The 109,290-nt window shown below is 57.7% G+C and carries 111 protein-coding genes, 2 tRNA genes and 1 other RNA gene (1 of these 114 running past the window's edge); 65 read left to right on the top strand and 49 right to left on the bottom strand.

Annotated features, from left to right (window positions below; genetic code table 11):
- Window positions 1-270 precede the first annotated feature (270 nt).
- From ACR0JE_RS06075 to ACR0JE_RS06060, 4 genes are all read left to right on the top strand, one after another.
- Window positions 271-344: transfer RNA gene (locus ACR0JE_RS06075), tRNA-Gly, on the top strand.
- Window positions 345-589: 245 nt separating this feature from the next.
- Complete coding sequence (locus tag ACR0JE_RS06070; protein ID WP_480863504.1) at window positions 590-2,410, top strand: ABC transporter transmembrane domain-containing protein; 1,821 nt, start codon at window positions 590-592, stop codon at window positions 2,408-2,410.
- A 161-nt stretch (window positions 2,411-2,571) separates the two neighbouring features.
- The gene (locus ACR0JE_RS06065; protein WP_480863503.1) at window positions 2,572-4,461 is read left to right on the top strand and encodes an acyl-CoA synthetase; all 1,890 of its coding nucleotides are present in this window, start codon (window positions 2,572-2,574) and stop codon (window positions 4,459-4,461) included.
- A 12-nt stretch (window positions 4,462-4,473) separates the two neighbouring features.
- A complete protein-coding gene (locus tag ACR0JE_RS06060; RefSeq protein WP_480863502.1) occupies window positions 4,474-5,397 on the top strand; it encodes an alpha/beta hydrolase in 924 nt (307 codons plus the stop codon).
- A 7-nt stretch (window positions 5,398-5,404) separates the two neighbouring features.
- Here the strand turns inward: ACR0JE_RS06060 and ACR0JE_RS06055 are convergent, their stop codons facing one another.
- From ACR0JE_RS06055 to ACR0JE_RS05990, 14 genes are all read right to left on the bottom strand, one after another.
- Entirely contained in the window at window positions 5,405-6,241 is an 837-nt protein-coding gene (locus ACR0JE_RS06055; protein ID WP_480863501.1) for an alkaline phosphatase family protein, read from the bottom strand.
- Window positions 6,242-6,391: 150 nt separating this feature from the next.
- A complete protein-coding gene (locus ACR0JE_RS06050; protein WP_480863500.1) occupies window positions 6,392-8,029 on the bottom strand; it encodes an ABC transporter ATP-binding protein in 1,638 nt (545 codons plus the stop codon).
- A complete protein-coding gene (locus tag ACR0JE_RS06045) occupies window positions 8,026-8,841 on the bottom strand; it encodes an ABC transporter permease (protein ID WP_170533053.1) in 816 nt (271 codons plus the stop codon). Before ACR0JE_RS06045 ends, ACR0JE_RS06050 begins: the two co-directional genes overlap by 4 nt.
- Window positions 8,841-9,797 carry an ABC transporter permease gene (locus tag ACR0JE_RS06040; RefSeq protein WP_170531799.1) on the bottom strand — a complete coding sequence of 319 codons (957 nt, stop codon included), beginning with the start codon at window positions 9,795-9,797 and terminating at the stop codon, window positions 8,841-8,843. Before ACR0JE_RS06040 ends, ACR0JE_RS06045 begins: the two co-directional genes overlap by 1 nt.
- Window positions 9,798-9,812: 15 nt before the next feature.
- Window positions 9,813-11,399, bottom strand: coding sequence for an ABC transporter substrate-binding protein (locus ACR0JE_RS06035; RefSeq protein ID WP_170531801.1), 1,587 nt, complete (start codon window positions 11,397-11,399; stop codon window positions 9,813-9,815).
- 237 nt (window positions 11,400-11,636) lie between these two features.
- On the bottom strand, window positions 11,637-12,740 hold the full coding sequence (locus tag ACR0JE_RS06030) for a DUF4147 domain-containing protein (RefSeq protein WP_480863499.1): 1,104 nt from the start codon (window positions 12,738-12,740) through the stop codon (window positions 11,637-11,639).
- Window positions 12,740-13,177, bottom strand: coding sequence for a D-aminoacyl-tRNA deacylase (gene dtd / locus ACR0JE_RS06025; RefSeq protein WP_480540371.1), 438 nt, complete (start codon window positions 13,175-13,177; stop codon window positions 12,740-12,742). Before dtd ends, ACR0JE_RS06030 begins: the two co-directional genes overlap by 1 nt.
- Window positions 13,178-13,206: 29 nt before the next feature.
- Complete coding sequence (locus ACR0JE_RS06020; RefSeq protein WP_480863498.1) at window positions 13,207-13,875, bottom strand: nitroreductase; 669 nt, start codon at window positions 13,873-13,875, stop codon at window positions 13,207-13,209.
- A gap of 66 nt (window positions 13,876-13,941) precedes the next feature.
- Window positions 13,942-15,030, bottom strand: coding sequence for a TFIIB-type zinc finger domain-containing protein (locus ACR0JE_RS06015; protein ID WP_480863497.1), 1,089 nt, complete (start codon window positions 15,028-15,030; stop codon window positions 13,942-13,944).
- An 8-nt stretch (window positions 15,031-15,038) separates the two neighbouring features.
- Window positions 15,039-16,187: an SPFH domain-containing protein gene (locus tag ACR0JE_RS06010; RefSeq protein ID WP_480863496.1), complete on the bottom strand. Its 1,149-nt coding sequence runs from the start codon at window positions 16,185-16,187 to the stop codon at window positions 15,039-15,041.
- 24 nt (window positions 16,188-16,211) lie between these two features.
- Entirely contained in the window at window positions 16,212-17,168 is a 957-nt protein-coding gene (locus ACR0JE_RS06005; RefSeq protein WP_480863495.1) for a DUF2927 domain-containing protein, read from the bottom strand.
- 11 nt (window positions 17,169-17,179) lie between these two features.
- Window positions 17,180-18,370 (bottom strand): toxic anion resistance protein, encoded by a 1,191-nt coding sequence (locus tag ACR0JE_RS06000; protein ID WP_480540378.1) that lies wholly within the window; start codon window positions 18,368-18,370, stop codon window positions 17,180-17,182.
- A 30-nt stretch (window positions 18,371-18,400) separates the two neighbouring features.
- On the bottom strand, window positions 18,401-19,315 hold the full coding sequence (locus ACR0JE_RS05995; protein ID WP_480540380.1) for a 5-bromo-4-chloroindolyl phosphate hydrolysis family protein: 915 nt from the start codon (window positions 19,313-19,315) through the stop codon (window positions 18,401-18,403).
- A 174-nt stretch (window positions 19,316-19,489) separates the two neighbouring features.
- Window positions 19,490-20,305, bottom strand: coding sequence for a pseudouridine synthase (locus tag ACR0JE_RS05990; protein ID WP_480863494.1), 816 nt, complete (start codon window positions 20,303-20,305; stop codon window positions 19,490-19,492).
- A gap of 62 nt (window positions 20,306-20,367) precedes the next feature.
- Between ACR0JE_RS05990 and ACR0JE_RS05985 the strand changes: the two genes are divergently transcribed.
- A complete protein-coding gene (locus ACR0JE_RS05985; protein ID WP_480863493.1) occupies window positions 20,368-20,820 on the top strand; it encodes a nucleoside deaminase in 453 nt (150 codons plus the stop codon).
- Here ACR0JE_RS05985 and ACR0JE_RS05980 read toward each other — a convergent pair.
- Window positions 20,817-21,983 (bottom strand): M24 family metallopeptidase, encoded by a 1,167-nt coding sequence (locus ACR0JE_RS05980; protein ID WP_480863492.1) that lies wholly within the window; start codon window positions 21,981-21,983, stop codon window positions 20,817-20,819. The genes ACR0JE_RS05985 and ACR0JE_RS05980 overlap by 4 nt on opposite strands.
- Window positions 21,983-22,675, bottom strand: coding sequence for a metal-dependent hydrolase (locus tag ACR0JE_RS05975; RefSeq protein ID WP_480863491.1), 693 nt, complete (start codon window positions 22,673-22,675; stop codon window positions 21,983-21,985). Before ACR0JE_RS05975 ends, ACR0JE_RS05980 begins: the two co-directional genes overlap by 1 nt.
- Before the next feature lie 59 nt (window positions 22,676-22,734).
- Here ACR0JE_RS05975 and ACR0JE_RS05970 point away from each other — a divergent pair, with 59 nt between their 5' ends.
- Window positions 22,735-23,412 carry a ceramidase domain-containing protein gene (locus ACR0JE_RS05970; protein WP_480863490.1) on the top strand — a complete coding sequence of 226 codons (678 nt, stop codon included), beginning with the start codon at window positions 22,735-22,737 and terminating at the stop codon, window positions 23,410-23,412.
- On the opposite strand, the gene ACR0JE_RS05965 is transcribed toward ACR0JE_RS05970, so the two are convergent.
- The 3 genes from ACR0JE_RS05965 to ACR0JE_RS05955 form a co-directional block, all read right to left on the bottom strand.
- Complete coding sequence (locus ACR0JE_RS05965) at window positions 23,393-24,022, bottom strand: SGNH/GDSL hydrolase family protein (protein WP_480863489.1); 630 nt, start codon at window positions 24,020-24,022, stop codon at window positions 23,393-23,395. The two genes, ACR0JE_RS05970 and ACR0JE_RS05965, sit on opposite strands and share 20 nt — an antisense overlap.
- 178 nt (window positions 24,023-24,200) lie before the next feature.
- Window positions 24,201-24,764, bottom strand: coding sequence for a DUF4202 domain-containing protein (locus ACR0JE_RS05960; RefSeq protein ID WP_480863488.1), 564 nt, complete (start codon window positions 24,762-24,764; stop codon window positions 24,201-24,203).
- Window positions 24,765-24,916: 152 nt separating this feature from the next.
- Window positions 24,917-25,075: a hypothetical protein gene (locus ACR0JE_RS05955; RefSeq protein ID WP_170531829.1), complete on the bottom strand. Its 159-nt coding sequence runs from the start codon at window positions 25,073-25,075 to the stop codon at window positions 24,917-24,919.
- A gap of 228 nt (window positions 25,076-25,303) precedes the next feature.
- Between ACR0JE_RS05955 and gatC the strand changes: the two genes are divergently transcribed.
- The 8 genes from gatC (at window position 25,304) to ACR0JE_RS05915 (ending at window position 30,854) form a co-directional block, all read left to right on the top strand.
- A complete protein-coding gene (gatC, locus tag ACR0JE_RS05950; RefSeq protein ID WP_480540396.1) occupies window positions 25,304-25,591 on the top strand; it encodes an Asp-tRNA(Asn)/Glu-tRNA(Gln) amidotransferase subunit GatC in 288 nt (95 codons plus the stop codon).
- A gap of 3 nt (window positions 25,592-25,594) precedes the next feature.
- Entirely contained in the window at window positions 25,595-27,082 is a 1,488-nt protein-coding gene (gene gatA, locus ACR0JE_RS05945; RefSeq protein ID WP_480863487.1) for an Asp-tRNA(Asn)/Glu-tRNA(Gln) amidotransferase subunit GatA, read from the top strand.
- Window positions 27,083-27,120: 38 nt separating this feature from the next.
- Entirely contained in the window at window positions 27,121-27,825 is a 705-nt protein-coding gene (locus ACR0JE_RS05940; RefSeq protein WP_480863486.1) for a hypothetical protein, read from the top strand.
- Complete coding sequence (locus ACR0JE_RS05935; RefSeq protein ID WP_480863485.1) at window positions 27,770-28,495, top strand: N-acetylmuramoyl-L-alanine amidase; 726 nt, start codon at window positions 27,770-27,772, stop codon at window positions 28,493-28,495. The genes ACR0JE_RS05940 and ACR0JE_RS05935 overlap by 56 nt, the downstream gene beginning before the upstream one ends.
- 126 nt (window positions 28,496-28,621) lie before the next feature.
- An RNA gene (rnpB, locus tag ACR0JE_RS05930) (RNase P RNA component class A) lies at window positions 28,622-29,021 on the top strand.
- A 118-nt stretch (window positions 29,022-29,139) separates the two neighbouring features.
- Entirely contained in the window at window positions 29,140-29,847 is a 708-nt protein-coding gene (locus ACR0JE_RS05925) for a DUF533 domain-containing protein (protein WP_480863484.1), read from the top strand.
- A 125-nt stretch (window positions 29,848-29,972) separates the two neighbouring features.
- Complete coding sequence (rpmG, locus tag ACR0JE_RS05920; protein WP_005630270.1) at window positions 29,973-30,140, top strand: 50S ribosomal protein L33; 168 nt, start codon at window positions 29,973-29,975, stop codon at window positions 30,138-30,140.
- Between the two features lie 207 nt (window positions 30,141-30,347).
- Window positions 30,348-30,854, top strand: a complete 507-nt coding sequence (locus ACR0JE_RS05915; RefSeq protein ID WP_480863483.1) for a hypothetical protein — start codon at window positions 30,348-30,350, stop codon at window positions 30,852-30,854.
- Window positions 30,855-30,984: 130 nt separating this feature from the next.
- On the opposite strand, the gene ACR0JE_RS05910 is transcribed toward ACR0JE_RS05915, so the two are convergent.
- Both ACR0JE_RS05910 and ACR0JE_RS05905 read right to left on the bottom strand, forming a co-directional pair.
- Window positions 30,985-31,764, bottom strand: coding sequence for a Bax inhibitor-1/YccA family protein (locus tag ACR0JE_RS05910; protein ID WP_170531842.1), 780 nt, complete (start codon window positions 31,762-31,764; stop codon window positions 30,985-30,987).
- A gap of 183 nt (window positions 31,765-31,947) precedes the next feature.
- On the bottom strand, window positions 31,948-32,157 hold the full coding sequence (locus tag ACR0JE_RS05905) for a YjiS-like domain-containing protein (RefSeq protein WP_480540410.1): 210 nt from the start codon (window positions 32,155-32,157) through the stop codon (window positions 31,948-31,950).
- Between the two features lie 127 nt (window positions 32,158-32,284).
- Between ACR0JE_RS05905 and ACR0JE_RS05900 the strand changes: the two genes are divergently transcribed.
- Window positions 32,285-33,166: a LysR family transcriptional regulator gene (locus tag ACR0JE_RS05900; RefSeq protein ID WP_480863482.1), complete on the top strand. Its 882-nt coding sequence runs from the start codon at window positions 32,285-32,287 to the stop codon at window positions 33,164-33,166.
- 5 nt (window positions 33,167-33,171) lie between these two features.
- Here the strand turns inward: ACR0JE_RS05900 and ACR0JE_RS05895 are convergent, their stop codons facing one another.
- The gene (locus ACR0JE_RS05895; protein WP_480540412.1) at window positions 33,172-34,128 is read right to left on the bottom strand and encodes an NADPH:quinone oxidoreductase family protein; all 957 of its coding nucleotides are present in this window, start codon (window positions 34,126-34,128) and stop codon (window positions 33,172-33,174) included.
- A gap of 321 nt (window positions 34,129-34,449) precedes the next feature.
- Here ACR0JE_RS05895 and ACR0JE_RS05890 point away from each other — a divergent pair, with 321 nt between their 5' ends.
- The 3 genes from ACR0JE_RS05890 to ACR0JE_RS05880 all read left to right on the top strand — a co-directional run bounded on the left by ACR0JE_RS05890 (window position 34,450) and on the right by ACR0JE_RS05880 (window position 37,110).
- A complete protein-coding gene (locus tag ACR0JE_RS05890) occupies window positions 34,450-34,821 on the top strand; it encodes a helix-turn-helix domain-containing protein (RefSeq protein WP_480501238.1) in 372 nt (123 codons plus the stop codon).
- Between the two features lie 50 nt (window positions 34,822-34,871).
- Window positions 34,872-35,663, top strand: coding sequence for a histidinol-phosphatase (gene hisN / locus ACR0JE_RS05885; protein ID WP_480863481.1), 792 nt, complete (start codon window positions 34,872-34,874; stop codon window positions 35,661-35,663).
- A 112-nt stretch (window positions 35,664-35,775) separates the two neighbouring features.
- Window positions 35,776-37,110, top strand: a complete 1,335-nt coding sequence (locus ACR0JE_RS05880; RefSeq protein WP_480863480.1) for an 8-oxoguanine deaminase — start codon at window positions 35,776-35,778, stop codon at window positions 37,108-37,110.
- On the opposite strand, the gene guaD is transcribed toward ACR0JE_RS05880, so the two are convergent.
- Entirely contained in the window at window positions 37,107-38,393 is a 1,287-nt protein-coding gene (gene guaD / locus ACR0JE_RS05875; RefSeq protein ID WP_480863479.1) for a guanine deaminase, read from the bottom strand. The genes ACR0JE_RS05880 and guaD overlap by 4 nt on opposite strands.
- A 139-nt stretch (window positions 38,394-38,532) precedes the next feature.
- On the opposite strand from guaD, the gene mgtE reads away from it, so the two are divergent.
- Window positions 38,533-39,927: a magnesium transporter gene (gene mgtE, locus ACR0JE_RS05870; protein WP_480863478.1), complete on the top strand. Its 1,395-nt coding sequence runs from the start codon at window positions 38,533-38,535 to the stop codon at window positions 39,925-39,927.
- Window positions 39,924-40,487, top strand: a complete 564-nt coding sequence (locus ACR0JE_RS05865; RefSeq protein ID WP_480547434.1) for a 5-formyltetrahydrofolate cyclo-ligase — start codon at window positions 39,924-39,926, stop codon at window positions 40,485-40,487. Before mgtE ends, ACR0JE_RS05865 begins: the two co-directional genes overlap by 4 nt.
- Here the strand turns inward: ACR0JE_RS05865 and ACR0JE_RS05860 are convergent.
- A complete protein-coding gene (locus ACR0JE_RS05860; protein WP_480547436.1) occupies window positions 40,484-40,711 on the bottom strand; it encodes a putative hemolysin in 228 nt (75 codons plus the stop codon). The two genes, ACR0JE_RS05865 and ACR0JE_RS05860, sit on opposite strands and share 4 nt — an antisense overlap.
- An 88-nt stretch (window positions 40,712-40,799) precedes the next feature.
- Here ACR0JE_RS05860 and ACR0JE_RS05855 point away from each other — a divergent pair, with 88 nt between their 5' ends.
- From ACR0JE_RS05855 to ACR0JE_RS05845, 3 genes are all read left to right on the top strand, one after another.
- Entirely contained in the window at window positions 40,800-41,612 is an 813-nt protein-coding gene (locus tag ACR0JE_RS05855; RefSeq protein ID WP_480863477.1) for a TIGR00282 family metallophosphoesterase, read from the top strand.
- A 76-nt stretch (window positions 41,613-41,688) separates the two neighbouring features.
- Window positions 41,689-43,467 (top strand): SLC13 family permease, encoded by a 1,779-nt coding sequence (locus ACR0JE_RS05850; protein WP_480863476.1) that lies wholly within the window; start codon window positions 41,689-41,691, stop codon window positions 43,465-43,467.
- A gap of 97 nt (window positions 43,468-43,564) precedes the next feature.
- Window positions 43,565-44,299 carry a YbaY family lipoprotein gene (locus ACR0JE_RS05845; RefSeq protein WP_480863475.1) on the top strand — a complete coding sequence of 245 codons (735 nt, stop codon included), beginning with the start codon at window positions 43,565-43,567 and terminating at the stop codon, window positions 44,297-44,299.
- Window positions 44,300-44,305: 6 nt separating this feature from the next.
- Here the strand turns inward: ACR0JE_RS05845 and ACR0JE_RS05840 are convergent, their stop codons facing one another.
- From ACR0JE_RS05840 to ACR0JE_RS05825, 4 genes are all read right to left on the bottom strand, one after another.
- Window positions 44,306-45,967, bottom strand: a complete 1,662-nt coding sequence (locus ACR0JE_RS05840) for an FAD-binding dehydrogenase (protein WP_480863474.1) — start codon at window positions 45,965-45,967, stop codon at window positions 44,306-44,308.
- 11 nt (window positions 45,968-45,978) lie between these two features.
- Complete coding sequence (locus ACR0JE_RS05835) at window positions 45,979-46,836, bottom strand: bile acid:sodium symporter family protein (protein ID WP_480540434.1); 858 nt, start codon at window positions 46,834-46,836, stop codon at window positions 45,979-45,981.
- 73 nt (window positions 46,837-46,909) lie between these two features.
- The gene (locus ACR0JE_RS05830; protein WP_480863473.1) at window positions 46,910-47,644 is read right to left on the bottom strand and encodes a glutamine amidotransferase; all 735 of its coding nucleotides are present in this window, start codon (window positions 47,642-47,644) and stop codon (window positions 46,910-46,912) included.
- Between the two features lie 16 nt (window positions 47,645-47,660).
- Entirely contained in the window at window positions 47,661-49,433 is a 1,773-nt protein-coding gene (locus ACR0JE_RS05825; RefSeq protein ID WP_480863472.1) for an SLC13 family permease, read from the bottom strand.
- 111 nt (window positions 49,434-49,544) lie between these two features.
- Here ACR0JE_RS05825 and ACR0JE_RS05820 point away from each other — a divergent pair, with 111 nt between their 5' ends.
- Window positions 49,545-50,285 carry a YebC/PmpR family DNA-binding transcriptional regulator gene (locus ACR0JE_RS05820; protein WP_353011456.1) on the top strand — a complete coding sequence of 247 codons (741 nt, stop codon included), beginning with the start codon at window positions 49,545-49,547 and terminating at the stop codon, window positions 50,283-50,285.
- A gap of 149 nt (window positions 50,286-50,434) precedes the next feature.
- Window positions 50,435-51,736 (top strand): MFS transporter, encoded by a 1,302-nt coding sequence (locus tag ACR0JE_RS05815; RefSeq protein ID WP_480863471.1) that lies wholly within the window; start codon window positions 50,435-50,437, stop codon window positions 51,734-51,736.
- Here ACR0JE_RS05815 and ACR0JE_RS05810 read toward each other — a convergent pair.
- Window positions 51,722-52,411 carry a nitroreductase family protein gene (locus ACR0JE_RS05810; protein WP_480547451.1) on the bottom strand — a complete coding sequence of 230 codons (690 nt, stop codon included), beginning with the start codon at window positions 52,409-52,411 and terminating at the stop codon, window positions 51,722-51,724. The genes ACR0JE_RS05815 and ACR0JE_RS05810 overlap by 15 nt on opposite strands.
- A gap of 4 nt (window positions 52,412-52,415) precedes the next feature.
- Window positions 52,416-53,333, bottom strand: coding sequence for a LysR family transcriptional regulator ArgP (locus tag ACR0JE_RS05805; RefSeq protein ID WP_480547452.1), 918 nt, complete (start codon window positions 53,331-53,333; stop codon window positions 52,416-52,418).
- Window positions 53,334-53,419: 86 nt separating this feature from the next.
- Between ACR0JE_RS05805 and ACR0JE_RS05800 the strand changes: the two genes are divergently transcribed.
- The 4 genes from ACR0JE_RS05800 (at window position 53,420) to ACR0JE_RS05785 (ending at window position 57,000) form a co-directional block, all read left to right on the top strand.
- Window positions 53,420-54,019: a LysE/ArgO family amino acid transporter gene (locus tag ACR0JE_RS05800; protein ID WP_480863470.1), complete on the top strand. Its 600-nt coding sequence runs from the start codon at window positions 53,420-53,422 to the stop codon at window positions 54,017-54,019.
- Window positions 54,020-54,059: 40 nt separating this feature from the next.
- Window positions 54,060-54,968, top strand: a complete 909-nt coding sequence (locus ACR0JE_RS05795; protein ID WP_480540448.1) for a DMT family transporter — start codon at window positions 54,060-54,062, stop codon at window positions 54,966-54,968.
- Between the two features lie 170 nt (window positions 54,969-55,138).
- Complete coding sequence (betC, locus tag ACR0JE_RS05790; protein WP_480540450.1) at window positions 55,139-56,647, top strand: choline-sulfatase; 1,509 nt, start codon at window positions 55,139-55,141, stop codon at window positions 56,645-56,647.
- A gap of 113 nt (window positions 56,648-56,760) precedes the next feature.
- The gene (locus ACR0JE_RS05785) at window positions 56,761-57,000 is read left to right on the top strand and encodes an HP1242/YdcH family protein (RefSeq protein WP_170531892.1); all 240 of its coding nucleotides are present in this window, start codon (window positions 56,761-56,763) and stop codon (window positions 56,998-57,000) included.
- A 73-nt stretch (window positions 57,001-57,073) separates the two neighbouring features.
- Here ACR0JE_RS05785 and ACR0JE_RS05780 read toward each other — a convergent pair whose 3' ends face one another.
- Together ACR0JE_RS05780 and ACR0JE_RS05775 are read right to left on the bottom strand one after the other, a co-directional pair.
- Window positions 57,074-58,474, bottom strand: coding sequence for a helix-turn-helix domain-containing protein (locus tag ACR0JE_RS05780; RefSeq protein WP_480547456.1), 1,401 nt, complete (start codon window positions 58,472-58,474; stop codon window positions 57,074-57,076).
- A gap of 65 nt (window positions 58,475-58,539) precedes the next feature.
- A complete protein-coding gene (locus tag ACR0JE_RS05775) occupies window positions 58,540-59,745 on the bottom strand; it encodes a multidrug effflux MFS transporter (protein WP_480863469.1) in 1,206 nt (401 codons plus the stop codon).
- Between the two features lie 182 nt (window positions 59,746-59,927).
- On the opposite strand from ACR0JE_RS05775, the gene ACR0JE_RS05770 reads away from it, so the two are divergent.
- The 4 genes from ACR0JE_RS05770 to ACR0JE_RS05755 all read left to right on the top strand — a co-directional run bounded on the left by ACR0JE_RS05770 (window position 59,928) and on the right by ACR0JE_RS05755 (window position 62,544).
- Window positions 59,928-61,460 (top strand): acyl-CoA carboxylase subunit beta, encoded by a 1,533-nt coding sequence (locus tag ACR0JE_RS05770; RefSeq protein ID WP_480863468.1) that lies wholly within the window; start codon window positions 59,928-59,930, stop codon window positions 61,458-61,460.
- Between the two features lie 111 nt (window positions 61,461-61,571).
- A complete protein-coding gene (locus tag ACR0JE_RS05765) occupies window positions 61,572-62,057 on the top strand; it encodes a DUF6497 family protein (RefSeq protein ID WP_480863467.1) in 486 nt (161 codons plus the stop codon).
- 2 nt (window positions 62,058-62,059) lie between these two features.
- Window positions 62,060-62,200 (top strand): hypothetical protein, encoded by a 141-nt coding sequence (locus ACR0JE_RS05760; RefSeq protein WP_480540458.1) that lies wholly within the window; start codon window positions 62,060-62,062, stop codon window positions 62,198-62,200.
- A complete protein-coding gene (locus ACR0JE_RS05755) occupies window positions 62,194-62,544 on the top strand; it encodes a hypothetical protein (RefSeq protein WP_480540460.1) in 351 nt (116 codons plus the stop codon). The genes ACR0JE_RS05760 and ACR0JE_RS05755 overlap by 7 nt, the downstream gene beginning before the upstream one ends.
- Before the next feature lie 71 nt (window positions 62,545-62,615).
- Here ACR0JE_RS05755 and ACR0JE_RS05750 read toward each other — a convergent pair whose 3' ends face one another.
- On the bottom strand, window positions 62,616-63,773 hold the full coding sequence (locus ACR0JE_RS05750) for a DcaP family trimeric outer membrane transporter (RefSeq protein ID WP_480863466.1): 1,158 nt from the start codon (window positions 63,771-63,773) through the stop codon (window positions 62,616-62,618).
- Window positions 63,774-64,423: 650 nt separating this feature from the next.
- Here ACR0JE_RS05750 and ACR0JE_RS05745 point away from each other — a divergent pair.
- The 3 genes from ACR0JE_RS05745 (at window position 64,424) to ACR0JE_RS05735 (ending at window position 67,649) form a co-directional block, all read left to right on the top strand.
- Window positions 64,424-64,627, top strand: coding sequence for a hypothetical protein (locus tag ACR0JE_RS05745; protein WP_170531909.1), 204 nt, complete (start codon window positions 64,424-64,426; stop codon window positions 64,625-64,627).
- Between the two features lie 116 nt (window positions 64,628-64,743).
- On the top strand, window positions 64,744-66,789 hold the full coding sequence (locus tag ACR0JE_RS05740; protein ID WP_480863465.1) for an acetyl-CoA carboxylase biotin carboxylase subunit: 2,046 nt from the start codon (window positions 64,744-64,746) through the stop codon (window positions 66,787-66,789).
- A 32-nt stretch (window positions 66,790-66,821) separates the two neighbouring features.
- Entirely contained in the window at window positions 66,822-67,649 is an 828-nt protein-coding gene (locus ACR0JE_RS05735; protein WP_480863464.1) for a hypothetical protein, read from the top strand.
- A 151-nt stretch (window positions 67,650-67,800) separates the two neighbouring features.
- Here ACR0JE_RS05735 and ACR0JE_RS05730 read toward each other — a convergent pair whose 3' ends face one another.
- The gene (locus ACR0JE_RS05730) at window positions 67,801-68,253 is read right to left on the bottom strand and encodes a DUF4174 domain-containing protein (RefSeq protein WP_480863463.1); all 453 of its coding nucleotides are present in this window, start codon (window positions 68,251-68,253) and stop codon (window positions 67,801-67,803) included.
- 168 nt (window positions 68,254-68,421) lie between these two features.
- Here ACR0JE_RS05730 and scpA point away from each other — a divergent pair, with 168 nt between their 5' ends.
- From scpA to ACR0JE_RS05700, 6 genes are all read left to right on the top strand, one after another.
- On the top strand, window positions 68,422-70,548 hold the full coding sequence (gene scpA / locus ACR0JE_RS05725) for a methylmalonyl-CoA mutase (RefSeq protein ID WP_480863462.1): 2,127 nt from the start codon (window positions 68,422-68,424) through the stop codon (window positions 70,546-70,548).
- A 103-nt stretch (window positions 70,549-70,651) separates the two neighbouring features.
- The gene (locus tag ACR0JE_RS05720) at window positions 70,652-71,254 is read left to right on the top strand and encodes a VOC family protein (protein ID WP_480863461.1); all 603 of its coding nucleotides are present in this window, start codon (window positions 70,652-70,654) and stop codon (window positions 71,252-71,254) included.
- On the top strand, window positions 71,251-71,739 hold the full coding sequence (locus ACR0JE_RS05715; protein ID WP_480863460.1) for an N-acetyltransferase family protein: 489 nt from the start codon (window positions 71,251-71,253) through the stop codon (window positions 71,737-71,739). The genes ACR0JE_RS05720 and ACR0JE_RS05715 overlap by 4 nt, the downstream gene beginning before the upstream one ends.
- 45 nt (window positions 71,740-71,784) lie before the next feature.
- Window positions 71,785-72,465, top strand: a complete 681-nt coding sequence (locus ACR0JE_RS05710) for a TerB family tellurite resistance protein (RefSeq protein WP_480863459.1) — start codon at window positions 71,785-71,787, stop codon at window positions 72,463-72,465.
- A gap of 4 nt (window positions 72,466-72,469) precedes the next feature.
- A complete protein-coding gene (locus tag ACR0JE_RS05705) occupies window positions 72,470-73,462 on the top strand; it encodes an endonuclease/exonuclease/phosphatase family protein (protein ID WP_480540478.1) in 993 nt (330 codons plus the stop codon).
- Between the two features lie 37 nt (window positions 73,463-73,499).
- Window positions 73,500-73,874, top strand: coding sequence for a hypothetical protein (locus tag ACR0JE_RS05700; protein WP_480863458.1), 375 nt, complete (start codon window positions 73,500-73,502; stop codon window positions 73,872-73,874).
- Window positions 73,875-73,882: 8 nt separating this feature from the next.
- Here ACR0JE_RS05700 and ACR0JE_RS05695 read toward each other — a convergent pair whose 3' ends face one another.
- From ACR0JE_RS05695 to ACR0JE_RS05680, 4 genes are all read right to left on the bottom strand, one after another.
- Window positions 73,883-75,427, bottom strand: a complete 1,545-nt coding sequence (locus ACR0JE_RS05695; RefSeq protein ID WP_480540482.1) for a Ppx/GppA family phosphatase — start codon at window positions 75,425-75,427, stop codon at window positions 73,883-73,885.
- A 49-nt stretch (window positions 75,428-75,476) separates the two neighbouring features.
- Window positions 75,477-76,166 (bottom strand): HdaA/DnaA family protein, encoded by a 690-nt coding sequence (locus ACR0JE_RS05690; RefSeq protein WP_480540484.1) that lies wholly within the window; start codon window positions 76,164-76,166, stop codon window positions 75,477-75,479.
- Window positions 76,167-77,243, bottom strand: coding sequence for an AI-2E family transporter (locus tag ACR0JE_RS05685; RefSeq protein ID WP_480863457.1), 1,077 nt, complete (start codon window positions 77,241-77,243; stop codon window positions 76,167-76,169).
- 94 nt (window positions 77,244-77,337) lie between these two features.
- Window positions 77,338-78,702: an FAD-dependent oxidoreductase gene (locus ACR0JE_RS05680; RefSeq protein ID WP_480863456.1), complete on the bottom strand. Its 1,365-nt coding sequence runs from the start codon at window positions 78,700-78,702 to the stop codon at window positions 77,338-77,340.
- 168 nt (window positions 78,703-78,870) lie between these two features.
- Between ACR0JE_RS05680 and proS the strand changes: the two genes are divergently transcribed.
- Window positions 78,871-80,211: a proline--tRNA ligase gene (gene proS, locus ACR0JE_RS05675; RefSeq protein WP_480863455.1), complete on the top strand. Its 1,341-nt coding sequence runs from the start codon at window positions 78,871-78,873 to the stop codon at window positions 80,209-80,211.
- A 39-nt stretch (window positions 80,212-80,250) separates the two neighbouring features.
- Here the strand turns inward: proS and ACR0JE_RS05670 are convergent, their stop codons facing one another.
- Window positions 80,251-80,607 (bottom strand): hypothetical protein, encoded by a 357-nt coding sequence (locus ACR0JE_RS05670; protein ID WP_480863454.1) that lies wholly within the window; start codon window positions 80,605-80,607, stop codon window positions 80,251-80,253.
- 363 nt (window positions 80,608-80,970) lie between these two features.
- Here ACR0JE_RS05670 and ACR0JE_RS05665 point away from each other — a divergent pair, with 363 nt between their 5' ends.
- Both ACR0JE_RS05665 and ACR0JE_RS05660 read left to right on the top strand, forming a co-directional pair.
- On the top strand, window positions 80,971-82,266 hold the full coding sequence (locus tag ACR0JE_RS05665) for a lipoprotein-releasing ABC transporter permease subunit (RefSeq protein WP_480863453.1): 1,296 nt from the start codon (window positions 80,971-80,973) through the stop codon (window positions 82,264-82,266).
- The gene (locus ACR0JE_RS05660; RefSeq protein WP_480827752.1) at window positions 82,259-82,945 is read left to right on the top strand and encodes an ABC transporter ATP-binding protein; all 687 of its coding nucleotides are present in this window, start codon (window positions 82,259-82,261) and stop codon (window positions 82,943-82,945) included. Before ACR0JE_RS05665 ends, ACR0JE_RS05660 begins: the two co-directional genes overlap by 8 nt.
- On the opposite strand, the gene ACR0JE_RS05655 is transcribed toward ACR0JE_RS05660, so the two are convergent.
- Entirely contained in the window at window positions 82,929-83,366 is a 438-nt protein-coding gene (locus ACR0JE_RS05655; protein WP_170531941.1) for a DMT family transporter, read from the bottom strand. The two genes, ACR0JE_RS05660 and ACR0JE_RS05655, sit on opposite strands and share 17 nt — an antisense overlap.
- 92 nt (window positions 83,367-83,458) lie before the next feature.
- On the opposite strand from ACR0JE_RS05655, the gene ACR0JE_RS05650 reads away from it, so the two are divergent.
- On the top strand, window positions 83,459-83,860 hold the full coding sequence (locus tag ACR0JE_RS05650) for a c-type cytochrome (protein WP_480863452.1): 402 nt from the start codon (window positions 83,459-83,461) through the stop codon (window positions 83,858-83,860).
- A 3-nt stretch (window positions 83,861-83,863) separates the two neighbouring features.
- Here the strand turns inward: ACR0JE_RS05650 and ACR0JE_RS05645 are convergent, their stop codons facing one another.
- Window positions 83,864-84,550: a hypothetical protein gene (locus tag ACR0JE_RS05645; protein WP_353011405.1), complete on the bottom strand. Its 687-nt coding sequence runs from the start codon at window positions 84,548-84,550 to the stop codon at window positions 83,864-83,866.
- Window positions 84,551-84,591: 41 nt separating this feature from the next.
- Window positions 84,592-85,254: a DNA-3-methyladenine glycosylase I gene (locus tag ACR0JE_RS05640; RefSeq protein WP_480540500.1), complete on the bottom strand. Its 663-nt coding sequence runs from the start codon at window positions 85,252-85,254 to the stop codon at window positions 84,592-84,594.
- 157 nt (window positions 85,255-85,411) lie between these two features.
- On the opposite strand from ACR0JE_RS05640, the gene ACR0JE_RS05635 reads away from it, so the two are divergent.
- From ACR0JE_RS05635 to ACR0JE_RS05620, 4 genes are all read left to right on the top strand, one after another.
- Complete coding sequence (locus tag ACR0JE_RS05635) at window positions 85,412-85,933, top strand: DUF2478 domain-containing protein (protein ID WP_480863451.1); 522 nt, start codon at window positions 85,412-85,414, stop codon at window positions 85,931-85,933.
- A gap of 105 nt (window positions 85,934-86,038) precedes the next feature.
- Window positions 86,039-86,124 (top strand) — tRNA-Leu (locus ACR0JE_RS05630).
- A gap of 98 nt (window positions 86,125-86,222) precedes the next feature.
- Window positions 86,223-86,600 carry a rhodanese-like domain-containing protein gene (locus ACR0JE_RS05625; RefSeq protein ID WP_480540504.1) on the top strand — a complete coding sequence of 126 codons (378 nt, stop codon included), beginning with the start codon at window positions 86,223-86,225 and terminating at the stop codon, window positions 86,598-86,600.
- A gap of 78 nt (window positions 86,601-86,678) precedes the next feature.
- Window positions 86,679-86,867, top strand: coding sequence for a hypothetical protein (locus ACR0JE_RS05620; RefSeq protein WP_480827751.1), 189 nt, complete (start codon window positions 86,679-86,681; stop codon window positions 86,865-86,867).
- On the opposite strand, the gene ACR0JE_RS05615 is transcribed toward ACR0JE_RS05620, so the two are convergent.
- Complete coding sequence (locus ACR0JE_RS05615; protein ID WP_480863450.1) at window positions 86,868-87,668, bottom strand: alpha/beta fold hydrolase; 801 nt, start codon at window positions 87,666-87,668, stop codon at window positions 86,868-86,870. It lies immediately after the preceding gene.
- Window positions 87,669-87,715: 47 nt separating this feature from the next.
- On the opposite strand from ACR0JE_RS05615, the gene ACR0JE_RS05610 reads away from it, so the two are divergent.
- The 4 genes from ACR0JE_RS05610 (at window position 87,716) to ACR0JE_RS05595 (ending at window position 89,836) form a co-directional block, all read left to right on the top strand.
- Complete coding sequence (locus tag ACR0JE_RS05610) at window positions 87,716-88,090, top strand: hypothetical protein (protein WP_480863449.1); 375 nt, start codon at window positions 87,716-87,718, stop codon at window positions 88,088-88,090.
- Between the two features lie 52 nt (window positions 88,091-88,142).
- On the top strand, window positions 88,143-88,733 hold the full coding sequence (locus ACR0JE_RS05605; RefSeq protein WP_480827748.1) for a TetR/AcrR family transcriptional regulator: 591 nt from the start codon (window positions 88,143-88,145) through the stop codon (window positions 88,731-88,733).
- A 92-nt stretch (window positions 88,734-88,825) separates the two neighbouring features.
- The gene (locus ACR0JE_RS05600; protein ID WP_480863448.1) at window positions 88,826-89,509 is read left to right on the top strand and encodes a PspA/IM30 family protein; all 684 of its coding nucleotides are present in this window, start codon (window positions 88,826-88,828) and stop codon (window positions 89,507-89,509) included.
- 42 nt (window positions 89,510-89,551) lie between these two features.
- The gene (locus tag ACR0JE_RS05595) at window positions 89,552-89,836 is read left to right on the top strand and encodes a hypothetical protein (protein WP_170531961.1); all 285 of its coding nucleotides are present in this window, start codon (window positions 89,552-89,554) and stop codon (window positions 89,834-89,836) included.
- Window positions 89,837-89,986: 150 nt separating this feature from the next.
- Here ACR0JE_RS05595 and glyA read toward each other — a convergent pair whose 3' ends face one another.
- A complete protein-coding gene (glyA, locus tag ACR0JE_RS05590; protein WP_480863447.1) occupies window positions 89,987-91,282 on the bottom strand; it encodes a serine hydroxymethyltransferase in 1,296 nt (431 codons plus the stop codon).
- Between the two features lie 168 nt (window positions 91,283-91,450).
- Between glyA and ACR0JE_RS05585 the strand changes: the two genes are divergently transcribed.
- A complete protein-coding gene (locus ACR0JE_RS05585) occupies window positions 91,451-92,212 on the top strand; it encodes an NAD kinase (protein ID WP_480863446.1) in 762 nt (253 codons plus the stop codon).
- A gap of 256 nt (window positions 92,213-92,468) precedes the next feature.
- Here the strand turns inward: ACR0JE_RS05585 and ACR0JE_RS05580 are convergent, their stop codons facing one another.
- From ACR0JE_RS05580 to ACR0JE_RS05570, 3 genes are all read right to left on the bottom strand, one after another.
- Entirely contained in the window at window positions 92,469-93,908 is a 1,440-nt protein-coding gene (locus tag ACR0JE_RS05580; protein WP_480863445.1) for an amidase family protein, read from the bottom strand.
- A 76-nt stretch (window positions 93,909-93,984) separates the two neighbouring features.
- Complete coding sequence (gene prpE, locus ACR0JE_RS05575; protein WP_170531969.1) at window positions 93,985-95,874, bottom strand: propionate-CoA ligase PrpE; 1,890 nt, start codon at window positions 95,872-95,874, stop codon at window positions 93,985-93,987.
- 251 nt (window positions 95,875-96,125) lie between these two features.
- Complete coding sequence (locus tag ACR0JE_RS05570) at window positions 96,126-98,399, bottom strand: NADP-dependent malic enzyme (RefSeq protein ID WP_480540520.1); 2,274 nt, start codon at window positions 98,397-98,399, stop codon at window positions 96,126-96,128.
- 185 nt (window positions 98,400-98,584) lie between these two features.
- Here ACR0JE_RS05570 and ACR0JE_RS05565 point away from each other — a divergent pair, with 185 nt between their 5' ends.
- From ACR0JE_RS05565 to upp, 7 genes are all read left to right on the top strand, one after another.
- Window positions 98,585-99,289, top strand: coding sequence for a hypothetical protein (locus ACR0JE_RS05565; RefSeq protein WP_480863444.1), 705 nt, complete (start codon window positions 98,585-98,587; stop codon window positions 99,287-99,289).
- Window positions 99,252-100,355: a cupin domain-containing protein gene (locus tag ACR0JE_RS05560; protein WP_480540524.1), complete on the top strand. Its 1,104-nt coding sequence runs from the start codon at window positions 99,252-99,254 to the stop codon at window positions 100,353-100,355. The genes ACR0JE_RS05565 and ACR0JE_RS05560 overlap by 38 nt, the downstream gene beginning before the upstream one ends.
- A 90-nt stretch (window positions 100,356-100,445) precedes the next feature.
- The gene (locus ACR0JE_RS05555) at window positions 100,446-100,838 is read left to right on the top strand and encodes a cytidine deaminase (RefSeq protein ID WP_480540526.1); all 393 of its coding nucleotides are present in this window, start codon (window positions 100,446-100,448) and stop codon (window positions 100,836-100,838) included.
- Between the two features lie 4 nt (window positions 100,839-100,842).
- Window positions 100,843-102,150: a thymidine phosphorylase gene (locus ACR0JE_RS05550; RefSeq protein ID WP_480863443.1), complete on the top strand. Its 1,308-nt coding sequence runs from the start codon at window positions 100,843-100,845 to the stop codon at window positions 102,148-102,150.
- Window positions 102,147-103,358 (top strand): phosphopentomutase, encoded by a 1,212-nt coding sequence (locus tag ACR0JE_RS05545; protein ID WP_480863442.1) that lies wholly within the window; start codon window positions 102,147-102,149, stop codon window positions 103,356-103,358. Before ACR0JE_RS05550 ends, ACR0JE_RS05545 begins: the two co-directional genes overlap by 4 nt.
- Window positions 103,355-104,341: an adenosine deaminase gene (locus tag ACR0JE_RS05540; RefSeq protein ID WP_480863441.1), complete on the top strand. Its 987-nt coding sequence runs from the start codon at window positions 103,355-103,357 to the stop codon at window positions 104,339-104,341. The genes ACR0JE_RS05545 and ACR0JE_RS05540 overlap by 4 nt, the downstream gene beginning before the upstream one ends.
- Complete coding sequence (gene upp / locus ACR0JE_RS05535) at window positions 104,338-104,970, top strand: uracil phosphoribosyltransferase (RefSeq protein ID WP_170531985.1); 633 nt, start codon at window positions 104,338-104,340, stop codon at window positions 104,968-104,970. The genes ACR0JE_RS05540 and upp overlap by 4 nt, the downstream gene beginning before the upstream one ends.
- 6 nt (window positions 104,971-104,976) lie before the next feature.
- On the opposite strand, the gene ACR0JE_RS05530 is transcribed toward upp, so the two are convergent.
- Window positions 104,977-105,990: a hypothetical protein gene (locus tag ACR0JE_RS05530; RefSeq protein WP_480863440.1), complete on the bottom strand. Its 1,014-nt coding sequence runs from the start codon at window positions 105,988-105,990 to the stop codon at window positions 104,977-104,979.
- Window positions 105,991-106,118: 128 nt separating this feature from the next.
- Here ACR0JE_RS05530 and ACR0JE_RS05525 point away from each other — a divergent pair, with 128 nt between their 5' ends.
- From ACR0JE_RS05525 to ACR0JE_RS05515, 3 genes are all read left to right on the top strand, one after another.
- Window positions 106,119-107,054, top strand: coding sequence for a DMT family transporter (locus ACR0JE_RS05525; RefSeq protein ID WP_480863439.1), 936 nt, complete (start codon window positions 106,119-106,121; stop codon window positions 107,052-107,054).
- Complete coding sequence (locus ACR0JE_RS05520) at window positions 107,051-107,707, top strand: sulfotransferase family 2 domain-containing protein (protein WP_480863438.1); 657 nt, start codon at window positions 107,051-107,053, stop codon at window positions 107,705-107,707. The genes ACR0JE_RS05525 and ACR0JE_RS05520 overlap by 4 nt, the downstream gene beginning before the upstream one ends.
- Before the next feature lie 178 nt (window positions 107,708-107,885).
- On the top strand, window positions 107,886-108,659 hold the full coding sequence (locus tag ACR0JE_RS05515; RefSeq protein ID WP_480863437.1) for a Hint domain-containing protein: 774 nt from the start codon (window positions 107,886-107,888) through the stop codon (window positions 108,657-108,659).
- Between the two features lie 53 nt (window positions 108,660-108,712).
- Here the strand turns inward: ACR0JE_RS05515 and ACR0JE_RS05510 are convergent, their stop codons facing one another.
- A protein-coding gene (locus ACR0JE_RS05510; protein ID WP_480863436.1) for a 3-hydroxyacyl-CoA dehydrogenase NAD-binding domain-containing protein crosses the window boundary here: on the bottom strand, window positions 108,713-109,290 show its 3' portion. The gene runs 1,624 nt beyond the window's last position; 578 of the gene's 2,202 nt are visible here — the last part of the coding sequence; its start codon lies off the right edge, out of view; it ends in the stop codon at window positions 108,713-108,715.

Raw genomic sequence — 109,290 nt, 5'->3', positions numbered from 1 at the left:
TATGACAGATGCCCAAAGGTATTCCTTTCGGCCATCGCTCTAGCAGCTACCGTACTGTTCTGGCTGTAAATCAATGAGTCTGGAGCCTAGGATAACGCGAGGCCGCGCTGCCCTCTTTCAGGTGCCCTCTCGTCGAGCCACTACTGCCCAATCAGGTATCGGGTTCTGATAACAACAATTATGATGAGACATAATACAGATTGTTTGCAGACTCTTGAGTGGTTCCACTTGACCTCCAAATTCACATGAAATAGGTGATGCTGTACTTAAGCGGGCGTTGTGTAGTGGTAAGACCTTAGCCTTCCAAGCTAATGACGCGGGTTCGATTCCCGCCGCCCGCTCCAAGATTTATTTTCCGACACAAGACCTGCAACAATTTGATTTGTTGAATTAAAATTGGATCGAAACGCTTGTCTTCCAAGTATGCTATGTCGGTTCGATTCCGTCTACCCGCTCCAGTTGCTTCCTTTGCGAATTCTGCGTCAAATGGCCCTGAGGCACAGGCAATTTCAGCACGTGAGCTTGACCCCCGTTGCCTCTAGCGCCAAGAAACAGAAACCCAGAATTGATCAGGAAACATAGGCCCGACATGGCAAGACAGACTGCGACCGGTCAGACACCATCATCACCGCCTGGGGCCAGTGAAGAGCGTGCCACATCAAAAAAGCTGAGCGTTCTAAGGGCGCTTTGGCCCTTCATGCGCCCATATGGCGCGCTGATGTTTGGTGCAGCGCTTGCATTGTGTCTGACTGCGGGGATGACACTGACCTTGCCTTTGGCCGTGCGCCGCGTGGTCGACAATTTCCGCATTCAGGATGGGGAACTTCTGGATTGGTACTTCCTTGCGGCGCTGGGCATCGCTGGTGTTTTGGCGGTGGGCACGGGCATTCGGTATGCGCTGGTCACGCGTTTGGGCGAACGCGTGGTGGCCGATATCCGCAAGGCCGTGTTTGACCGGGTCATTGGCATGAGCCCCGCATTTTATGAGCGTATCATGACCGGCGAGGTGCTCAGCCGGATCACCACGGACACAACCTTGATACAATCGGTTTTGGGCTCATCCGTTTCGATCGCTCTGCGCAATATGCTGATGTTTCTGGGTGGTTTGGTGCTGATGCTGCTGACATCGGCAAAGCTGACAGCGCTTGTCCTGCTTTTGATTCCTGTGGTGATCGTGCCGATCCTGGTTCTGGGCCGTCGCTTGCGCGCCATTAGCCGTGAAAATCAAGATTGGATCGCGGCGTCCTCTGGTAATGCAGGTGAGGCGTTGGGCGCGGTGCAAACGGTTCAGGCCTTTACCCACGAACGGGCGAGCCGAAAGCAGTTTGGCGAGATGACGGAAACCTCATATATCGTCTCGCTGCGCCGCATCCAAACCCGTGCTATCCTGACCGTGATCGTCATTTTTCTGGTGTTCTCGGGTATCGTCGGCGTGCTTTGGATGGGGGCCAATGATGTCCGCAACGGGGTGATGACAGAAGGGGTGCTGATCCAGTTCGTGATCTATTCGGTGATCATGGCAGGATCAGTCGCCGCGCTGTCCGAAATCTGGAGCGAGTTGCAACGCGCCGCCGGCGCGACCGAACGACTGGTTGAGTTGCTCAATGCCGAAGATACGGTCCTCGATCCTGTACGGGCCAAAATGCTGTCGCAACCGGTTCGTGGTGAGATCCGGTTTCAAGATGTCACTTTCCGCTATCCTGCGCGGCCCGATGTGGTGGCGTTGGACAGCCTGTCCCTGCAAGTGAACCCCGGCGAAACCGTAGCCTTTGTTGGCCCCTCTGGGGCTGGCAAGACAACGGTTATTCAGATGATCCAGCGGTTCTATGACCCGAACACCGGGTGTGTTCTGTTGGATGGGGAAGACCTGACCGGTTTGGATCGGACGGATTTCCGCCGCCATATTGCCCTTGTCCCGCAGGACCCGGTAATCTTTGCTGCCTCAGCGCGCGAGAACATCCGGTTTGGCCGCCTTGATGCCTCGGATGCCGAGGTCGAAGCTGCCGCGAGGGCCGCCGCTGCACATGAGTTCATTGCGGCACTGCCCGAAGGCTATGACAGTTTTGTAGGCGAGCGTGGCGTGATGCTGTCGGGGGGGCAAAAACAACGCATCGCCATAGCCCGGGCCATACTGCGGGATGCGCCGGTGTTGCTGCTGGACGAGGCGACCTCGGCCCTGGATGCGGAAAGCGAACGGGCGGTGCAGGGGGCGGTTGACCAGATGCGCGCGGGCCGGACGACCCTGATTGTGGCGCATCGTTTGGCCACGGTGAAGAAGGCGGATCGGATTGTCGTGATGGAAGCGGGGCGCATTGTTGCGCAGGGCACGCATGACGATCTGGTGGCGCAAGATGGGCTTTATGCCCGCTTGGCGCGCCTGCAATTCACCGATGGGGTAGCCGCAGAATAGGGTGACGTAGGGACAGATCAGTTTCCGCCGTAGCGTTATTCTACATTTTCAAGTTTTCCAGCGCTAAGCCCTTGCTTGTGTCAGCCGGGTTGTGATCCCATCTATGTGAGGATCAAAACCGCGTGAGACACGTGGGAGACTACAAGACGGGGAGGAGCCACATGGCCTTTGTAGGGCGTGAAGACAAACTGCGTATCGAACAGGAAATGGCGTGGGAGGATCGTGATCTTCCGGTCACCTTCCATCAACTGTTGTCTCGGACAGCAGAGAAGTTTCCCAATCACAACGCGATCAGTTTCCAATTGTTTTCCGGTCCGACAGACAAGGCCGAAACGCTGACATGGTCTGATTTGCTGGGGCAGGTCAATCAGGTGGCGAACCTGTTCCGCTCGCTTGGCGTGGGCGAAAACGACGTCGTTGCCTACGTGTTGCCCAACTGTAATGAGACTTTGGTCACTATGATGGGTGGCGCGGTTGCAGGGATCGTGAATCCGATCAACCCACTGTTGGAGCCCGAACAGATCGCCGCGATCTTGCGGGAAACCGAAGCCAAGGTTGTGGTGACGCTGCGTTCCTTCCCAAAGACGGATGTGGCGCAAAAGGTGGAAGAGGCTGTGCGCCATGCACCGAAGGTGCATACGATCCTTGAGATTGACCTGAACCGCTATCTGACCCCTCCGAAATCATGGATCGTTCCGCTGCTGCGCCCCAAAATGGGCGACAAGGAAAAGCTGGCTCATGCGGATTACAAGAATTTCAATAAAGAGCTGGCGAAACAGCCCAAGACGCTGACTTTTGCAGACAGCACCGAAGATCGCGTCGCCTGCTATTTCCATACTGGTGGCACGACCGGAATGCCGAAAGTGGCGCAGCATAAATATTCGGGCCTGATCTATAACGGCTGGCTTGGGCATACGCTGCTATTTGATGAAAATGACGTCATCATGTGCCCACTGCCGATGTTCCACGTCTTCGCAGTACATGTGATCATGATGGCTGCAGTCTCATCTGGGGCGCACGTGATCTTCCCGACACCGCAAGGGTATCGCGGCGATGGTGTTTTCGACAATTTCTGGAAGCTTATCGAACGCTGGAAAGTCAGTTTCATCATCACCGTGCCCACGGCGATTTCTGCGAAAATGCAGCGCCCGGTGGATGCGGATATCTCCAGCGTGAAAACCGCCTTTTCGGGGTCGGCGCCTCTGCCCGTTGAACTGTTCCGCCGTTTCGAAGAAGCAACCGGTGTGACCATCGTCGAAGGCTATGGCCTGACCGAAGCGACATGCCTGGTCTCGTGCAACCCGGTTGATGGTGAGAAAAAGATTGGGTCTATAGGCATCCCGTTCCCCTATACGGATGTCAAAATCCTGATGGACGGGCCGGATGGTCCCAAGGAATGTGCCGCTGACGAAATCGGAGAGATCTGCATCTCGAACCCAGGCGTATTTCCGGGTCACACCTATACCGAGGTCGACAAGAACGAAAACCTGTATCACTTCGAAAAATACCTGCGCACAGGTGATCTGGGTCGTTTTGATGAAGACGGGTATCTTTGGATCACTGGGCGCGCGAAGGATTTGATCATTCGTGGCGGACACAACATTGATCCGGCTGAAATCGAAGAAGCCCTGTTGGGGCACGAGGCCGTGGCTTTTGCCGGAGCCATCGGCCAGCCCGATGCGCATTCAGGTGAATTGCCCTGTGCTTTTGTCGAACTGGTCGATGGCGCCTCGGTCACCGAAGAGGCATTGTTGGAGTTCTGTAAGGTCCACGTGCACGAACGTGCAGCGCAGCCCAAACATATGACCATCCTTCCGGAACTGCCGAAAACAGCGGTTGGCAAAGTGTTCAAGCCGGACCTGCGCAAAAACGCGATCACGCGTGTCTATAATGGTGCGTTGGAGGAGGCTGGGGTCGAAGCTCGGGTGGTTTCGGTCATTGATGACAAGAAACGCGGACTTGTTGCGCAGCTTGACGCGAACGGTTCATCCGAAGACGATGTCAGCAAGGTGCTGGGATCGTTCACCCGGCCGTGGGAGTGGGCTGCCTGACCGGGAGGTAACATGGATTATGAACGTCTGATCGATGAAGAAACATGGGCGTTCATAAGACGCACGGCAGAAAGCTATCCCGACAACGCGGTTGATCTGTCGATCGAGGAACAACGCAAGGTCTATAACGCGATGTGTCAGACCTTTCGCCAACCGCGCCCGAATGGAGTTGAAACAGAAGACCGGTCCGCCAATGGCGTGCCGGTCCGCGTTTATACAGCGGGCGATCCGACCCGCGTAGTCATCTATTTTCATGGCGGCGGCTTTGTCGTCGGCGGGCTGGACAGCCATGATGATGTCTGCGCTGAAATCTGCGCCCAAACCGGGTATCGCGTTGTTTCAGTGGACTACCGGCTATGCCCAGAACACGTGCATCCTGCGCAGTTTCAGGACAGTGTGGCAGCGGTCGACTGGGCGGTTGCCGAATACAGCGTTCCGATTGTGTTGGCGGGTGACAGTGCCGGTGGGAATCTGGCTGCGGCGGTTGCCCATCATATGAGGGGCCAACCGGGTGACGTGTTGGGGCAGGTTCTGATCTATCCGGGTCTGGGCGGAGACAGCTCTGCTGAGTCTTACTTGGAGCATGCGCAGGCGCCGCTACTGACCCGCGATGAAATATTGTTCTATGAAAAGGTTCGATGCGGCGGGGCAGCGCCCGAAAGCGATCCGACCTTTGCACCGCTTCACGACACAGATTTCTCAGGGCTGCCTCCAACTGTAGTGATCACTGCGGATTGCGATCCGTTACGAGATGATGGGGCTGTTTATTGTGAACAGATAACTCGGGCAGGCGGTCGGGCCTATTGGATCAACGAAGCGGGTCTGGTGCACGGCTATCTACGCGCCCGCAACAGCGTGAAACGCGCAGCTGATAGTTTCGAACGCATATCCGTGGCCATCGAAGCATTGGGGCAGGGCATTTGGGCCTATGGTTAGGCCCTGATCACTTCAGGAATGGTTCGCCCTTCATTGTGTCCGCAATCGGTGCGCCCATCCGGGTCAGGATTGTGGGGGCCAGTTGCAACTGGTCAATCACCGCATCGGCCTGCGGGCCGTCGGCATCGCCGAAGTAATACAGGGCCGTTTCCTGCTGCAAAGCGCCCCGCCCACCGTGGTGGCCACGCTCGTCCTGTCCGTGATCGGCGGTTACGATGACCTCATATCCCAACTGTCGCCAGCGGGGGATGAAAGGGGCCAGCATTTCATCGGCGACAAAACAGGCATGGTCCATCTCCTGGCAGTCGTGAAAAAACCGATGGCCCATACTGTCCAGGGTGCAGGCATGCAGGATGCCGTAGTCCAGACCAAAGCGCAGACACAGGTTGGTCAGAGTGGCAAACAGATCAACGTCCGAGGGCGTCATCTGGTTGTCCTTGCCATAGCCCGTCATTGTGTGGAACCGGCCGTGGTTTATGGTTTTGCTATCCGGTTCGTCATATTCCACATCGCGGACATAATCGAACGGGTGCCGGTTGAAGAACTGGGACCAATAGCTATGCGTGACGGCCCCGGTGACACCGCCCGCCTCGCGCACTTGGCTGAATATATCCTTGTGGCTCAGGCGGAACACATTTCCGTTGCCGGTACATCCATGTTCCTGCGGTGTGACGCCCGTATGGATTGATGCATAGCAACTGGCCGAGATTGAGGGCAGCACAGCCCGCAGCTTCCAAACGCGCGCCTCACCGCTGTCCACCCAACCTTCGAGGTTGCCGAACAGGCGGCGGAAATTGCGCCAGGGGACGCCGTCCAGGATGATCAAAAGAAGTTTACGGTCCATCAGCTTACCTATCTGATTTGGTATTCTACCGACCCTAGCGGAATCGCGGTTTCAGGGCCGTTCATTCGCGCCCCAAATATCAAAATCCCGACACCTGCAACGGAGCAAGATGCCGGGATTTGGAAACTTCATGGAACTGTTACTGTGTGTTCAGTTCCCGGCGCTCTCCATCTTGCGGTGGGCGACAACCTCTTCCAGCCAACCCAGATGCATCTCGGGGACCGAGCTGAGCAGCAGGTCCGTATAGTCATCGAAGGGCGGGCTCAGCACCTGGCTTTTGGGCCCGTAGCGCACAACGCGGCCCTGATACATCACTGCGATACTGTCGCTGATCGCGCGAACCGTCGCCAGATCGTGGGTGATGAACAGGTAAGCCACATCCTCGATCTTCTGCAGGTCCAGCAGCAGCTTCAGGATGCCGTCGGCCACAAGTGGGTCAAGGGCCGAGGTAACCTCATCACAGATGATCATCTTGGGCTTGGCCGCCAGCGAGCGTGCGATGCACACACGCTGTTTCTGACCGCCCGAAAGCTCAGCCGGATAGCGGTCGATGAACTTCTCGCCTAGCTCGATCTCATCTAGCAGTTCAACCACGCGCTTGCGTTTTTCCGCGCCCCGGATGTTGAAGTAGAACTCCAGCGGGCGACCGATAATCGTGCCAACGGTCTGGCGCGGGTTCATTGCCACGTCCGCCATCTGGTAGATCATCTGCAGCTCGCGCAGGTCCTCACGCGTGCGGCCTTTGAGGTCAGCAGACAGTTTGCGCCCGTTGAACGTGATTTCACCATCGCGCGGTGGCAGCAAGCCGGTGATCACACGCGCAAGCGTAGATTTACCCGAACCGGATTCACCCACCACCGCCAGTGTTTGCCCCGGATGAAGCTCGACATTGACATTGTGCAGCACGTCGAAATTCAGCCCCTTATAGCGCGCGGTGATCCCGTCGACGCTCAGCACCGGTTCAGATGTCGGCTGTTTCTCTTCGTGCTCGATGGACCGGACCGAGACCAGAGCCTTGGTATACTCCTCTTGCGGGTTGTTGATGATCTGATCGGTGTTGCCATATTCCACTGTATTACCCATACGCAGAACCATGATGTCGTCGCTCACCTGCGCCACGACAGCAAGGTCGTGCGTGATGTAAAGCGCGGCAACGCCGGTATCTGCGATGGCTTCCTTGATCGCCATCAGAACATCGATCTGAGTTGTCACGTCCAGCGCAGTGGTCGGTTCGTCAAACACCACCAGATCAGGTTCGGGGCACAGTGCCAACGCGGTCATGCAGCGCTGCAGCTGACCACCCGAAACCTGGTGCGGATAGCGATCCCCGATGTTGTCCGGATCGGGCAGACCGAGCTTGGCAAACAGTTCGCGCGCACGGGCCTCGGCCTCTTTGCGGCTGAACTTCTTGTGCTCAACAGCCGCCTCTACAACCTGATCCATGATCTTCTTGGCCGGGTTAAAGGACGCGGCGGCAGACTGCGAGACATAGCTGACTTCGCCACCCCGCAGGTTGCGAATATCGCCAAGGGCGGACTTCATGATATCGCGCCCATTGACCCAGACTTCGCCGCCGGTGATCTTCACACCACCCCGGCCATAGGCCATCGAGGCCAGACCGATGGTGGATTTACCGGCCCCGGATTCACCGATCAGCCCCAGCACTTTGCCGCGTTCGAGGTCAAAGCTGACCCCGTGTACGATTTCGATGTCATGGGGCTTTTCGCCCGGCGGATAGACGGTCGCGCCGATCTTGAGGTCGCGGACCTTGAGAAGGGTATCACTCATCCCCGGCCTCCTTTCAGCGATGTGGTGCGGTTCAGGACCCAGTCAGCCACTAGGTTGACCGAGATGGCCAATGTCGCAATGGCTACCGCAGGATAAAGCGCTGCGCCGATGCCATAGACGATGCCGTCCTTGTTTTCCTTCACGATGCCACCCCAGTCCGCCAGCGGCGGCTGTACGCCCAGACCCAAGAAAGACAGGGTCGAGATGAACAGAACCATGAAGATGAACCGCAGGCCGAATTCAGCCACCAAGGGCGACAGTGCGTTGGGCAGGATTTCCCGGAAGATAACCCAGCCGCGGCCTTCGCCACGCAGTTTGGCAGCCTCGACATAGTCCATCACGTTGATGTCCACGGCGACAGATCGTGACAGGCGATAGGGGCGCGTGGCGTCCAACAGACCCATCACAAGGATCAGGATCGGTACAGTCACCGGAACGATTGCCAGGATAACCAGCGCCAGGATCAACGTCGGAATCGACATGACCAGATCAACTGCTCGGCTTAGCACCTGATCGGCCCAACCGCCGAGAACAGCCGCCAAAAGGCCCAGAGAGGTGCCGGTGACGAAGCTGAGGATAGTGGCCGCCGCCGCGATAAAGATCGTGGTGCGCCCGCCATAGATCATGCGGGTCAGCAGATCGCGCCCGATATTGTCGGTGCCCAGCAGATGCTCGGCGCTGGACGGCTCCCACACATCGCCAACCACTTCGGCCATGCCGTAGGGGGCGATCAACGGGGCTGCGAAAGCGATGAAAAAGTACAATCCTGTAAAGAACAGACCGATCATTGCCGAAATAGGAATATTCTTCATCATTTCGGATGCCTCAGTCTTGGGTTGGCCAGGATCGAGACGATGTCAGCCACCATGTTCAGCCCGATATAGACGGCGGCAAAAACAACGCCGCAAGCCAGAACAACTGGTACGTCACGCTTGGTCACCGAGTCCACCAGGTATTGACCCATGCCGGGATAGACGAACACCACCTCGACCACGACGACGCCGACGACCAGATAGGCCAGGTTCAGCATCACGACGTTGACGATAGGTGAGATTGCATTCGGGAACGCATGGCGCGCGATGACCTGAAAATTCGACAGGCCCTTCAGCTCGGCCGTCTCAATGTAAGCGGATTGCATGAGGTTCAAGATCGCCGCACGGGTCATGCGCATCATCTGCGCCAGCACGACCAGAGTCAGAACAAAAGCGGGCAATGCGATTGCGTTCAGTTTCTCTCCGAACGACATCGAGTCGTTGATCATGGCCAGAGACGAGAACCAACCCAGTTTCACGGAAACGAAGTAGATTACCACGTAGCCGATCAGGAACTCCGGGATCGAAACCGTTGTCAGCGTGATGGCAGAGATCAGCTTGTCCGGCCAGCGGTTGCGGTAACGCACGGCCAGCAAACCCAGAAAGATGGCAAGGGGAACAGAGACAACAGCGGCAGCACAGGCCAGAAACAGGGTGTTGCCCAACCGTTTACCAATGCTTTCAGCAATGTCGAGCTTGTTGGTCAGGGACTGACCCAGATCGCCCTGCACAATACCACCCAACCATTCGGCATAACGGGTCAAGGCCGGGCGGTTCAGGCCCATTTCTTCGCGCAGGTTCTCCAGCGCCTCTGGGGTTGCGGATTGTCCAAGGACCGCTTGTGCCGCGTCCCCAGGAAGAGCTTCGGTGAGGCCGAAAATCAGAGCCGATGCACCGAAGAGAAGCAGGAGTCCCAGCGCGAGGCGCTGGGAAACCAGTTTGATGATAGGATGCATGATCCGTGGCCCGAGTTACGCGAACCACATCTTGCGGGACATGTTGCCGTTCATCATCTCTTGGGTCGGGTCAGTTTCCCAACCGGCCAGATCATTGCTGACACCTTCAACAAAGTCGTTGAACATCGGGCAGATCAGGCCACCTTCGTTGCGGACCATCTGGCCCATCTGGCTGTAGATGTCCTTGCGCTTGTCGTTGTCCAGCTCGGCACGTGCAGAGAACAGCAGCTCGTCGAAAGCGGGTACTTTAAAGCGCGTGTCGTTCCAGTCCGCACTCGACAGATAGGCTGTCGAATACATTTGATCCTGCACCGGACGACCACCCCAATACGAGGCGCAGAACGGCTGAACGTTCCAGACCTCGGACCAGTAGCCATCATTGGGTTCGCGCTTGATCTCCAGTGGGATGCCTGCCTGTGCGGCCGTTTGCTGGAACAGGGCTGCGGCGTCCACGGCACCCGGGAAGGCTCCATCAGCAACGCGCAGGATGATGGGCGATCCATCATGGCCGGATTTCTGGTAATGCTCGGCGGCTTTTTCCAGGCTGAACTCACGCTGCGGGATCGAGCCGTCGAACAACGGATACGCGGCGTTGATCGGCATGTCATTCCCGATCGAGCCATAGCCACGCAGTACCTTGTCAACCAGTTCCTGACGGTTGATCGCATGCTTCAGCGCCAAGCGTAGTTCGTTTTCATCGAACGGTGCAGTGTCACAATGCATAATGAACACATAGTGGCCACGGCCAGCTGTCGAATGCACGGTCAGGTTGGGTGCGCGTCCCAGCAGATCGGCCACCTTGGGCTCGACACGGTTGATCGCGTGAACCTGACCGGATTGCAGCGCGGCAGTACGAGCAGTCGCGTCGTTGATGACGACGATTTCAACGCCGTCAAAATGTCCAAAATCAGAGTTCCAGTGGTTGGCGAATTTTTTGTAGGTATGACGAACGCCAGGCTCGTTGACCTCGACCTGATAAGGACCGGTGCCGATGCCAGCACCTGGATCTTCCATGCCACCATCGGGTTGAACGATCAGGTGATAGTCGGCCAACAGATAGGGCAGGTCAGCATTTGGCTCGTTCAGGGTAACTTGGAAGTTGTCGCCATCGGCCTTCATCGACTCGATGCCGCGCATTATACCCAGCGCACCGGATTGCGAATCTTCGTTCGAATGGCGCTGCATGGTCTTCAGCACGTCTTCGCTGGTCATGGTTTTGCCGTTGTGGAACTCAACGCCCTGACGCAGTTTGAAGGTCCAGACTTTCGCATCGGCGCTGCCTTCGACGCTCTCCGCCAGGCGTGGTTCGATGGTGCCATCCGTTGCAACTTCGACAAGCTGGTCACCAAACTGCTTACCGTTCTGGAACGGAACCGAGCTTGCATAGGTGGCCGGATCAAGCGAGTTGGTGGATTCGCCGCCCTGAAGGCCGAATTTCAGAACGCCACCTTTCTTCGGGCTGGCGGCACGCGCAGCATCGGCGAACATCGTGCTGGCGACAGCGGCCGACACGCCCAGAGCGGCAGCTTTGCCCATGAACTCACGGCGCGTCAGTTTCCCCGCTGTGACCTGGCCTGCCATATGGGTTAGTTGTTCTTTCATCTGTAATCTCTCCCAGTTGAGTGAATATTGCCCTTCAAGGGCTTGTTATTGACGCATGAGTCAACGTTGGCGCATTTGGGCCAGCCCGGCAAGATTTAATATCTCACTAGGACGTGTGGCGCATGGCGCTGTGTTTCTTTGATTTTGGCCATTCGAACATGTAGCTGACGGTGCCGTGGGTAGCGATCAGACAAAGATGGCGAATGAAATCTGCTTGGTAGCATGAGAAACGCCAAATCAGTCGCGGATTGCGACAATCAGGTCCATTACATTGGTTCCGGTGGGTCCAGTCACCAACAGCGCATTCGCCTGTTCGAGGTAAGTGCCGCTATCTGCTGCATTCAGGGCACCTTGGGCGCTATCTGTCCAGGTCGTTCCAGTCACAACACCGCCTGCCGCTTTGGTGGGACCATCTGTGCCATCTGTTCCGCCCACAACAACGGTAAGCCCTTCCAGACCAGCGATTTCTTTGGCCAACGCCAGCGCCAACGCCTGATTTCGACCGCCCCGACCGGGGGTGGGAGGCAGAACAACAGTGGGCTCGCCGCCAAACACCATAGCACCTCTTTCCATGCCGCGCAGTTTCGATCCCACATCTGCCGCAACGGCCAGATAATCCTCGTGCAGGGCTTCTTCATTTGCCCATACCTTCACGCCCGCTGTTTGTGCGGCCTTTGCAGCAGCAGCCCGGGCATGGGCGTTTGAGGCGATGATGCGGGTGGTTGCGTCGAACTCGTAGGCCCGGGGGAGGGCACCGATGCCTGACCCGATCACATTCAAATCGTCACCGGGCACATCAGAAATCGCCAACACCGTGGCCTTCGCGCCGTTGAAGTGAGACAGCAGCCCACCCCCTTTGACCCGCGACAACTTCCGCCGTTCAGCGTTCATCGCCACGATATCCAACCCTTCCGCCAGCAAGTGGCGGTTCAATTCGGCAAGGTCTTCAAGCGATTTCCCCGGCACAAGATCTTCGGCCAGCGAAGACGCGCCCCCCGACACCAACAGCAATAGATGAGAGCCTGGTTCCATCGCCTCAACCGCTTCACGTAGGGCGCGGCCACCGTTCAGGCTGCGTTGATCCGGCACAGGATGCGAGGCTTCTATCACCTCGACACCTACGGGCAGATCGCGCCCATGATCATCTTTGGTGACGACAAGCGTTGGTACGTTGCCAAACTGATCCAATGCCGCACGCGCCATTGCAGCGGCGGGTTTTCCAACGGCGAGGATGCGATCGGGCTGCGCGATACCGGGCAAGGCTGTCTTGGTGGCTGTGAAACCATCAACCGCCGCAACGCCTGACTTCCAAAACTCGATTGCTTGTTCAATGCGGGTCATCAGTTTTCCATCCAGATCGTAACCGGGCCGTCATTAACCAGTTCAACTGCCATATCTGCGCCGAATTGCCCGGTCTCGACGGCAATGCCGTGAGACGACAGGTATCGCGCGAAGGCCAGATACAGACGCTCACCATCCTCGGGAGAGGCAGCGTTGGCAAAGCCCGGGCGATTGCCGCGCGAAGTGTCTGCGGCCAGCGTGAACTGGCTAACCACTAACGCGGACCCACTGGTATCGAGGATCGAGCGGTTCATTTTGCCCGCCTCATCCTTGAAGATACGCAGCTTGGCAATCTTTGCAGCCAGCTTTTCCGCATGCTCTTCTGTATCGCCCTGCATGGCGCAGGCCAAAACCATCAGCCCCGGACCAGATTGTCCGACAATTGCTCCATCCACCGAAACGCGGGCCTGTGAAATGCGTTGTAGAAGCGCACGCAATAGCTCTCTCCCCAGTATTCCCGGTGGGTTTAACCGTGCCAATCGACAATGTCACCCAAGGCAGCACGATCCGTCCGAAAACTGTTGGCCGGGTGGTCCGTATCGGAATACCCGAATGAGAGTGCACATAAGATTAGGCGATCTTGGGGGATATCAAAATATCGATGAAGAAACGGCCCATAAGCGGCAACTGCTGCCTGAGGTATACTAGCAATTCCAAGCGCTTGGGCTGCCAGTGTGAAAGCAGTGACAAAGCCGCCGCAATCCATAGCGCCATAAGGGCCAAGCTCGGCCGGGCTGGACAGAATCGCGCAATGGGGTGCCCCAAACAGCGAATAGTTTTCCATCATTTGCTTTGCGGATCCTTCCCGGTCGCCACGCTCGACGCCGACCGCCTTGTAGAGTGCCCAACCGCAGGCACGGCGACGGTCTTGATAAGGGCCAGAATAGGAGGTCGGGAAGGGAATGTCAGGGGTGGGCTGTCCAGTTGCAACCTCGTTTTGCAAGGCTTGACGGAAGCGGTCTGTTTCCTCAGCTCGTGTGATCACCAATTGCCAGGGCTGCGCATTGCACCAGCTGGGCACGCGCAAGGCGCTGGCGACGATCTGCTCTATCTGCTGCGTGGGAACCGGGTCCGGGCGAAAAGCCCGGCAGGAATGTCGCTGCCCTAGCAAATTATTCAAAGCAGACAATGTCATAAACGCGTTCTCCTTTGCAGAATTCCGGCTGAAGATGGCCGCAGCCCCGATCCTGCGCAAGGGGGGCTATTGCTGACCCGTCGCCACCAGATAGCCAACACCGGCCGCGACGATCAGGCCCAGCCCCACAGCAATCGCGATCTTGACCGCAGACCAAGGCCGTTCGCCCTGGACGCGCCCGGTGCGCCCGTTGACGACAAAACGGTAGGTTTCACCCCGGTACTTATACGCGGCCATCCAGACCGGAAGCAGGATATGCTTGAAGGTCACATCCCTGACATCGGTGTCAACCGAATGGATACGCTGGCGGTCTCCGCCGATGTCAAAGCGCACATCCCGCTCGATCACTCGGGACATATGATGGCGTGCTTCGGTATACCCGTCACGCAACTCGACCGTGTAGGCCTCGGCCCGGAATCCGGCCAGGTATTCGGGTTGATACGGCTCCAGAGCGGGCAGATCCCAGGGCTCCAACGCATCTGTGTAGGTCTTGGGTAAGGAATGAGAGGCCAGCACCAGAACATCGTCAAAGAACCGCGCAACCCGACCGGATTTTGGTGTCCAGCGGACCTTGGGCACCTGTTGCTGAACCCGTTTGCCATCGCGCATCACTGTGCGGGTTTCGTAATAGACCACCCCGCGCTCGCCGCGATAGCTGGATTTGGTATCCGCATCGAAGGTCCAGTAGGGCACATAAATACCCTGCATCTTGCGCCCTTTGCGTGCGTACTCCTGCAATCCATTCGGCGCAAACCACAGCTTGCCCAGCCAATTATTCATGGCTTTCTGGGCTGTACGTTCATCCAGCGCAAAAGGCAGCACGCCCTTTGGTTTGATATGGCGGTTCACCCCGGTATCCGTCACCACGGGTGTCGCGCAGAACGGGCATTCAGCGGCGTGAGTGTTTGGGTCAAACTCGACCTGAGCGGCGCAGTTGGAACAGGTCAGAACCCGCGTTTCTTCGATCTCACTGTCGGGCAGCCGATCCGCAATTGCAGCATCAAAATCCAACTCACGCAGGCTTGCACCGCCCCACGGCCCCGAGCCAATCGGCTCGGAATGACCGCAATGATCACAGGTTAGCGTGCCATCACCCGGACTGAACCGATAATCCGCGCCACATTGGGCACAGGGGAAACGGTGTTCTTCGGTCATTATGTGGCTTAAGCTCCGGGCGGAGGCGGCGGCAGAATCGTAAACAACTGCGCCAGTTCCTGCACGTCCCCGGCCTTTTTCCAGCCATCCTGACCGGCTGTCCAGACATGGGTGTCGCGCGTCAGCTCTCCGTCCACGGCCATGCGGCCCATCTTGGCCTTGGAAAACGGCCCGGTTGTTTGACCGTCTACTGCGATATGCCACACATGCTCAACCGGGGGCGGGGGTGGCGGGGCCATCTGTGCAGCCGGTTGTGGGGCAGCGGGGGCGGAAGACCCCCACGGGCCGCTCGGTTGGCCCGCTGCCATGTTCGCCATTTGATTGGCCATCGCCATGCCCATTCCCATGCCAAGGCCCGCACCCATGCCGCCGCCCTGACCGGGATTATTGGCTGCTGCCGTCATAGCCTCGGCTGCTGAATACTGGGTGAACTTGCCCAGATCACCCGCCAGTCCCATCGAGGTGCGCTTGTCCAAAGCGGCCTCGACGGCGGGTGGCAATGAGATGTTCTCGATGTAGAACTCGGGCATTTCCAACCCGTAGCCATCCAACACGGGCGACACCTCAGCCGCGATCAGCTTGCCCAGGTCGGCGGTATTGGCCGCCATATCCAGAACCGGGATGCCCGATCCCGCGATCACGCGGCTAAATTCCTGTACGATGATGTTGCGGATCTGAAAGCTGATCTCGTCCATGGTGAATTCACCATCGGTACCGACGATCTCGACCAGAAATTTGGCCGGGTCCTTCACCCGCACGGTATAGGTGCCATAGGCCCGGATCCGCGTCGGGCCGAACTCCGGATCGCGCAGCATGATCGGGTTCTTCGTGCCCCATTTCAGGTCGTTGAACCGGGTGGTGTTGACGAAATAGACCTCGGATTTGAATGGCGACTGAAAGCCGTGATCCCAATGCTGAAGGGTCGTCAGGATCGGCATATTGTTGGTTTCAAGCATGTAAAGACCGGGCGTGAACACATCCGCCAATTGCCCCTCGTGCACAAAAACGGCCGCCTGACCTTCGCGCACAGTCAGCTTGGCACCGTATTTAATCTCGTGCCCCTCACGCTCGAACCGCCAGACCATGGTATCGCGGGTGTCATCCACCCAATGGATGACATCAATAAACTCTCCGGTCAGAAAATCGAAAATTCCCATTTGGGGTCTCCTGTCTTTTAGGGGTCAGAGCGGCTGACCCATCAGTTCACGCGCAATGATCCGCACCACGGGGCGGGCCTGATCGACCGATACACCGGGCTTGAGGCGCGGATCGTACAGCATTTGCAGCAGTTTCTCATCATGACTTGTCAGCAGTGCGAACTCGTCATCGTCGTTAAAGATCGACGGGCGCGCGGCGGGGCTGTCATTGGACAGGCCCAGACCTTGCGCAATCTCTTCGTGAATACAACTTAGCCGTACCAGATCGGGCAGCTCGGACCGTATCAGCGTAACCGCCCGCACATATTTGTTCGGCGCAGATGTGTTGGCCGAGGCGAACACAAAACAATCGAAATTCGAACGGGGGTTGGCCACCAGGTCAAGCGAGGCTTGGCTTATGTTTGGAATCAACTGCCTGAGGCGTGACACCACATAGGCGCTGTCATCCTTACCCGCAAAGAATACGTGGAAATTGGGCTTGCGAGTGACGATCGAAATCGAATGCCCGGTGAGACGCGCCAGTCGCGTCGAATAGGACTGCACGTCTGCGGCATCTTTTTGGCGTGTGGCGGGCAGTATCGATGGTCCAAACTCAGTTTGAATGCGAACGGGGCCAACCCAACGGCTGAGCTGCCCGTCAGTCTGGCGCGACCCGATTGAGATACTGTGGTTCGGGTATTCGCTATAGAATGCAATCGCCTCGAAGTTACGTTCCAGATCGCTCGCATCATACGGCGTATCCGGGCCGCCCCCGTCAGTTCGTAGTAAACCGCGTGCCAACAAGTCGCGCTCGATACGTTGATAGAAACGCGCCAGATCCTGACTGGCGGCAGACGGCGGCACATAGGCATTGGCCGCTGGCGGCGGGGGCACTGGGCGCGGTTCCGGCGCGGCAGACGGCGTCAGGACCTCTTCACAGCCGACCAGTGTCAGCAGCGCAGCGACCCCGAGGCCCAGCTTTGTATGGGTCAAAGGCCGCACCCCTGCCTGCCTTATCCTGGAACGGCTGTTCCGGCGTTGTCGCCAGTTCCATCGCGTCGTGCTTTGGCAGCAGCAAGCGTGTCGCGCAGTTCGGTTTCCATCTTCTTAAGCTCTTCCTCGGCTGCCGCGCGCTTGGCTTTGCCTTCGTCGGCGATAGCTAGGCTTTCATTGATCGTTCCGATTAGATCGGCATTGGCCTGTTTGACGGCCTCGATATCAAAGACACCACGCTCCATCTCTTCGCGGATCATCTTGTTGCTTTCGCGCAGATTGGCGGCGTTTGCGGTCAGAAGTTCATTGGTTAGATCATTGGCATCCCGCACAGCAGCCGCAGCTTCGGCGCTGCGCTGAATGGTGACGGCCTGTGCCAGCTGGGTTTCCCACAGGGGCACGGTGTTCACCAGGGTTGAGTTGATCTTGGTGACCAGCGATTTGTCGTTCTCCTGAACCAAGCGGATTGATGGCAGCGACTGCATTGTCACCTGACGGGTCAGTTTCAGGTCATGTACCCGGCGTTCAAGATCGTCCCGCGCGGCGCGCAGATCACGAAGTTCCTGCGCCTTCATCACCTGTTCTTCCTCAGGCGCGGCCTGAACCTCGGCTTCCTTTTCAGGAATGTCATGACTGTCGAGCTCGGTCAGCTTCTCTTCGCCCGCTGCAATATATAGCGCCAATTCGTCATAGAAACTCAGCGTCTTTTCATACAGCAGGTCCAGTGATTTGATGTCTTTGAGCAGTGTATGTTCGTGGCTCAGCAGATTGTCCGTTATGCGGTCGATCTGGCTTTGAACCTCTTCGTATTGCGCGGTGAACTTGGCAAAAGGCGCGGCCTTGCCCAGCAGTTTTTCCCACCAACTGCGTTCGCGTCGAACATCCAGTTCGCTGACTGAGAACCCACGGATCGTGGTCACGATATTGCGCAGGCTATCCCCGGCGGGGCCCACATCCTTGTTGCGCACATCGGCCAGCATGGCCTGGCTGATTTCCTGCAACTCGGCCTGAGCAGAAGATCCGAAAGACACGATCGAGTTGGTGTCATCCATGTCGATTTCGCCCATGCGTTTGCGAATCTCAGCCCCGACTGGTTCGTCGGCTTCTTCCAGCGAGACAAGCTCGGTCGTTGGTTCGGGCAGGGCGACGGCAGTGACTTCCTGCACCAGGGTTTCGGCTTCGACCGCCTTGTTCTTGATCTCATCGGACATGGGGATGTTCCTCGCTTACTGTGTGGCCGGTCAGTCCAACCGGACGCCTTCGCGCTGCAGCCTGTCGCGCAGCACGTCAATTTCGACCGTCAGATCGCTGCGGTCATCCAATAGCATTTTGCGCGTACGCGCGGCGAAATTCTGTTCCAGATCATCCAGCAGAGCCGAATAGTCAGCCAGGGCCTGACCGTCTCGGGTGCGGGCATAAACATCGGCGAACTTGACGGTCGCATCGCGTGCACCTTGCAAATAGACGGTCAGGTATTTTCGCGCTCCAGCCAGATCGCGCGGGTCTTCTTCGACCGTGCGAAACAGATCGCGGGCTGTGTCCTGAAACCGTTCAACCCGCGCTTCGATCCGGCGATCACCGGCGCGTTTGATCGCATCGGTCATCTGGGTCAGATGCTTTTCGGCATCATCAACCACGCGGGCCACGCGATCTTGCTGAAATGTGTCGATGCCTTCCATGCCTTTGTGCTTCAGCGGATCAAAGCCAAAAGAGACCGAATGCAATACAGTGGCCGCTGTGCCGAACAACACTGGCGCCAACAGGCTGGCATGGCCAACGGCCTCGGCATTCAGATACTCGCTTCGATAAGCGGCCAGCGCGGTGCCGAGACCGGTCAGTATGCTGGCAAAGATCTTGCGCGGAAAGGCCGGGCGGCGGGCGGTTTTGCGTGCGTTGTAGGCAGCTTCAGCCCGCAGTCCCTCACGTAGCAAGAACGCCGCAGCGGTCAGCAAGCCAGCGGCCACAAGGCCCATGGTCATGCCAATTGCGCCATCATTCAACGACAAAAAGACCAACGGGATCGCTGGAATGAACAGGACGTTGGCCCGTGCACCAGCAGGCTCAACCCGCGCCCCATCAAACTGGCCGCGCGGCGGTGGTCCATCTGGTTCAGACCCTCCCTGCGGGCTGTATTTGCCACCAAACCGTTTGGCCATGGCTACAGCCCCCCCAGCAGCCCGGTGCAGACGCCGAACAACAGCACCAGCAGGGCCGCATAGGCCAGTTTTTGCACTCCGCTCCCGGACATTCAGCCCCCCAATTCGCAGCGTTCTCAGAAAATCTAGGGGATACGCAGGCTTGGCGCTAGGGGGAAGGTTGCTAAACCCGCATCACTTGCGGGGTTTCTTGCCGATCAGGGGCCGTTTTCGCTTCGGGTGCGTGGCTTGTTTGGCGGTGCCCTCGGGTTTGGCACCCCCGTCCAACCCCAATTGATCGCGCATAACACGGCGGCGGACCTCTTCAACCTGACCGGGTTTCAGATCCCCCAACTGGAAAGGGCCATACGAGACGCGGAGCAGGCGGTTTACGGTGAAACCTATATCCTCCATTGCGCGGCGAATCTCTCGGTTCTTGCCTTCGCGCAGACCGATTGTCAGCCAGGCATTCGCACCTTGCTGGCGATCCAGCGACACGGTCATGGGCTGGAACCGCTCTCCGTCGATCACAAGCCCTTTGCGGAGGGGGGCAAAATCTTCATCCTTGGGGCGGCCGTTTACCCGCACGCGGTATTTGCGCAGCCACCCGGTTGAGGGCAGTTCCAGCTTGCGCTTGATGCCGCCGTCGTTGGTGAGCAGCAGAAGGCCTTCCGAGTTCAGGTCCAGCCGCCCGACGGACATCACGCGCGGCATATCCTCGGGCAATTCGTCGAAAATCGTCGCGCGGCCTTTTTCGTCCTTGGTCGTTGTCACCAGACCGGTCGGTTTGTGATAGAGCCATAGTCGCGAGGGTTCAGGTTCAGAAACCGGTTTGCCGTCGACGACAATCTTGTCTTTGCCTGTCACGTTAAGGGCGGGGCTGTCGATCACCTTGCCGTTCACCGCAACACGGCCTGCTTCGATCATACGTTCAGCCTCACGTCGCGAGGCGACGCCTGCACGGGCGAGCACTTTGGCGATTCGGTCGCCGGGAGGAGGGGTATTGCTCATGGTCCCGGCCATACCTCATCGCGTCCGCTTGCGAAAGGCAGGTTTCTGAGGCAGTCAGGGGCATGGTGTTCAGATCACATATGGACAAGGCACTGGTCGAGGCACGCGCAGCCGCTGAGCGGGGTGAAGTTCCCGTTGGTGCCGTTATCGTCACTCCCGATGGTCGCGTCGCGGCGTCCGCAGGGAACCGGACGCGCGAATTGAACGACCCGACAGCCCATGCCGAAATACTGGCCTTGCGCGCCGCCTGCGCCGAAGCTGGCTCAGAAAGGCTGCCTGGGCATGACCTTTATGTCACACTGGAACCTTGCGCCATGTGCGCTGCAGCGATGGCCGCGACCCGTATCCGGCGCATTTATTATGGCGCGTCCGATCCGAAATCGGGTGGCGTTGCCCACGGTGCGCGGGTGTTTTCGCATCCGCAGGCCCATCATCAGCCCGAAATCTATGACGGTATCGCCGCAGAGGAATCCGCCGAATTGCTGAGAAGTTTTTTCGCGGCGCAACGCGCTTAAGGCTTCACCACCATCTCGCGCCGGATATTGGCCAGTGGTTGGCCGCCCTCCGGCGTCACCACAAAGCTTTCAGTAATCGCCAAGCCCCAGTCCGGTGTCCACAGACCTGGCATCAAATGAAACGTCATGTTTTCCTGCAGTTCCGTTGTGTCACCGGGCCGTAGACTCATGGTGCGCTCGCCCCAGTCGGGCGGATAGCTGAGCCCAATCGGATATCCGGTGCGGTTGCGCTTCTCATATCCGGCACGGGCAAAGCTGTCATAAACGCAGGCGGCGATTTCCTCGCATGTGGTGCCGGGGCGGGCGGCTGCCAAAGTTGCCTCAATCGCGGCCAGAACTGCTGCTTCAGCCCGGCGGATATCGTCTGGCGGGTTACCCAGGAACAGACTGCGGCTGGCTGGACAGTGATAGCGGCGATAGCAGCCCGAGATTTCGAAATAGGTTGCCTCGCCACGTGCCAAAGGCCTGTCGTTCCAAGTGATATGCGAGGCCGAGGCTTCGCGGCCCGACGGCGCAATTGGCACAATCGCAGGGTAGTCCCCAGCCAAGCCGGGAAGTCCGGCAATGCCTGCCGCTTGCACTTCGGCAACCAGTTGGTTTTTGGGTAGACCTTCACGAAACGCCGCGCGCAATACTTCGTGCATATGCGCCGTCAACCGACCCGCCTTGCGCATCATCGCGATCTCGGCCTCGCTTTTGACCGCACGCTGCCAGTTCACAAGGCCGGTGGCGTCGATCAATTCGCCAAAGGCGCGTTTAAGAATCTGGTGGCTGGCGGCTGAGTAGTAGTAGTTGTCCATCTCAACCCCTAACCCGCGGGTCCAGCCGCGGTCGCGCATTGCAAGAACAAGGGAGTCGACCGGGTGGTGATCAGGGTGCTGAACATGTTCTTCGGGCCAGTCCAGCAGGTCAGACGGGTCCAGCCATGTGGTCTGGGCCGCCCCCGCCTTGTCTTGCGTGCGCCCCCACCAAAGGGGCGCGCCTTTCGCAGGCAGGATCACCATTTGGGGAACATAGAAGCTCCACCCGTCATAGCCCGTCAGCCAGGCCATGTTGGAGGGATCAGTGATCAGCAAAGTCTCAACCCCGCGCTGCGCCATCGCTGTACGGGTCTTGGCCAAACGGTGCGCGTATTCCTGCGTGCTGAAATCCGAGGCCGGCATCAGAGGGAGATTGCCTGCATAACCTCGGGTTCTATCACATCGACCCCAGGCAACCCGTCGACAAGCGCCTGGGCGGATTGTTCCAGTATCGGGAAGGTCTTGTAGTGGCAGGGGATCACCGTCTTAAAGTCGAAATATCGCTTGGCGGCATAGGCCGTCGCCTTCATATCCATGGTAAAATGGCCACCCGCCGAGAGGATGCCGATATCGGGTTTGTAATAATCGCCCATCCAATCCATGTCGGCCATGATGTCCGTATCGCCCGACACATAAAGCATGCGCCCCTCGGCGGCGATCATATAGCCGACCTCGCTACCGCCAGTCCTCAGCCCGTCAGGTGTGGAGAATGTGGAACTGTGCGAAGCAGGAACCATTGTAACCTTGACTCCGTTCAGGTTGACGGTTCCGCCTTTGTTAAACCCGATGGTTTCGATCTCTTCGGCCTCGGCCCAATAGCCCATCAGATCGTACTGGCCAACAACCGGTACCTTCAGGTGCTTGGACAAAGGCAGCACATCGACCACGTGGTCGAAATGCGTATGAGTCAGCAAGATATGCGTTGCCCCGTCCAATGCGGCGTCATGCTGGTCTTCGGGCAGAACCGGGTTACCCGTCAGCCAGGGATCAATCAACAACACTTGACCGCCGGTCTCGATGCGGAAACTGCCATGTCCCAACCAAATGATGTTCATACTGAAATCCTCCGATGATGCCTCTTGGCACCAGCCTAGCATCCGCTATGTAAAATTCTATGGATTGGATGCAGGAAATCGACAGCTATTGCGAAAGACTGTCAGCCGCTTATTGGGCCGAGCCGATCAATGCGATCACCAACGCTGCCTTTCTGATCTCGGCCTTTATCATGTGGCGGCGGGTGCGCGGGCAAGACATGCCTCTTGCGATGGGGCTGGTTCTGGTGCTGGGGGTCATCGGTGTCGGCAGCTATTTGTTTCATACCCATGCACAGGTCTGGGCGGCCGTCGCCGATGTCACGCCGATCCTGCTGTTCATCTTGATCTACATCTTTGCCGTAAACAAAAACATCTGGCGCATGCCATTGGGATATGCACTGGTTGGGACCATTCTGTTTGTTCCCTACGCAGCGGCGACGATCCCTTTGTTCCAGTGGGTGCCTGGCCTTGGCAGCTCGGCCGCTTATGCACCAGTGCCCTTGTTGATCCTGATCTACGCGTATCTGCTGCGCGACCGGCAACCGCAGTTTGCCAGGGATATGACGATTGGCGCGTTCATTCTGATCCTGTCAATCGCGTTCCGTTCTTTGGATCAGCCGATCTGTTCGCAGTTTCCGACAGGCACGCATTTCATGTGGCATATCCTGAATGCCACGATGCTCGGTTGGATGATTGAGGCTTATCGCAGGGCTTTGATCCGCATGCGGGCGGGCGCCGTCAAGTATCCTGCGCTTTGATAACGGCTGCAACGCGCTGACCGATGATCCGGCTGGATTTACGCGATGGATGAATCAGGTCAAACGAGAAATATGAGGCATCGCCGGGCTGCGCCACGTCCTGAGATGAGACGAAGGTAATCCCCTCATCCTGCTGTGCCAGTTTGGCAATGCGGGCCTCAAACTCATCCCCTTCGGCTTTGCAATGTTCGATCGGTGTGATCAGATCGGGACTGCGCAAGTAACCGACATAAATCACGCGGGTGCCAGTTGCCCGAATCTGGCGCAGGAACTGCGGTATTTGACCATGCTGACCATCAGCCGAGATCATATTGTCCAGAACGGCATCGCAGCGTGTGCATCCGCAACCCAGCATCAGATCGTTACCGCCGCCGTTTACAATGGCCCAGGACCAGTCCCCTTTGATATATTGTGCTTGAACCCCAGATTCAGGTGCGCCATCCGGGTCAAATTTCGTTTGCAGCCAAGCTGCAGACACTGTGCGGTCAACGACCGGGGCACCAATCGTCTCTTCGATAACATCGGGGATAGATGAACCCGAGGGTGAGTTCCACGCCATCAGCGAATCGCCTATCGCAATGACTTTTGAATCCGGTTTGCTGGAAGGCATTTCCTGACATCCGACCAAGGCAAATAGAATGCCGACGACAAGACACAGATTTCTGGACATCTTTGACCCGGAAATTGGAGTTAAGAAGCGCCCATATGGGCTGAATATGGTTCATGCAAAGCTAACCTGGCGTTGGTTAACGCACGATTAATGAAGCTGGTTCAGCGCAGCCTCTGTGTCAGCCATGAAAGGCGGCAGCCAGGTGCTCCGGCAGGTCAAATTCAACTAAAACCCGTGCGCGCCCTTCGGGTGACATTTTGCGTGCAGTCTTTTCGACAATGCTCTGGATTTTTTCCGGGGAATGCTTGCCTGCGAATGGCTGGAAATACCATTTCAGAAAGACAAAGCATATTACATCTTCCAGTGCCTGAACCTCGGCGTCGCGCTTGATGCCCTGCTTGCGCAACATGCGGCCTGCGGCGTCAACCTCTGTTTCGCTGTACCCGCCTTCGGCCATCAGGGACATTACCACATCCGCGTGGTGTACACCTTGCGCCTTGCGCCAGGCCAGATATCCTGCGCGACCCTCGGGATACTCGCTCCGCGCCAGTTTCCAGCGTTCGATATGCTGTCCGCGCGCTGCAATCTGTAGCGCGTCCGAGGCTTCGGGAAACAGCCGGTCAATCTCTGCACTCATGCGTTTGCCATACAGCAAAGCTTCGGGCTGTCCATTATCAACATTGGGATCATGTGCATTGGCCGCGTCAATGGCATCCAGAACTGCTTGTTTGCGCGCGCTCATGTTTTACTCCGTTGGCTTTTGCGGATCTTGGCGATCCGCACAATCTTGATAAGCCACCGTAGCGAGATGCCACAACATGTGCAGCACCCAATTCTGACATGGCCGGGTCAGATGAGGGGGAATCTGACCCGGCAGAGGGGCAGGTGATCTGCTTACTTGCCCGGTTTGACCTGATCTTGCGTGACCGGCTCGGTGATCGGGGTTGGGAAGGTCAGATCACGGGTCAGGTTCAGTGAACTGATGCCCATCGCCATGGCCGGTGCGGCCAGAAGAGAGGCGGACAACGTAACGGCAGTGATGAGGCTTTTCATGTTCTGTCTCCAGGTTTGTGTCGTTTCACAACAGATGAAATGAACAGTTCGGTTTAGTTTTTCAAGATTTGAAGTGAACTAATTGGTTTACTTTTGTGCATACCGGCTATTCACCAGCGAATGGGTGGTGAAATCCGGCACGATAACTTGTCCCTTGTCGGGGCCTACTGGCCTTGCGACTGCGGCGACAGACAGGTAAATGCCCCCTAACGCATATGAGGGTTTCCGATGTCGATTGACCAAAGCACCGCCGCCAAGGTGGCGAAACTGGCCCGTATCAAGGTCGAGGATGAGGCGCTGCCGGCGCTGGCATCCGAGTTCAACACCATCCTTGGATTCATCGAGCAACTGAACGAAGTGGATGTCGATGGGGTCGAGCCGATGGTCTCGGTCGAGCCGATGCGCCTGAAGCGTCGTGAAGATGTGGTCACAGACGGAAACCAGCAGGACAAGGTTCTGGCCAATGCACCCGACGCGCGCGAAGGCTTTTTCGCAGTCCCCAAAGTGGTGGAGTAAGACATGAGCGATCTGAACAAACTGGGCCTGGCCGAGGCCCGCGACGCGCTGCGCAAGGGTGATGTGACCTCGGTGGAACTGACCGAGTCCTGCCTGAAGGCCATTGATGACGCCGACGCGCTGAACGCTTTTGTCCACAAAACGCCTGAAATCGCGCTGGAGCGTGCCAAGGCAGCGGACGAGCGCATCAAGGGCGGCGAAGCGCCGTCTATGTGTGGCTTGCCGATCGGCATCAAGGACCTGTTCTGCACCAAGGGCGTGCCTTCACAGGCGGCCTCGAAAATTCTGGAGGGCTTCAAGCCCGAATACGAATCCACCGTTTCTCAGCAACTGGCCGATGCCGGAGCCGTGATGCTGGGCAAGCTGAACATGGACGAATTCGCCATGGGCTCGTCCAACGAAACCTCCGTTTATGGCAACGCAGTCAGCCCCTGGCGGCGCGGCAATGATGACGCGCAGCTGACACCGGGCGGTTCCTCGGGTGGCTCGGCCTCCGCCGTGTCGGCTGACCTGTGTCTGGCCGCGACCGGCACCGATACCGGTGGTTCGATCCGCCAGCCCGCCGCCTTTGTTGGCATCACCGGCATCAAGCCGACCTATGGCCGTTGCTCTCGTTGGGGCATTGTGGCCTTCGCATCCTCGCTGGATCAGGCTGGTCCGATGACCAAGAACGTGCGTGACGCGGCGATCATGCTCGAAGCGATGTGTGGACACGACCCGAAGGACTCGACCAGCACCGAACTGGCCGTGCCGAATTTCGAGGCGATGCTAACCGGCGACATCAAGGGTAAAAAGATCGGCATCCCCAAGGAATACCGCATGGACGGTATGCCTGCCGAAATCGAAAAGCTGTGGGCCGACGGTGCGGCGATGCTGAAAGACGCCGGGGCCGAGATCGTCGACATCTCGCTGCCGCACACGAAATACGCGCTGCCCGCTTACTATGTGATCGCGCCTGCCGAGGCATCCTCGAACCTCGCCCGCTATGATGGTGTCCGCTACGGGCGCCGCGCGCAGTTGGCGCAGGGCGACGGCATCACCGAAATGTACGAGAAAACCCGCGCCGAAGGCTTTGGCCACGAAGTTCAGCGCCGCGTGATGATCGGGACCTACGTGCTGTCGGCAGGCTTCTACGACGCGTATTACAACCGCGCCCGCAAAGTTCGCACCTTGATCAAGAAAGACTTCGAGGATGTCTTCGCCGCAGGCATCGACGCGATCCTAACTCCGGCCACCCCGTCCGCCTCCTTCGGTTTGGGCGAAATGACAGAGGCCGATCCTGTTCAAATGTACTTGAACGACGTCTTTACTGTGACCGTGAACCTTGCCGGTCTGCCGGGCATCTCAGTACCCGCAGGCCTCGACAAACAAGGGCTTCCTCTGGGTCTGCAACTGATCGGACGGCCTTGGGATGAAGGCGACCTGCTCAACACCGCCTATGCGTTGGAAAACGCCGCCGGGTTTGTGGCAAAGCCAGCAAAATGGTGGTAAGTCTCAGGCTGCCTGATCACGAGTAACGGAGCGGTTGAATGCGTGTTTTTGCTTTGGTTCCTGTCATGGCCCTCGTCGCGGCCTGCGATACGGTCGCACCGGTGCAGGGAACGGGATTTAACACGCCAGCCTATCAGGCCCAACGTGAGGCACAATTGGCCGGGCAAGGGACCGTCGACAACCCATTGCTGGCACCAGTCGATGTCTCGCAACAGCCCTTGGGCACACCAGGTTCTGCCTTGCCGCAATCACTCGCCACTGGTGAGAATGCGGATATCGCCAACCAGGCTGCTGCTGCGCTGGCCAGCACCTCGGGCCAGACTGTTCAAACTGGTCCAGCGTCCAGCAATCCGGCGATTTCTGACGAACAGGATTTCGCGGCTGTCTCGGGCCGTCGCAGCATCGAATCTGACGCGGCACGGATTGAACAAAATCGCGAAACCTACGAGGTTGTCGCCCCAACCGCCGTCCCCGAACGTGGCGCAGATGGCCAACCCAATATCGTGCAATATGCGCTCAGCACCACAAACCCTGTTGGAACCCAGCTTTACAGCCGGGCGGGCTTTAATCTGCAAGCCAAGGCACAACGCAATTGCGCCCGGTTCCCATCGGCAGATCAGGCACAGTTCGAGTTTCTGACCAGTGGTGGCCCACAGCGCGACCGCAAGGGGCTGGATCCGGATGGGGATGGCTTTGCCTGCAATTGGGATCCTAGCCCGTTCCGCAGTGCCGTCAGCAACTGATCACCCTTCAGCCATCTGGCATCCGTCGCCCAATTTCGGCGCGCGACGGGATGGGCTTGGTCCTCAGCTAATTGTCCTGCACTTTACCGCGATGGGTAGCGCAGGGGCCGCGCTGGACCGGCTCTGCGATCCACAGGCCGAGGTCTCGGCGCACTACCTGATCGGCAATGATGGCAGACTTTGGCAGTTAGTACGCGAAGAAGATCGCGCCTGGCATGCCGGAGCAGGAGAGTGGCGCGGGCAGGAGGACATCAATTCGCGGTCCATCGGGGTCGAACTGGATAACACAGGGACGCGCCCGTTTTCTAACCCTCAGATGAGCGCACTGGAAAACCTGATGCAGGGCATTATGACCCGCTGGTCCATCCGGCCCGAGAATGTCATTGGCCATTCCGACATGGCCCCGGGCCGGAAAATTGACCCTGGCCCCCGGTTCGATTGGCAGCGTTTGGAGCGGCAAAACCTTGCGACGCGACGTGGATATGACCAGGGGCCCGCAGGTGCGCCCGTAGATATCTTCCGCGCCCTGGCCAGTAATGCAGGTTTCACGGCGAATGTTGACGACGAAACCCTTCTGGCTGCGATTCGACTCAGATATCGCCCCTGGGGAAAAGGCCCGCTATGTTCGGCTGATTTTACTCCTCTTAGTCGTTTTGATCTTCGAAACTGATCCAGTCTTCATCTGGCCAAAAATATCCCGGGGTTGAATTGGCCGCAGGCCAAGAAGGGGCTGGCCCCTTCCTCCGTCCCATCCACCCTTGACGCGACTGGGAACACAGCATACTCACCCCTCTGCGCGGAGGGCCGGATGGCCGCTGGGGTCGCAAGACCCGAGAGGAAAGTCCGGACTCCACAAGACAACGGTGCCGGGTAACGCCCGGGCGGGGCAACCCGACGGAAAGCGCCACAGAAATCAGACCGCCCGCGACTTCGGTCAACGGTAAGGGTGAAACGGTGGAGTAAGAGCCCACCGCGCCCCTGGCAACAGGGGCGGCACGGCAAGCCCCACCGGGAGCAATGCCAAATAGGGTCCCCGCGCGGACCGGTCGGCGCAAGCCGATACCGCCGCTAAGCACGTCTTGGCCCAGAGGGACCGGGTTGGCAGCTTGAGCCGCGCAGCAATGCACGGCCTAGAGGAATGGTCATCGAAGGGGGCAACCCCGGAACAAGATCCGGCTTACAGGCCCTCCGCGCGTATCTCAAATCACCCAACCGCTAAGTGACGATCCGCCCACAGCCACACAGCCAGTATTCTCAGAACCGGTCTGCTGTTACCCTGACGTACATGGATTTTGTGAACCCGGGAGGAGCGATATGAGTTTCCTAAAAACACTGGCATCCGTGGCGGTTGGTTTTGCGGCGGCAAAGGGCATGGAAAAATACAAGGAAATGGGCGGCATGGCCGGCTTGCAAAACATGATGCAAGGCACAGGCGGTGGTATTGGCATGGACCAGCTTGGAAAAATGGCCGAGCAGTTTGGCATGCCGGGCGGCGCATCTGGATTGCAGGACATGATCGGCAAGATGGGGCTGGGCGGTGGGGCAGCCGGGGCTGCAGGTTTGGGCGGTTTGCTCAACGCGATGCAGGGTGCAGCTAAAACCAGCGGCCAGCAAACTGCCAATATGATGGAAACCGTGCTCAGCGGTACGCCAGCCGGGGCCGCGATGGAGGAGCAGGCCAAACTGATGCTGCGCGCCATGATCCAGGCCGCCAAGGCGGATGGAGAGCTGGACGAACAGGAAAAGCAGACAATCATTGGCGAATTGGGCGATGACATAAGTGATGAGGAACGCGCCTTTGTCCTCGATCAGATGGAGGCGCCGATTGATGTCGTGGGACTCGCTGCTGATGTGGGGGCGCCCCTCAAGGCACAGATCTATGCAACCTCTTTGGCCGCGATTCGATTGGATAACGAACGTGAGGCATCTTACCTGCTTCAATTGGCAACCGCTCTGGGCCTTTCAGATGCCGAACGGGATCAGATTCACACCTATATGGGCGCACCAACCTTGCCTCGTTAGGTCAGCAACGAAACCTGCGCATTGCAGGTGTGATTGGCCTTGACATGGGCGGTGCACAGCGTAAAAGCGCACGCTCATAGGAATTCAACCGAAGGGCCCTGCCTTTTCGGACGCAGGAGATAACCATGGCGAAGCCGACGACAATCAAGATCCGTCTGAACTCGACCGCGGGCACGGGCCACTTCTACGTGACCAAGAAAAACGCGCGCACCATGACCGAGAAAATGACCGTTCGTAAATACGATCCGGTCGCTCGCAAGCATGTCGAGTATAAGGAAGGCAAGATCAAGTAATCTGCCGTTCTGCTAAGACTTTCGGGAAAGGCTCTGCTTTGGCAGAGCCTTTTTTCTTGCCAGGTGATATGCAATACAGCGATCCGATCGGTCAACGGGCCGTTGCAGCGACGCATCACGCTTGGGGCCAATCGTTTTGTCTGCGGCTTGCTTTTTACCAAACCCTGCAAGTACGGTTCAGCAAACCGCCACAAAATGTTGAGCGCCATGAAAAAAATCTTGTTATCCACAACCATCGTTCTGGCCCTTGCCGCCTGTGAAGATCCCTTTAACCGCAAAGGTGTTGGGTTCACTGGAATTGATGGTGAACCCCGTACCATCTCGGACGTCCCCGGCGCGGTCGCCTTTGTACCGCCAGCGACCAATGTTCCGGCAGAGCTGGCCGAACTGCCAACCATCGCTGTAATCAGTGATCAGGTTGACCCTATCAAAAAGGCGCGGGTGGCCATCGACAATGGTGGTGTGAGCCCGGACAACGCGGTGCAATTGTCTGGCAGCGCGACCGATCTGTTCCTTAGCACGGTCGATGTGAACGGCACGGTCTATGGTGTTCTGCGCACCCGCAACAGCGCGACACGCGTGGATAACTCGATCGGTGCAATCTTTGGAGACGAGACCGAACGCTTTACAGGCTGTCTGGCAACTGGTGATGTTTTCGGAAAAGGATCGTCAAGCCGCAGCTCTGGTTTTGCCGTTCCACTGAACTGCAGCTAGTACAGCCAACAATCTCTATTCGGATACCCCCGCTTAAAAGGCGGGGGTTTTCTTTTGCAACATGACGTTGGACAAAAGAAAAGGGCCGGTCTTTCGACCGGCCCATATGCATTTGCAATGCTGTGAAGCTTTATTCCTGTTGCCCCATGAACATCAGCAGGAACTGGAACATGTTCAGGAACGAGATGTACAGGCTCAGCGCGCCGTCAAAGGCGGCTTTGTCCAGCCATTCCTGATCGCCATGTGCGGCATGTGCGACATATGTGTTCTTGATGTCCTGCGTGTAGTAGGCGGTCAGACCCGCAAAGATCAGGATACCGATGGCCGAGATGGCCAGCATCATCACGCCCGATTGCAGGAACAGGTTGATCACCATCGCCACCAGCAGGCCGATCACACCCATCATAAGAAAGGTGCCCATGCCGCTGAGGTTCCGCTTGGTGGTGTAGCCATAGAGGCTAAGACCACCAAACGCGATTGCGGTGACCAGGAAGGTCTGTGTGATCGAGTAAGGCGTAAAGATCATAAAGATCGAACTCATCGACACGCCCATCACGGCCGCGAAGACAAAGAAGCCAAGCTGAACAGTCGCGGCGGAACCGCGACGCATCAGAGCGCCCCAGCCGAACAGGATAAAGGCCAGCGGTGCAAACATGACAACCCACTTCAGCGGCGAAAGAAACAGGGTTCCGCCCAGGCTGGTCAGATAACGGTCAGCGCCGATCTGCGCCACTGCATTTGACGGGTCGCTGGTGACCGCAAGCCCGGCAATCGCCCAGGCTGCCAATGCTGTGATCAGCATGCCGACGGACATTGTGCCGTAGACTTTGTTCATATGGGCGCGCAGGCCCTGATCAATCTCGGCGGCGCGCGCGCCGGATACCGTCCGGACCGTGTCGAATTGTGCCATCAAAGGGTCTCCATTTAGCTCGTGTTATTACGCCCCGGCAAAGCGGGGCGGTTTCTCGTTAAATATCGGCAACTAGGGGCTGTATTTCAAGAGTTTCCGGCGGAAAACCGACTAAAACACGTAACAAAAAAGGCGATAGGCAACCCAGCGTCACCTATCGCCTTAAAAACATGAGCATACGAGTCATCTTTTCCAGTAGTTTGGGGCATCCCAAAGGTAGCGGCGCGCTTCTTCCATCGCCTCTTCTCGGGTAATTCCCATGTCTTCCAAAGACGTATTGTCCAGCTGCATCAATCGGCGGCGCTGGCGCCTCACTGCTAACATGTGTTGGATCAACGACATCATAGGGCGCGTTGCGTTTTGACGGGTCTGTTTGAGTGCAATTTGGGTCATAATCATTGTCCTTTCTGCATTCTCTGATGGTTTCCCGAAAACCAATCAACTTCCTTGATGTATATGGCAAACCATGTCATATTTTAAAAACGAATATTTTTGATGAGTCACATAAGGGATCGTGAAGATGCGGAATCTGGACATTACCACCTTACGCTCGTTCATGGCGGTTGCCGATCAGGGTGGGGTCACCCGCGCGGCTGGTTTTCTGCATCTGACACAGTCTGCCGTTTCGATGCAGCTTAAGCGTCTAGAGGAGTTGCTGGGCCTTGAACTGCTGGATCGCAGTGGGCGCACGATCGCGCTCACCGCCTCGGGTGAGCAGTTATTGACCTATGCGCGTCGAATGATCGCGCTGAATGACGAGGTGATCTCGAAACTGACTGATCAGGCGTTCGAGGGCGAAGTGGTGCTGGGCGTACCACATGACATTGTCTACCCGGCCATCCCGCGCGTTCTGCAACGGTTCAACACCGACTTTCCACGGGTACGGGTGCAACTGGTGTCATCCTATTCGTTACAGTTAAAAGACATGCTCAAGCGGGGCGAATGCGATGTGATCCTGACCACCGAGCCGACCCCTGTTGATGGGTCCGAAACCATCGCTGAACTACCGCTGCGCTGGATCGGTGCGCAGGGCGGGTCTGCCTGGCGGAAGCGTCCATTGCCCTTGGCTTTGGGGCGCCGGTGCCTGTTCCGCCCGCAGGTGATCGCGGCATTGGACACGGCTGGCATCCCTTGGGAATTGTCGGTGGAAACCGAGAATGACCGAACCATCGAAGCCACCGTCAGTGCCGATCTGGCCGTTCATGCCATGCTGGACGGAACCGAGGCCGCGCATCTGGAACAGATTGAATCAGGTGGTGCGCTTCCGGAATTGCCTGCCCATATGATCAACCTCTATGGCGGCAATGAAGGGCGGGATCCGATTGTCGATGCCTTGGCGCATCTGGTCAGGCAGAATTTCCGCATGCTCGGGGGCAGCCAGCTGCGTGCGGTCGCGGGATAGGTCGTTTAGATTGTGATAACGACCTTGCCGGTGGACTTGCGTTCTTTCAGCAGCTGCATTCCCTGTGCGACTTCGGACAAGGGTAAGATGTGGCTGATATGCGGCTTGATCTTGCCTTCACTGTGCCAGCGAAACAACGTGTTGAAACTGTCCCTTACGATTTCGGGTCGGAAGGTCAGATAACCGCCAATATAGAAGCCAATCACCGTCAGGTTTTTGACCAGTAGGTGATTGGCAGGAATTTGCGGAATCTCGCCACCGGCAAACCCGATGGGCAGCAGACGCCCTTCGGGGTTCGTGGCCCGAAAGGCCGCTTTGAACACGTCGCCACCGATTGCGTCATAGACGACATCTGCGCCACCCAACGCTTTGACCGCGTCTCTTAGGTCTTCTGAGGTGTCGATCAAGTGATCTGCGCCCGCAGCTTTGGCAACGGCCAGCTTGTCCGCCCCGCGTGCCTGCGCGATCACGGTTGCCCCCATCAACTTACCAATCTCGACCGCTGTCAGGCCAACCCCGCCCGCCGCGCCGGTAACCAGCAGTGTTTCACCCGGCTGCAACCTGGCACGGTGATCCAGTGCCAGGTGGCTGGTTCCATATGCGATCTGGATCGCCGCCGCCTCTTCGAAGCTGATCGTGTCGGGCAGTGATATCACCCGTGCGGCGTCAAAAACCCCAAATTCCGCCAGCCCACCCTGTCCTGAATAGACGGCCACGCGATCACCAATGCTGATGCCGCTTACATCGGCACCCACCGCATCTATGACACCCGCAACCTCCATCCCCAATGTGAACGGAGCGGCGGGCGTGTCCTGATATGTCCCTTTTTGCATCAGAAGGTCGGCAAAATTCAGCCCGCAGGCTTTGATCGCAACGCGCACCTGACCCAAGGAGGGATTAGGTGTGGTGATCTGGCAAAGCTTGGCCTGCTCACCTGCGGATTGAATGTGAAATGCCTGCATAATCTGATCATCCCCCTGCACCGGGCATAGGTGCGTTTTGCGCGGGACTTGTCAATGATATTGGGCGGCCGTGCTTGACCCAAAAAGCAACACGGTGTTCGCGGCTTTGGCCAATCAGGGACACAACCATAAACCATCGTTCTGGCTGCATGACTCAACCATCTTGAAAAATGATCAAAAAAAAGTAATAAAGGCAGCTAGTGCTGTAATCGGGGGAGGCACGATCCGTATTAGGGAATGGTTAAATTCCATTCTCTAATGTTGCGATACCGGACGTCGCGCAATCCCGATCAGATGTTTGTGTACTAAAGGAGAATACCAATGACTCATCACGTCGATGTCCATGTGGGCAAGCGCGTTCGGCATCGCCGCTGGCTGATTGGGATGACCCAACAGCAATTGGCGCAGCAAGTTGGTATCAAGTTTCAACAGATCCAAAAATACGAAACCGGTGCCAACCGAATCAGTGCTTCTCGCCTTTGGGACATTGCTGAGGCATTGGAAGTTCCCGTCAGCTTTTTCTTTGAAGGGCTGGAAGAGGTTCAGAAAAGCGCGGATGAAAAGAAGTCTGTGCCTGCGGACCTGATGGGGGACAAGGAAGCGTTGGATCTGGTGCGTTCTTACTACGCAATCCCGGAAAATCAGCGCCGCCGTCTGTTCGAATTGGCACGGGTTCTGAGTGACGTTGCGTGATCTGATCGCGCGCGCTTGACTTTGACAGGCGATGGCCGCACCAGTGGCCCATGCACCAGACCCATCTGACCGATATGGATGTTGCTGAAGAAATGGCCGACGCGGCGCGCGCGGCCATTCTTCCGCATTTTCGCAAACACGATCTTGAAACCGCTAACAAGCTGGAAGGCGGGTTTGATCCCGTCACTATCGCAGATCGCGCGGCTGAAAAAGCAATGCGCGAGGTGTTGCAACGTCTTCGCCCCGATGACGGCATCTTAGGTGAAGAGTATGGCCAGTCCGAAGGCCAAAGCGGTCGCGTTTGGGTTCTGGACCCAATCGACGGAACGCGCGGATTTGTCAGTGGCACACCGACGTGGGGCGTTTTGATCGCGCTCAGCACCTCAGCCGGCCCAGAACTGGGGGTGATTGATCAACCCTATATCGGTGAACGGTTCAGAGGGTCGTCCGAGATTGCGCAGCTGACCGGGCCCTTGGGCACATCACAGTTGGCGACGCGTGGGGTAAAGACGCTTGGACAAGCCACCCTGTTCACAACCTTCCCCGAAGTCGGCACCTCTGAAGATCGCGCAGGGTTCGAGGCTGTGTCAAAACAGGTACAACTGACGCGCTATGGCATGGATTGCTATGCCTACGCGCTGCTGGCTGCGGGACAGGCGGATCTGGTGATCGAGGCGGGGCTGAACGCCTATGACATTCAGGCTCCGATTGCAGTGATCGAGGCTGCTGGTGGCATCGTAACCGATTGGCAAGGCGGACCCGCGCATAATGGTGGACGTGCCCTTGCAGCTGCCAATGCCGAGATTCATGCGGCCGCGCTAGACATCCTGCGCACCTACTAAACCATTGCCCCAGTAACGCCCTGACGCTAAACCGGTATCAGCCGGTTCTTACGCCTGTTTTCCACCGGCCTCGCATTCCTTGCATGAGACAGGCAATTGCAGGAGTGCCGCTATGACTGAATTTCTTATCAAAAACGCAGATACCATCCTGACCATGGATGATGACCGTCGCGAGCTAAACGATGCAGATATCCTGATCCGCAACGGCCAGATCTCGCAACTTGGTCACGGGCTGACGACAACGGGCGAGGTGCATGATGCCAGGGGCTGCGTGGTCACGCCGGGTCTGGTGAACACGCATCATCACCTTTACCAGACCCTGACCCGCGCGGTTCCGGGCGGGCAGGACGCGTTGCTGTTTGGCTGGCTGCAAACGCTCTATCCCATCTGGGCGCGGTTCGGGCCGGAGCAGATGTTTACCTCAGCCCAGATCGGGCTGGCCGAGCTGGCACTATCCGGCTGCACCCTCAGTTCCGATCACCTGTACCTCTATCCCAATGGCGCACGGCTGGAGGATACGATTTCCGCCGCCTCGGACCTGGGCCTACGCTTTCATCCCACCCGCGGCGCGATGAGCATTGGCGAAAGTGACGGGGGCCTGCCGCCGGACAGTCTGGTTGAGGCTGAAAATGATATCCTGAACGACATGATCCGCGTTGTGGATGCGTTCCATGATCCGAGCGAGGGATCGATGTGCCGGGTTGGCCTCGCGCCCTGTTCGCCCTTTTCAGTCAGCCGGGACCTGATGCGCGATGCCGCTCTGCTGGCGCGCGATAAGGGCGTCATGCTGCACACCCATTTGGCCGAGAATGACGAAGATATCGCTTATTCCCAGGCGCAATTTGGCTGCCGTCCGGGCCAATATGCCGAGGATCTAGGCTGGACCGGCCCCGATGTCTGGCACGCGCATTGCGTCAAGCTGGACGGGGCCGAGATCGATCTGTTCTCGAAATCCGGAACCGGGGTAGCCCATTGCCCTTGTTCGAACTGCCGTCTCGGATCGGGTATCGCACCGGTGCGAACCATGCGCGATCAGGGCGTGAATGTTGGGCTCGGCGCGGATGGGTCGGCCAGCAATGACAACGGCAATCTGATGCTTGAGGCGCGGCAGGCGATGCTCTTGCAACGTGTCGCAAACGGGGCCGACGCCATGTCAGCTCGCGAAGCGCTGGAGATTGCAACCCGAGGCGGCGCGGATGTACTTGGACGGCCCGATTGCGGCCGGCTGATACCGGGCAAGCGGGCCGATATCGCCGTGTGGGAGACGTGCTGCATCGAAAGCGCGGGCAGTTGGGACCCCGCTGCTTTGCTGTTGGCCGGGCCTATGCAGGTCAAACACCTGTTCGTCGAGGGGCGTCAGATCGTAAGGGACGGTCATATTGCAACGATTGACTTGCCGTTGGCCATTGAGCGGCAGAACGCATTGGCGCGGGCGTTGCGGGATTAACCCGCGCGCTGCCCGTTGATCCAGACGTCGGCAATGGCGCGGTCGTCGCCCATCATGATGGTCGGGAAGACTGCTTCCCACAGATCATCCGCATGGGCCTCGCGCTGGGCGATGGCTGGGGTCGAGGCAAGGTCGATGACAACCAGATCGGCCTCCATCCCCGGGGCGACGTTGCCGATGCAGTCGTCCATCCGCAGTGTCCGGGCTGATCCGACTGTACCCAGCCACAGCAATTGCGCCGGATGCAGAGGGCGCCCGCGCAGTTGGCCGATCTCATAAGCGGCGGCCATCGTGCGCAGCATCGAAAAGCTGGACCCGCCGCCGGTATCGGTCGCCAACCCGACCCGGTGGCCGTCATGGATCAACCCATTCATGTCAAACAGGCCCGAGCCGATGAAGGTGTTCGAAGTCGGGCAATGCACCAGCGCTGCATCAACTTCACGCAACCTGTCGCGTTCACGGTCTTCCAGATGGATAACGTGACCGTAAAGACCATTTCGACCTAGAAGACCGAATTTCTCATAGGTGTCCAGATAGTCCCGCGCATTCGGGAACAGCGACCTAACCCATTCGATCTCATCCGTCTGCTCGCTCAGATGGGTTTGCATCAGGCAATGTGGATGTTCTGCCCAAAGCGCCCCCAAAGCCTCAAGCTGTTCAGGCGTGGATGTGGGCGAAAACCGAGGTGTGATCGCGTAAGACAGACGATCCTCGTGGTGCCATTTCTCCAGCAGCGCCGCGGACTGGTCATACGCTGTTTGCGCATTGTCCTGCAAACCCTCAGGCGCGTTGCGATCCATGCAGGTTTTGCCAGCTACAACCCGTTGCCCGCGTTGTTGCGCGACCGAGAAGAACGCATCGACGCTTTCGGGATGGATCGTGCAGAAGCTGCACATGGTGGTGGTGCCATGCGCCGTTGTCAGGTCGAGATAGCGGTTCGCGATCTCGGTCGCATAGTTGGTATCGCCGAACTTCATCTCTTCGGGGAAGGTATAGGTGTTCAGCCAGTCGATCAGCCGTTTGCCCCAGCTCGCGATCATGGCGGTTTGCGGGTAATGGACGTGAGGGTCCACAAAACCGGCCATGATCAGGTGGTTGCCATAGTCCCGAGTTTCGGCACCCGGATGAGCATCGGCCAGCGTGTCCAGTGAACCGACAGCTTGCACGCGCCCGTCTTCGATCACCAGCGCCTCGTCCAGACGGGTCGCGTCGGTAGGTACCCCGTCAAAGGGCGATCCGTCGAAACTCAGTATGCGCCCTTTCAAAAGCGTCTTTTGCACCATTCGCCCTGTTCCCTAGCTGTTTGAGGCCACGGATCAGCATATGCGGGCGAAAGATGCGGGTAAATCGGCGTATTGTCATTGTTTTCCGGTAGCTGCTTCTTCTAATTAGGGATCAATGACCGACTAAACGGGGGCAGATATGACGACAGGCTTTGATGAACCCGTAAGTGACTCGACCTCTGACGAGGATGCCTATGCGCTGGATCGCCGGACTGTCGCGACCATTCTCTATGCCGTGGACGTGGATGATCGGGCCAAGCTGATCGAGCTGATGGAGCCGCTGCACGCAGCCGACATCGCCGACCTTTTGGAACAGATCAACCCTTATGACCGTGCCCGGCTGATCCGTCTGTATGACAAGGAATTTGACGGCGACATTCTCTCAGAACTGGATGAATCGGTCCGAGAAGAAGTCATCAGTGTCCTGAATCCCGATGTTTTGGCCGAAGCCGTTCGGGACATGGAAAGTGACGATGTCGTTGACCTGCTGGAAGACCTTGAAGAGCCGCAGCAGGAAACCATTTTGGACGCGCTGGAGGATTCCGAGCGCGTCGCGGCAGAGCAGGCGCTTGCCTATCCGGAAAACTCGGCCGGTCGCCTTATGCAGCGCGAGGTGGTCATGGCGCCCGAACACTGGACAGTGGGCCAGGCCATCGATTTCATGCGCGCCAATGACGACTTGCCTGAACAGTTCTATCACGTCGTTCTGGTCGATCCGCGCCTGAAACCCGTGGCACAAGTTACCTTGGGCAAGCTGATGGCAACCCGGCGCGAAGTTCTCCTGCATGATCTGACGGAAGAGGAATTTCATGTCATTCCCGTTGATCAGGACGAAGAGGACGTGGCCTATGCGTTCAACCAGTATCACCTGATCTCGGCCCCGGTGGTCGATGCTGATGGCCGACTGGTCGGCGTCATCACCATTGACGACGCGATGGTGGTTCTTGACGAGGAGCACGAGGAAGACATTCTGCGTCTCGCCGGTGTCAGCGACGAAAGCTCGCTGTCGGACAGCGTTGCCGCAACAAGTCGTCGGCGTTTGCCCTGGCTCGCGGTGAACCTGTGTACGGCCATCTGCGCCTCGCTGGTGATTTCACAATTCGAGGCGGCGATCGATCAGTTGGTGGCGCTGGCGATCCTGATGCCGATTGTGGCCTCGATGGGGGGTAACGCCGGGACACAATCGCTGACGGTTGCGGTGCGGGCGCTGGCCACGCGCGACCTGACTGCCGCCAATGTCATGCGTGTGATCCGGCGAGAGCTGTTGGTCGGCATGCTGAACGGGCTGTGTTTTGCCATCGTGTTGGGGACGGTAGGAATGCTCTGGTTTGATTCTCCGCTGCTGGGCGTTGTGATTGGATCAGCCTTGGTCGTGAACATGATCATCGCGGGTTTCGCGGGTACGGTAGTACCTGTGGTGCTGGACCGACTGGGCGTTGACCCCGCTCTGGCTTCGGGGACATTTGTGACGACCACAACGGATGTCATGGGGTTCTTTATCTTCTTGGGACTGGCCAGCGTGGTGCTTTTGTGACCGATCTGACTGAAATCAAGGCTGCAGCGCGCAAAGCGGCCTTCGCCCGTCGCAAAGCCGCGTTTGATGCGCGCCTGCCCGGAGCCGCAGGACGTCTGTCCGAGGTTTTGGCAGGCTATCGGGGCGTGCCCTTGTCAGGCTACATGCCGATCCGCACCGAAATCGACCCGCTGCCCGCGATGGCTGAGGCTTCGGCCTATGGCGCGGTTGGCGTTCCGGTGATCCAAGCCGCCGGTCAGGCATTGAAATTCTCGCGCTGGACGCCTGAAGGGGGGCTGAAAGATGGGCCTTTTGGCGCAAAGGTGCCTGAGGTTGACGACTATTTCGACCCCGAGATCCTGATCGTTCCGCTGGTGGCTTTCGATGCACTGGGCGGACGGCTGGGATATGGTGGCGGCTTCTATGACCGCACGCTGGAAGGGTTGCGCGCCAAGCGCCCGACGCTGGCCATCGGCTTTGCCTTTGACGCGCAAGAGGCCGAGGGGTTGCCTCTGGAGCCTACAGATCAGCCGCTGGACATGGTCATTACCGAGAGCCGGGTGCTTAGTTTCAATACTTAACCCATATTCTCGGCTCGGAAGTACTCCCATGCATCCTGCCTTGAGCCATCTGGCATGGTACATGTCCCGGTTTGGCCATCCTCGCCATCGACGATCTGATACTGCCCACCTTTTTCGCTGCAGAAGGTCGCTGCCGGGTTGGCCAGCCCGGTCGTGGGCTCCGAAGGCTGATCGCAGGCGGCGAGGGGGGCAAGAAGGGTGGCGAAAATCAGGTGGCGGGTCATGAATGTCTCCGATCCAATGCAGTTTTACGCTTTATGGCCTTAGTTTAACCGCTTGTGCTTGGCATTGACCACACTTAGGACGGTGCGCATGAGGATACTTTTTCTGGGTGACGTCATGGGCCGCGCGGGACGCACGGCCATCCAGCAGCATCTGCCGCGTCTGCGCGATGAGTGGCGGCTGGATTTCGTTGTGGTCAATGGCGAGAACGCCTCGAACGGGATGGGCCTGACCGGCGATCACTCCAAGCTGTTGCTGGATGCAGGTGCAGATTGTGTGACGTTGGGCGATCATGCCTTCGACCAGAAAGATATGCTGCAGTTCATCGAGAAAGAGCCGCGCATCGTGCGCCCGGTGAACTTTGCCAAAGGCGCACCGGGGCGCGGGCATCGCTTGTTCAACGCGCCTGGAGGCCGAAAGGTGCTGGTGGTTCAGGTGCTGGGGCAGGTCTTCATGAAACGGCCCTTTGACGACCCGTTCTCGGCCATTGAACCGATCCTGAAATCCCACCCGCGCGGTGGGCAGGCGAATGCGATCATCGTCGATATGCATTGCGAGGCGACATCCGAGAAAATGGCGATGGGCCATTATTGCGACAAGCGTGCCAGTCTTGTGGTGGGGACACATACGCATGTGCCCACGGCAGACTCGCAGATCCTGCCCGGTGGCACGGCCTATCTGACGGATGCGGGGATGTGCGGCGACTATAACTCGGTCATTGGTATGGACAAGGTCGAGCCGCTGCGCCGGTTCATTACCGGTATGCCAAAAGCGCGATTCACCCCCGCGAATGGCGAGGCAACGTTGAGCGGTGTATTCGTCGAGACCAACGATCAGGACGGCAGTACAAAAACCGTGCGCATGGTACGCGTCGGTGGGCGGCTAGAGCAGGCGGGTCCGTAAAGGCTTGCCCTGCCTCGCGCAATGCGGGAAACTACCCGTCAGGCGCTTGGGCCAGGGTTCGGACAGAATACCACGAATGCACTTCCTTTCACTGACAGACACCGGCAGCGCAATTCTGGCGCTTTTGATTGTTGCGGGCATGTTCGTCATGTTCCTGCGAGAAGTTTACCCGACCGAGGTGGTCGCCATCGGTGGTGTTGCTTTGATGCTTGTGACGGGAATACTGCCCTATCAAAGCGCGCTGGCCGTCCTGTCAAATCCCGCCCCTTGGACCATTGCGGCGATGTTCATCATCATGGGGGCACTGGTGCGTACCGGGGCGCTGGATGCCTTTACCTCGACCGCGCAAAAACAGGCGCAAGTGAACCCGAAGATTGCCATCGCCCTGCTTATGGCATTTGTGGTTCTGGCCTCGGCGGTTGTTTCCAACACGCCCGTTGTTGTTGTGATGATCCCGGTCTTTGTTCAGATCGCGCGCACGCTGAATGTGCCAGCCTCAAAACTGCTGATCCCGCTCAGTTATGCGGCCATTCTGGGTGGAACGCTGACCCTGATCGGAACCTCGACCAACCTGCTGGTGGATGGTGTTGCCCGCGCGCAAGGTATGCAACCCTTCACGATTTTCGAGGTTACCCCGCTGGGCATTGCGCTCGTTATCTATGGCATGATCTACCTGCGCTTTGTTGCGCCCCGCCTGCTGCCGGAGCGCGACAGTATGGCATCGCTGCTTAGCGATCGCTCCAAGATGAAGTTCTTTACCGAGGCCGTCATCCCACCCGACAGCAACTTGATCGGGCGCGAAGTAACCGGCGTGCAGTTGTTCAAACGCCCCGGCGTACGACTGATCGACGTTGTGCGCGGCGATGACTCGCTGCGTCGCAATCTGCAAGGCGTGACGCTCGATGTGGGTGATCGGGTGGTTCTGCGCACCGAGATGACCGAACTTTTGAGCCTGCAACGCAACAAAGAGCTAAAGCGGGTTGATCAGGTGTCGGCGATTGAGACCAAAACGGTCGAGGTACTGATCACTCCGGGCTGTCGTATGGTTGGACGCACACTTGGGGCGCTCAGGCTGCGACGGCGCTATGGTGTTTATGTTCTGGCGGTTCATCGTCGGAACCAGAATATCGGCCGACAGTTGGATGATCTGGTCGTTCGCGTGGGCGATACTTTGTTGTTGGAAGGCTCACCTGCCGACATTCAGAAACTGGCCGCCGATATGGATATGGTCGACGTCACCCAACCTTCGGCCCGTGCCTTTCGTCGCAGCCATGCACCGATTGCTATTGGTGCACTGGTTGGCATCGTCGCGCTGGCTGCGCTGGGTGTCGCGCCAATCCTATTACTGTCGATTTTGGCGGTCGCAGTCGTCCTGGTCACGCGTTGCATCGATGCGGATGAGGCGTTTTCCTTTGTTGAGGGCCGTCTGCTAGCCCTCATTTTTGCAATGCTTGCCATCGGGGCCGCTCTCGATGCTTCGGGTGCAGTGTCGCTGATTGTCGAAGCGATCGCGCCTTCGCTTGGGCTATTGCCACCTTTCTTGATCATATGGGCGGTATATCTACTGACCTCGGTCTTAACTGAACTGGTATCGAACAATGCGGTTGCAGTTGTGGTTACACCTATCGCCATCGGGTTGGCGCAAGCTGTCGGGATGGATCCACGCCCCTTGGTTGTCGCTGTCATGGTTGCGGCTTCGGCGTCTTTTGCGACGCCCATTGGATATCAGACCAACATGATGGTCTATGGTCCCGGCGGGTACAGGTTTACTGATTTCATGAAGGTGGGCATACCGCTCAACCTTACGGTTGGGCTGCTGGCATCGCTGCTGATCCCATTGATCTGGCCTCTGTAAAATCGGCGCAAGCTTGCCGTCCGCCCGCAGTGGCCCTTGTAATATCACGCGAACATACAGAGCTTTGTGTATGTGATTGTGCAGAAGGAATTGGATCATGTCTGCGAGAGCAACCGCAATTTGCGCTGCAACGGCTTTGCTGACGGGAATGGGCCAGGTGGGTATCGCCGGAACCGTCGAAGGGTCAGCCACCTATCGTGAACGGATCGCTGTGCCGCCAGATGCCACTTTGTTTGTCGAACTTCAGGATGTCTCTCTGGCGGACGCACCTGCTGTGACCTTAGCCGCGCAGCGCTATGCCCTGAGCGGTGTTCCTGCACAATTTGAGCTGACCTATGACGACGCACTGCTCCGGGACGGACACCGCTATAGCGTTCGTGCGTCGATTTCGCAGGGTCAAAGGCTGTTGTTCACTACAGATACCAGTTACCCGGTTCTGACAAACGGTGCCGATGATGCGGTCGATCTGATCTTGGTTCAGGTGCAGAGTGAACCATCACTGGACAACACAGAATGGATTGCCGCAACGCTGAACGGCGCTCCGATAGAAACTGAGCGAACGCCAGAGCTGATCTTTGCGCAAAACGGCGCCTTCTCCGGGACTGGTGGGTGCAATCGGTTCACTGGTCAGGCCGAGATATCCAGCAACCAAATCGACTTTCCGGACAATATGGCCGCAACCCTAATGGCGTGCCCACCCCCGTTGGATGAGGTCGAACGTGAGTTTCTCAAAGCGCTGCAAACCATCACGAGTTTTGTGCGGCAAGGGGACGCATTGGCGCTGTTGGATGGGGCGGGTGAGCCGGTCATCAAACTGGTACGCAAACAGTAAGCTTAGTTAAGCCACCGCACGTGACCGACCTGCATTGCGGCCCGAGAAGATACAGCCACCAAGGAACGTGCCCTCAAGCGCGTTGTAGCCATGATAGCCTCCGCCGCCAAAGCCCGCGACCTCTCCGGCGGCGAACAGGCCGGGCACCATTTGCCCGTCAGCACCGATCATCTGGCTGTCCAGATTGGTCTGCAGCCCGCCCAGGGTCTTGCGGGTCAGCACATGCAGTTTGACCGCAATCAGCGGGCCATTGGATGGATCAAGGAACTTGTGCGGCTTGGCGGTGCGGATCAGTTTGTCCCCGCGATAGTTGCGCGCTGCCAGGATCGCCATCATCTGCGCATCTTTCGAGAACGGATTGTCGACCTGAGAATCCCGCGCCTCAATCTGTGCCCGCAGATGTGCCTCGTCAATCAGACCGCCGCCCAACTGGTTCATGCCACTGACCAGTTCGGTCAAGGTATTGGCAACGACAAAATCCTCACCCTTTTCCTTGAAGGCCTCGACCGGTGCGGTGGCTTTCGAGCCCGATAAAATGCGCTGCCGGATGACCTCTTTCCAACTGCCCGAGGTGAAATCGGGGTTTTGTTCTGATCCGGACAAAGCGAATTCTTTTTTGATCACCTTCTGCGTCAGTACAAACCAGCTGTAATCGTATCCGGTTTTTAGGATCTCGCGCAGGGTCCCCAACGTGTCAAAGCCCGGCAGGCAAGGAGGTTCCATCCGGTTGCCAGTCGCGTCGAACCACATCGAGCTTGGTCCGGGTAGAATACGAATGCCATGGGCGGGCCAGATCGGATCCCAGTTTTTGACGCCTTCGGTATAGTGCCACATGCGATCGCCGTTGATCACATGCCCCCCTGCCTTTTCGCTGATCGCGATCATGCGGCCGTCGACGTGAAACGGAACGCCAGCGACCATGTCTTTGGGTGGCTTACCCAGACGATCTTGCGGCCAGTTCTTCCGGACCATTTCGAAATTGCCACCGATCCCGCCAGAGGTGACGATCACCGACGGTGCGTAGAACTCGAACTCTCCAACCTCTTCCCGGTTGGTCTTGCCGCCGCGCTGGGCGGTGTCGTCGGCCAGAACCTCACCCGACACGCCTTTGGCGGTACCGTTTTGCATGATAATGTGGCTGACCTGATGGCGGAACTTCAACTCGATCAAACCGGCGCTGACATGATCTTTGACGCGGCGAATGAAATGTTCCAGAACGCCGGGCCCTGTGCCCCAGGTGATATGAAACCGTGGGACCGAGTTGCCATGCCCATTGGCGAAAGACCCGCCGCGTTCGGCCCAGCCCACCACTGGGAACCAGCGCAGACCCATCTCATGCAGCCATGGCCGCATTTCTCCAGCCGCAAACTCTACATAGGCTTCGGCCCATTTGCGCGGCCAGGTATCTTCGTCACGGTCGAACTGAGCGCTGCCCATCCAGTCACGTAGGGCCAATTCATGACTGTCCTTGATCCCCATCCGGCGTTGTTCCGGCGTGTCGACCATGAACAGGCCACCCAGGCTCCAGAACGCCTGGCCACCCAGAAAGCTTTCGGGTTCCTGATCAACCATGATCACTTTCTTGCCTCGGTCGCCCAGTTCGGCTGCTGCAGCCAACCCAGCCAAACCGCTACCAACGACAATAGCATCTGCGGTGGTATTGGTCATGAGCGGTCCTTTCAGCGTTTGCGGAACCAAATGAGAAATGGCAGCACGACCGCATACATCGTGATCCCGTAGACGGCAGATGGCAGGGCCAACGGGCTGAACCCGCTGTCGGTACTGGTGATCAGGGCCGCCAGCGTGATACCCAGCGTCGAGTTCTGGATGCCCGTATCAATCGAGATGCTTTTACACTCGGCCCATGACAGGTTTGCGGCACGCGCGATCCCCAGCCCGATCAACAAAAGCGCGATATTCAAGGAAATCAAGCCCGTGCCCATAATGCCAAGGTTATCGACAAAAGTTTGCCAGTTTCCAGCCAGTGCTGCCACGACGATCAGAACGAAAAGAATGGAGGCAAGCGCGGACAAGCCACCTTCAACGCGGTTTGCAAACCCTGTGGCAAACTTACGAATACTGACGCCGATCGCGACTGGAAGGGTTGTGATCAGGAACATGGCAATGGCCAAACCGGTGATCGAAACCTCGGGCGCGTTTTCTCCCATAAAATGCGTGATAGACCACGCCGCCAGAACCGGAACTGTCAGGATCGACAGAATGCTGATTACCGCGGTCAGGCTGACCGATAAAGCCACATCGCCCTTGGCAAGTTTGGTCAGGATGTTGCTGGTTACACCGCCGGGGCAGAAGCTGAGCAACATAAAACCAACCGCGATCTCAGGGGGAAAGCCAAACAAGGTAACAGTTGCAAACGCGGCGATGGGCAGCAGCACCACCTGACACACCGCACCGATGGCAAAGGGGATTTTGCGGCTTAGCACACGTCGGAAATCTGCAATCTCAAGCCCAATACCCAGCGACAGCATGATAATGGCCAGCGAGATCGGCAGGCCGACATTAATAAGCAAATCCAAGAACAACTCCTCCCCAGGGTGTTTGGGATCAGCCTACGCGAGCTTGAAAGCCGCAGGCAATACCGCCGTTAGGTCACTTGTAGCGCTGGACAAACCGGCGCAGGATTTCACCGGGCTGGGTGACATCTGCGGCGTTGCAGATATCGATCAGGATTTGCGCGTCTTCAGGTGGGAAATAGCCGTGGTGCTTGTAGATATTGATGCGCTGCTCAAAGTCCTTTGCGTCCGCCTCCGGGTGAAATTGCGTGGCATAGACGTTCTGGCCCCAGCGGATCATCTGAAACGGGCAGGGGTCAGACGCGACAAGATGTACGCAGCCGTCAGGCAAGGCTTGCACGGCTTCCTTGTGGCCGGCAAAGGCGTCGAATTCCCGGGTCAGCCCGGCTGTCAAAGCGTCTGTTGCGCCGTCGTCGGTTAGTCGGCAGGATGATGGGCCCACCGGCTCGCCGAACCGGGCTTTGCTGACATCCCCGCCCAGATGAGCCACCAGAACACCCAAGCCATAGCAGCAACCCATGAAGGGATGATCCTGCGCCGTAATCTGCGGCATAAGCCCCATGACCGCACCTTCGATCTTTGCGTCAAGCGCGGATTTCGTGTTGGGATCGTCACTGACGCAACCCGGGCCACCACCGACGATGACGCCCGCATAGTCGGTGACATCCAGCCCCGCGGGCAGGTCTTCGCAATCCAGCCGAATGCGGTGGGTCTGCTCTGGCGTGAGGCCGGTCTTGTCCAATATCGAGGCATATTCGGCGTCCGAGGCATCTGTCTCGGGGCGGAGTTGCAGGATCAGAAAGCGTTTCATAGGCGGCCTTTACCTGTCACAGCGGCCAGAAGACAAGGATCGAGGGGATCGAGACCGCGATGATTAGGATCTCTAGCGGCAATCCCATGCGCCAGTAGTCGCCGAACCTGTAGCCACCGGGACCCAGAACCAGTGTATTGTTTTTGTGTCCGATGGGGGTGAGGAATGCAGCCGACGCCGCCACCGCAACCGTCATCAGGAATGGATCGGGTGAAACTTCCAAAGTACGGGCCATCTGGATACCAACAGGGGCGGCGACAATGGCCGTGGCAGTGTTGTTCAGCACATCCGACAGGGTCATGGTCACGACCATCAGCACTGTCAGAATAGCCCAGGCGGGCAAGCCATTGGTCAGTTGTATCAAGGCGTTCGCGATGAGTTCAGTCCCGCCGGAGGTCTCCAACGCACTGCCTAAAGGGATCATTGACCCTAACAGTACGACGACGGGCCATTCGATGTGATTGTAGATGTCGCTGATCGGCATGATCTTGGTCAACACATAGGCAATGACCACAAGCCCCAACGCAATAGGCAGATAGATCAGGCCGACGCTAGCCGCCAGAACGGCCGCCGCAAACAGGCCAATGGCGAGCCAGGCTTTTTCATTTGCGGTTACGTTCAACCCGCGCTGTGCCAGTGGCAAACAGCCCAGCCATTCGGTCACATCCGCACCTCTGTCGCGGGGGCAGAGCAGCAGAAGGATATCACCTGCTTCCACCTCGGTCTTGCGGACCTGTTCGGTAATCTGGCGACCCTGACGGGAAATACCCATCAAAACGGTGCTCTGTCGCCATGCTAGCCCCAATCCCTGAGCGGTGCGACCTGCAATGCGCGCGCTTTCGGTGGCGACGACCTCGATCACTTCAAGCCCTTCGCCCTCGGCGGTCAGCACCTCTTGCCTCCGGGTGTCCGAGAAATTGAGTTTCAAGGCTGCGCGAAATTCGTCCAGCGCTTCGGGGCGGGCCTCCAGCACCAGCGCGTCGCCTTCTTTCAGTGTCGCGTGGGAGGATCGGCCATAGCGCCGCTTGCCATCTCGGATCAGCCCAATGATGGCGACATCGGATTTCTCGGCATCTTCATAAAGTTCGCTGACACGCTTGCCGATATGAGGGGAGTCAGGAGGCAAGGTCAGTTCCGCGATGTATTCTGCTAAGGAATCCGAGGCTTCCTGTTGCTGGCCTCGGTTCGGGATTAACCGCCAGCCAATGAGGGACACAAACGCGAGGCCAGCAATCGCGGCTATGCCGCCGACTGGGGCAAAATCGAACATCCTGAAGGGCTCGCCCAGCGTTTCGGCGCGGATTGAGGCGATGATGATGTTCGGCGGCGTGCCAATCAACGTAGCCATGCCACCCAGGATGGTCGCAAAGCTGAGCGGCATCAGGGTCAGGCCCACCGACCGGCCCGCCTTGCGCGCAGTCTGGATATCAACGGGCATCAGCAAGGCCAGCGCCGCGACATTGTTCATGAAGGCCGACAAAACTGCGCCGATCCCGCCCATCAGCGCGATATGCGCTCCCATCCCGCGTGAGGCGTCGACCAAAGTACGTGTGATCAGGAACACGGCCCCTGATCGGACCAATCCTGCAGAGACGACTAGAACCAGCGCCACGATGATCGTTGCGGGATGACCAAACCCTGCGAAGACATTGTCTACTGGCACCACGCCGAGCACGACGCCGATCATCAAGGCGGCAAAGGCCACGAGGTCATAGCGAAAGCGGCCCCATAGCAGCATTGCAAAAACAGCGGCAAAAAGCGCGAAAAGAATGATTTGTTCTGTCGTCATGCCGCCACCATACCTGCACGGGGGCGTCTCGCAAGCCGATCCCTTGATCCTGCCCCCCGCAACCGTCTATATGAGCGCCGAATACGCAATTATGAATGACGAGGACGCACCATGGCAGGCCATTCCAAATGGGCCAATATCCAGCACCGCAAGGGACGTCAGGACGCCGCGCGGTCCAAACTGTTTTCCAAACTGTCGAAAGAGATCACCGTGGCCGCCAAGATGGGCGACCCCGATCCCGACAAAAACCCGCGCCTGCGTCTGGCGGTGAAAGAGGCCAAGTCGAACTCGGTTCCCAAGGACGTGATCGACCGCGCGATCAAGAAATCGGTTGCGGGTGAAGGCGACGAATACGAAGAAATCCGGTACGAGGGCTATGGACCCAACGGAGTGGCCGTGATCGTTGAGACCATGACCGACAACCGCAACCGGACGGCTTCGACCGTTCGTTCCACGTTCTCGAAGAACGGCGGTAATCTGGGTGAGACCGGTTCGGTTGGGTTCATGTTCGACCGCAAAGGGGAGGTCGTTTATCCGGCAGATGCGGGCGATGCAGACACGATTTTCGAAGCCGCGATTGAAGCAGGTGCCGAGGATGTTGAAAGCTCGGAAGACGGTCACATCATCTGGTGTGCGGATACAGATCTGAACGATGTCTCAAACGCTCTGGAAGGGGCGCTGGGCGAGTCGGAATCGACCAAGCTGATCTGGAAGCCCACCACCACAACCGAGCTAGGCCTGGAGGATATGCAAAAGCTGATGAAACTGGTTGATGCGCTTGAAGACGACGACGACGTTCAGCGCGTTACAACCAACTTCGAAGCCACTGACGAGGTCATGGCGCAGCTGTAACGTTAGCGCGTGTTTTTTTTAGAGCCCGGTCATATTGGCCGGGCTTTATTGATGCCAAAGAGGTGCTTGGCCGTAACTCTGTAGCAGAATAGGCTAAACTGAGTTAGCCAGCCTAGGTGCTGGTTCGGTCGCAATTGATGGCAGAATGAATGACACAAGACGCAAGTGAGTTGGCAAAGCGCAATGTCCCGGTTTTGACTGGGCAGAGCATACTGTCTCAGGTCGCGTGGACCTTAGGCAGCCCATCCGTTGTGTTGCCCTTTCTAGCTGTGTCTTTCGAGTTGCCGATGTTTGTAGCGGGTGCGCTGGTCTCGATCCGTATGGTCGGCAGCATGATCGCAGATTTCTTTCTGGCTCAACCCATTGCGGCCCAACCCAGAAAGAAGCGTGGCATCGCAATGACTGAATTTGTGATCGGAATTTGCCTGCTGATCGCGATGGCCGTTGCCGCGTCAGGCGTCGTGCCCCTGATCGCTATGGCCTTTGTTATGGTCTTCTTTGTGATTGGTCTGGTCGATGAGATGCAGAACCTGATGTATACCGACCTGCTTGGGGATCATGTCCAATCCAAATCACGTATTTCTATGCGGTATTTGCAGTTTGGGGCCGGAGGTCTGGCGGCGATAGGTTTGGCCCTGCTGATCCATGAGATCACAAAGGACAATCCTCCGTTTTCGCGACACTCTGCTGTGATAGCGGTTTCATTCACGTTCTTCGTGCTGTCGGGGATCTGCATCATGGCGCTGGCTGAGATCGGTAAAACCACAGGCGCATCGACCGACGGGAAACCTGCAGTCAAATTGTCATTCAAAGCAAATGTAAAAGCCATTGTTGAGATGTTCGATCACGCATGGTTCAGGCGCTACATGACAATGCGCATGCCTTTGGTTGTTGTATCCTTATCGGTTCCATTCTTCGCCCTGATCGCGGCCGAGGCGCATCATGCGTCGGCCAAAGGGTTGACCGCGATGATCATCTCGTCAGCTTCTGGGTATCTGGTGGCGGCGCCGCTTTGGCAAGTTGTCAATATGAAGTCGCATCGCGCCGTGATGGTTACGGGCACTCTGATGGTCGCGGCGACTGGAGTGGTGTTGTTGACGTTTCACTATCTCAAGCTGGATCATGATGTGCATCTGCATGCCGTTGCCCTGTTCATCGTAACGGTTGCCTCCACAGGTATCAGCAGCGCGCGCAAACTGTATTTTCTGGATGTCGCGCCAAAGGATCAACGCGTTCAGGCTTCGGCTGCGGTCAAGAGCATTGCCCGAATTGCAGCGGTTGTCTTGTCCGCTGGACTGGCCGCGATTGCACATATGCATGAGGTCGCCTTGGCCGTTGCATTTATCGTGGGGTGCAGTTTGATCTCGGCCTTAACATGCTACAGGATCGCTTTGCCGAAGGCTCAGGCGAAGGTCAATGAAACCAGCGGAAAAGCGTCAGAAGAAGGATGAGATTTCGTCTAAAGGCTTCTTCAGCTTGGCCACCGATGGAACCGTTGCAGTCTCTGAAGGGTGTCCAACCGCGATGATCATCGTGGGTTTTTCCGAGGCTGGCCGTTTCAGGGCCCCGTTAAGAAACTTCATCGGATTGGGGGTGTGGGTCAGCGTCGACAAACCGGCGTGATGCAGCGCCGCCAGCAGGAACCCGGTGGCGATATTCACGCTTTCGGGGACATAGTAGTTCTTGTAGCGCGTGCCGTCCTCAAACTCGCCCCAGCGCTGGGCGAACACAACGATCAGCCAGGGGGCGATGGTCAGGTGCTCTTTCACCGCGTTGGTGCCAATTGGTTCCAGTGCCTTGATCCATTCATCGCCTGCGCCACCGGCATAGAACCGGCGTTCCTCTTCCTCGGCTTCTTCGCGGATCTGCTGTTTCAGTGCGGCATCTGAGATGGCCGCAAAGTGCCAGGGCTGATGATTGGCGCCCGAGGGGGCCGTTCCAGCCGTGCGCAGGCATGTTTCGATCACCGCTTTCTCGACCGGGCGGGCCGAGAAATCGCGCACCGTATGGCGCTGCCGCATCTTGTCGTGAAAGGCCAGTGCGGCCTGCTGCATCTGATCGTCGCTGATCTCGCACCGGTCGGGCAGGGGGATCGGATCATAGCTGAGGGCGTCGCGTGAAAACATAAAGTTACTCCGAAGGTTTGCCTCTTATCCGTTTGCGAGCGCCCGGGATCAAGGCTTTGGCTGCAGCCGCTTTGACCGCCTTGGTTAGCGGGGCCAGAGCTGGGGACAGGACGCGACCGACTTGCCAGGTCAACGCAACATCCAGATGTGCGTCTGGAATGAGTGGCTGCAACTTCCCTTCGGTTATGGGCTTGCGCACTAACGGTTCGGGGTTCATCCCCCAGCCGACGCCTGCAATCGCGGCATCAACGAAGCCGTGAGAGGATGGCAAAAAATGGGTTGGTGGCGTAATGCGACCACCCGCCTGAGCCTCAAACCATGCCTTTTGCAGGCCATCTTTGCGGTTGAAAACAAGGCAGGGGGCGGCGCTGAGGGTGGATGTGTTTACACCTTTCGAAAACCAACGCTGCATGAAATCCGGGCTGGCCGTTGGCAAATATCTTAGCGCTCCAAGCTCGGTGGCATCACAACCCGTCACCGGCTGGCCGTCCACGGTGATCGCTGCGCTGACTTCGCCCCGGCGTAGCCATTTGGCCGAATGGTCCTGATCATCGATGACCAAATCAAACAGCAGACCAGGCGTATTGGCCATGACGTCAATAAACAGGGTCGCCAGTATATCCGCCGGAATGGCCACGCGCACGCGGGCGGTTTCAGTGGTTTGATCAAGCGATAGCTCACGCGAGAGCTGCGCTTCGAGCAAACCGATATCTTCTGCATATTGCGCGATCCGCAAACCGGCTGGCGTTCCGGTACAGGGGCTTCCGCGATTGATCAGGGTCGCGCCGACGCGATCCTCCAGTGCCTTGATCCTCTGAGAGATTGCGGAAGGGGTAACAGCCAAAGCACTCGCGGCAGCATCAAAGCTGCCATGGCGCAAAATCGCGGACAGCGCTGACAGGTGATGAGGGTCGAGTAACATTAGTCAAACTTAACTCAGTTTACTATCATTAATTTGATAGATCACGTGGATGACGTTAGTCAACGCCTCGAGCAGTAGGAGGCATCATGTTCACAACCTTCATCGCCGGTTTTGCGCTTAGTTTCAGCCTGATCCTTGCGATCGGGGCCCAAAACGCCTTTATCCTACGACAAGGGTTGCGCCGCGAACATGTCTTTGTGCTGTGTCTGACCTGTGGGCTGTCTGACGCGATCCTGATTGCCGCCGGGGTTGCGGGATTTGGAACATTGGCGCAGGCCTTGCCGTGGTTTGAAACTGTGATGCGGTATGGTGGTGCCGCTTTCCTGATCTGGTACGCTGTTCGCAGCTTCTTATCAGCTTGGAAGGGTGGTGCGGCTCTCAAGGCCGGGAATGGCCAGGCAACCAGCCTGCGAACGGCCATGCTGACCGTTATGGCGTTCACTTGGTTGAACCCGCATGTTTATTTGGACACGGTTGTCCTGATCGGCTCAATCTCGGCGCAGTATGATGATCGGTTGAGCTTTGCAATTGGTGCGATGCTGGCGAGTTTCGTATTCTTCTTTACCCTTGGCTACGGGGCCAGGATCTTGTCGCCGTTCTTTGCGCGACCAAAGGCCTGGCAGGTGCTGGATGTGATCATTGGCATCGTCATGCTGGGTATTGCTTTGAAACTTGTTATCATGTGAAGGGTTGCCCGTGCCGACGTTTCGGTGTTCAACCTAGCGCATGAGTTCCCAAGCTGTTTCCTCGCGCCCGATCGCAGGCATGTTCTGGATGTTTGCCGCCGGGTTGAGCTTTGTTGTCATGACGGCTTTGGTCAAGTCTTTGGGCTCGACGATGGACCCGATACAGGCAGCATTTCTGCGCTATGTTCTGGGTCTTGTATTTCTGCTACCTGCGTTGCGACTAATTCTAACGACCCATCTCAGCAAACGTGATCTTGCATTGTTTGGGCTGCGTGGCGTGATCCATGGCGGAGCGGTCATGCTTTGGTTCTACGCGATGACGCAGATCCCGTTGGCCGAGGTGACGGCGATGAACTACATGACCCCGGTTTATGTCACGCTGGGTGCGGCGCTGTTTCTGGGTGAGAAGCTGGCCTTTCGCCGGATCGCAGCCATTCTGGTTGCCCTTATCGGGGTTCTGATCATCTTGCGACCGGGATTCCGAGAGGTCTCGCCCGGCCATGTTGCCATGCTTGGCACCGCGCTTACCCTCGGTGGGTCTTATCTGCTCGCCAAGTTGCTGGTGCGCGATATCCCACCTTCGGTTGTTGTGGCACATCTATCGATCTGGGTCACAATTGTATTGATCCCGTTCGCCATCGCAGTCTGGAACCCACCCAGCCTGCGCGATATCGGTGTCCTTTTTCTGGTGGCCAGCTTCGCCACGGCAGGGCACTATTTCATGACGCTGGCTTTGCAGGCCGCACCAGTAGCGGTTACGCAGCCGGTCACATTCCTGCAACTGATATGGGCTACCGTGTTGGGTGCTTTGGTTTTCAACGAGCCCATTGATATCTGGGTGGTTGCTGGCGGCACATTGATCTTGGCGGCGGTCAGCTTCATTTCCTGGCGTGAGGCCGTGCTGAACCGACGGGAACTGACACCACCCACCATCGCAACAAAGTTGTGATTTTATATCACGGAATGTTTGTTGATTGACGAGTCAACGTCTGCGCCCTAGCGTTTGCAGGCTGCGCCAGAGCGGGGTGGGGGTCTTTCCCGTGCGATGAGATCATCGGCTATCGTGCGAGGTCCTGAAACCCAGTTCTTTGGCCGTCACTTTCTGATTGGGGCCCGACAATGACCAAGCCGAATATTCTGATCCTGATGGTGGATCAGCTGAATGGAACGCTCTTTCCCGATGGCCCAGCTGATTGGCTGCATGCGCCCAATCTGAAGAAACTGGCAGCGCGCTCGACCCGCTTCGCCAATGCCTATACCGCCTCGCCCCTATGCGCGCCGGGCCGGGCAAGTTTCATGTCTGGGCAATTGCCCTCGCGCACTGGGGTTTACGACAACGCGGCCGAGTTCCGCAGCGACATCCCGACCTATGCGCATCATCTGCGCCGTGCGGGGTACTACACCTGTCTGTCCGGCAAAATGCATTTTGTCGGGCCGGATCAATTGCACGGGTTCGAAGACCGGCTGACAACCGATATTTACCCCGCCGATTTCGGCTGGACCCCGGACTATCGCAAGCCCGGAGAGCGGATTGACTGGTGGTATCACAATATGGGTTCGGTCACCGGCGCCGGGGTCGCCGAGATTTCCAACCAGATGGAATATGATGACGAAGTCGCATACCATGCGAAAGCCAAAATCTACGATTTGGCCCGGGGGCAGGATGACCGCCCGTGGTGCCTGACCGTCAGCTTTACGCATCCTCACGACCCTTACGTTGCGCGCCGCAAGTACTGGGACCTGTATGAGGATTGCGAGCATCTGCTGCCTGATGTCGCGGACTTTGGCTATGACAATCAGGATCCGCATTCCAAGCGGATTTTCGATGCCAATGACTGGCGCAGCTTTGATATCTCCGAAGACGACATTCGCAAATCCCGCCGAGCCTATTTCGCGAATATCTCGTATCTGGACGAAAAGATTGGTGAGATCCTGGAAGTGCTTGAAACCACCCGACAGGAGGCGATCATCCTGTTTGTCTCGGATCACGGCGACATGTTGGGCGAGCGGGGATTGTGGTTCAAAATGACCTTCTTTGAAGGCTCGGCCCGCGTTCCGCTAATGATCTCGGCCCCTGATCTGCCACCGGGTCGGATCGACACGCCGGTTTCAACCATCGATGTAACGCCCACGTTGGGCGCGTTGTCCGGCGTCGATATGGCTGAGATTGCCCCATGGACGGATGGTGAAGACCTATGCCCATTGGCAAAAGGGGCTGAACGGACGGTGCCCGTGGCGATGGAATATGCGGCTGAAGCGTCCTATGCACCGCTCGTTTCCCTGCGATATGGAAAATGGAAGTACAACCGCTGTGCCCTTGATCCGGATCAGCTGTTTGACCTTGAAAAGGACCCGCATGAACTGACCAATCTGGCCGACAATCCAGACCATGCGGGCACGCTGGAAAGCCTGCGCGCGAAGTCGCAAGCGCGATGGGATCTGGATCAGTTCGACGCGGATGTGCGGGCCAGTCAGGCGCGCCGCTGGGTGGTTTATGAGGCGTTACGGCAGGGCGGCTACTACCCTTGGGACTATCAGCCACTGCAAAAAGCGTCGGAACGCTATATGCGAAATCACATGGATCTGAATGATGTCGAAGAAAAACAACGTTTCCCACGCGGCGAATAGTCGTGCGCTTGGGTTTGGTGAGATGGATCCCTTCGGTTTGATCCGCGTCAAAGTATCGGCTGTTGTGCGTTGCTAGATAGATCCCACACAATCATGTTATAGGAGCGAACAGCATGTCTCACACCCCGCACGAACTGGCCGAAGAGTTTCCGGACAAGGTCGAACTGATGAGCCAGCTCAAGCAATCGGACGCACATTTTGCGCGTCTGGCCGATGAGTATCACGAGATCAACAGGCAGGTGCACCGGGCCGAGACAAATATCGAACCCGTGGAAGAACTGGCCGAAGGTGAGATGCGCAAGAAACGCGCGGCGCTGAAAGACGAAATTTGGGCAATGTTGACTAAAGCCTGAGGGCTTGGGCGGGGGCTCTGCCCCCGTCGCGGCGGGCTGCGGTTCCCCTAAGGTATATTCAGCCAGGTGAAGATCAGGTCACCTTGTAGGGCAGGGTGCCGCGCGTATGGGTATCGATGCTCAAGCGGCGCTCCAAAGGTGGGACTGAACGCTGATGGCAGGTTTGCCGTTCGCAAATCCGGCAGGAAATGCCGATAGGCTCGTAGGCGCTGGCATTGTTGATGTCGAGATTGTCGGCGTAGACAAGGGCCTGCGCATGGCGCACCTCGCATCCCAGGGCAATGGCATAGCGGCGGACCGGCGCGCCGTAGGAACCGCCTGATTTCGAGATATCGCGCGCCAGGGAGATGTATTTGACCCCGTCCGGTGTTTCCGCAAGCTGCAACAGAAAGTGCCCGGGCGTTTCGAACGCGCGATGCACATTCCATAGCGGGCAGGCGCCGCCAAAGCGGGCGAATTGCAACCGCGTTGCGGAATGGCGTTTGGTGATGGTTCCGGCCTGATCAACGCGGACAAAGAAGAACGGGATGCCCTTGGCCCCAGGCCGTTGCAGCGTTGAGAGGCGGTGCGCGATCTGTTCGATTGATGCGCCGAAACGGGTACTGAGCAATTCCAGATCATGGCGGGTTTCCTGTGCAGCAGCCAAAAAACTGGCATAGGGCATCAGCGACGCACCGGCAAAGTAGTTGGCCAATCCTATCTTGGCGATGGATCGTGCCTCGTCGCTTTGGAACTTGGCAAAGTCCAGCGTGGCTTCGAGCAGTTTATCCTGACTGATCAGAGCGACTTGCAGCAGCAACTGGAAGACCTGTGTTTGTGGCGCGGCGCGGGATGACAGGCGCAAGGTCTTGCTTTCAGAATCATAGGCGCGCAAGGTTTCGATGTCTGAGAACACGACCTGAATTCCGCGTTCGGCCAGGCTGTTCAGTGCGGCCTCTCGGATCCCCCCCGGTGTCTCGGCCCGATTGGCGAACAGTTCAGCGGCGCGGTCGACTGCATCGATGTAGTTGTCGCAATAGTGAAAGAAGTCTCGCACCTCTTCCCATGGGCTGGCTTGCGTGCGTGAATCTTCGCGCCCCAATGCCTCGTCCAACGAGGCGAGGCGTTCATGGGTTTGCCGATAGGTGCGATGAAGTTCGATAAAGGCCCGCGCCAGAGCGGGCGCGTTCGAAGCAGTCAATCGAAGATCGGCCAAAGGTGGAATGGCATCGGCAAAAACCGGATCGGCGAGCGCTTCGCGCATATCAGAGACCAGACGTTCGCTGTCACCTGTGCTGAGCTCGGTGACATCCATTCCGAACTCCTGCGCCAATGCCAGCACGACTGTGGTCGAGATCGGACGGTTGTTGTTCTCCATCTGATTGAGGTATGGGAGTGACACGCCAAGCTTTGCGGCAAATTCTTTTTGCGTGAGGGACAAACGGGTGCGCATCTCGCGCAGTTTGGCGCCTGCGTAGAGTTTTTGGGTGGGCATGGCGTGCCTTTGCAAGTTTACCTGTCTGGGAGGCTAACTTTGCAAACTCTCGAAGGCAAGCGGGCTTACAGTCCCAATTGTCGTTCGCGCCGGATCACCGAATAGATGGAGCAGATTGCCAGAACCGCCGTCGTCAGCATCAACCACAACAACGGCATGGCGCCCGTCTCGACTGTCAACAAAGCTCCGGCAAGCGCGCTGAGCCCTGCGCCGCCACCCAGCATGATAGCACCGCTTAGGCCCGCTGCGGTTGCTGCCAGATGCGGGCGAACAGAGAGGGCGCCGGACGTCGCGTTGGGTATGGTCATCCCGTTGCCGAGGCCTACAAACGTCATGAAACTAAAAAAGCTAAGCGCGCTGCCGGCGCCGATCAGGAACAGAACGGCTGAAATTACCACACCAGCGGCGTTTAGAATGCTGCCCCAAAGAACCATTCGGTTGACGCCAAAGCGCACAGAGTAGCGCCCGCTTAGGAAATTCCCGAGAAAGTACCCGACCGCAGGCGCACCAAAATAAAACCCAACTTCGGCCGCGCTGAGCCCGAATAGTTCGGTTCCAATGAATGGTGCGCCGCCCAGATAGGCGAAGAATGCGCCAGACGAGAAGGCAGACGAAAGTGAATAGCCCCAAAAGCGTGGGGATTTCAGAAGCTCGGGATATTCCCTGAACTGTTGGATCAGGGTTTTGCCGCTTTTGGCAGAGGTTTCGCCAAAGTCCCAGTAGGTTAAGGCCAGGATCAGTGCGCCCAACGCGAATGGTAGCCAGAAATTGGCTTTCCAGCCAAAGCTTTCTTCAAGGATACCACCGATCGCGGGGCCAATCATCGGAACCACTGCCATGCCCATGGTGACATAGCCAATCATGGACGCCGCCTGATCTTGATCATACATGTCCCGCACTGCCGCGCGGCTAAGAACCATCCCGACAACGATCACCGCCTGGCACATTCGAAAGAACAGAAAAACCTCGGCAGTGGGGGCGTAGATGCATCCGAGCGTCGCCAGCAAAAACAACGAAAGTCCCCACAGCAGCACCGGCCTGCGCCCGGCTTTGTCCGCGATGGGACCGATCAGGATTTGCAGCACCGCATTGACCAGCAGATATAGCGCAATCGACAATTGCATGACCTTATAGTCAGTCGCAAAATACAGCGCCATGTTCGGTAGGCTGGGCAAGAACAAATTCATGCTCAGCGCCGCTAGGCCTGACAGTAATACAAGTGTGCCGATTGTAGGTGGCGTGCGGCGAACCGCAGTCGATCTGAACTGCATTGTTCACATGTATAGTGGCGGTTTTTGGGAATGCCAGATCAGTATCGGGCGAACTGGATATATTAGCAATTTTACAATTTATCAGTATGTGGTTTTCAAATATTTGCAAATTTGCTGGAAAGAACTTTAGCCAAGGCTACTCAGCGGGTAGTGTTCGCCAAATTTAACAGGGGATATGCGCCATGAAAGACATCCTTTCCGAGCTTGAAAACCGTCGTGACGCGGCGCGTTTGGGCGGTGGGCAAAAGCGAATTGATGCCCAACACGGTCGCGGCAAGTTGACTGCGCGCGAGCGGATCGAACTGTTGCTGGACGAAGGCAGTTTCGAAGAGTTTGACATGTTTGTCAGCCACCGCTGCACCGATTTCGGCATGGAAAAACAGCAGCCTGCAGGGGATGGTGTGGTAACCGGATGGGGCACGATCAATGGACGGATGGTCTATGTGTTCAGCCAGGATTTCACGGTCTTTGGCGGCTCGCTTTCGGAAACGCATGCTCAAAAGATCTGCAAGGTCATGGATATGGCGGTTCAGAACGGAGCGCCCATCATTGGCATCAACGACTCGGGTGGTGCGCGTATTCAGGAAGGTGTGGCGTCACTTGCGGGCTATGCCGAGGTGTTTCAGCGCAACATCACGGCCTCGGGCGTGGTGCCGCAGATCAGCGTGATCATGGGGCCCTGTGCGGGCGGCGCGGTGTACAGCCCGGCAATGACGGACTTTATCTTCATGGTCAAGGACTCGTCTTACATGTTCGTGACCGGCCCCGACGTGGTCAAAACCGTTACAAACGAAGTGGTCACGGCTGAAGAGCTTGGTGGCGCATCAACCCACACCAAAAAGTCATCCGTCGCGGATGGCGCGTTTGAAAACGATGTTGAAGCACTGGCCGAGGTGCGCCGTCTTGTCGATTTCCTGCCGCTGAATAACCGCGAAAAACCTCCGGTCCGTCCGTTCTTTGATGATCCGGATCGCGTGGAGAGATCCTTGGATACTCTGGTGCCAGACAATCCGAATACGCCTTATGATATGAAGGAACTGATCACGAAGATCGCGGACGAAGGCGATTTCTACGAAATTCAGGAAGATTTCGCCAAGAACATCATCACCGGTTTTATCCGGCTCGAAGGGCAGACTGTTGGCGTTGTTGCGAACCAGCCGATGGTCCTGGCGGGGTGTCTGGATATCGATAGCTCGCGCAAAGCGGCGCGGTTCGTTCGCTTCTGTGACTGTTTCGAGATCCCGATTCTAACACTGGTTGACGTGCCGGGCTTCCTGCCGGGAACGCAGCAGGAATACAGCGGCGTGATCAAGCACGGTGCCAAACTGCTTTATGCCTATGGCGAAGCAACCGTGCCGAAGGTCACAGTTATTACCCGCAAGGCTTATGGCGGCGCCTATGTGGTTATGGCGTCCAAGCATCTGCGTGGCGATTTCAACTATGCCTGGCCCACGGCCGAGATCGCGGTGATGGGTGCAAAAGGTGCGACCGAGATCATCCACCGGGCCGACCTGAAAGATGCCGAGAAAACCGCGCAGCACGTGGCTGACTACGAGGATCGCTTTGCGAATCCATTTGTGGCGGCTGAACGTGGCTTTGTGGACGAAGTGATCATGCCCCATTCAACCCGCCGCCGTGTTTCGCGTGCTTTCGCCAGCTTGCGGGGCAAGCAGCTGAAGAACCCATGGAAAAAACACGACAATATCCCGTTGTAAGGCCCTCAGGGCGGAAAAACCGCCCTGCGCCTTGGGTCACGTTGAATATGAGGATGGTTTAGAAACTGCCGCCAAATACGGCAGGTTTGACAAAAACTGCTAAATAGTTGAATGATCCGCCCCAGCAATCATAGAACTGCGCAGGCCACAAGCACTGCGCGCGCGACCCCGGAAGGAGGAGCTTGCCATTGGCGGGTCCGGGGCCGCGCCATAGTTTTGCTGTCCAGTTTGTTTGCAACTCCGGCTTTCCCACAATCGGAAACCCCGCTGCCCGTGCCGTCTGGCCAGCCTGTTCACCTGAACAATGTTCTGTTGGACAATAATCCGGGTGAGCTTTGGGTTCGGTTTCGGTTCATTGCCCCAAAGATCGGCGCAACCGTGGGTCGGATCGGCTATGACGTCGCCACGAAGGATATGGCGCATTTGTGCCAGACTTTGGCGATTGCCTATGTCGCTCAGCACGAATTGGACCCGGCACTTGTGATTATATCGCTGGCGGACCGGCCTATCGAATTCGGCGACAGCGCGCCGGATGCCACACAGTTCTTTGAAGCCTACCGGTTGGAACCGTCCGGGTGTATCTGGGAGGGGCTTTGACCATGATCATCGAACTTCATGTGCTCAAAGCGTCTCAGATCAATGATGCGGCTTTGGAGGTGCGCACTATGACCTCATCCCGAAACGGGTGTGATTTTCCCGGTATCAAACACGACGTCATGCCAGAGGTGTCGATATGCTGAAACATCGCGGATTTCCCGGGCGTCTGGCTGGCACCGATTTTCAGTTCACCATTCGCCGCGCCAACCCTAAGGGCGTAACCCCGATCACCCGTCGCGAACGGTTTCGGGATCGCAAACCAGCCGACCGCAGGGCCGATGCAGGCTTTATGGAAGCGCTATGGCAGGCGTTCGGTGATCAGCCGTTTGAACGCGGCAATTTGGATGCGGGCCGGCTGAGTTGGCTGTTCGGGCGCGAAGTCATTCCGGCAGAAGATCCATTCGATCCGGAAAGCTATGATGCGTTGCTGGTAATTGATCTGGACGCCGCGCGTGCGTCGTTCCCTGATTTGTTCGGCACGGGTTGATCATGTTGAACCTGACACAGCCCATAGCAAAAGAGACCCCGCCCGATGTCGGGCAGGGTCGAATGGGCGCGTCAGAAGTTCAACTGGGCGGCGACCTGTATCCGATTGCCATCGAAGTCTTGCCCCGAGTTCACATCATTCCGCTCGCCATAGATGTATTCGGCGCTAAGGGTCAGGTTGTCGGTCGCCTTGTAGAAGGCGTTGACATGGATGGTCTCCAACTCGGTGAACGCCAGTGTTCCGGTCGATGTGGCCAGATCATAGTCCTCGCGTCCGTAAGCGATGCCAACGTTCCATTTGTCACTCAAGTCCTGCCGGAACTCGACCGTGTAGCCATCGACATCGTTGGCATCACCCCCGACAATCGCATCGCCCAGGCCAATCAGGTATGGGCCAAGGGCCTGACCGTGGACATAGTTGACCTGAAACAGGCCACCCGCCCAGGGGCGGATCGAGCCCGACAGAGTAACGCCCCACTGATCGACCTCTGTCGCACCGTCGCTTGTTTGAGCGTTGCCATAGAGCGCCGAAGCACACGCAATATATGTGCCATTGTTATACTCGGCCGCAGCGGTAAGAACCGGGTCGTCCGAGTTCGACCCACTGACATTTTCTTCGATCGAGGTGCTGAACACGGTATTCGAACCCAGATTGGCCGTGTAGCGGACCTGCGGGACCCGGGCGAATGCAATACCGACCGGACCATTGAATTCAACCGAGGTCGGATAAGTGTCCAACGGCTGGAAATTGGTCCAGTACTGACCGATCAGCCATCTGTCACCAATGGTGATATTGGCATGACGCAACCGCAGCTCTGCCGTGTCGTTCGAGGCGAACAGATCCAGCTCCAACTGTCCGCCGATCTCACCGATGCCGCTTGGGGTGCTTGTGCGCAATCCGATCCGCGATTGGCGGATCGTCGCGCCAAAGGTTCCATCAGTTGCTGCCGATGGCTCGCCGATGACGTTCACAAAAGCGGTATCCCCCTGATCAAATTCGAAATCGTAGAAGAAATCGGCTTTGACGTAGCCATAAACGTCGAGGGTGGTATTCCCGATTCTGAAATCACCATTCGCAGGGCCCGCGCGGCCGGCCTCAAGCGCTTCGACTCTGGCGCGCAGCGCATCCAGTTCGGCCTGTGTCTGGGCGTCCTCAGCCACAGCATTCGTACCGGTCAAACAGAGTGCAGAGGCCGCAAGCAGGGTCGCCTTTTTACCTATCGTAGTCATGTGGGTGTTTCCTTGTGTGCGAGTAAGCACTTGCACCGTTCCACGCGCTTTGCGGCTTCGGAAATCACGAGATCGGGACGGAAAAGCCTAGATTTCTCAAGGGAATGTGCGTTTTCTGGCGCGCTGGGTCACGATGGGGTGAAACGTTCTGCCAAGCGTATGAATGTGAACATGTTTCCACCCAGGCCGATTTCTTCAATATGTTATGCTGCGTCTGCGAAAAGGCTGGCTCGGAAGCTGAAATGTAACAAAACTGTGACGCCGGGCCTCGGGCGCAGGCCTGAATCGCCGCAAAAGGCGATCGGCGCAATTTTGCGCGGAAACTTGCCGCATGGGCAGATTCCAGCCGGAATCTTCTCAGGAAACAATACTTTGTTTGCCGCATGGATTGTGGCGTGCAACCTGAGCGGGCCGTGCGGCTCTACTTTGCCTGCGCCGCACATGCACCTACTATTCCGTACCCCTTCCTTCCGCGGGCAGGCTTGTGTTCTCCACAATGTCCTGTCCGCGTTTTTCTTTGAGCATCCCGCAGCTATCAAGCGGCATAAATCTGCGCAAAATGTGGATTCGCTGTGTTTGATATTGAATAACAGAGCGCAAACCCCGCATCTGATCTCAAAGATATCAAATCGAGCAAGAGGGCAGACTAAATGCAAATCTCACGTATTATTCTGGTTGCAGCAACTTGCGCGGGCCTGTCGGCCTGCGGTGACACGACCGGCGAACAGGCTTTGCTGGGTGGCGGAGCCGGCGCAGTCGGGGCAGCGGTCCTCAGCGCGGACCCACTGTTTGGGGCAGCCGTTGGTGCCGCGGGTAACGTCCTTTACTGCAAAACCCAGAACAACTGTAACTAACGCAAATTCCTTGGGGCGTGTGTCGCCCCATCCGTCATCGCGTATCACGCCGTTGCAGGGATCCCTCCCTGCGGCGGCGTTTTGCGTTTCTAGCACACCAAACCAAAGGACATCGCATGTTCAATAAGATCCTGATCGCCAACCGAGGCGAAATTGCCTGCCGGGTCATCAAGACCGCCCGCAAGATGGGTATCGGCACCGTTGCCATTTATTCGGACGCGGACAGGAATGCGCTGCATGTCTCGATGGCGGATGAGGCGGTGCATATCGGTCCGCCGCCAGCGAACCAGTCCTACATCGTGATCGACAAGGTCATGGACGCCATCCGCCAAAGCGGCGCGCAAGCGGTTCATCCCGGCTATGGCTTCTTGTCTGAAAACGCGAAGTTTGCCGAGGCGCTTGAAGCCGAGGGCGTCGCCTTTGTCGGCCCGCCGAAAGGCGCGATTGAGGCGATGGGGGACAAGATCACTTCGAAAAAGATCGCTCAGGAGGCGGGCGTTTCGACGGTTCCGGGATACATGGGCTTGATCGAAGACGCGGAAGAAGCGGTCAAGATTTCAAACGAGATCGGCTATCCCGTGATGATTAAGGCCAGCGCTGGTGGCGGCGGCAAGGGTATGCGGATCGCATGGAACGATGAAGAGGCACGCGAGGGTTTCCAATCGTCCAAGAACGAGGCTGCGAACTCGTTTGGCGATGACCGGATTTTTATCGAGAAGTTCGTGACACAACCGCGCCATATTGAAATTCAAGTTCTGTGCGACAGCCATGGCAACGGTATCTATCTGGGAGAGCGTGAATGTTCGATCCAGCGCCGGAACCAGAAAGTGGTGGAGGAAGCGCCGTCGCCCTTCCTGGATGAAGCGACGCGCAAGGCAATGGGGGAGCAGGCTGTGGCCCTAGCCAAGGCCGTCGGCTATTCCAGCGCGGGTACGGTTGAGTTTATCGTCGACGGTCAGAAGAACTTCTACTTCCTCGAAATGAACACCCGCCTGCAGGTGGAACACCCGGTGACCGAGTTGATCACCGGCGTCGATCTTGTTGAACAGATGATCCGCGTGGCCAATGGTGAGCCCTTGTCGATTACGCAGGACGACGTGACGCTGACCGGATGGGCCATTGAAAACCGTCTGTATGCGGAAGACCCATATCGCAACTTCCTGCCCTCAATCGGGCGTCTGACCCGCTATCGCCCGCCGCAGGAAATTGCCGCTGGCCCGATGCTGATCAACGGAAAATGGCAGGGCGATGCGCCGGAAGGTGAGGCCGCTGTGCGCAACGACACCGGTGTCTATGAAGGCGGCGAGATCAGTATGTATTACGATCCGATGATCGCCAAGCTGTGTACCTGGGCCCCGACCCGCGAGGCCGCAATTGAAGCCATGCGCGTGGCGCTGGACAGTTTCGAGGTCGAGGGCATCGGCCACAACCTGCCGTTCCTGTCGGCAGTGATGGATCACCCCAAATTCGTCAGCGGTGATATGACGACCGCCTTCATCGCCGAAGAATATCCGGATGGGTTCGAAGGTGTCACCTTGCCCGAAGGCGATCTGCGCCGGATTGCAGCCTCTTGCGCTGCGATGCACCGCGTCGCCGAGATCAGGCGCACGCGCGTGTCGGGCCGGATGGACAATCACGAACGCAAGGTTGGCAAGCGCTGGGTTGTGGCTGTGGAGGGGCATGAGCTTCCGGTTCAGGTCAATGCCGACAAAGAAGGCGCGACTGTGAAATTCGAGGATGGATCAAGCCTCCGCGTTTCCTCGGATTGGACACCGGGTGATCAACTGGCCGCACTGGATGTTGATGGCAGTCCGCTTGTTCTGAAGGTGGGCAAGGTTTCAGGCGGGTTCCGGGTGCGCAACCGTGGCGCGGACCTGAAAGTTCTGGTGCGCCGTCCGCGTCAGGCCGAACTGGCCAAGCTGATGCCCGAGAAACTGCCACCCGATACCTCTAAAATGCTGCTCTGCCCGATGCCGGGGCTGGTCGTGAAAGTCGATGTGGAAGTCGGGCAGGAGGTTCAAGAAGGTCAGGCATTGTGCACGATTGAGGCGATGAAGATGGAAAACATCCTGCGCGCCGAGAAGAAAGGCACCGTTTCCAAGATCAACGCGGGTGCCGGTGACAGTTTGGGTGTGGATGATGTGATCATGGAATTCGAGTGATGTTCAGCGGGCATCGCGAAATAGACTTTTGCGTGCTCGCTTTTCTGACCTCTGCAATGCTTGGCGGTGTGGTTTTGGCCTATCTGAGACATGAAATCGGAGATTTGACCCTGATCCTGATCGGGTCTGCTTTGGTGCTCGGGTTTTACAGCTGGGCCATTCCGCCGCTTCTGCGCCGCAGTTTCCTTCGGATTCTTGTGGTTTTGCCCCCGTTTCTTCTGCTGGGTGTGATTGGAGGAATAGTCGTCTGGGAATACGTACCGGACGCCGCAAGGGACAAGGTTTACCCGGCTTTGGTGACGGGTTCGGTTATCGTTCTGGGGTGGTTCGTCACATTTCTATTCTCATCCTATGCCGAAGCGCAGAAATTCCATCTTCAGCGTAGGGATACGCTGATTGCTTTGCGAAATGAGATTTTTGCGTTGGTGGATAAACTTGACAACCAGCCTATCGCGGCCCATGCGGAAAAGGTCCAGAAACGGATTCTGAGTGGTGACGGCACGGATGCGAACGGTAATCTGATCGAGTATTTTCCGTTTTCAACCATGGAAAGCGAACCCATCGTGTTCGAGGCGATTTCGTCGTCTATCCCAGCGTTGGGCGAAGATGCTGTTGAAGGCGTAATTCGTTTCTACGCCGAATACACCGATTTGCGCCGGATGATTGAAGATTCCCGAAATGAACAGACTCGCAGCCTATCCCGTGAACGCCGAGTGGCGTTTCATGAACAATTGACGAAACGCAGAATTAGCACGCTGCGCTGGGGTTTGCGCGCGTTGGTTGCAATAAATATTGAGATGGGGCACGAAAATCCCGAGGGAATCAATCGCTCTGGCGAGAATGAGGATGTAAACCCTTGACCCTATTGTGTAAAATAGGGGCTAGCAGCCGATCAGATATCGCCGCTGATCGGCTTTTCCGGAGATTTTTCTGGTTGGTCACTGCTATAAAGCATGATCTTTTCCTCACCTTCTATGCCATCAACATAATATCTATTGGTGAATATTTCAATTACGGTTTCGCCGCATCACGTCGCTCGCGGATTTCGCGTTCACGTAGCGGGGTTTTGTCGATGGATCGGCCAATCTCGCGAACGCTCCACGGGCTGGGTTTGCGCAGTTTCACCACACCATCCTTATCAACGAATACCATCTGGAACCCGCGCGGGCGTAGCTTTGACCGGATCGGAGATCGCGCTGACGGGTCAGTATCTGTCAGCACAATCACATCCCGATCCCGCATCGCGTCCTCGCCATCCAGCAACATGTCGATCTGTTGCTGGAACCGGGGGTCAGCGGGCGTGTCCGCAAAGACGACGATGGGCCGGTTGACCCACAGAAATTCGCTGAGATCGCTGTCGCCGACCGGGCGAACGAACTCCTCATCGGCGGGTGCCGATCCGTCGGCCGCCAAAGCCGCCAGCGGGAATAGCGCCGAAAAAACAAAGGCAAGCGTTCGTGTCATGGGGCCTCCTGCTGGAATGAATATAGCCCCTGTCCGCGTGAATGCGACCGGTGATTTGTACAAGGGGTTCAAATTCTTTTGTTTTACAGCTCGCAAATCGACCCCTTCAGAGGCAACAGCGCGCAGGCCAAGGCCGGGCGCGTCCCGAATCGAGAAAAGGATATTGCCATGACCGATAAGAAAGACTGGCAGGCGCTGGCCGAAAAAGAACTGCGTGGTCGCTCGCTGGATGACCTGACCAAAGAGACGCTGGAAGGCATCGACGTCAAACCGCTCTATACGCAAGAAGACACCGCCAACCTGCCGCATATGGGCTCGCTACCCGGTTTTGGCCCGTTCACGCGCGGCGTGAAGGCGACCATGTATGCGGGGCGGCCGTGGACGATCCGCCAGTATGCCGGGTTTTCCACGGCTGAGGAATCGAACGCTTTCTATCGCCGCAATCTGGCCGCCGGTCAGCAGGGGGTTTCTGTGGCTTTCGATCTGGCGACGCACCGGGGTTATGACAGTGACCATCCGCGTGTCGTGGGCGATGTGGGCAAGGCTGGTGTCGCCATCGACTCGGTCGAGGATATGAAGATCCTGTTTGACGGCATTCCGCTCGACAAGGTCTCGGTCTCGATGACGATGAACGGGGCGGTGATCCCGATCCTGGCCAGCTTTATTGTTGCTGGCGAAGAGCAGGGGCATGACAAATCCGTTTTGTCCGGCACCATTCAGAATGACATTCTGAAGGAATTCATGGTGCGGAACACCTATATCTACCCGCCTGAGCCGTCGATGAAGATCATCTCGGACATCATCGAATATACCTCAAACGAGATGCCCAAGTTCAACTCTATCTCGATCTCGGGCTATCACATGCAAGAGGCGGGGGCGAACCTGGTACAGGAACTGGCCTATACGCTGGCGGATGGGCGTGAATATGTCCGGGCCGCGACCGAGGCCGGAATGGATGTGGATAAGTTCGCGGGGCGTTTGTCCTTCTTCTTTGCCATCGGCATGAACTTCTTCATGGAGATCGCCAAGTTGCGTGCGGCCCGTACATTGTGGCACCGGGTGATGACCGATTTCGGCGCGAAGTCTGAGCGCTCCAAGATGCTGCGGACCCATTGCCAGACTTCGGGCGTGTCGCTGCAGGAACAGGACCCGTATAACAATGTGATCCGCACCGCCTACGAGGCGATGAGCGCGGTTCTAGGCGGCACCCAGTCCCTGCATACCAATGCCTTGGATGAGGCGATTGCGCTACCCACCGATTTTTCTGCGCGCATTGCCCGGAACACCCAGCTGGTGCTGCAGGAGGAAACCGGAGTGACCGACGTGGTCGATCCTCTGGCGGGTTCCTATTATATCGAAAGCCTGACCAACGAGCTGGTCGAAAAGGCCTGGGCTCTGATGGAAGAGGTCGAAGAGATGGGCGGCATGACCAAGGCTGTGGCCTCTGGCATGCCTAAGCTGCGGATCGAGGAAAGCGCGGCACGTCGTCAGGCGATGATCGATCGGGGCGATGAGGTGATCGTTGGGGTCAACAAATACCGCAAGGAACAGGAAGACCCGATCGACATTCTGGATGTCGACAACGTCGCCGTACGCGAAGCACAGGTCGCCCGTCTGGAACGCATCCGCGCCACTCGAGACGAGGCCGCCTGCCAAGCGGCGCTGGGCGCCCTGACCAACACCGCCAAAGAAGGCGGCAACCTGCTGGCCGCCGCCGTCGAGGCCGCCCGCGCCCGCGCATCCGTAGGAGAGATCAGCATGGCAATGGAAAAGGAATTCGGCCGTCACCGCGCCGAGGTTAAGACATTGGCCGGGGTCTATGGCGCAGCCTATGAAGGCGACGAAGGCTTTGCTGCGATCCAGAAATCCATCGAGGAATTCGCCGAGGCCGAAGGCCGTCGCCCTCGGTTGCTGGTGGTCAAGATGGGGCAGGATGGACATGATCGTGGTGCCAAAGTGATCGCGACGGCTTTTGCCGACATCGGGTTTGATGTGGACGTTGGCCCATTGTTCCAGACACCGGCCGAAGCCGCGCAAGATGCGGTGGACAATGACGTCCACGTGGTTGGAATTTCCTCGCAGGCAGCGGGTCACAAGACGCTTGCCCCTCAATTGGTCGAGGAACTCAAGAAAGCTGGGGCCGAGGACATCATCGTGATTTGCGGCGGGGTGATTCCGCAACAGGACTATCAGTTCCTCTATGATCACGGCGTCAAGGCGATCTTTGGGCCCGGAACAAATATACCTGAGGCTGCGCAGGATATCCTGCGTCTGATAAAAGAAGCGCGCAGCTAGTTTCAAGCACAGGATTTTCGACGAAAAATCTTGTGCGCGGTAACGCTTGGGTGAAACATGCGACCAGATCTATGGATCTGGTCGTTTTCTTAGGGAGGTGCGGATGCTACTCGATCACTTGGCCGTTGCGGGCGAAACGCTGGAGGTGGCATCGGCCCATATCGAACAGGCGTTGGGTATCTCGCTTCAACCCGGCGGAAAGCACGAAAAATTTGGCACTTATAATCGTCTTCTGGGCCTAAGGGATGGTCTGTATCTGGAAGCGATTGCTATTGATCCTGACGCAGCTGTACCTCAGCGAACCCGTTGGTTTGATCTGGATCGGTTTTCAGGAGAACCACGTCTGACCAATTGGATCTGTAGCGTTCCAGATATTGAAGCCGCACTTGCAACGTTTCCTGATGGCACTGGCACACCAATTGATCTAACCCGGGGGGCTTTGACTTGGCGGATGGCAGTGCCGCCCAACGGACGCTTGCCCTTCGACAATCTGTTTCCCGCGTTGATCCAATGGCAGGGCGATTTGCACCCTGCGCAGATGTTGCAAGACAGCGGGTGCAGTTTGCGGCGGCTGATCGTCTATCACCCGGAGGCATTGGAACTGGCCCAGCATTTGGGAGAATTTGATCTGGTTGTGTTCGACACCGGTCCGGCCTCGATGCGGGCAGAGTTCGAAACGCCAAATGGGGTGCGCGTGTTGGAATGACGGTTCGGCAAGCCCGCCCGGATGATGCTGCTCAGATCGCAGCGATCACGAACGCCATCATCCGCGATACGTTGGTGACGTTCACCACGGAAGAACGCAGCACCGAAGCGATTGCCAAAGATATTCGCTCGCGTGGCTCGTCTTTTCTGGTTGCGGAAGATCAGGGTCAGGTGCTGGGTTTTGCAACATACGGGGTGTTTCGCAACGGACCGGGATACGCCAACACGCGGGAACACTCGATCCAGTTGGCGGAAGGGGCGCGTGGCAAGCGGTTCGGTCGGGCCTTGATGACCGAACTGGAAGCTGTGGCACGCGCAGACGGGGTTCATGTTCTTGTGGCTGGCATATCCTCTGCCAACCCACCGGCTATCGCGTTTCATGAGGCGGTCGGGTTCCAAAGGGTCGGCCTTATGCCGGAAGTTGGGTTCAAATGGGGCCAATGGCTCGATCTTGTGCTGATGCAGAAAATTCTTCGTGCAGAGTGACCTGTTCCACCTGACAGTCCCGAATTGGGACGCTAGGGTACGCCCATGTCGATCTGGACCCGCATATCCGACGCGCTGAGCGCCCTTGCCCAAGGCGAAAGCCTGACCGCGGTTTTTGAGAAGCTGCGTTCGCCACCAGAACGCTCGGTGGCCTTCACCATTGCCGTAATCGCGTTGGGGGCCAAAATGGCCAAGGCTGACGGACAGGTGACGCGCGATGAGGTAACGGCCTTTCGGGATGTGTTCCAGATCGCGCGTGCCGATGAAGAAGGCGCGGCGCGGGTCTTCAATATGGCGCGGACGGATGTTGCAGGCTATCAGGACTATGCGCGCAAGATCGCGCGCATGTTTTCCGAAGACAGCACCGCGCTTTGCGACCTGATGGAGGGCTTGTTCCACATCGCCATGGCCGATGGGTTCTATCACCCCAACGAGAATGAATTCCTTGAGGACGTCAGTCGCATCTTCGGACAGACAGATGCGCAATTCCTGGCCTTGCGCGCGCGCTTCGTGCCGGATGCGCCCAATGATCCTTATGTGGTTCTGGGCGTTTCGCGCAACATGCCGGTGTCTGAGATTCGCAAAGTGTGGCGTCAACTGGTGCGCGATACCCATCCCGACGCAATGATGGCACGCGGCGTCCCGGAAGAGGCAATCCGCCTTGCCGAAAAGAAGATGATCGACATCAACCAAGCCTGGGATGACATCAACGGCGCGCGGGCCTGAGTGGATGCGTTTGGCGACCTACAACATCGAATGGTTCGCCAACTTGTTTGATAAAAACGATGCGCTGATCATGGATGACAGCTGGTCGGGCCGTCATGAGGTGACAAAGGCCCAGCAGGTTGAGGCGATTGCCAAGGTTCTGACCGCGCTGGATGCGGACGCCATCCTGATCGTCGAAGCGCCCAATACCGGTAAGCGCCAGAACACAGTGCGGGCATTGCAAGGCTTTGCCGAGGCATTTGATCTGCGAACGCAGCGCGCGGTTATGGGTTTTGCCAACGACACGCATCAGGAACTCGCCCTGCTCTATGATCCCGAAGTGTTAACGGCCCAACATGCGCCGCGCGACGATGCGAATGCGCCGCGGTTCGATCGTTCCTTTCAGATCGATTTGGATGTGGATGCGACTGAAGATGTGGTGCGCTTCTCGAAACCCCCGCTGGAGTTGCTGGTTCAGTCAAACTCCGGTTTTGAGTTCCGCATGATCGGCGCTCATCTCAAATCCAAAGCCCCGCATGGTGCAGAATCCCGCGATGAGGCGATCCGGATTTCAATCGCCAACCGGCGCAAGCAACTTGCGCAGGCAATCTGGCTGTCACGGCGGGTGGCCGACCATGTCGAGGCACAAGAACCTGTTGTGCTTCTGGGCGATCTCAATGATGGTCCGGGTTTGGATGAGTTCGAGCATCTGTTCGGGCATTCATCGGTTGAAATCTTGCTGCAGGCCGGATTGTTTGACCCCCATGCCGTTACGGCGCATGGACCCCGACCGGGGTCTGTCCCTTCCACGGCCCGGTTCGCCCGCCCAAAAGAGGGCAAGTTTCTTGAGGCTTTGCTGGACTATGTCATGATCAGCGAAGACCTGCGTAATCGCCAACCCGCCTGGCGCATCTGGCACCCGTTTCGAGATGCGACCTGCTGGACATCTGTTGAACTACGCGAGGCGCTGCTGACAGCCTCGGATCACTTCCCGGTCACGCTGGATATCGAGTTGTGATCTTCCCTGAGACCCTTTGAGGGCCTATATTCCCAATATGAAACGCCTTCTGATCATCGCGGCCTTGTCTGCCAACCTCAGCACTCCTGCCTTTGCGCAGGAAGATGACAGCAAATCCCTGATGGAGCAGGGGGCCGAACTGTTCTTTGAAGGACTGCGTCGAGAGATGGAGCCCGCGCTGGATGAGCTTTTGGGTATGGCAGACGCGCTTGGCCCGGCAATGCAATCTTTCCTTCAGGAAATGGGCCCTGCATTGGCCGAACTTGCAGCCGAGATTAAGGATTGGAGTGCTTATGAAGCACCCGAAATCCTTCCAAATGGCGATATCATCATTCGCAAAAAACCTGTGCCTGATGATGAGGTCGCCCCCAAGCCTGAAGATCAGGCACCAGATAAAGGCACCGATATCTGATCGGCGGCCTAACCTTTGATGATCACGCGCACTTCGGATTTCAGGGCGTTTGACAGCGAGTTTAGGCGCGCCTCGGCCACCTCGTTGAACAAGGGCTCAGCCGCTTTGGGCAGGAACAGTTCAAGCTGGCGCTTCTTAGGATAGAATCTAAGTCTGCCGATGTTGGCTTCGTTGTGCATCCAAAGCATCGCACCGAACCGCATTGCCTTGCCCAGGATCTCGGCCTGTTTCTGCCCAGTCTCATCCAGCAACTCGTACAATGGTGCAAATCGATTGCCCTCACGTTTGTTGCGATAGCGGTGTTGCAGTGCCAGCCCGATAAAGACGCGTTCGGAGTGCTTCAGGCCACCCAGATTAGCGCGGGTGACGTAGTCGAAACAGGCCTCGGCCCGATAATCGGGATGCGCGCGCCAACTCACGTCATGCAGCAGGCAGGCGGCCTTGACTAACCTAACCCGCGCGGGCGGCGCTGATTTGAACAATGGCATCACAAAACTGTAAAGGTTCCGCCCAAAACCAGGCAGGCGGGCATCTTTGGATTCGGAAAACCGGCTGGCCTCGATCAAAGGGTCTCGATCCCGGATCTCTTGCGACATTTGCTCGTACAACAAACCTTCGCGGATGCCGTAGCTTGAGATCGCGATGTCCTTGGGTTTGAAGGTGCGAATCAATCGCCCCAGAACATCCATCGCATAGGGGATCAACGCCATTCGAGAGTTGGACACACCTGCTTGGCTGCGCAGTTTGTCGTGATCATTGGCTTCGATGAACTTGATCGTGTCACGCACCTGCGTGGTGGTCATGCGGTACTCATGCAGAACATTCAGAGGGTAGCCACGGCGCAACATATCGATCCGAGCGAATGCGCGCCAGCTACCGCCGACAAGAAACAAGCGGTCCCGCTGCTGACCAAGCTGAGCGCGCAACTCCTCCATCGTGTCCTTGATATGCGCTTTTCGCGCGCGCCGCCCACCTTTGATGTCACGCAGTTTCAGCGGCCCAAGGGCTGAGGTCACCCGTCGCCCAACCTGACCATCCCCGATTTCGGCCAGTTCCATTGACGATCCGCCGATATCGCAGATCAGGCCATAAGCACCGGGCCAGCCCAGTAGTACGCCCTGTGCGGACAGGCGCGCCTCTTCCTGACCGTCGATCACAGCGACATGCAGCCCGGTTTGGGCCTGAACCTCGGCACAGAAATCCGGCCCGTCTTTGGCTTCGCGCACGGCGGCGGTTGCAACCACATGCAGGCCCGGCAGGTCCAAGTCTTGCGCCAGTTGCTGGAACCGCCTCAACGCGGCCAGAGCCCTTTCGCGCCCGCGCGGGTTCAGCTTTCCGGTTTCAGACAACCCGGCGCCAAGCTCGCACATTACCTTTTCATTGTAGAAATAAGCCGGCGATCGGGCCGCGCCGTCAAAAATCACCATCCGGACCGAGTTCGAGCCCACATCGACAACGCCCACCCGCGACAGCGCACGCGCGCCAGGGTCATCGAACAGAGGTTTGCCGAATGGGCCCCAGTCCGGGATGTCGGTTTCGACTGTCTGATCCATGTATCTTCCAGATATTCCGGGGTTAGAATGCGAAATCACCGATAGTGGGTCAATCACTTGCATTCATCTGATCCGCTTTTTCGTTTATAATCCGCACGGCCAAGGCCCGCGTGATCTCGCGTTTTTCAGCAAGGGCCAGTTGATCCAATTGTTGGACAACGTCTGCGGCTGTCTCAAAGCGGCGATCCATATGTTTCACCAGATAGGCAATAACCTCGGGGCCGGGGTTAAGCTGACGGTCAAGGAAGAGTTTGGCCAGAACAGCCCCCAGCAACGCGTCATCGGGTGGATCAAGGGCAACGTGATGCGCGCCCTCAACCCGGCTTTGCAGGTCGGCGAGTGGGAGCTGCCAAAGCTTGGGCGCAAGCCGTCCGGTCATCAGCAGGGCATGCCCCTCGGCCAGAACCAGATTGTGCAGATGAAACAGCACCTTTTGCTGTTCGATATCATCGACGATGGCTGGAACATCCTCAACCGCGATGGACGAACGGGCCAGTTCCGGCACTGCGTCATAATCCAGCTCGGTTGCCTGAACGATGCGTCCCCCAGTTTCGGCTGCCCAGACATGCGCAAGATGGGTTTTGCCAGACCCAGCTGGGCCGCTCAGCACCAGTTTGTTTCCGGGCCATGAGGTTGCGGATATCATAGCCACGGCTAGTGCATTGGCCGGAGAGACAAAGAAATCATCACGCTCCAGCGCGGTTTTGGCCGGCAGATCAAAGCTCAGTTGTCGGGCCATTTAGTCGTCTTCCCGACCCTGTTGCCCTTCGAGGCCGGTATATAGCCTGCTGTCGAGGTAGAGCGATGTGCCAAACCGGGCCACTACACCAAGGGCGGCGGCGACTGGGACGGCAATCAACATCCCGACAAAGCCAAAGAGCGCACCAAATACAGACAGCGCCAACAGCAGCCAGACCGGGTGCAACCCAACCGAACTGCCAACTAGTTTCGGGGTCAAAAAGTTGCCTTCGGTTACCTGACCCAGGGCAAAGATGCCCGCGATCAGGCCGATATGCGCCCAGTCGCCCCAGAACTGGAACAGGGCCAGCCCGATGGCCAGTGTGCCACCGATCAGTGCGCCTAGATAAGGAATAAAGGTCACCAGCCCGGCGATGAAGCCCACGACCAGACCAAATTGCAGACCCGCAATCATTAAGGCGACCGCGTAATAGGTACCTAGGATCAGGCAGACCGTACCCATACCGCGTACGAACGAGGCCAGTACAGCGTCAATCTCACCCGCCAGGCGCTTGATCGTCGGGGCATGGTCGCGGGGCAGCAGTTCTCCGATCCGGGCGATCATGCGGTCCCAGTCCAGCAGCAGGTAAACGGCAACCACCGGGACAATGACCAACAGGACCACGATATTGATGGCTGATCCAAGAGAGGACAGCACCGTTTCCAGCACATCACCGGTCTTGGACTTCAGGGTTTCCCCGAATGAGACCAGCATCTGATGAGTACTGGACTCCTGGTCGAGCAAGGACGGGAACTGTTTCTCAACAAAGCCGCGCAACTCTTTGAAGAGGCTTGGCAGAATATCGATCAAATCCAGCAGCTGCGTAATAAGAGCGGGAACAACCATCAAGATTGCCAGGATGAACCCAAGTACACCAACGACTGTGATGATGCCTGTGGCTGCCACCCGCGACAGGCCCAGCTTCTCTAGCCGGTCGGCGATGGGATCAAGGAAGTATGCGATCGCACCGCCTATCACAAAAGGCAGAAGAACATCGCCCAATGCCCAAAGGACCAATACGAAAACCGCTGCGGCGACGCCCCAGTATCTGAGTTGATCCTTAACCGGCAAAGCCATGATTGTCCTCGTGTTCTGGCCGACGAGGACGTTCTTGGCCTAAGGGGCTGATCGATGCAAGGACTTCATGGGTCAGAGTTCGCCGAGGAGCCGGTCAGAAGACCCGAACTCCTTGTCTATCAAGCTCTTTATGAACCGGTGACAGGTCCAGCGCATCCAGCTCTCGATTGCTTTTGAGCGCATGTGCAGCGGCTATTCCGGCCCCTTGGCCCATAACGGCGCAGCAGGCCATATTGCGGGTGGCTGCATGAGCGACCCTGTCGGCCCCATGAGATCGACCGGCGACCAGCAGGCCCTTGATCCCTTTGGGCAGCATCGAGCGATAGGGGATTTGCATGTACCGCCCCGTCGTGGGCAGGATCAGAATACCGTAGCCGTCGATGAACTCGGGATAAATCCCAAGGGAATCTTCGAATCTGCCTTGTTGGCGCGCATCATCTTCGGTCATGTTGTAGACCGCGTCGATCTTGCGGGTGTCCCGAATGCCAATGGTCATCCCGAAATTTCGCAACCGTGCATTTTCACACCCCGGCATGAAGCGGCGTAGCGCTTCGATGGCCAGCATCGACTGGCGGCGGCCTTCGATCTCACCCTGCGTCAGGCTGTCTGGGTCGGTGCCGTCGACCTCGGCCAGATGGATCAGGTTCATATAGGTTAGCTCACCCGTGTCATGCATCGCGCCCCAGGTGCCCGCAATGGTATTCAGGTGCGGCGGGATCAGCCCCTGATCGATGGCCTGCTGAAAGGGTTTGTGCACGAAGGGCGAGAACATGTCGTCCTCTTTCCCGCTGGTCTCGATATTCCATTCGCCACCGCCGCCCCAATCCTTGTAGGTCTGCGGATCGGCCTTCACGCCCTCCATAAAGGCGCGTTTGTCGACGCCCGCCAGATGGAACATGACCGAGGCCGCCATCATATCTTCGCGCGGGGTCTTGTGCGTCGGCGCACCCGCGCGATGAGCAACATCCGCGTCGCCCGTGGCATCAATCACCACGTTGGCCAGGATCGCTTCGCGTCCGGCTTTCGATTCAGTGATAATCCCGGTGATCCGGTCGCCATCCATGATCGGGGCGACGAACTGACGGTGCAGCATTGGATGCACGCCCGCCTCTTCGACCAGCTTATCAGCCACCAGTTTGAAGCCTTCGCTGTCCAGCTCATAGCTGAGGGACTGGCTTTCAGGCACTGCCGCGCCCATCTCTTTGGCGCGGGTTTCGAATTCCGTACCGATACCGCCGGCTTCGACCGTTTGTTCGTGGCGATACCAGGCGAATCCCTCAACCCCTACGGCGGTGATATTGCCGCCCATGCAGCCGAACCGGTCAACCAGCGACACTTCGGCCCCTGCGCGTGCTGCCGCCAGCGCCGCAGCCAGCCCGGCAGGGCCGGAGCCCACGACCAACACATCGGTTTGGTGAACCACTGGAATCTGACGGGTGGGTTCCTGAATCGTCTGCATCGGCGCCTCTTGGTGTTTACGATTCCGTTACATTTGGAAAAACTTAATTGGCCGGTCAATCAGAAAACAAACTGAGGCTAAGTTCTAATTTCACCAATGTATGATTGCTCCCGGCGGGGCTTTGGCATAATCACCTTTTTGTTGAAATATCACCCAAAAGGTTAAGTCATGCGCCTCAGCCGTTACTTTCTGCCCGTTCTCAAGGAAAACCCTGCTGAGGCTCAGATCGTCAGCCACCGGCTGATGCTGCGCGCCGGGATGATCAAGCAAGCTGCTGCCGGGATTTATTCGTGGTTGCCGTTGGGCTTCAAAGTGTTGCGCAAGCTGGAAAATATTGTGCATGAGGAGCAGGCGCGGGCAGGGCATATCGCCATTCAGATGCCCATCCTGCAATCGGCGGACCTGTGGCGCGAATCCGGGCGGTATGACGATTACGGTCAGGAAATGCTGCGCATGCAGGACCGCCATGGCCGCGATATGCTCTATACCCCGACGGCTGAAGAATTGGTGACAGACATCTTCCGCGGCCATGTCAGCAGTTACAAAGACCTGCCGCTGACGTTGTATCAAATCCAGTGGAAGTTCCGCGACGAAATTCGCCCACGCTTTGGCGTGATGCGAGGGCGTGAGTTCTATATGAAGGATGGTTACAATTTCGACCTGACCAAAGAAGACGCGCTGCACGCTTACAACCGGCATCTGGTTAGCTATCTGCGCACATACGAACGCATGGGTTTGCAGGCCATCCCAATGCGCGCCGATTCCGGCCCTATTGGTGGCGACGATACACATGAGTTTCTGGTTCTGGCTGACACAGGCGAATCCGAGGTCTTTTATGACAGCGCCGTCACCGACCTGACCTTCGGCGACCGAGACATTGACTATGATGACCGTGCGCAATGTCAGGCGATTTTGGAGGAGTTCACCTCGAAATACGCGCGCACCGACGAAACCCATGATGAGGCGCTGTTCAATCAGATCCCTGAAGAGCGCCGCCGCGTGGCGCGCGGGATCGAAGTAGGGCAGATCTTCTATTTCGGTACAAAGTACTCGGAAGCCATGGGCGCGACCGTTCAAGGCCCGGATGGCAAGCCGGTTCCGGTTCATATGGGCAGCCACGGTATCGGTGTCAGCCGTCTAATTGGTGCAATCATCGAAGCCAGCCATGACGATAAAGGCATTATCTGGCCCGAGGGCGTGACCCCGTTCCATTGCGGTATCGTAAACCTGAAGCAGGGTGACGACGAAGCGGATGCGGCATGCGAGAAGCTCTATGGTGCTCTGACCGCTTTGGGGCTTGAGCCGCTCTATGATGACCGTAACGAGCGGGCAGGGGGCAAGTTCGCCACTATGGACCTGATCGGCCTGCCGTGGCGCATCACGGTCGGACCGCGTGGTCTGAAAAACGGCGTGGTTGAATTGACCTGCCGTCGCACAGGCGAAAACGAAGAGTTAAGCCCCGAAGCAGCCGTGACCAAGGTCGCGGAAATCTATCAGGGTATCGCCTGACCCGGGCGATACGCGTAGGCCAAGGACAGCGCGGCGTTCTTACTGCGCCGACACTGGGCGGGCGACCAACAGCTCTCCGTCGGCCTGATTGCCACGTGCGACGACGATCGGGCGGCCCAGCCGGTTGACCAGTTCCTTCAGCTCAAAGCCCAGGAACCGTATCCCGCAAACGCGCTGACCGGTTGCGCGGTCAGTGATGCAAAGGCGACCCTTGAGGAAGGCGAGGCGATAGCCCTTATCCCTCAACCGATCTGCCAAACTGTTCCAACTGACAGCTTTTGCAAAAATGGGACGGATCGCAGCCCGCAGTAATGCGGCTGTTTCACAATCCAGTTCTGTTGCTGTTGTACGAACCAAAATACGGTCCGCCCCTTCTGGTGTATTTTGAATATTCATTGAGCGACCCCCGCTCTGAAATGTGTTCCCCCAAATCAGGGTGACAAAGTTTCTAAAAATAAGCAAAAAGCGAAATAATATTGCTTAATATATGTGGCATTTTGAGTTCAGTCACTCACGCAATGCCCATATTGACTTCATAGCTGAAACAATATGGCGATGTCTGTGAAGGGCGTCACAACCGACAGGGTAGTTGTTGAATCCAACAACACTTTTTATCTGAGCGCCCAAAGCAGATGCCGGTGTTGATTCGCTCATTTGAGACGATCGCTTTGCACGCGGTCGGTGAAGCGTTCACAAGGCGCTTGACCATTGTGGCAAATGCCGAGAGGGTCGCCGCCAAACAACAAGACCGGAGCAGGCATGGCCAAGACACCCCCGCCTTTTGCCCCTTTTGAATGGAAGATCGCCTGGCGATACCTGCGGGCCCGCCGGGCCGAGGGGGGCGTCAGCGTTATGACTTGGATCTCACTGATCGGGATCACTCTGGCCGTGTTCGCCTTGATCGCGACACTCGCGGTGCGTTCTGGGTTCCGGGCCGAATTCGTCGGCACGATCCTTGGGGCGAATGCACATGTCACTGTCTATTCCTCGGGTGAGATTGATGCACAGGGGCGCGTGATACGCACGATGGAGGATTACGAAGAACGCGCGGCGCGGATCGCACAGGTTCCGGGTGTGGAACGGGCGGCACCTTTGGTCAAAGGTCAGGTTCTGATCACAAATCGCGACCGCAGCAGCGGGGTTGAGGTGTTTGGCATCCGGCCCAACGACCTGATGGACCTGCCGGGCATCGCACAGGCCGAACAATCGGCAGGGGATTTGTCTCTGTTTCAGACGGGTGAGGATGTGATCGCCATCGGATCGGGCGTGGCGCGTACCATTGGGGCCACTGTGGGGGATACGGTTAAGCTGACCTCGCCCAACGGTGTCAGAACCGCCTTTGGAACCTCGCCACGCGTGAATGCCTATCGCGTGGTTTATGTGTTTTCCGCGGGACGATACGACATCGACCGCACGCGCGTTTACATGCCGTTTTCGCAAGCCCAGAGCTTTTTCAACCGCGAGGGCGTGGCGGATGAGATCGAGGTGATGGTCACGCAACCCGAAGCGATGAACCCGATCCTGATCCCAATCCTCGAAGCCTCAGGTGAGCGTAGCCAGATCTGGACATGGCAGGATGCCTCGGGTGGGTTTCTGCGTGCGCTCGAGGTTGAGGACAACGTGATGTTCATCATCCTGTCGATCCTCGTGCTGATTGCTGCGATGAACATTGTCTCGGGCCTTATCATGTTGGTGAAGAACAAGGGGCGCGACATTGGTATTCTGCGTACAATTGGCCTGAGCGAAGGATCGGTCCTGCGGGTGTTTTTCATCTGCGGTGCGTTCACAGGCATCATCGGAACCGCGATGGGCGTGATCTTGGGCTGCCTGTTCGCCATCTACATTGATCCCATCTTTTCCTTCGTGAACTATGTGATGGGTGGTGGTGTCTGGGACCCGTCCATTCGTGGCATCTATGCCCTACCAGCCGAGTTGCATCTAAGCGATGTGCTCAAGGCCGTGGCCCTTTCACTGGGTTTGTCTTTTGTTGTCACATATTTCCCCGCCCGCCGCGCGGCGCGGCTGAACCCGGTTGAGGCGCTGCGTTATGAGTGATGTGACATTGCGATTGAAGGGCCTGACCAAGACCTATCTGAAAGGTACTCCGGGCGAAGTGCAGGTGTTGCGCGGCGTTGATCTATCTCTGACTGCGGGTGAGGCGGTGGCGATGGTTGCGCCCTCCGGTGCAGGCAAATCCACCTTGCTGCACATCGCGGGCCTTCTGGATATGCCGGATGAGGGGCAGGTTGAAATTGGCAGGCAGGATGTCAGTGGAAAGGGCGACCGAACCAGAACCGCCTTGCGTCGGCAGGACATCGGATTTGTCTACCAATTCCACCATTTGCTGCCGGAATTTACCGCCTTGGAAAACATTACCCTGCCGCAACTGGCCAATGGGATCGCTGAGAAAGCAGCGAAAGACCGAGCGATGTCATTACTGGACCGTGTCGGCGTGGCCGCCCGAGCCAGCCATCGCCCGGCGGCTTTGTCGGGTGGCGAACAACAGCGTGTGGCGTTTTGCCGGGCGCTGGCGAACTTACCCAAAGTATTGCTGGCTGATGAGCCAACCGGGAACCTTGATCCGGAAACATCTGATCAGGTGTTTGATGCGTTGATGACGCTTGTCCGGGATGAGGGCCTCTCGGCTCTGATTGCAACCCACAACATGGACCTTGCGGCGCGGATGGATCGGATGGTGCGGCTGGAAGGCGGTATTCTCAAGCCAGTTGAGTGATCGCAACGCCCAGAGCCATCACCGCGATCCCGCCCGCACGTATCCACGTCAGCGGCGTGACTTGGGCCCCAAACAGCCCGAAATGATCAATTGCGGCGGTGCTGACCAATTGACCCAGAAGCACGAAGAATACTGCATTTCCAACACCGAAATGCGGGGCGACATGTGTGATCGTCAAGACGTAGAACGCGATCAGAACACCCGCGAGCAGCAGGTGTTTGGGGGCCTGTGCAACCTTTGTGATTGCCTCGAACCCAGGAAACACAACCATCACAAGGGCCGATGATCCAAAGGCGATGGCGAACAAGATCACTGCAGCTGTCGTGGGTGAATCGATCAGTTTACCCAGGGCTGCATTAAGCGCTGCGAGGATAGGTACTCCGATTCCAGCGGCCAGCATGATGGCTGCGTATTGCGTCATGAACCTTACCCTCTTGCTTCGTTGATCTGGATCATTGCGCCAAGCGGCGCATCGGACAAGCCTGTAAATGCCATTGCGGATAGGAGGATGCGATGAAGTGGTCAAAGCTGGGAACTGTGTCTGCCGTGCTTGTCATGTCGGTACAATGCGCGGCGGCACAAGATGTGCAAACGGGTGCTGAGCTGTATCAGCACTATTGTGCGACCTGCCACGGAATTGACGCCATGGGGCAAGGCCTAATGGCGGGCGTTCTTATTATTCAGCCGACCGATTTGACGGAACTGACAAAAGACGGGCGTTTCCCAACGGCGCGGGTTGTTGCCCGGATCGACGGGCGTGACCCTTTGGTGAGCCATGGAAGCCCGATGCCGGTGTATGGCCCATATTTTGAAGGGCAAGACACATCCATGAAAACGGAAGAGGGGCAGCCTATTCTGACCAGTCAGCCTATTGTTGATCTGGTGGCCTATCTCAAAACCCTGCAAGGCAACTGAAATCTAGCTGCAAATTCCTTCGATCTTGGCATCGCTCCACGGGATCGCGATGTCACGCTCACGGCCTTCCTGGGGCAGGGGGGACAGGTCGAAATGCGTACCCAGCATCTTGTGTAGGCGCTTGGTGCGCTGAGCCTGTGGGTCCAACGACCGACAACAGACATATTCCTCGACAATCGCGCCCTGCTGTTCATAGCCGTAAGATAGAAAGTCAGGCGAGGTATCCAGATCAAACAAATACGGGTCCTCGCGCCCGCCATGCTCTGCCGCCGCGCGCAGCGGGTGATAGCCGGTGGTCTTGCGGTTCTGCCACTGCCAGACATGGGTCAGTTCATGCGCCAGCAGCATGGCCGCGATCAGATTCATCTGCTCGGGATAGTCTGACATGTAGTCTTCGAGGTACCAGTCACGCGCGAAATAAACCTTGTCGAATAAAGCAATTGCCGCAGGTTTCCCCGTTACCGGTCCGGGTTCGATCGGTGGAAGGATACGTTCGCGACAAGCCAAACGTGGGCGTGCTTCTCGGACATATGTGATTGGCAAAACGGGCGCACCTTCAACCAAGCGCACGCGATCCAGATTGAGTGTGTCGCCTTGTATCTCGTCAGCAAAATCGCGCTCTTGCTGTGTCAGCGGGCGTCCGCAGGTCGCAAGAGCCAGAAACACTAAAATCAATACACGCACACTCATGGGCAAAGCCTAGCCTGCCGCTTCGGTTGCGCAAGCCGTTTTCAAAGGCTCATCGCAAGAACGCGGCTGATTTCTGTTAGGGACCGGCCCGATTGATCCATCCAGGTGTTAAAGGCCTGTTGCACGGCGGCCATGGCTTTCTTGGATGTGGGGGCTTTTTCCACCACACTTTCGGCGATCAACCGTGCTGTCACGTCCTGTGACAGGATAAAGCTGTCGCGGCCTGCAAACCGCATTGCATATTGGGCGGACGCGCCGCCCAACCGGGATCCGCGTTGGCCCAACATGGCCAGAAGGCCGATATAGTCGGTCGAGGGCCATCCACCCAGAACCTCACCTGCGCCGCCCTGGTCGCGCAGTTCGAGCAAGAATGCCGCGTTGTCCCGGACAGTGGCGATCTTGGTTCCGTTGCGCACGATCCGAGTGTCCTGCAGCAGCGCGTCGAATTTCTCATCGTCCATAAAGGCGCAGCGACCCACATCGAACCCGTCAAAAGCGGTTTCGAATCCGTCCCATTTCGCCTCGATGACCTTCCAGTTGAACCCGGCCTGAAAGATGCATTTGGTCAGGATCGAGAGCCAGCGATCCTCGGGCATTGCCGCAAGTTCTTGCGGCGTTTTGGGCTTGCTGAGTTTGGCATTCAACGCCGCAGCCCCGCCATGGCGACCTGCCGATATCTCAAATATCTCATCAAATGAACGCATTGCTTTAACCTCCGCAGCGCCTGCTTGTGCGTTGATGCCAGATCGCTCGGTCAGTTGCCAAGCGCGATAGATGCGTGGCTTCTACTTTGGAAGGAGTGGTCGGAGCCCACAGAGCGTGCTATTTGAAGCGTTCTACCAGATTTGCGAGGGTCCCACTATGTTTCTGGCCTATGTCACCACCACAGATCGCGGCGCAACCGACCGGTTGCTCAGCGCGGTTGCGGAACACTTGTTGGCCTCGGGTGCGAAACTGGCAGGCGTTGTGCAAACCAACACCGAATGCACCGATAGCAGCCGGTGCGATATGGATGTTCGCGTTCTTCCCGCAGGCGACACGATCCGCATCTCGCAGTCTTTGGGTACGCAATCGCGCGGCTGCCGGCTGGACCCGGCGGCGCTTGAGCAGGCGGTCGGCTATGTTACTGCGTCGTTGGCAGACGCACCGCAGCTGTTGATTATCAACAAGTTCGGCAAACATGAGGCCGATGGCCGTGGTTTCCGCCCGGTGATTGCCGAGGCTCTGGCACAGGACATTCCTGTTCTGGTCGGCGTAAACGGATTGAATCGCGAGAAGTTTCTGGAATTCACAGGCGGTGAAGCCAAGCAACTCGCGCCCGATTTGACGGCTATTTCGGCATGGTTTGACCGCGTTGTGGCCGCGAGGGCGGATGCGGCTTAGCGGCAGCACATGCTAATCCTGTTGGTTGGGCAGCAAAACACGTTGTCTTCATGGTCTTGTCGCCGTAATGGTGGCTCCGGGCCCCGACCGGGCCTGACGCATCTTGCCCGCGTGGTGGAATGGTAGACACAAGAGACTTAAAATCTCTGGGCCGGAAGGCCGTGCCGGTTCGAGTCCGGCCGCGGGTACCAAGATACGTTTTGCAATCCGGAAAGCCGGTTGCAGATGGCTACACCTTCCAAAGTTCGCATGTTAGCTTTGCCCTGAAAAGTCAGGCAAAGGGGTGAATATGTCAGTCACTGTGAAAGAGATGATGGAGGCAGCCAATGCCGTCGTGCCGCGTGTGGATGCGGCGCAGGCCCAAGCATTGATCGAGCAGGGAGCGCTGCTGCTGGATATTCGCGGCGCGGAAGAGGTACAGAAAACAGGCCGCGCAGCCGGGGCACATCATATTCCACGCGGTATGCTGGAATTCCGCGCCGATGAAGCGCTGCAATCCCTTGATCCGCAGATGCGCAAGGACCGCGCAATTGTGATCTACTGTGCGTCCGGTGGTCGTGCAGCATTGGCAGGAAAACTGCTGCTCGATATGGGGTATGAACAGGTGTTCAATCTGGGTGGGCTGAGCGATTGGGTCAATGGCGGCGGAGAGGTCGTGGACGGCTGACAACCTGATCCAGATCAACGCCAAAGTTTGCGCGTTGATCTAACTTGGCATGACGTTCAACCAAATGGATCACATGTCATGTTTCGTCTTGCTGCGCTGCTTTATTCCATGATTGCCACCGCTCTCGCAGGGTCTGCGGTGATTGCTGTTTTGTCGTTGGGCATGGTCTCCGTCATGGCGATTCTGTCAGCCGCGGCTGCGGGTGCGCTTGTCGCGCTTCCGGCGGCTTTGCTGGTCGCCCGACGCTTGTACCAGAAGGCAGGTTAATCAGGCGTTCAGGAATGTTCTGACCGCAGCCTCGAATTCTCGTGGTTTTTCAGCGTGCAGCCAGTGGCCTGCACCTGGGATTTTCGCAAAGCGAGCACCGGGAAACAGGCCGCGAATGTGGTCGCGGTGTTCAGGCAAGACATAGTCGGATGCAGCGCCAGACAGAAATAGGGCGGACCCGTCCCAGGCGCCGTCCAATTCGGGAAAGCCCATGATGTTTGTCATCTGATCGGCCAACACGTCCAAATTCAGCAACCAGCGTTTTCCCGAAACATCCAATGACTGCGTGAAAAAGCTCTGCAACGCGCGCTCAACACCCAACTCCGCCAGTTGCTGTTCGGCATCCGACCTACGGTGGACTTGCGACATGTCAACGGCGCGCATGGCTTCGATGAACTGAATCTGGCTGTGCCCATATGCGACCGGTGCGATATCGGCCACCACGAGTTTGCGCACCAGATCCCCATGTTGCAGGGCCAGGGCCATGGCGGCCTTACCCCCCATAGAATGCCCCAGAACATCCACGGGTCCGCCGATCTGTTCGATGACCTGCGCGATATCGCCGGCCAAAGCCGGATAGTCATGGTGTGGATCCCAAAAACTATGCGCATGGTTTCGCATATCCACCGCGACCACTTGCCGTTCGTCCGACAACCGGCGTGCGATCACGCCCCAATTCCGGGCTGACCCATAAAGGCCATGAGCAATAACAAGGGGCGGCAGGGCGGTCGGATCGCCATGTACAATCGTGTTCAGCATATCCGCGTGATACAGGCGACCATTTGAAACAACCAGCCCCATTGTGGCGCGCCGCCGCAGGGGCTAGTGTCGCGCGTCAGGAGAACGCGATGTCACAAGACGCCAAAATTCAGGATCGAATTGCTGAAACCGTTGCGTTGCTGCGGGCCAAGCTGGGCGTGCGTGACAAAACGCTTCAGGCGTCGATTCGCCGGGCCAAACGTCGCCTCCCACGGCGGGTGTTCAAACAGGCAATGGTTCTGGCGCGTGCCGAACAAATGGCCGCCCATCCAAAGCTGAGATTGGTTCTGGATACGCCCGCGCTGACCAAAGCCGCTGATGAGGTTCAGACCCATCTTAACGCCATCAATCTGGCCGACCGGCGATGGGGCTGGTTTCTGGGTATGCTGGGCGGACTGGCCTTCAATATCCTGGCTTTTGGGGCACTGGTTCTGGCGTTCCTGATATGGCGCGGCTTGATCTGATCCACTCTTCTGTCTTATGCGCTGTGAACGAGGTTCAAACCCCGAGGGCGGCATGACCACAAAATCTCAGCTCAGGCGCGAACAATTGCGCGAGAAACTGATCGAAGCGGCCGAGTTTCGCATTGACCGGGATGGGCTCAAGGACCTCAGGGCGCGAGACTTGTCCAAAGATGCAGGCTGCGCGTTAGGTGCCATCTACAATGTGTTCGAGGATTTGAACGCCATCATCATGGCCGTCAACGGGCGCACATTTAGACGGTTGGGGCAGGCGGTCGGATCGTCATTTGACGGCAGCGAACCGCCTGTGCAGCGCCTTGTTGTCATGAGCGTCGCGTATCTGAACTTTGCCGATCAGAACACGAACCTATGGCGTGCGTTGTTCGATCTACAAATGGCGGATGATGGCCCGGTTCCCGACTGGTATCGGGATGCGCTTCGCGGGCTTTTTGCCTATATCGCCGAACCTGTTGGCCAGCTTTTTCCTGATCTGGATAGGGTTGAGGCCGATCTGATGACACGCGCCCTATTTTCATCGGTGCATGGCATTGTGACCCTGGGGTTGGAAAATCGCATCTCGGGCGTACCGCCTGATCAGATCGAACGGATGATCACGCAGGTTCTTTCTCGAATTGGAAACAAATAGTTTCCTGAACGTCGTTCACAAAAATACTTGAACGATGTTCACGCAATTGCTATATCCGATTTGTGAACGATGTTCATATATCGGAGGAACACATGTTCAGTACGTTGAAGACATTGATTAATGGGGCAAACGCCCGGGCCGAAGACCGCCTGCGCGACACCTATTCAATCGAATTGATCGACCAGAAAATCCGCGAGGCCGAGCAGAACCTGAAAGCCGCCAAGCTTACTCTGGCCAGTATGATTCAGAAGCAGCGCAATGAGACGCGGCAGATCGACGGGCTAAGGACGCGGATTGACGATCTTATGAACCGGGCGCGTCAGGCACTAGCAGATGACCGCGCGGATCTGGCGGAAAGTGCCGCCCAAGCGGTGGCTGATCTGGAAAATGAGCTAACAGTGCGGTCGAAAACCGTGGACCGGTTGGAAGCTCGCATTCTTCAGCTGCGCCATTCCGTACAGGCAGCCAGCCGTCGGATTTTGGATTTGAAACAAGGTGCAATATCCGCCCGCTCCGTTAAGCGAGAGCAGGTACTGCAGAGGCGATTGAACCGGCATCTGGGTGGGGATAGCCCGATTGACGAAGCCGAAACCCTTATCGCACGCGTGATGCAGCAAGAAGATCCGTTTGAACAATCCGAAATTCTAAGGGATATCGATGCGAGCCTGGATCACAGCACCATATCTACGCGGATGGAAGAGGCCGGCTATGGTCCGAGAACCCGTGCCACCGCCGACGATGTGCTGAACCGGCTTCGCACGCAGCAAGACAGCTAAACCCAATCTCAACTGAAAATGAATTTCTCAAGGAGACCTACAATGAATACACGTAATGAAAACGGTTTGATCCTGATGCTGAACGGTGCAGGCGTTGTGGTGGCTTATGCTTTGCTTGCGATCTCGCTGTATCTGTCCACCGATGTGCCGTTGGCCACAAAAGGGTATTGGGGCATGGGGATCGTTCTTCTGACGCTTAGCCTGATTAATGTGGTAAAATATCGCTTTGATGCTCGCACGGCCGAGGATCGAATTAATCGCATCGAAGAGGCGCGGAATGACAAGCTGCTGGAAGATGCGCTCAAGGATACCGACTCGGATATCTGACGCCTACCGCGCCGAGCCCAACAAGACACGGCGCATGGCCCAACACCTTCAGCGCATAAGATGCGCACAAAAGGGGCAGGAGAGCCCCGTGTCCGACAAAAAAGCGGCGCCCGGATCATCGGGCGCCGCTTCTCTTAGATCAAAACCTGATTACAGGTTCGGATAGATCGGGAATTTGGCGCAAAGATCCGCGACTTCGGCTTTGACTTTAGCCTCGACCGCGGCGTTGCCGTCTTCCCCGTTGGCGGCGAGGCCGTCGACCACTTCGATGATCCAGTCGGCGATCTGGCGGAACTCCACCTCACCAAAACCACGGGTGGTGCCGGCGGGGGACCCCAGACGGATACCGCTGGTGATGGTTGGTTTCTCCGGATCAAACGGCACGCCGTTCTTGTTGCAGGTGATATGCGCGCGGCCCAGGGCCTTTTCGGTCGCGTTGCCTTTGACGCCTTTGGGGCGCAGGTCGACCAGCACAACATGGGTGTCGGTGCCGTGTGTCACCGTGTCGAGGCCACCCTTGATCAGCTGGTCCGACAGCGCCTGCGCGTTGGTGATGACCTGCTGGATGTAGCTTTTAAACTCGGGGCGCAGGGCCTCGCCAAACGCAACAGCCTTGCCCGCGATCACATGCATCAGCGGGCCGCCCTGAATGCCGGGGAAGATCGCCGAATTCACCTTCTTAGCGATATCTTCATCATTGGTCAGGATCATACCCCCACGCGGCCCACGCAGGGTCTTGTGGGTTGTCGTGGTCGCCACATGGGCGTGCGGGAACGGGCTGGGATGTTCGCCCGCCGCCACCAGACCAGCGAAATGCGCCATGTCCACGTGCAGATAGGCACCGACCATATCGGCGATCTGACGCATGCGGGCAAAGTCGATCTGACGCGGGATGGCGGAACCACCGGCGATGATCAGCTTGGGGTTATGCTCCTTCGCTAGCGCCTCGACCTGCTCGTAGTCCAGCATGTTGTCTTGCTGGCGCACGCCGTATTGCACGGCGTTGAACCACTTGCCAGACTGGTTCGGACGCGCACCGTGGGTCAGGTGACCCCCAGCATCGAGGCTCATGCCCAGAATGGTGTCGCCGGGCTGGATCAGGGCCTGAAACACGCCCTGGTTGGCCTGAGAGCCCGAGTTCGGCTGGACGTTAGCAAAGCCGCAACCAAACAGCTCTTTCGCGCGGTCGATGGCCAGGTTTTCGGCGATATCGACGAACTGGCAACCGCCATAGTAGCGACGGCCGGGATAGCCTTCGGCATATTTGTTGGTCATCACCGAGCCCTGCGCCTCCATCACGGCGGCAGAGACGATGTTCTCGGATGCGATCAGCTCGATCTCATCGCGCTGACGGCCCAACTCGGATGTGATCGAGCCGTACAGTTCGGGGTCACGGTCGGACAAGGACTGGGTGAAAAAACCCGTATCACGAATGTTGGCGTTCATTTGCGCTCCATAGAACAGGGGTGAATAGTTGCGGATTTCCTATAGGAAACCATTCTGATGCAAAAGCTATAAAGCGACGATTTGGCCCGCTGTGGCGTCAAGTCTGGCCTATTGAGGAAAGGTATGTTTGTTTCGGAACCAAATGTGCAGCACTGGAAACCGGACGTTATGAAAAAGAGAATCGCTTTTCTTGCCAGCGATGCCCAGATGGCGCAGGACGCCCGTGACCGCCTGATCAAAACTTATGGAAACGCCGCACCGCGTGATGCAGATGTCGTCGTCGCTCTGGGCGGGGATGGCTTTATGTTGCGGACGGTGAAGAGCCTGCAGCATCTCGATACACCCGTTTACGGGATGAATCGCGGCACCATCGGCTTTTTGATGAATACCTATCACGAAGACGATCTGCTGGCCCGTCTTGCCGACGCGCAGGAAGAGGTCATCAATCCGTTGGCCATGCGCGCGATGGACCAATCGGGAAAGCTGCATCAGGCGCTGGCGATCAACGAGGTTTCATTGCTGCGGGCAGGGCCTCAGGCCGCGCGATTGAAGATCAGCGTCGATGGGCGTGAACGCATGGCAGAGCTGATGTGCGATGGGGCGCTTTTATCCACGCCTGCCGGTTCAACGGCCTATAACTACTCGGCCCATGGGCCGATCCTGCCGATCGGGGCGGACGTTCTGGCTCTGACGCCCATCGCTGCCTTTCGCCCCCGCCGCTGGCGCGGGGCGCTGTTGCCCAAGATTGCGAAGGTGCGCTTTGACGTGCTGGATGCGGATAAACGCCCTGTGATGGCAGATGCGGATTCCGTCTCGTTTCCTGATATCGATTGGGTCGAGATCAGTTCCGAGCCCGCCATCAGACATCGTATTCTGTTTGATCCCGGCCATGGTCTTGAAGAGCGCCTGATCTCGGAGCAATTCACATAAATCGCGAATTTTTGAGATTTTTTTGACTTTGTGTGAAGCAGTTCACACGGGATTTCTTAACGGTTGGCTAATCTAAACGGGCTCGGAGATCACGCTATGGTGGGAGTGAGTGGCCACCAAACGGCGTTTTCGAATGATTGCGCAAATTTCGCGCTGGCGAGGGTGGGTGGTGCTACGCTCGTCATCAGATATCCGGGCACATTTAAGCAGCTGGGCCCCGGGCAAAATACCCCGGGGTCTATTTCTTTTCAAAGGCTTAAGTGCCGCCTGCCATCTTGTCCCAAAGTGGCAAACACATCTGCCCAACCCGCGCCTCAATCGCTGCGGCGGCATCTACGGCCAGATCTTCGCGCCAACGACGCGCCGCGATTTGCACATTGATCGGCTGTGGCCCACTGGGCAGATCTGCCAGCCGGGCTGGAACACCGGCGGCGGGCAGGCCCAAAAAGTTCATCGCATAGGAATACACGGCGCAGCCTAGAACCTCATGCACACCTTCGGCCCCTTCGGTGTCACGATCAGGCTTGAAAAATGGTTGCGGCAGGAAGGGTGACAGGACCAAAGGATATTCCTGCAAGAACAGGGACCATTCGCGCGCATAGTGGCTGCGTTTGGCCAACATCTTCAGTAACTCGGTTTCGACGATGGGCGGGAATTCCTGAAAATAGACATTAAAGATGTCCCGGATGGTCTGCGATCCGGCTGCCTCAACGTCGGATTTCATCAGAGTCAGCACCTCTCCCATCAGGGCGCGATACCCGATGCGCCCGCATTCAAACACATCGGGCGGATCGATCTCAACCACCTGGTAGCCTGCATCTAGCAAAGCATCTTTGGCCGTATCCAGCGCCTTTTCGACCTCTGCGTGCAGGGCATAGCCAAAGGTGTTTTTGGTAAACGCCACTTTGATTGGACCTTCCAAGGCTTCGCCGCGCCAGGGCATCGGCACGTGGAAGGGGTCCCGTGGGTCCGCGGCAATCAGACTTGGCATCGATAGATGCAGATCCGCCGCAGACCGGCTGAGCAGCCCCTGCACCGACATAGATTGCGCCAGCAATCCGCGCTCGGCCGTTTGGCTGGGGTTCCAAGCCGGCACACGGCCCAGGCCGGGTTTGACTGTGACAGCCCCGTTTGCAGCGGCCGGAAACCGCAGGCTGCCGCCGATATCGTTGCCATGGGCCAGCGCCCCGATGCCTGCCATCACCGCAGCGCCCGCACCACCCGAGGACCCCCCGGCGGAGATATGGCGACCCCAAGGGTTATGCGTGCGTCCGTAAAGCGGGTTGTCGGTGTCGGCGCGAAAAGAGAATTCAGGCGTGTTCGTGCGACCGATCACAATGGCCCCGGCCTTTTGTAGGTTCGACACAACCGGCGCATCATCTGGCGCGATCACGTCTTTCAAGGCAACGACGCCGTTTGTTGTGGCATGGCCCTTTTGATCGACATTCACTTTGATCGTGACCGGGACGCCGAACAGCGGGCCGGTATCTTCGCCCTTTGCGCGGACCCGATCCAGATCTCGGGCACGGCTAAGCGCTTCGACGCTCAGGTCCTCGACCACCGCATTGAGGCTTGGATTGACCGCGCGCATCCGATCAATCGCGGCTTGAGTTGCGGACTCGGCACTCAAGTCGCCGCTGCGGGTCAGCTGTGTCAACTCGGTGGCGCTAAGACGCCAGATATCGGTATGTGTCATGAGCCCTCACTGTCTGATCGTGACAGTAAGGAGCCTGTATCCGGTTGCAAGGGGGGCGGTGCGGGCCGCCCCGATCCTATTGAGCGTAACCGATGGTTTGTAGCGCCGTCTTGATCTCGTCCAGAATCGCCGGGTCGTCGATGGTTGCAGGCATCTTGTAGTCCTGCCCATCGGCAATCGACACCATCGTGCCGCGCAAGATCTTGCCCGAGCGTGTCTTGGGCAAACGATCCACCACAACCGCCAACTTGAAGGCCGCGACTGGCCCAATCTTGTCGCGGACCATCTTAACGACCTCTTGAACCACATCGCCGTGATCACGCGTTGCACCAGCATTTAAGCACAGGAAACCCACCGGCATCTGGCCTTTCAACTGATCCGAAACACCGATCACCGCGCATTCAGCAACATCGGGGTGAGCGGCCAGAACTTCCTCCATGCCGCCCGTCGAAAGGCGATGACCGGCCACGTTGATCACATCATCGGTGCGCGCCATGATGTAAAGGTACCCATCCTCGTCGATCATGCCCGCGTCGCCGGTTTCATAGTATCCGGGGAAATGCTCAAGATAGGATTTCTTGAACCGCGCCTCGGCGTTCCACAGCGTCGGCAGCGTACCAGGGGGCAGGGGCAGCTTTACTGCAATTGCCCCCAACTCACCCGGTTTCATCGGGTGGCCGCCTTCGTCCAGGATTTGGACATCATAACCGGGCATCGGCTTGGCCGGTGAGCCCAGCTTGATGGGCAGTTCCTCGATCCCCAGCGGGTTGCCTGCAATGGTCCAGCCTGTTTCCGTCTGCCACCAATGATCGATCACTGGTACCTTAAGCGCGTCCTGCGCCCAAATGATTGTATCGGGATCAGCGCGCTCACCCGCCAGATAGAGTGCCCGCAGGCAGGACAGATCGTATGTCGAAAGCAGCTCACCCTTTGGGTCTTCGCGTTTGACAGCGCGGATCGCAGTCGGTGCGGTAAAGAAGCTGCGCACATTATGCTCCGAAATCACGCGCCAGAAGGTGCCCGCATCTGGTGTCCCGACAGGTTTACCCTCGAACACAATCGTGGTGTTCCCGTGGATCAGCGGGGCGTAGCAGATATAGGAATGCCCAACGACCCAGCCCACATCAGAGGCCGCCCAGAACACATCGCCGGGATCGACATTATAGATGTTCTTCATCGACCAGTTGAGCGCCACCAGATGCCCGGCTGTTGGGCGCACAACGCCTTTCGGCGCGCCTGTGGTACCCGAAGTGTAAAGGATATAGGCTGGATCATTGCCCGCCACAGGCACGCATTCAGCGGGTTCAACGCCATATTGGAAGCCGTGCCAGTTGAAATCGCGCCCTTCGATCAGTTGCGCAACCTCTTGCTCACGCTGAAGAATCACACAGAATTCAGGTTTGTGCTCGGCCAGATCTATGGCCCCATCCAACAGCGGTTTGTAGTGTACAACGCGGCCCGGTTCCAACCCGCAAGATGCGGCAATAATCGCCTTGGGTTTCGCGTCATCGATCCGCACCGCCAGTTCGTTGCTGGCAAATCCGCCGAATACAACCGAGTGAACAGCGCCGAGCCGCGCGCAGGCCAGCATTGCTTCGAGCGCCTCTGGGATCATGGGCATGTAGATGATGACCCGGTCACCTTTCTCGACGCCTTTGGCGCGCAGAGCTCCGGCCAATGTGGCAACACGGTTGCGAAGTTCAACATACGAGATTTCGCGCTTGGTATGTGTGATCGGGCTGTCATAGATAATCGCAGCCTGTTCGCCGCGTCCATTTTCAACATGGCGGTCAACAGCGTTCCAGCACGTGTTCACCTGCGCATCGCTGAACCATTCGTAAAGAGGGGCGTTGTCATCAAACAATGCCTTGGTCGGAGGTTGGACCCAGTCGATCCCTTTTGCAGCGTCCATCCAGAACGCCTCGGGGTTGTTTTTCCAGCTGTCGTATACGTCCTGATATGCCAATTCATCGTCCTCCCAAAGCAGTGCGCTTGTTGTTAGGGACCGTCTGCATTTCAGACAAGCTGCGCAAGTGACGGCGCGTCAGTTTATCGCAAAATCTTTGCAGGAACGTTCAGAATTGGCTGCAAATTTTTGCAAACTCTTTGAAAAATTATGGCTCAGGCGTGGGAACATTTAGAATTGCAAATTTGCTAATCTATTGCTGCAAAGGGCCGACTCGATCTTTAGCTGTGCCGGCCCAGTTTGCGCCCAATTCACCCATATTGTGCGACCGGAGTACCGGCGATGGCGGCCATGTTCAGCAATCCGCGCGCAGTGATCGCCGGGGTAACGATATGTGCTTTGTTACCCATGCCCATAAGTATTGGCCCGACCTCGATGCCATTTGCCTTCATTTTTAGGACATTCCGAACTCCACTTGCGGCATCCGCATGGGCAAAAATCAGCACGTTGGCAACGCCTTCCAGACGCGAGTCAGGGAAAATGCGCGACCGTAAATCCGGGTCCAGCGCGGTATCTAGGTTCATTTCACCCTCATAGATGAAATCCCTTGGCTTCTGGTCCAGTATCTCGATGGCTACGCGCAGGCGCTTGCCGGACCCTTCCGTCTGATTGCCGAACTGCGATTGTGAGCAAAAGGCGATCTTGGGTTCAATACCAAAGCGGCGCACATGCCGGGCTGCCCCAATGGTGGCTTCGGCCAGCTCCTCGGGCGAGGGCAACTGTCGCACATGAGTATCCGCTATGAATAGAGGACCATCTTCAAGGATCATCAGGGACAACGCACCGTGAGGGTGTAGAGCAGCTGTGTTCAAAACCTGCTCGACGTAGTTCAGGTGCCAGCGGTATTCACCAAACGTGCCGCAAATCATGCTGTCAGCTTCGCCCCTGTGCACCATGATCGCACCGATGGCGGTGGTGTTGGTGCGCATGATGGCCTTTGCCAGATCGGGCGTTACACCCTGGCGCTGCATGATTTTATGGTAGGAATTCCAATAGTCGTAGTACCGCGGGTCATTTTCAGGGTTTACGATCTGGCAGTCTTTGCCGGGCCGGATCGTGAGGCCCAGCCGCTCACAGCGCGCCTCGATCACTTCGGGGCGACCAATCAGGATCGGGGTCTCAGTGGTTTCTTCCAGAATGGCCTGAGCGGCACGAAGGACACGCTCGTCCTCGCCTTCCGCAAACACGATCCGACGTGAGGCGGCAGCGGCGGCTTCAAACACGGGTCGCATCAGCAAGGCGGATTTGAAGACGGTCTGGTTCAGCTTTTCCTTATAGGCATCCAGATCCTCGATCGGGCGCTTTGCCACCCCGCTGTCCATCGCAGCTTTGGCAACGGCGGACGACACAACGCCCACCAAGCGCGGGTCAAAGGGTTTAGGGATCAGGTAGTCGGGACCAAATGTCAGCTGCTCGCCCTTATAGGCTGCTGCGGCCTCGGCGCTTGTGGTGGCGCGGGCCATTTCGGCGATCCCGTCCACACAGGCGATCTGCATCTCATCATTGATTTCGGTCGCACCGACGTCCAGCGCACCCCGGAAGATGAATGGGAAACACAGGACATTGTTGACCTGATTGGGAAAATCACTGCGACCCGTTGCGATGATTGCGTCGGGGGCCACCTCGCGCGCCGCTTGCGGCAGGATTTCAGGCGTCGGGTTGGCCAGAGCAAAGATGATCGGTTGTTTGGCCATTCTGTTGACCATCTCGGGCTTCAAAACATTGGGACCGCTGAGGCCAAGGAACAGGTCGGCACCGTCGATCACGTCATCCAGCGTGCGCAGTTCGGTCTTTTGTGCGAACTGGTCCTTGTGCGGATTCATATCCTCTTCGCGGCCCTCATAGACCAGACCGTGAATGTCGCAGAGCCAAATATTTTCCCGCTTAACACCGAGTTTGACCAGCATGCTGAGGCAGGCGATCCCGGCCGCCCCGCCACCTGTCGAGACGATCTTGATATCCTCAAAAGATTTGCCCGCCACATGCAGCGCGTTTTTGGCCGCTGCGCCAACAACAATGGCTGTTCCGTGCTGGTCGTCGTGAAACACGGGGATATTCATGCGCTCGCGGCACAGTTTTTCGACAACAAAACAATCCGGGGCTTTGATGTCTTCCAGGTTGATGGCCCCAAAGGTGGGTTCCAGTGCGCAGACAATATCGGCCAGCTTTTCCGGGTCGGGTTGGTCCAGTTCGATATCGAAACAGTCGATGCCGGCGAATTTCTTAAACAGAACCGCTTTGCCCTCCATCACCGGTTTGGAGGCCAATGCGCCGATATTGCCAAGCCCCAGAACGGCCGTGCCATTTGACACAACGGCAACCAGATTGCCGCGCGCCGTATAGCGCTCGGCATTTGAGGCATCGGCTTTGATCTCAAGGCTGGCCTCTGCCACCCCCGGAGAATAGGCGCGCGCCAGATCGCGGCCATTGGCCATGGGTTTCGTTGCCCTGATCTCAAGCTTTCCGGGTTTCGGATAGGCATGATAGTCGAGTGCGGCTTGTCTTTGGCTGCTTGAGTCGGACATCAGCGATACGGCTCCGTTCTAGGATTTGGTTTAGTGTTAAACTATTCTTTTTGACTTGGCTATGCTGTGCCTACTGGGGCGCACAATTCGATATTCTGCATCGCGCGGTTGAAAGCTGTCATAATTTTTTTACATTACCCTTCACTCACACACCCAAGTCTACCGAACGAGCAGAACAAACGGGCATGACTTTCAAATCCGAGACACCGACCGGGGACTATGTGCCGGTAGCTTCGGTTGGCGTTCTACCAACCAAGGTTCTGCTTGCCGCAGTCGGCCTATGCTGTGTGGCGCTGCTTGCCGTCATTACGATATGGCCGATTGAGGCGTCAGCAATCAATCAAGAAGGTGGTGTGATCGAGACCATCTCTGCTGCGGGCCTGTTTGTTGCAGGTATTGCGGCCTTCTATCGCTTTCCCGGTGTTCGGCGTCTCTATATCGGGCTTGTCTGTTTGTTGCTGGCTGAGCGCGAACTGGAGGCAAGTATCTATACCACAGGCAGCGTGCCGTTCGTGATCCTGGATGGTTTGGATATCATCTTGGATGTTACGTTGGTTCGGATTTTGCTCGCGGTTCTGGTGCTCGGCGGGATTGTGACGCACGGGATACCTTGCGGTTGGCGGGCACTGAAGCTTCGGGCACCATTCCTGCTTGTCTTCGTTCTGGCGGGTACAGCCGCCGTTGTTGCACAGCTTCTCGAAGAAATGGCCGGGTTCTATGGTGCGAGCCTGTCGCTTGCCATGGCCACACGCCTGTTCGTGTTGGAAGAAACGCTCGAGATGTTCTTTTCGATTGGCCTTTTGGCTTCGGTTCTGATCGGATGGCCGAAACTGCTGACCGAAGAGACCAAAGATGAGCCAAACCGCAACCCCATCGCCGATCCGCGCTGAAATCCGCCTGCCTACGCAGGAGTTGCGAGAGGATATCCCGTTCTACACCAAAGTTTTGGGGATGAAGATGGATATGATCTATCCAGCCGATGACCCTCGGGTCGGGGTGTTTTCCGGGCATGGGTTGCGGCTGCGGATTGAAAAGGATGCGCCGGAACCAGCGGGCACCCTGCGTATTCTGACGGACGACCCCGATGGCTTTGCCGAAGGCAAGCGCGCGCTGGTCGCGCCAAACGGCACACGCATTGAAATCGAAGAGCTTGATCCGCCGCTTGTGATGCCAGAAACCGTGCATTCCTTTGTGGTTCGAAGACTTAAGGATCAGGCGCCCTGGATTATCGGGCGGGCAGGGATGCATTATCGCGATCTTGTGCCGGATCGCTTGGGCGGGTCGATCATCGCCAGTCATATCCGCATTCCCGACGGTGGTCCGGTGCCGGATATGGTGCATTTCCACAAGGTTGGGTTTCAGCTGATCTTCTGTATCCATGGTTGGGTTGATGTTGTTTATGAGGATCAGGGCGACAAGATGCGCCTGAACGCCGGCGATTGCTTTATCCAGCCGCCGGAAATCCGTCACCGCGTGCTGGAAGCCTCGGACAACGTGCAGGTGATCGAGATTGGCGTTCCGGCCGAGCATGTGACTGAGATTGATCATGAAATGACGCTGCCGACGCCACACTTGCGACCGGACCGGGAGTGGCAGGGCCAGCGCTTTGTTTATAACAAGGCGCAGGATGCGGAATGGGTGCCCTTCCGCCTTCCGGGGTATATCTGTCGCGACACGACGATTGCCGAGAACACCAAAGGTGTGGCCGGGGTGCAGGTCGTGCGCCGTGGGCAGGGTCAGCCCCTCTGGGCGAGCCACGACACCGATATCCACTTTACCTTCGTAATGGACGGAGAGGTCACATTGGAAGGGGAAGGGCGCGAGCCTTACCGGCTGGAGCAAGGTGATGCTTTCGTAATACCGCCGGGAATGCGGACCCGATTGTCTGCCCCCTCAGACAACATCGAACTGCTTGAGGTCACCCTGCCCGGAACGTTCAACACGACCTTGGACTAGTCAAAAAACAGGCGCCCGGGGGTTCTACTTCCCTGGCGTTTTCCAGTAGGGTACATTTTCTGACCAGATGATCAAAAATGGGGAATCGCCATGTCGCTTAAAGATGCTGCCCTGAAAGTCCGTGAAAACGCCCATGCGCCTTACTCGAACTTCAAGGTGGGGGCGGCGGTCCTGTCGGGCTCGGGCACGCTCTATGTCGGCTGCAATGTTGAGAACGTGGCCTACCCTGAAGGAACCTGTGCTGAGGCCGGCGCAATCGCCGCGATGGTGGCTGCTGGCGAAACCGAACTGGCCGAGGTCTATGTGGTGGCCCAAAGCCCACAACCGGTGCCGCCTTGCGGCGGATGCCGCCAAAAGCTGGCCGAGTTTGGGGCCCGAGATATCAAAGTGACCCTGGCAACCACGGATGGTGTCGAGCTAGAGACAACTATCGGCGATCTTCTGCCGGGCGCGTTCGACGCCTCGCATATGCAGGACGTCTGACCAGATGGATGCCCGCTCGATCATCGCCAAATTGCGTCGGACCGAGGTGCCATCGGCTGAGGAGCTGAACTGGTTCGCACAAGGCCTCGCCGATCGTGCTGTCAGTGACGCGCAGGCGGGTGCCTTTGCGATGGCCGTCTGCATGGGCGGTCTAGGTGCCCGGGGTCGCGCTGATCTGACTGTTGCAATGCGCGATAGCGGCGATGTGCTCAGCTGGGATGTCGATGGTCCGGTGATCGACAAACACTCAACCGGTGGCGTGGGCGATTGCGTCAGTCTGGTGCTTGCCCCGGCATTGGCAGAGTGCGGGGCCTATGTCCCGATGATTTCGGGGCGCGGTTTGGGCCATACGGGGGGCACGCTGGATAAGCTAGAGGCGATACCCGGCGTTACCACGCAGATCGGGCAGGACCGACTGGCTCAGATTTTGCAAGAAACAGGTGCCGCAATTGTCGGTGCGACGGGGCAGATCGCGCCCGCAGATAAACGGCTTTATGCCATCCGTGATGTGACTGCGACGGTAGAAAGCCTTGATCTGATCACCGCTTCGATTCTGTCCAAGAAATTGGCGGCCAGCCCGGATGCCTTGGTGTTGGACGTCAAGGTTGGCAGCGGCGCGTTTATGAAAACGATTGAAGAGGCGCGCAAGCTGGCCACCGCCCTGACCGAAACTGCCAATGCCGCAGGGTGCCGGACCTCCGCCGTGATTACGGACATGAACCAGCCTTTGGCCCCGTCATTGGGCAATGCGCTTGAAGTGGCTGAAGTGATGAAGGTTCTGACCGGCGATGCCGCCTCACCTTTGGCTGAGATTTCTGCGGAACTGGGCGGTGTATTGCTAGCGGATGCAGGGATGTGCGAAACCGCCGAACAGGGCCGGGACCAGATCGCCAATACCATTCGCGATGGACGCGCGGCTGAGCGGTTCGGTCGTATGATGGCAGCGGTGGGAGGCCCACTGCAGTTCGTCGAAACTTGGTCACGTTTCCTGCCGGAGGCCAGCGTCATAAGCGAAGTCCCGGCGCCGAAGGACGGATACATCTCGGCCATTGATGGCGAGGCTTTGGGCCTTGCAGTTGTCGCTCTGGGCGGGGGCCGTCAGGTCGAAAGCGATGTGATCGACCCCGCCGTTGGCCTGTCAAACATCGTGCGTTTGGGCGACAAGGTGACGAAAGGCACCCCGCTTGTCGCCATTCATGCGGCCCGAGAGGATGCCGCGCGGCAAGCTACCGAGCGTGTGCTGGCGGCTATTCAGATCCAAGACGCACCGACCGCCCCACCTGATCTTGTGCACGAAAGGATCACGGCATGAGCCGGGTGTTTCTGATCGTAATGGACTCGGTTGGCATCGGTGGCGCGCCCGATGCCGAGCGGTTCTACAATGGCGACGTGCCGGATACCGGTGCAAATACGGTTGCACATATCGCCCAGGCTTGCGCGCAAGGTCTGGCTGAAGACGGGCGAACCGGGCCGCTGAACCTACCCAATCTGGATGCGCTGGGATTGGGCGCTGCAGTGCGTCTGGCCTCGGGCGATGCGACACCGGGTTTGAACGCGCAACCGACCGGCCTGTGGGGTTGCGCGCGAGAGCTTTCTCCGGGCAAGGATACACCGTCAGGCCATTGGGAGCTCGCCGGCCTGCCGGTCCCTTGGGATTGGCATTTCTTCCCGGATACGCAACCGGCCTTTCCGTCTGATCTCAGCCGCGCCGCCGCCGAGGCCGCAGGGACCGAGGGTATTCTGGGCAATTGCCATGCCTCAGGCACCGCGGTCATTGCGGATTTGGGGGCCGAGCATATGCGGAGCGGTTGGCCGATCTGCTACACCTCGGCCGACAGCGTGTTCCAGATCGCCGCACATGAAGAAAGCTTTGGCCTGGATCGTCTGTTGGACATGTGTAAGGCGCTTGCGCCGCGCCTGCATGAAATGAAAGTGGGGCGGGTTATCGCGCGGCCCTTTGTTGGCTCACCTGAAAACGGGTTCAGCCGTACCCCCAACCGCAAGGATTTTGCCATCCTGCCGCCTGCGCCGGTGCTGACCAATTGGGTGCAGGATGCGGGTCGCCGTGTGCACGCGGTTGGCAAAATCGGTGACATCTTTTCGATGCAGGGGATCGATACGCTGTGCAAAGGGTCGGATGCGGACTTGATGGGGCATTTGTCGGATCTGGTGGAAGAAGCTGAAGAGGGTAGTCTGACCTTCGCCAATTTTGTCGAGTTCGACAGCCTGTATGGTCACCGCCGAGACATCAGCGGCTATGCGCGGGCGCTGGAATGGTTCGACCGCGAGATTGGCACAATCCTGCAAAAGCTGCGCCCGGGTGACCTACTGCTGCTGACTGCGGATCACGGCAATGATCCAAGTTGGATCGGCACAGACCACACTCGGGAACAGGTTCCGGTGCTTGTTGCCGGGGCAGGTGCGGGTCAGATCGGCCAAATCAGTTTCGCTGATGTCGCCGCCAGCATCGCCCATCATCTGAACGTACCGGCGCAAGGGCCGGGAAAGAGCTTTCTATGACTGTCGCTGACCTTCCCAAGATCGAACTGCACCTGCACCATGAAGGTGCCGCCCCACCGGCCTTTATCCGGCAGCTGGCGCATGAAAAGCGCATTGATCTGAGCGGGATTTTCAAACCCGATGGCAGTTACGATTTTCGAGACTTTGCTCATTTCCTGAGCGTTTATGAAGCGGCCTGTGAGGTCCTGAAAACGCCCGAGGATTTTCGTCGCCTGACGCTGGCAATCCTTGAAGAGAGCGCTGCAAATGGGGTGGTGTATTCTGAAACTTTCCTCAGTCCCGATTTCTGTGGGGGTGGTGATATTCACGCTTGGCGCGACTATCTGACAGCCATTCAGGACGCATCAGACGAGGCCGAGCGCAAGTTTGGTATCACCCTGCGCGGGGTGGTCACCTGTGTGCGCCATTTCGGGCCCGAGCAGGCCAAGCGCAGCGCTCACTGTGCGGCGGAAACCGCTGGCGATTGGATCACCGGCTTTGGAATGGGTGGCAACGAATCTGTAGGCACACAGGGTGATTTCAAATGGGCCTTTGATTGTGCGGGTGAGGCGGGTCTGCGCTTGACCACGCATGCGGGCGAATTTGGCGGGCCCCAGAGCGTTCGCGATGCGGTGCGGGGCCTTGGTGTTGAACGTATCGGCCATGGTGTGCGCGCCATCGAAGACCCCGATCTGGTTCATGAATTGGTGGATCGCGGTATCACGCTTGAGGTCTGCCCCGGATCGAATGTGGTGCTGGGTCTGTTCCCGGACTTCGCGGCACACCCGATTGCGCGCTTGCGCGATGCCGGTGTGAACGTCACCGTGTCCACAGACGACCCGCCGTTTTTTCACACGACCATGCGGCGCGAATATGAGATGCTGAACGCGGCGTTTGGCTGGCAGGCCGAAGACTTCGCCGCCTTGAACGAAACCGCCCTGAACGCCGCGTTTTGCGATGAAGACACCCGCGCGCGGGTCAAGAAAAGACTGGAGACCACATGAGCGATCACCTGACCATCGTCGACCACCCATTGGTGCAACACAAACTGACGCTCATGCGGGACAAGGGCACCTCGACCGCGGTGTTCCGGCAGTTGCTGCGCGAAATCACCTTGCTGCTGGCCTATGAGGTCACGCGAGAGCTAAAGCTGACCACCCGCCATATCGAAACCCCGATGGAGGAGATGGACGCCCCCATTCTGGCCGGAAAGAAGCTGGCGCTGGTTTCGATCCTGCGGGCGGGCAATGGGATGCTGGACGGGGTTCTGGAGTTGATCCCGTCAGCCCGCGTCGGGTTTGTGGGCCTTTACCGCGATGAAGAGACGCTGAAGCCAGTGCAATATTACTTCAAGGCGCCTGAAGGCCTGAAGGACCGTCTGGTCATCGCGGTGGACCCGATGTTGGCCACAGGCAATAGCTCTGCCGCTGCGATTGATCTACTAAAAGAGGCCGGTGCCACAGATATCCGTTTCCTCTGCCTGCTGGCTGCACCGGAAGGCGTTGCGCGTATGAAAGAAGCACATCCGGACGTGCATATCGTAACCGCCGCGCTGGATCGTGAGCTGAATTCCAAAGGCTATATCATGCCCGGACTTGGGGACGCCGGGGATCGGATGTTCGGGACCAAATAGGCCCGCTTATCCGCCGCAGATGTTTTGAAGCTGGACCCAATCACGGTCCGGCAACACCTGTTCCAACGTCCGCCCGGCCATTGGGTCTGCCTCGATCAGCCCCAACACTGTTTCGCCGGTAATGTCGCGCGCATAAGCGTAGGGGGTCGAGGGCAGGGCGGCTTGTGCGAACATCGCCAACAAATCCTCGTCCGTCACAGAAGGGCGCGGTTCAGACAGAACCTGTTCGGTATAAGTATCGACGATCTGCGGTGTCAGACCTCCGGTCGTCAGCAGACGAAAGGCCGAGGTTGCACCGGTGCGGTCCAGCAAATCATCCAGCGGGTCCTGCTGCGCAGAACGGGAACGCTCGGCGATGATATATCCGGCGGCCACAGCCGGGTCTTCATGATCTTCGACCAGGGCTCGGTTCAACAAAACTGTCCCGCCCGGCAGGCTCAGGCTGTCCTGAACACCGGCGGGCAGAATGATGATTTGGCGCACTCCGGTCCGTTTGGCCAGACGATCCAGCGAGGCCTGCGCATCGCGTGAGGTACAAGCACGGCCCGAAACACGTTCGATCCGTTTCAGGATTGTCTCTCCGATCTCCTGCCGTTTGACCTCGGGCACGACCGAGACAACATGGCTTTGCAAAGCGCCCGGCAACCACAGCAACATCACCGCTAAAACGGCTACAACAACCCCACCAACGCTCAGCCAACGCAACCGCCCAGGATGCGGGCGGGCCCGGTCGATGGCGCGTTGCAGCCGGTCGATGGCTTCAAGCATCGTTTTTTCGCTCTCGGCCAGTTCCAGCGTTTCATCCGGGTCGCCGTCGGGGTTGAATATCGCCGGATATGTCCCAGGGTTCTGCCGCTCCAATGCCGCCAATGACCAATGCGTCAAGGCGCGATCATTGAAATCCGAGATCGTCAGCGTGGCCTCTCCGATAGACACAACAACCTCGCGCCGTTGCTCATCGGGCGAGGGGCGCCACAGACCGGTGGCTTCGATCCGCTGGTACTGTTTCAGGGCCGTCATCTGGGTTGGGTCTGCTCGAAATTTGTTTTGCCGAAGCTTAACACGCCACAAAGGCACGGCGCAAACGTGTTGCGCCCGCGTGTTCAATTGTGCTGGATGGCGGGGCATGGAAGGGGATCGTCAGCACTATGCAGGCAGGGAATAGAAATGCACCGGTGCTGGCCGCTACCCTCATGCTGGGGGCGATGGCGATCATCGGGGTCATCGACAATGTGGTGATCCTTTTAGCCGACACAATCGGCCTTTGGCAGTTCCACCTAAGCCGTGCCCTTCTGATGCTGCCGCTGATTGCGTGCTTGTCCTTGATCGGGTTTGGCACGCTTAGGCCCAAGCGCTGGGGGCCTGTCATATTGCGCAGTGTCCTGATTACCTTTGCGATGTTGTTTTACTTTGGCTCTTTAGCTTTGATGCCAATCGCACAGGCCTTGGCCGGGCTGTTCAGCGCGCCGATTTTTGTGCTGCTGATCACGGTGCTGGGGTTGAAACAACATATTGGTCGGTGGCGCATCGCGGCTGTGATGGTCGGATTCATCGGCATCTTGTGCGTGCTTCAACCCAGCCCGACGGATTTTGATTTCAGAACCCTGATGCCCATTCTGGGCGGGTTGCTTTATGCACTCAGCTCGATCACGACGCGCCAATTGTGTTCCGACGAAAGCACCGTGGCATTGCTGGCCAATATGGTGATCACGCTAGGGCTGGCGGGCGCCATCGGGATGGCGTTCTTGACGGCGTTTCCGGTTGCCACATCTGAAGGTGCCGAAGGGTTCGTAACCCGCGGCGCTGTCAGAGAGTTCCAGCGTGCCATCCCTTGGTTGTTGGTGCAGGCAATAGGGTCGACCGTTGCCGTTTTCATGCTGATCAAAGCCTATCAGGTGGGTGAGCCGTCTTTTGTGGCGGTGTTTGAATACTCGGTGATGGTGTTCGGTCCGCTGTTTGCCTGGGTCGCATTGGGGCAATCGATTGGCGCAATGCAGGTCGTCGGGATCGGGTTGATTGCCTCAGCAGGGGTTCTGTTGGGGTGGCGATCCAGCCGCATGCAGGCCGAGCAGGAGATCGCATGATCATATCGACCGGGCGCCGATATGTGTTTGTGCATATGCCCAAGACCGGGGGAACCTCTCTTGCGCTGGCACTGGAGCAGCGGGCGATGAAGGACGATATCCTGCTTGGAGATACACCAAAGGCCATCAAACGCAGACGTCGGGCAAAGTCGCTAAACGCGCGGGGGCGGCTATGGAAGCACTCTACCTTGGCCGATATCGACGGGGTTTTGTCGACGCAGGCTATCGAGGACATGTTTGTCTTCACCTTGGTCCGCAATCCGTGGGATCGGATTGTCAGCTACTACCATTGGCTGCGGACACAGAGTTTTGAGCACCCGGACGTCGCCCGCGCGCAAGAGCTGGATTTTGAGGGTTTCGTGTTGCACCCTGCCACGCTCAGAACCTTTCACCACAACCCGGCCCGCTCATATGTCACCATGTCCAATGGGATCGAGAAATGTGACGCCTTCATCCGCCTTGAGTATTTCCGAGATGATGCGCAGTGCTTGGTCGATCATCTTGGGTTTGAACTGACTTTGCCGCATCTCAACAAGTCTGAGCGGGACCGCGATTACCGCCAGTATTATGTGGCGAAGACGCGCGAAGCGGTGGCACGGGCCTGTGCAGAAGATATTCAGAGATTCGGATATCAGTTCGATGGCTTTGTATAGCGGGCGTTTCCAAACCTGAACCAAAGGCGATGTCAGAGCCGATTTTGTGTAAGAAATCCGCGCGGAATCCGCCTTAAATGGCCCAAATTGGGCGCAAATATGTCAGAAATAAGTCGCTCTGACATTTTCCGTGCTACCCATAATGCAGTGTTGGTTTGTGCCAAAGGGGGTAGGGCACGTGTTAGAAGTAGTGAGTTTTTCTGAGTTCTCGGATCAGCCTGTTGAGGCTGATCACAACAACCTTGATCAGGCCGTAAACGCCCGCCGTGGGGGCCTGTTGCATGGTACCAAGGTTGCGACCACAAGCGGTTGGAAACTGATCGAACGCATCGCTGTAGGCGATTTGGTCCGAACGCTGGACAACGGGTTTCTAGAAGTGCGTCGGGTTTCGACCTGTTGCGTCGTCATTCCTGCGGATGAGACCCGCGCCGATTATGTGCCGATCTTTGTTCCCGCGCGTGCAGCCTATAACGGTCGGCCTGTCTGGTTGATGCCTGAACAGGGTATGGCCATTGATCTTGCCAAGCTTGATCCGGAGGCGGATGGCGTATCAGTTATTCCCGCACGACTGTTGAATGGCTCCTGCCGGATGTCGTCACAGGTACCGGGGTCATCGTTTCAGGTGACCACGCTGTTCTTTGACACGGATGAGGTGATCTTTATCGAAGGCGGCTTGCAGGCCTATTGCCCGGCAGGGCGTTTCGGCATGGGCGCGGCACGAGAGCAAGCGCCCTATCAGGTCGCTGACGACGCAGCGGCTGCGGCGCTGATCGCTTCGATTGCCGTCAGAGGAGACGTTTCGGTTCTGGCGAACCCGTTGGGTGCTTTGCCTGCGCCAATCCCGCAGGACCCGATTTTCCCGATCCGCCCGCCTGCAGGGCTGCGGCGCCCGGGGCGCCCGGGTAGACCGAATTCACCGGTTCTGTTCTTGCGGTCCGAATGGCGGATTTAAACCAACACTAAGCCAGATACAGGCGCGGATGCCCGCGCCTGTATCTTTACTGATTAAGCTGCTTTTGCTTCGGGGTTGAAGCGGGCGTAGAAGGTCTGACCCTTTTCGGCCATTTCACGTAGCAAAGGCGGGCAGGCAAAGCGTTCGCCATAGGCTTTGGTCAGCTGATCGCAACGCTCGGCCGCGTAAGGCGTGCCGATGATGTCCAACCAGCTGAGCGGGCCACCCGACCATGGCGCAAAGCCCCAGCCTAGGATCGCGCCCACGTCGCCTTCGCGGATGTCTTCCAGAACGCCTTCTTCCAGCGCGCGAACCGCTTCCAGAACCTGTGCGAACATCAGACGCTCTTGCACTTCGATCAGGTCGGGCTGATCTTCGGAATGCGGGTACTTCTCGGCCAGACCCTTCCAGTATTCGACGCGTTTGCCTTTTTCGTCATAGTCGAAGAAACCGGCATTGGACTTGCGTCCCAGACGACCCTCTTCCTCCATCCAGAAGATCAGGTCGTCGCCCGGATTTTCCGGGTAGGCGTCGCCCATCGCAGCCTTGGTGGCACGCGCGATCTTGGCCCCTAGATCAATCGAGGTTTCATCATTCAGCTGGATCGGCCCGACGGGGAAGCCCAACTGAC

The sequence above is a fragment of the Ruegeria sp. H3 genome, assembly GCF_056533095.1.
This window is presented reverse-complemented; position numbering and strand designations above follow the sequence as displayed.

Coding starts and splice junctions, on each gene's coding strand:
- ACR0JE_RS06070 (WP_480863504.1), top strand. CDS start 590: ATGGCAAGACAGACTGCGACCGGTCAGACACCATCATCACCGCCTGGG.
- ACR0JE_RS06065 (WP_480863503.1), top strand. CDS start 2,572: ATGGCCTTTGTAGGGCGTGAAGACAAACTGCGTATCGAACAGGAAATG.
- ACR0JE_RS06060 (WP_480863502.1), top strand. CDS start 4,474: ATGGATTATGAACGTCTGATCGATGAAGAAACATGGGCGTTCATAAGA.
- ACR0JE_RS06055 (WP_480863501.1), bottom strand. CDS start 6,241: ATGGACCGTAAACTTCTTTTGATCATCCTGGACGGCGTCCCCTGGCGC.
- ACR0JE_RS06050 (WP_480863500.1), bottom strand. CDS start 8,029: ATGAGTGATACCCTTCTCAAGGTCCGCGACCTCAAGATCGGCGCGACC.
- ACR0JE_RS06045 (WP_170533053.1), bottom strand. CDS start 8,841: ATGAAGAATATTCCTATTTCGGCAATGATCGGTCTGTTCTTTACAGGA.
- ACR0JE_RS06040 (WP_170531799.1), bottom strand. CDS start 9,797: ATGCATCCTATCATCAAACTGGTTTCCCAGCGCCTCGCGCTGGGACTC.
- ACR0JE_RS06035 (WP_170531801.1), bottom strand. CDS start 11,399: ATGAAAGAACAACTAACCCATATGGCAGGCCAGGTCACAGCGGGGAAA.
- ACR0JE_RS06030 (WP_480863499.1), bottom strand. CDS start 12,740: ATGACCCGCATTGAACAAGCAATCGAGTTTTGGAAGTCAGGCGTTGCG.
- ACR0JE_RS06020 (WP_480863498.1), bottom strand. CDS start 13,875: ATGACATTGTCTGCTTTGAATAATTTGCTAGGGCAGCGACATTCCTGC.
- ACR0JE_RS06015 (WP_480863497.1), bottom strand. CDS start 15,030: ATGACCGAAGAACACCGTTTCCCCTGTGCCCAATGTGGCGCGGATTAT.
- ACR0JE_RS06010 (WP_480863496.1), bottom strand. CDS start 16,187: ATGGGAATTTTCGATTTTCTGACCGGAGAGTTTATTGATGTCATCCAT.
- ACR0JE_RS06000 (WP_480540378.1), bottom strand. CDS start 18,370: ATGTCCGATGAGATCAAGAACAAGGCGGTCGAAGCCGAAACCCTGGTG.
- ACR0JE_RS05995 (WP_480540380.1), bottom strand. CDS start 19,315: ATGGCCAAACGGTTTGGTGGCAAATACAGCCCGCAGGGAGGGTCTGAA.
- ACR0JE_RS05990 (WP_480863494.1), bottom strand. CDS start 20,305: ATGAGCAATACCCCTCCTCCCGGCGACCGAATCGCCAAAGTGCTCGCC.
- ACR0JE_RS05985 (WP_480863493.1), top strand. CDS start 20,368: ATGGTGTTCAGATCACATATGGACAAGGCACTGGTCGAGGCACGCGCA.
- ACR0JE_RS05980 (WP_480863492.1), bottom strand. CDS start 21,983: ATGCCGGCCTCGGATTTCAGCACGCAGGAATACGCGCACCGTTTGGCC.
- ACR0JE_RS05975 (WP_480863491.1), bottom strand. CDS start 22,675: ATGAACATCATTTGGTTGGGACATGGCAGTTTCCGCATCGAGACCGGC.
- ACR0JE_RS05970 (WP_480863490.1), top strand. CDS start 22,735: ATGGATTGGATGCAGGAAATCGACAGCTATTGCGAAAGACTGTCAGCC.
- ACR0JE_RS05965 (WP_480863489.1), bottom strand. CDS start 24,022: ATGCCTTCCAGCAAACCGGATTCAAAAGTCATTGCGATAGGCGATTCG.
- ACR0JE_RS05960 (WP_480863488.1), bottom strand. CDS start 24,764: ATGAGCGCGCGCAAACAAGCAGTTCTGGATGCCATTGACGCGGCCAAT.
- ACR0JE_RS05955 (WP_170531829.1), bottom strand. CDS start 25,075: ATGAAAAGCCTCATCACTGCCGTTACGTTGTCCGCCTCTCTTCTGGCC.
- gatC (WP_480540396.1), top strand. CDS start 25,304: ATGTCGATTGACCAAAGCACCGCCGCCAAGGTGGCGAAACTGGCCCGT.
- gatA (WP_480863487.1), top strand. CDS start 25,595: ATGAGCGATCTGAACAAACTGGGCCTGGCCGAGGCCCGCGACGCGCTG.
- ACR0JE_RS05940 (WP_480863486.1), top strand. CDS start 27,121: ATGCGTGTTTTTGCTTTGGTTCCTGTCATGGCCCTCGTCGCGGCCTGC.
- ACR0JE_RS05935 (WP_480863485.1), top strand. CDS start 27,770: ATGGCTTTGCCTGCAATTGGGATCCTAGCCCGTTCCGCAGTGCCGTCA.
- ACR0JE_RS05925 (WP_480863484.1), top strand. CDS start 29,140: ATGAGTTTCCTAAAAACACTGGCATCCGTGGCGGTTGGTTTTGCGGCG.
- rpmG (WP_005630270.1), top strand. CDS start 29,973: ATGGCGAAGCCGACGACAATCAAGATCCGTCTGAACTCGACCGCGGGC.
- ACR0JE_RS05915 (WP_480863483.1), top strand. CDS start 30,348: ATGAAAAAAATCTTGTTATCCACAACCATCGTTCTGGCCCTTGCCGCC.
- ACR0JE_RS05910 (WP_170531842.1), bottom strand. CDS start 31,764: ATGGCACAATTCGACACGGTCCGGACGGTATCCGGCGCGCGCGCCGCC.
- ACR0JE_RS05905 (WP_480540410.1), bottom strand. CDS start 32,157: ATGACCCAAATTGCACTCAAACAGACCCGTCAAAACGCAACGCGCCCT.
- ACR0JE_RS05900 (WP_480863482.1), top strand. CDS start 32,285: ATGCGGAATCTGGACATTACCACCTTACGCTCGTTCATGGCGGTTGCC.
- ACR0JE_RS05895 (WP_480540412.1), bottom strand. CDS start 34,128: ATGCAGGCATTTCACATTCAATCCGCAGGTGAGCAGGCCAAGCTTTGC.
- ACR0JE_RS05890 (WP_480501238.1), top strand. CDS start 34,450: ATGACTCATCACGTCGATGTCCATGTGGGCAAGCGCGTTCGGCATCGC.
- hisN (WP_480863481.1), top strand. CDS start 34,872: ATGCACCAGACCCATCTGACCGATATGGATGTTGCTGAAGAAATGGCC.
- ACR0JE_RS05880 (WP_480863480.1), top strand. CDS start 35,776: ATGACTGAATTTCTTATCAAAAACGCAGATACCATCCTGACCATGGAT.
- guaD (WP_480863479.1), bottom strand. CDS start 38,393: ATGGTGCAAAAGACGCTTTTGAAAGGGCGCATACTGAGTTTCGACGGA.
- mgtE (WP_480863478.1), top strand. CDS start 38,533: ATGACGACAGGCTTTGATGAACCCGTAAGTGACTCGACCTCTGACGAG.
- ACR0JE_RS05860 (WP_480547436.1), bottom strand. CDS start 40,711: ATGACCCGCCACCTGATTTTCGCCACCCTTCTTGCCCCCCTCGCCGCC.
- ACR0JE_RS05855 (WP_480863477.1), top strand. CDS start 40,800: ATGAGGATACTTTTTCTGGGTGACGTCATGGGCCGCGCGGGACGCACG.
- ACR0JE_RS05850 (WP_480863476.1), top strand. CDS start 41,689: ATGCACTTCCTTTCACTGACAGACACCGGCAGCGCAATTCTGGCGCTT.
- ACR0JE_RS05845 (WP_480863475.1), top strand. CDS start 43,565: ATGTCTGCGAGAGCAACCGCAATTTGCGCTGCAACGGCTTTGCTGACG.
- ACR0JE_RS05840 (WP_480863474.1), bottom strand. CDS start 45,967: ATGACCAATACCACCGCAGATGCTATTGTCGTTGGTAGCGGTTTGGCT.
- ACR0JE_RS05830 (WP_480863473.1), bottom strand. CDS start 47,644: ATGAAACGCTTTCTGATCCTGCAACTCCGCCCCGAGACAGATGCCTCG.
- ACR0JE_RS05825 (WP_480863472.1), bottom strand. CDS start 49,433: ATGACGACAGAACAAATCATTCTTTTCGCGCTTTTTGCCGCTGTTTTT.
- ACR0JE_RS05820 (WP_353011456.1), top strand. CDS start 49,545: ATGGCAGGCCATTCCAAATGGGCCAATATCCAGCACCGCAAGGGACGT.
- ACR0JE_RS05815 (WP_480863471.1), top strand. CDS start 50,435: ATGACACAAGACGCAAGTGAGTTGGCAAAGCGCAATGTCCCGGTTTTG.
- ACR0JE_RS05810 (WP_480547451.1), bottom strand. CDS start 52,411: ATGTTTTCACGCGACGCCCTCAGCTATGATCCGATCCCCCTGCCCGAC.
- ACR0JE_RS05805 (WP_480547452.1), bottom strand. CDS start 53,333: ATGTTACTCGACCCTCATCACCTGTCAGCGCTGTCCGCGATTTTGCGC.
- ACR0JE_RS05800 (WP_480863470.1), top strand. CDS start 53,420: ATGTTCACAACCTTCATCGCCGGTTTTGCGCTTAGTTTCAGCCTGATC.
- ACR0JE_RS05795 (WP_480540448.1), top strand. CDS start 54,060: ATGAGTTCCCAAGCTGTTTCCTCGCGCCCGATCGCAGGCATGTTCTGG.
- betC (WP_480540450.1), top strand. CDS start 55,139: ATGACCAAGCCGAATATTCTGATCCTGATGGTGGATCAGCTGAATGGA.
- ACR0JE_RS05785 (WP_170531892.1), top strand. CDS start 56,761: ATGTCTCACACCCCGCACGAACTGGCCGAAGAGTTTCCGGACAAGGTC.
- ACR0JE_RS05780 (WP_480547456.1), bottom strand. CDS start 58,474: ATGCCCACCCAAAAACTCTACGCAGGCGCCAAACTGCGCGAGATGCGC.
- ACR0JE_RS05775 (WP_480863469.1), bottom strand. CDS start 59,745: ATGCAGTTCAGATCGACTGCGGTTCGCCGCACGCCACCTACAATCGGC.
- ACR0JE_RS05770 (WP_480863468.1), top strand. CDS start 59,928: ATGAAAGACATCCTTTCCGAGCTTGAAAACCGTCGTGACGCGGCGCGT.
- ACR0JE_RS05765 (WP_480863467.1), top strand. CDS start 61,572: ATGATCCGCCCCAGCAATCATAGAACTGCGCAGGCCACAAGCACTGCG.
- ACR0JE_RS05760 (WP_480540458.1), top strand. CDS start 62,060: ATGATCATCGAACTTCATGTGCTCAAAGCGTCTCAGATCAATGATGCG.
- ACR0JE_RS05755 (WP_480540460.1), top strand. CDS start 62,194: ATGCTGAAACATCGCGGATTTCCCGGGCGTCTGGCTGGCACCGATTTT.
- ACR0JE_RS05750 (WP_480863466.1), bottom strand. CDS start 63,773: ATGACTACGATAGGTAAAAAGGCGACCCTGCTTGCGGCCTCTGCACTC.
- ACR0JE_RS05745 (WP_170531909.1), top strand. CDS start 64,424: ATGCAAATCTCACGTATTATTCTGGTTGCAGCAACTTGCGCGGGCCTG.
- ACR0JE_RS05740 (WP_480863465.1), top strand. CDS start 64,744: ATGTTCAATAAGATCCTGATCGCCAACCGAGGCGAAATTGCCTGCCGG.
- ACR0JE_RS05730 (WP_480863463.1), bottom strand. CDS start 68,253: ATGACACGAACGCTTGCCTTTGTTTTTTCGGCGCTATTCCCGCTGGCG.
- scpA (WP_480863462.1), top strand. CDS start 68,422: ATGACCGATAAGAAAGACTGGCAGGCGCTGGCCGAAAAAGAACTGCGT.
- ACR0JE_RS05720 (WP_480863461.1), top strand. CDS start 70,652: ATGCTACTCGATCACTTGGCCGTTGCGGGCGAAACGCTGGAGGTGGCA.
- ACR0JE_RS05715 (WP_480863460.1), top strand. CDS start 71,251: ATGACGGTTCGGCAAGCCCGCCCGGATGATGCTGCTCAGATCGCAGCG.
- ACR0JE_RS05710 (WP_480863459.1), top strand. CDS start 71,785: ATGTCGATCTGGACCCGCATATCCGACGCGCTGAGCGCCCTTGCCCAA.
- ACR0JE_RS05705 (WP_480540478.1), top strand. CDS start 72,470: ATGCGTTTGGCGACCTACAACATCGAATGGTTCGCCAACTTGTTTGAT.
- ACR0JE_RS05700 (WP_480863458.1), top strand. CDS start 73,500: ATGAAACGCCTTCTGATCATCGCGGCCTTGTCTGCCAACCTCAGCACT.
- ACR0JE_RS05695 (WP_480540482.1), bottom strand. CDS start 75,427: ATGGATCAGACAGTCGAAACCGACATCCCGGACTGGGGCCCATTCGGC.
- ACR0JE_RS05690 (WP_480540484.1), bottom strand. CDS start 76,166: ATGGCCCGACAACTGAGCTTTGATCTGCCGGCCAAAACCGCGCTGGAG.
- ACR0JE_RS05685 (WP_480863457.1), bottom strand. CDS start 77,243: ATGGCTTTGCCGGTTAAGGATCAACTCAGATACTGGGGCGTCGCCGCA.
- ACR0JE_RS05680 (WP_480863456.1), bottom strand. CDS start 78,702: ATGCAGACGATTCAGGAACCCACCCGTCAGATTCCAGTGGTTCACCAA.
- proS (WP_480863455.1), top strand. CDS start 78,871: ATGCGCCTCAGCCGTTACTTTCTGCCCGTTCTCAAGGAAAACCCTGCT.
- ACR0JE_RS05670 (WP_480863454.1), bottom strand. CDS start 80,607: ATGAATATTCAAAATACACCAGAAGGGGCGGACCGTATTTTGGTTCGT.
- ACR0JE_RS05665 (WP_480863453.1), top strand. CDS start 80,971: ATGGCCAAGACACCCCCGCCTTTTGCCCCTTTTGAATGGAAGATCGCC.
- ACR0JE_RS05660 (WP_480827752.1), top strand. CDS start 82,259: ATGAGTGATGTGACATTGCGATTGAAGGGCCTGACCAAGACCTATCTG.
- ACR0JE_RS05655 (WP_170531941.1), bottom strand. CDS start 83,366: ATGACGCAATACGCAGCCATCATGCTGGCCGCTGGAATCGGAGTACCT.
- ACR0JE_RS05650 (WP_480863452.1), top strand. CDS start 83,459: ATGAAGTGGTCAAAGCTGGGAACTGTGTCTGCCGTGCTTGTCATGTCG.
- ACR0JE_RS05645 (WP_353011405.1), bottom strand. CDS start 84,550: ATGAGTGTGCGTGTATTGATTTTAGTGTTTCTGGCTCTTGCGACCTGC.
- ACR0JE_RS05640 (WP_480540500.1), bottom strand. CDS start 85,254: ATGCGTTCATTTGATGAGATATTTGAGATATCGGCAGGTCGCCATGGC.
- ACR0JE_RS05635 (WP_480863451.1), top strand. CDS start 85,412: ATGTTTCTGGCCTATGTCACCACCACAGATCGCGGCGCAACCGACCGG.
- ACR0JE_RS05625 (WP_480540504.1), top strand. CDS start 86,223: ATGTCAGTCACTGTGAAAGAGATGATGGAGGCAGCCAATGCCGTCGTG.
- ACR0JE_RS05620 (WP_480827751.1), top strand. CDS start 86,679: ATGTTTCGTCTTGCTGCGCTGCTTTATTCCATGATTGCCACCGCTCTC.
- ACR0JE_RS05615 (WP_480863450.1), bottom strand. CDS start 87,668: ATGGGGCTGGTTGTTTCAAATGGTCGCCTGTATCACGCGGATATGCTG.
- ACR0JE_RS05610 (WP_480863449.1), top strand. CDS start 87,716: ATGTCACAAGACGCCAAAATTCAGGATCGAATTGCTGAAACCGTTGCG.
- ACR0JE_RS05605 (WP_480827748.1), top strand. CDS start 88,143: ATGACCACAAAATCTCAGCTCAGGCGCGAACAATTGCGCGAGAAACTG.
- ACR0JE_RS05600 (WP_480863448.1), top strand. CDS start 88,826: ATGTTCAGTACGTTGAAGACATTGATTAATGGGGCAAACGCCCGGGCC.
- ACR0JE_RS05595 (WP_170531961.1), top strand. CDS start 89,552: ATGAATACACGTAATGAAAACGGTTTGATCCTGATGCTGAACGGTGCA.
- glyA (WP_480863447.1), bottom strand. CDS start 91,282: ATGAACGCCAACATTCGTGATACGGGTTTTTTCACCCAGTCCTTGTCC.
- ACR0JE_RS05585 (WP_480863446.1), top strand. CDS start 91,451: ATGAAAAAGAGAATCGCTTTTCTTGCCAGCGATGCCCAGATGGCGCAG.
- ACR0JE_RS05580 (WP_480863445.1), bottom strand. CDS start 93,908: ATGACACATACCGATATCTGGCGTCTTAGCGCCACCGAGTTGACACAG.
- ACR0JE_RS05570 (WP_480540520.1), bottom strand. CDS start 98,399: ATGTCCGACTCAAGCAGCCAAAGACAAGCCGCACTCGACTATCATGCC.
- ACR0JE_RS05565 (WP_480863444.1), top strand. CDS start 98,585: ATGACTTTCAAATCCGAGACACCGACCGGGGACTATGTGCCGGTAGCT.
- ACR0JE_RS05560 (WP_480540524.1), top strand. CDS start 99,252: ATGAGCCAAACCGCAACCCCATCGCCGATCCGCGCTGAAATCCGCCTG.
- ACR0JE_RS05555 (WP_480540526.1), top strand. CDS start 100,446: ATGTCGCTTAAAGATGCTGCCCTGAAAGTCCGTGAAAACGCCCATGCG.
- ACR0JE_RS05550 (WP_480863443.1), top strand. CDS start 100,843: ATGGATGCCCGCTCGATCATCGCCAAATTGCGTCGGACCGAGGTGCCA.
- ACR0JE_RS05545 (WP_480863442.1), top strand. CDS start 102,147: ATGAGCCGGGTGTTTCTGATCGTAATGGACTCGGTTGGCATCGGTGGC.
- ACR0JE_RS05540 (WP_480863441.1), top strand. CDS start 103,355: ATGACTGTCGCTGACCTTCCCAAGATCGAACTGCACCTGCACCATGAA.
- upp (WP_170531985.1), top strand. CDS start 104,338: ATGAGCGATCACCTGACCATCGTCGACCACCCATTGGTGCAACACAAA.
- ACR0JE_RS05530 (WP_480863440.1), bottom strand. CDS start 105,990: ATGACGGCCCTGAAACAGTACCAGCGGATCGAAGCCACCGGTCTGTGG.
- ACR0JE_RS05525 (WP_480863439.1), top strand. CDS start 106,119: ATGCAGGCAGGGAATAGAAATGCACCGGTGCTGGCCGCTACCCTCATG.
- ACR0JE_RS05520 (WP_480863438.1), top strand. CDS start 107,051: ATGATCATATCGACCGGGCGCCGATATGTGTTTGTGCATATGCCCAAG.